Genomic DNA, 115,343 nt, shown 5'->3' with positions numbered 1-115,343 from the left:
CTCTGGATAACGGAGCATCCCGTAAGCGATGACGTCCTGAGATGTAGCTCTGGGCTACGGGCGACCCAGTCAGGACGACTAGCAGCTTACGCTGCTAGTGAGTAGTTTTCGTCGTTTGCGACTATTGCGTTGCAGCTTTGGATTAACGAGATTCGCTGCCATCTCGACATGCACCCAAGGGTTCGCCACCAGCGTCGAAGCCATGTCGTCCCCTTACTCACAGTATATGTGGGCTAATCCCACAACTTCAAGGTTTGTTTGTTGCGGCTTGTACCGTCAAGTGGTGTTTTCTCGCATAATGCGCTGTTTTTGGCGGTCCCAGTCACGCTCTTTCTCGGTGGCGCGCTTGTCGAACAGCTTCTTGCCCTTTACCAGGGCAATCTCGCACTTCACTTTGTTCTTCTTCCAATACAGCGCCAGAGGCACGCAAGTCTGGCCTGCCTGGCTTGTTTCCCCGATCAGCTTGGCCAGCTCCTTGGCGTGCAGCAGCAGTTTGCGGGTGCGAGTAGGATCGGCAATAACATGGGTAGAGGCTTCGGTCAGGGGCTGAAAGTGCCCGCCCAGCAAGAAAGCTTCGCCGTCCTTCAACAATACATAGGCGTCGGTTATCTGGGCCTTGCCGGCGCGCAATGATTTCACTTCCCAGCCGAGTAAAACCATACCCGCTTCGAAGCGTTCTTCTATGTGGTATTCGTGTTTCGCCTTTTTGTTCAGGGCGATGGTACTGCTCGGCGTACCGGGTTTTTTCTTGCTCATGAATCAATTATCCGGATGCGGACGAATGAACGGGCCGGCCAATCGCAGGACGGCAAAAAGCGCATTGTAGCTCAGGAGTGCCAGACTGGTCACGAAATCGCCCTCAAAGGCACCGGCGGTTCGTGCGCTGAGGAGTCCTTCGGCTACAATACTGGACCAGACACTTTTCGAGGCGAAAATGCCTACGCCATACCAAACACATATCGGGTCGTTTACCCGGAAATCAACCTTCTTCTGGGCTGCAGTGGGCGCAACTGTCGGCTTGGCAAACCTGTGGCAATTCCCGTATCTGGCGAGCCTGCATGGTGGCGGGCTGTTTATTCTTCTATATCTCGGTTGCCTGTTGCTGGTCACACTACCTTTGATGATTACTGAGGCGGCCATCGGCCGAAACGCCCGTCACGGAATTGTGCTGGCGATGGATGGGTTGATACGCAGTGCGAAACGTTCCAGAGCCTGGATGGCTGTAGGTCGGCTCAGTGTATTGAGCGCATTTCTGGTTCTGTCGTTTACGGCGGTTTTCGGGTCGATCGCCTTGGCTTACGTGTTTTATGGCGCCGTGGGTCGGTTTTCCGGAGCAGGGCAGGCGGAGGCGACAGGCGTGCTTGCCGCATTGGTTTCTGATCCTCGTGAGTTTCGTGTATTCATGGGGTGGCACGGTTTTTTTCTGGTGATGGTTTTGTGGGTGTCTGGGCAGGGCGTGGTTGGGGGGCTTGAGCGCGCGTTCAGAATTGTTGTGCCTGGTACGTTGATACTCATGCTGGCGCTATTTGGGCTTGCTACCTGGTACGGCCGGATTGACGGCGCCATGACCCAAATACTCGAGATGCATCCGCAGGATCTCACATGGACAAGCCTCAGTACGGCGTTGTTTCATGCCTTTTATACCTTGGGCTTGGGAATGGGTGTGTGGGCGGTTCTGGGTGCTTACACCACTCCGAACACGCAGCTCAAACGATCCATTCTGGCTGTTGTATTGATGGATACCCTGGTTGCGATTCTGGCAGGGTTAATGATTTTCGCCATGGCTACGCAAAGCAGCGTTTTTGATGGGGAGCGCGGTTTTAGCCTGTTGTTTGTGTCGCTTCCGGTATCGCTTGCCGAGCTGCCGGCAAGTCAGTTTGTTATCGCAACTGTTTTTCTGATGGTTGTGATGATTGTCTGGTCAACGGCTCTCGCATTGCTGGAACCGGTCGTTGGATGGTTCCGTGAGTGGACGGGTGCGCCTCGCGGGTTGTCTGTGTTATTGGTGGGGTTGTCCGTTTGGCTTGCCGGGCTCGCCTCGCTGTTTTCGTTCAATTTATGGTCGCAATACCGGCTCGGTGGCGCCACGGTATTCCGCTGGCTTGAGCTGTTAACCGGCGGGTTGATGATTCCGTTAGTCGCGATTCTTATTGCGCTCTTTACCGGCTGGTGCCTGACACGCAACCTTTCAAAAAGCATGCTTGGAAAAACGCCGGGGCTGTTTGGCACAATCTGGTTCTGGGTTATGCGCCTGGTCCTGCCTCTTGTCGTTGCGTACATAGGTATTCACTACACTGCAAACTCACTGGTAAACATGTGCAATACCGGTAGCGAAGCGCTTTGGTGTGAGCCCGGGCCGGGGCTGGTGCTGCAAGAGCAACATGGCACACCACCACAGCCAATTGAAAAGAGTGGCGTGGATGCTGTCGATGATGAAGCAGGTGAGTTGGTGCCCGCAGAGCAAACGACTGACAACAAGTCCGACCTGCCGCAGTCCCTCCCGGAAAATGCCCCCAAAGACGGTGATATCCTTTATCATAGCGTTTGATTACAGGTGTGTTTGCGGCCGCAGGGCCTGTAATCAGCCTTAAAGTGTATTCGTAAGCAGGACAACCGGTTCCGATGGCTCATCAGATTGATAAAACAGCTCTGGTTATGCACTCTGCGGAGCGCATGTTTCACTTGGTCAATGATATTGCCCGCTACCCCGAGTTTCTCCCCTGGTGCGCAGGCGCCGAGATTCATCAGCAGGATCCTGAGCAGATTATGGCGTCGCTGGAAATTGCAAAGGGAGGCGTTCGCCACAAGCTCACCACCCGCAATCAGTTGCTGATGCCCGAAGCCATTGAAATGAGTTTGGTGGATGGTCCGTTTCGGAACCTGAAGGGGCGCTGGCACTTTAAAGCGCTGGATGATAATGCCTGCAAGGTGATTCTGACGTTGGAGTTTGAGTTCTCAGGCTCGCTTTCGCGTATGACCTTCGGGCCTGTTTTCAATCAGGCGGCGACAACCATGGTGGATGCATTCTGTCGTCGTGCCGACGTTATATACAAGGGAGGCGTGTGATGCTTCGAGTTGAGGTAGCTTACGCGCGGCCAGACAAGCAGGAAATAATATCGGTACAAGTGCCTGATGGCGCGACGGCTGTGGACGCGGCTCGACTGTCAGGAATTACCACTATTTTCCCGGAGATTGATGTTGATTCCATCAATATGGGGATATTTGGCAAGGTAATAAAAAAGCCTGCGGATCACGAACTGCGAGATGGAGATAGAGTTGAATTATATCGCCCGCTCCAGATTGATCCGAAGCAGGCACGGTTAAACCGGGCTAAAAAGAAGTCTGTGGCAGATTAATAAGCCGGGGTTTCGTTCAGGAGTTCTGCTTCATAGTGGGTGTATCGGTCAGCGTCGTAATAGACGATGATGCGCTGCTCTTCGATAGGGCCCCCTCTGCGTTGGAATGTGTATACATAGTATTCCCGGGAGCTATCAACCGGGTTGAGCATCAAAGGGCTCCCCAGTAACGCCTGAACCTGGCTGCGGGGCATGCCTTCGTTAAGTTTGGACAGCTCTTCATCGGTAACAATGTTGCCTTGCTGAACATTGATCTTGTATACGCCCGGGAAAGCGCAACCGGAGAGAATGATAGTGAGAATGAGAGCTGTGAGCTTTTGCATCGCCGGAGGAAATCCTCTATCTTGAAATCGCCTGCCAAGGGCAGGTGTGGCACGGGTTAACCGTTAAATGGCGGCTTCATCATACCGGAAGCCGTGAGGCACACCAAAGAGTGAATAGTAACATGTCATCTGAAAACGCCGAACTACGAAAAGTCGGTCTCAAGGTAACTCTGCCAAGAGTGAAAATTTTCAACATCCTGGAAAGCGCCAAGGACCATCATCTCAGCGCAGAAGATGTCTATAAACGGCTTCTGGATCAGGGTGATGATGTGGGCTTGGCCACCGTATACCGCGTGCTTACTCAGTTTGAGACGGCGGGACTGGTGTTGCGTCACAACTTTGAAGGCGGCCATGCCGTATTCGAAATGGCCGGCGAAGATCATCATGATCATATGGTTTGCACGCAGACAGGGCAGGTGGTTGAGTTTGTCGATGAGATCATCGAAGAGCGTCAAAAAATAATTGCGAAAGAGCACGGCTATGAAATTGTAGAGCACAGCCTGATTCTTTACGTTAAGCCCCTCAAGTAATTACCTAAGCGTCAACAACTCAAAAAAAGGGGCAGGCCGATAAGCCTGCCCCAATAGCTCTCAGGGTCGAGAGGGGAAGGGATTGGTGCCACTCGTTCAGTGGTGGGTAGCCTGTCCTTTAGAAAACATTTCCGTTGCGTGGGCCAGTGTGTGCTCTGTCATATCAACACCCCCAAGCATTCTTGCCACTTCACTGATTCTTCCCTGGTCATCCAGAGATTCGATTTTTGAGAAAGTCGCGTCTTGTTGGGTAAATTTGCTTACAAACAAGTGTTGATGACACTGCGCTGCAACCTGCGGCAAGTGAGTGACGCAGATAACCTGTCCATTAGCCCCCAACGAACGTAGCAGTTTGCCGACCACCTCTGCGGTACCGCCGCCAATGCCCACGTCAACTTCGTCGAAGATCAGGGTTGGTGTGGTGGATGTTTGCGCAACAACCACTTGAATTGCCAAGCTGATTCGTGAAAGTTCGCCGCCGGAAGCAACTTTTGCAAGAGGCCTTGCCGGTTGCCCTGGGTTGGCGCTTACCAGAAATTCTACTTCTTCCAGCCCGTGAGGTGCCGGCTCGTTCTGATTGTTACTGCTCAGGTGAGTAACAAACTGAACCGACGGCATGCTCAGCTGGGCAAGCTCACTTGCGATACGTTGATCCAGCTCCCCTGCTGCTTTGGCGCGAATGTCAGAAAGCTTGCCGGCCAGTTCATTGAACACCGTGCGGTGGCCTTCAAGATCTATTTCCAGTTGTTCCAGGCTGCCTTCGCCGCCGTCCAGTTCCGCCAGTTCTGCACTTTGCCGCAAGTGAAATTCCGGGAGTTCCTCGGGGTTGATGCGGTGTTTGCGGGCCATCTGGTAGATCGCGCTCAGCCTGTCCTCTACTTCGGTCAGTCGGGCTGGGTCTGCTTCATAGTCATCCACAAAGTGGCGGAGGTTGTCGCCGGCTTCACTGATCTGAATTTGTGCTTCGTTGAGCATTTGAATTGTGTCGGCCAGCGCAGGTATTTCGACCGGCAACTGTTCTAGTTGCTGTAACGCTTGGCGCAATAAACCTGCGGCGCTGGTTTCATTTTCTGTGCACAGCAAGGCTGCCTGGTGGCTATTATGAAGAATGGCATCGGCCTGGCTCAGTTGTGCCTGCTCTTGCTCAAGTTCCTCTTGCTCTCCTTCATTCAGTGCAAGGCGATCAAGCTCCTCCACTTGGTAGCGCAGCAGTTGGAGTCGGGCTTCCGACTCTTCCGCATTTTGCTGGCGTTCGATCAGTTTTGTGCGAATCTGGTTCCAGCTTTTCCATGCTTCACGGGTCTGGTTGGCAAGATCTTCAGCGCCTGCGTATTCATCGATCAGCTTGCGGTGGGTTTCTTTTCGTAGAAGTGATTGGTGCTGATGCTGGCTATGGATATCCATCAGCAGTCCGCCCAGGTCTTTCAGGTGCGCCAAAGGGCAAGGTTGGCCGTTAATATACGCGCGAGACCGCCCGTCCTTGCTGATGACCCGGCGCAGAATGCAATCGGCGTCGTCATCCAGTTCATGGCTTTCCAGCCACCGCAGAGCGTCCGGGATGCTCGAAACATCGAAGGTGGCCGTAATGTCTGCACGCTTGGCGCCATGGCGCACAGCGCCGGCATCGGCGCGCCCACCCATGGCTAACCCCAGTGCATCCAGCACAATGGATTTGCCCGCTCCTGTTTCACCAGTGAGGGCCGTCATGCCCTTGCTGAATTGCAGTTCTACTCTTTCGGCGATCGCGTAGTTTGAAACGGTGAGCTGTGTGAGCATGCAGGAAACCTCCGCTCTTGAAAATATACTGTTCGTTCATACAGTGACTGTGAATATATACAGGGGTTTTCGGGTTTGCAATCATTTGGCTGATATTTTCTTCAGGAATGGGGGATTTAATGGTTGAAACCTGAGCGGTGAGCCCCATATCGGTTCGCAATAGCATTCTTCTGGCTCCGTCGAGTCAGAGCCTATGTTCAATTGGCCGCGTTTAGGCCGGCCGCCGAAGATCTGGCAGGAGTATTCATGAGCACCGAAGAAAACCGCAACGAACAGTTGGATGAGTTGAATGAAGCCGCCAATGCCGCTGCTGAAGATGCGCAGTCTGGCGAGCAGGGAGTGGAGCAGGAAGAGGTTTCCGAGCTGGATTCCCTGAAAGAGCAGCTGCAGGATTCACAAGAGCAAATGCTGCGCTTGCATGCGGAAATGCAGAACGTGCGTCGCCGTGCGGAGATGGATGTTGAGAAGGCGCACAAGTTTGCGTTGGAGAAGTTCGTTAAAGAGCTGCTACCTGTAGCAGACAGTCTTGAGAAGGCGGTTGAGAGCACGGAAGGCCAGGAAAGTGCCGGTGAGTTGGTGGCTTCTATCCGTCAGGGCGTTGAAATGACGCTCAATCTGTTTGTTTCGAGCTTGAAGAAGTTCAATGTTGAGCCCCTGAACCCGGTGGGCGAGCCATTTGATCCCCAGCAGCACGAAGCCATGTCGATGGTGCCTGCACCCAATGCTGAGCCAAACAGCGTGGTAGCGGTAATCCAGAAAGGCTATCTGCTGAACGGGCGCGTAGTGCGTCCTGCAATGGTGATGGTGGCCAAGGCTCAGGATGCACCAAAAATTGACGAGCAGGCTTGAAAAGCTACTCAAAGCGCCAATATAGCCATTAAGCAAAACTAACCGGATTCATGTTTTCCGGGCAACCATTAAGTACCGCATTCAGAAGAACTGGAGTGATTAAATGAGCAGGATTATCGGAATTGACCTTGGAACCACCAACTCGTGTGTCGCCATCATGGATGGCGACAAGGTCCGGGTTATCGAAAACGCCGAGGGTGATCGTACTACCCCGTCAATCATTGCCTACACCGATGACAATGAAATTCTGGTGGGTCAGTCAGCCAAGCGCCAAGCAGTTACCAACCCGCAGAACACCATTTATGCCATCAAGCGACTGATTGGTCGTCGATTCAAAGATGACGTTGTTCAGAAAGACATCAAAATGGTGCCCTATAAAGTTGCCGAAGCAGATAACGGCGATGCGTGGGTAGAAGTTAAAGGTCAGAAAATGGCGCCTCCCCAGGTGTCTGCAGAAATTCTGAAGAAGATGAAGAAGACTGCAGAAGACTATCTGGGCGAGAAGGTAACGGAAGCGGTAATCACCGTTCCGGCTTACTTTAATGACAGTCAGCGTCAGGCTACTAAAGATGCTGGCCGAATTGCTGGTCTGGAAGTAAAGCGCATCATCAACGAGCCGACCGCTGCTGCCCTGGCTTATGGTCTGGACAAGAAGACCGGCGACCGCACAGTTGCAGTTTATGACTTGGGTGGTGGTACCTTCGACCTCTCCATTATCGAAATTGCTGATGTTGATGGCGAGCACCAGTTTGAAGTTCTGGCTACCAACGGTGACACCTTCCTGGGTGGTGAAGATTTCGATATGAAAATCATCGAATTCCTGGCTGACCAGTTCAAGAAAGACAGTGGTATTGATCTGCGCGGCGACTCGTTGGCCATGCAACGCCTGAAAGAAGCGGGCGAGAAAGCGAAGATTGAGCTTTCCAGCAGCCAACAGACCGACGTTAACCTGCCGTACATCACTGCAGATGCCAGTGGTCCCAAGCACATGAACGTAAAGTTGACCCGTTCCAAGCTTGAGTCGTTGGTAGAAGATCTGGTTGAGCGTAGCCTCGAGCCTTGTAAGGTTGCCCTGAAAGACTCAGGTTTGAGCGTTGGTGAGATCGACGAAGTTATCCTGGTTGGTGGTCAGACACGTATGCCACTGGTTCAGGAAAAAGTTAAGGCGTTCTTTGGTAAAGAAGCTCGTAAAGACGTAAACCCGGACGAAGCTGTTGCAATGGGTGCGGCGATTCAGGCGGCCGTACTGTCTGGCGATGTGAAAGACGTTCTGCTTCTGGATGTCACTCCGCTGACCCTGGGTATTGAGACCATGGGTGGCGTGGCTACACCGGTAATCGACAAGAACACCACGATTCCGACCAAGAAGTCTCAGACCTTCTCTACAGCTGAAGATAACCAGACAGCGGTTACCATTCACGTTGTTCAGGGTGAGCGTAAGCAAGCAGCGCAGAACAAGTCTCTGGGTCGCTTCGACTTGGCCGACATTCCACCTGCTTCACGTGGCGTACCGCAGATTGAAGTAACTTTCGATATTGATGCCAACGGTATTCTGAACGTGTCTGCGAAAGACAAGGCTACCGGCAAAGAGCAGTCCATCGTAATCAAGGCTTCTTCTGGCTTGAACGATGACGAAATCGAAAAGATGGTGCAGGACGCCGAAGCGAACGCTGAGGAAGATCGCAAGTTTGAAGAGTTGGTTCAGGCTCGTAACCAGGGCGACGGCATGGTTCACGCTGTGCGCAAGACCCTGACTGACGCTGGTGACAAAGTCAGCGACAGCGAGAAAGAGTCTATTGAAGCTGCCATCAAGGATCTGGAAGACGCACTGGCCGGTTCCGACAAAGATGACATCGAAGCTAAAACCCAGAAGCTGACAGAAGTGTCGGGTGAGTTGGCTCAGAAGATGTACGCAGACCAGGATGGGCAGGCACAGCAAGCTGGTGGGCAGGAAGAAGCTCAGTCCGCCGACGATGCAGTGGATGCCGAGTTTGAAGAAGTTAAAGACGACGAAAAGAAGTAATTCGGACGTTTATCAAGTAGTTGGTTGGAAAACGCGGAGCTGATCCGCGTTTTCCGCGTTTAAAAAACAGGGTTTTGAAGCATGGCCAAACGCGATTATTACGACATTCTCGGAGTTTCCCGGGACGCGGACGAAAAAGAAGTTAAGCGGGCTTACCGAAAGCTTGCGATGAAGTATCACCCCGACCGCAACCCGGAAGACAAAGACGCTGAGAACAAGTTCAAAGAGGCCAGCGAAGCCTACGAAATACTGGCAGACCAGTCCAAACGTGCGGCATACGACCAGTATGGTCATGCGGGAGTAGATGGACAGGCCGGCGGTGGATTCGGCGGTGGTGGTAACTTCTCCGATATCTTCGGCGATGTGTTTGGCGACATCTTTGGTGGCGGTGGCGGTGGCAGAGGCGGCCGCAATACCCGTGGTTCGGACCTGCGTTACACTCTGGAGCTGGATCTTGAAGAGGCGGTAAAAGGGAAAACAGTCAAGATAACCATTCCCGGCCACCGGGAGTGCGATACCTGTGATGGCAGTGGCGCGGAAAAAGGCTCCCGCCCAGAAACCTGCGGTACCTGTAGAGGTATGGGCCAGGTTCGCATGCAGCAGGGTTTCTTTGCTGTGCAGCAAGCGTGTCCCACATGTCGTGGTTCAGGCCAGATTATTAAAAACCCCTGTAAGTCATGCCACGGTCAGGGCAGGGTGCAGGAAGAGAAAACCCTCTCCGTTAAAGTACCGCCCGGAGTTGATACCGGTGACCGTATACGGCTCTCCGGTGAAGGCGAGATGGGTATAGATGGTGGCCCGTCTGGCGACCTGTACGTGCAGATGTCGGTTCGTGAGCACTCAATCTTTACCCGCGACGGCCGCAACCTCTATTGTGAAGTGCCTATCAGCATTATTGATGCCACGCTGGGTGGTGAGCTTGAAGTGCCAACGCTGGATGGTCGCGTGAAACTGAAAATTCCGCCCGAAACCCAGACAGGCAAACTGTTCCGGTTGCGCAACAAAGGCGTTAGCCCGGTGCGCGGAGGTCCATCGGGTGATCTTTTGTGTCGGGTGATTATCGAGACACCGGTTAATCTGACCAAGCGCCAGAAGGAGCTGCTCGAGGAGTTCCAGGTAACTCTCGATGGCAGCAATAACGGCACCAACCATGCCCCGAAGAAAACGTCCTGGTTTGAGGGTGTTAAGAGCTTCTTCGACGAAATGAAATTCTGATCAGCTTCATATAAGGAAAAGGCCATGAGGGTAGCAATCATCGGCGCCGCCGGGCGCATGGGTAAAGTGCTGATTGAAGCAGTTGACGGCACAGAAGGGCTCGAACTGGGCGCGGCTATCGTCGAGCCAGGTAGCAGCCTCATCGGAGCCGATGCCGGCGAAATGAGCAGCATCGGCAAAACCGGCGTTAAGATGGCAGGTACCCTGGCCGACGTAAGAGACGATTTCGACGTGCTGGTGGACTTCACCTTCCCGGATCTCACCCTGGAAAACGCCGAATTCTGCGCAGCCAACGGTAAAATGCTGATCATCGGCACCACTGGTCTGACTGATGCCGAAAAGCAGCAGCTGGCCTTGGCGGCAGAATCTACCCAGGTAGTGTTTGCGCCCAACATGAGCGTAGGCGTTAACGTGGTGCTGAACCTCCTGCGCACTGCTGCAGCAACGCTGGGCGACGACTACGACGTCGAAATCATCGAAGCCCATCACCGCCACAAAAAAGACGCGCCCTCTGGTACCGCTTTGCGCATGGGCGAAGTGGTTGCTGATGCACTGGGTCGCGATCTTAAAGAGTGTGCAGTCTATGGCCGTGAAGGTTTCACTGGCGAGCGCACCCGCAAGGAAATCGGTTTCGAAACCATCCGCGCCGGTGACGTAGTGGGCGATCACACAGTCCTGTTCGCCACCGAAGGTGAGCGCATTGAAATTACTCACAAGGCAAGCAGCCGGATGACCTTCGCAAAAGGCGCCATGCGTGCCGCTCTGTGGCTGAAAGACAAGCCTGCTGGCTTGTACGACATGCAGGATGTTTTGAGCTTGAAGTGAGTTTCAGGTAACTCTGAGGTGGCGGGCTGGGCTCGTCGTCCGGGAATGTCGGAGGCCATGGACGGCCGGAGACAAGCGCACAGGGAAGTGCTTGTAGCGTTTCCCGGACGACGAGCCCAGCTCGCCACCGGTGCAAGAGCCATGTGACATTTTACATGGACACAAAACCGCAAATTTCATACAATAAGGCGGTTTAACTGCACCAAGCGTAGGCTTCGAAAAGCCCAAGGGACCAAAAGTCCCCGGATAACAATAAGCGGGACGGAGTTTTTACTCCCTCTCGCTTTTTTGCGACCTGAATTTGCGCTTGCGTTCCTGTACGTGACGAAACGAAACGCCACTCGATGAGGATACAAGCCTTGAGCACACCCGCAATCCTTGCACTCGCAGACGGAAGCCTGTTTTACGGCACCGCCATTGGCGCTGACGGCGAAACCAGCGGCGAAGTGGTGTTCAACACCGCGATGACCGGCTACCAGGAAATACTGACCGATCCGTCCTACGCCCGCCAACTCGTTACCCTGACATACCCGCACATCGGAAACACAGGTGTAAACGAAGAAGACGTAGAATCAGACCGTATACAGGCTGCCGGCCTGATTATCCGCGACCTGCCACTGGTTGCCAGCAACTGGCGCAGCACCGGATCGCTCGACGAATACCTGCGAAGCAACAACATTGTCGGAATAGCCGATATAGACACCCGTCGCCTAACGCGCATCCTCCGCGACAAAGGCTCACAGAGCGGCGCCATTGTGGCTGGTGCTGATGCCACTGCCGAACGCGCACTGGAACTTGCCAAAGCGTTTCCCGGGCTCGAAGGCATGGATTTGGCAAAAGTGGTTACCTGCGAAAAGCCTTACAAGTGGACCCAGGGAGACTGGACGCTAGGTAAAGGATACGCAGAAGGTGGCGAGACCAAGTTTAAAGTAGTGGCCTGGGATTACGGCGTTAAGTTCAACATCTTGCGCATGCTTGCCTCCCGCGGCTGCGAAGTCACTGTTGTGCCTGCCCAAACCCCTGCTTCAGAAGTGCTGGCCATGAGTCCGGATGGCATCTTCCTGTCTAACGGCCCGGGCGATCCAGAACCCTGCGATTATGCAATCAAGGCAATTCAGGAAGTGCTCGAAACCGAAATCCCAGTGTTTGGTATCTGCTTGGGTCATCAGCTACTGGCCATTGCCAGCGGTGCGAAAAGCATGAAAATGAAACATGGCCACCACGGTGCAAACCATCCGGTTCAGCGGATGCCCAATGGCACCGTCATGATTACCAGCCAAAACCACGGCTTTGCAGTGGATGAAGCATCCTTGCCTGATGTGCTGGAAGTTACCCACAAGTCGCTGTTTGATGGCACTTTGCAGGGCGTTCGTCGTACTGACAAACCAGCATTCAGTTTTCAGGGGCATCCCGAAGCAAGCCCGGGTCCCGGTGATGTGGCGTCATTGTTTGATGAGTTTGTCCAGCTGATGGAAGCCAGAACGGCCTAAAGCCGATTCATGGCAAAAATGCCACACCAGACACGCGCCGCGTTTATGCGCTGCAAGAATTTAAATGTTGCTGACAGGTTTACCAAGACATGCCAAAACGGACCGATATTAAAAGCATCCTGATTCTGGGCGCAGGCCCGATTGTAATCGGGCAGGCGTGCGAATTTGACTACTCCGGAGCCCAGGCCTGTAAAGCCCTGCGTGAGGAAGGTTACCGCGTCATCCTGGTTAACTCGAACCCGGCCACCATTATGACCGACCCGGTGATGGCGGATGCCACCTACATCGAGCCGATTACATGGCAAACCGTTGCCAAGATTATTGAAAAAGAAAAGCCTGATGCCGTGCTGCCAACCATGGGCGGCCAGACAGCACTGAACTGTGCGCTGGAATTGGAAAAGCACGGCGTGCTGGCCCAGCACGGTGTGGAAATGATTGGCGCTAACGCCGACACCATCGACAAGGCAGAAGATCGCAGCCGTTTCGACAAGGCCATGAAGGCAATTGGCCTTGAGTGTCCCCGCGCGTCTATCGCGCATTCCATGGAAGAGGCCTGGAAGGTTGCTGACGACATCGGCTTCCCATGCATCATTCGCCCCTCGTTCACCATGGGTGGTTCTGGTGGCGGTATTGCGTACAACCGGGACGAGTTTGAAGAGATCTGTACCCGCGGGCTGGATCTCTCGCCAACCAAAGAGCTGCTTATCGATGAGTCGCTGATTGGCTGGAAAGAGTATGAGATGGAAGTGGTTCGCGACAAGGCAGACAACTGTATTATCGTGTGCTCCATCGAGAACTTCGATGCCATGGGCGTCCACACCGGCGACTCCATCACCGTCGCGCCAGCGCAGACGCTGACCGACAAGGAATATCAAATCATGCGGGACGCCTCCCTGGCTGTTTTGCGTGAAATCGGCGTGGAAACCGGTGGTTCCAACGTGCAGTTTGGTATCCATCCGGACACCGGTCGCATGGTTGTTATTGAAATGAACCCAAGGGTTTCCAGGTCATCGGCGCTGGCCTCCAAAGCAACGGGTTTCCCGATTGCCAAGGTCGCTGCCAAGCTAGCCGTTGGTTACACCCTGGACGAGCTGCGCAATGAAATTACCGGTGGTGTCACGCCGGCATCTTTCGAGCCCAGCATCGACTACGTCGTTACGAAAATTCCCCGCTTTACCTTTGAGAAGTTCCCTCAGGCTGACGCACGCCTTACCACTCAGATGAAATCTGTGGGCGAGGTTATGGCCATCGGTCGTACCTTCCAGGAATCCCTGCAGAAAGCCCTTCGCGGGCTGGAAGTGGGTTCAGATGGTTTTGATGAGCAGCTCGAAGAGTTCACCTCAGAGAATTCCCGTGAAACCCTTACCCGCGAGCTTAGCGTTCCCGGTGCCGAGCGTATTTGGTACATCGGTGATGCTTTCCGTGCCGGGCTTACCGTGGACGATGTATTTGAGTACACCCATGTCGATCCCTGGTACCTGGTGCAGATCGAAGATCTGATTCGGGAAGAGCAGGCTCTGAAATCTGCCGGTAAAGCCGATATTGATCACGCCACCTTGTTCCGTCTGAAGCGCAAAGGCTTCTCGGATGCTCGCCTGGCGAAATTGCTGGGCATTACGGACGTGAGCATGCGTAAGCTGCGGCACGATCTGGATATCCGGCCTGTATACAAGCGCGTGGATAGCTGCGCGGCAGAGTTTGCCTCCGATACCGCCTACATGTACTCCACCTACGAGGAAGAGTGCGAAGCTGAGCCGACCGATCGCGAGAAAATCGTGGTTATTGGTGGCGGGCCTAACCGGATTGGCCAGGGCATCGAATTCGATTACTGCTGTGTTCACGCGGCATTGGCCATGCGTGAAGATGGCTACGAAACCATCATGATCAACTGCAACCCGGAGACGGTATCCACCGATTACGATACCTCTGACCGCTTGTACTTTGAGTCGATTACGCTGGAAGACGTGCTGGAAATTATCCACATAGAAAAGCCCAAGGGTGTGATTGTTCAGTATGGCGGGCAGACACCTCTGAAGCTGGCCCGTGGCCTGGAGGCAGCCGGTGTGCCCATTATTGGTACCAGCCCGGATGCGATAGACCGCGCGGAAGATCGTGAGCGGTTCCAGCAGATGATTCAGCGTCTTGGGCTCAAGCAGCCTGAAAATGCCACCGTACGCAGCCTCGAAGAAGGAATTGTTGCGGCCAGTAAAATCGGCTATCCGCTAGTGGTTCGCCCTTCCTACGTGTTGGGTGGTCGGGCAATGGAGATTGTGTTCGGTGAGGATGAGTTGGTGCGTTACATGCGCAGCGCTGTGCTGGTCTCTAACGACAGCCCGGTTTTGCTGGATCACTTCCTGAATGCTGCCATTGAAGTAGATATCGATGCCATCTGCGACGGTACAGATGTCGTCATTGGTGGCATCATGCAGCATATTGAGCAGGCAGGTATTCACTCTGGTGATTCCGCGTGCTCCTTGCCACCTTATACGCTGCCTCCGGAAGTTCAGGATGCCATGCGTGATGCGGTCAGGAAGATGGCTCTCGAGCTTGAGGTTGTTGGCCTGATGAACGTTCAGTTGGCGTGGCAGGATGACGAGATCTATGTGATCGAGGTTAACCCGCGCGCTTCAAGAACGGTACCTTTTGTATCCAAGGCTATCGGCGTGTCTCTGGCCAAGGTCGCGGCGCGTGTGATGGCGGGCACCTCACTTGCCGAGCAGGGCTTCACGAAAGAAGTGGTACCCAGCTACTATGCAGTAAAGGAATCCGTATTCCCGTTCAACAAGTTCCCGTCGGTTGACCCGATTCTTGGGCCCGAAATGAAGTCCACGGGTGAAGTGATGGGGCTTGGTGATAGCTTCGATGAGGCCTTTGCCAAGGCGTCACTGGCGATTGGCGAGCGTTTGCCGTCCAGCGGAACCGTGTTTATGTCGGTTCGTGATGTAGATAAGGCTGGTGCAATTCAGGTCGCTCGTGATCTGGTGGCTATTGGCTTTGAACTTGTTGCTACCACTGGAACTGCGAAAGCGCTCCGTGCTGAGGGTATCGAAGTGGAGCGGGTGAACAAGGTTGGCGAAGGGCGCCCGCATATTGTGGACGCCATCAAGAATGGCCAAGTTCAGCTCATTATTAATACTACCGAAGGTCGCAAGGCTGTGTCTGATTCGGCGCAAATTCGCCAGTCGGCCCTGCAGACCAAAGTAGCTTATACAACAACACTGGCGGGCGGCGAAGCCTTCTGTCGGGCCATCAAGTTTGGCCCGGAGCGCACAGTACGCCGCCTGCAAGACCTCCACGCAGGGAAGTAAGATTATGAGTGATAGAGTGCCTATGACCAAAGTGGGCGAAGCCCGCTTACGTGAGGAGCTCCAGCAGCTGAAATCCAAGGATCGTCCGCGGGTTATCGCGGCGATTTCGGATGCTCGTGAGCACGGCGATCTCAAAGAGAACGCCGAGTACCACGCAGCTCGTGAGCAGCAGAGCTTTATTGAAGGCCGGATTCAGGAGATTGAAGGCAAGCTTTCTGCAGCGCAGGTGATCGACGTAACAGAAATGGAAAATACCGGCAGAGTGATCTTTGGTACCACGGTTCATCTGTTGAATGTGGATACCGATGAAGAGGTGGTCTACAAGATCGTCGGTGAGGATGAGGCGGATATCAAGGAAGGTAAGCTCTCGATATCTTCACCCATCGCTCGAGCGTTGGTAGGCAAGAGCGAAGATGATGTTGTTGCCATCCGTGTTCCGTCCGGCACTGTGGAGTACGAAATCGGAAAGGTTGAATACATCTGATGTTGCAGCGCTGGTAAATCCAGGGCACAAAAAAGCCGGCTGTGTATTGCACAGTCGGCTTTCTGCTTTTTGGCTTACAAGAGCGTCAGTTCTTGAGGCGCAAGAGGTTCGACAGCTTCGGATTTGGCTTCTTGGCTCTACGCAGAAGAACCGCAATCTTGCCGATGGTTTGCACTAGCTCGGCGCCACTGGCTTCGCACAGGGCGGTGATTGCTTCCTGGCGGGCTTCCCGATCCTGGCTTGCCACTTTAATCTTGATAAGCTCGTGGTCGTTCAGGGCGCGCTCCAGTTCTTCCTGGAGGTTTTCCGTAAGGCCCTTGTCGCCCACGATGATGACAGGTTTCAGGTTGTGGGCGATGGCCCGGTATTCCCGGCGCTGTTCCGCTGAAAGGCTCATGATTTAATCTCTTTATCGGTGCAATTAACAAAAGGTCAGCGGCATAATCGCTGGCAACGTCGTATAATCGGCGGATTGTAGCAGACAACCTTGTATACAGATCACCCTGCAGGCGTTGTAATTTCCGAGATAAGGCCCACATACAAGGAACATGGGGATTTATCCGGCGTTCAGGAACGTTTTCAGGTTGATCCGCAGCTACGTTTTTCTGTGGCCGTTACGGATGGGCCGTTTCTGGTGGATAGACGTATAATTGGTGTAAGGTGTCAGAAAAGAGTAGTTCCTTCGATGGCCTGCTCTTCAATTCACAGGTGATGATCCTTGAACGATATGGCAAAAAATCTGGTTCTCTGGCTGATAATAGCCGCGGTACTGTTGATGGTGTTTCAGAATTTCTCTCCCACCACCACCGGTCAGCAAGTCAATTACTCCCAATTCGTTGAAATGGTCCAGCAGGGTCAGGTCAACAAAGTCACTATTGATGGTCTGGAAATCCAGGGCACCCGTGGCGATGGTTCCCAGTTTCAGACAATTCGCCCCCAGGTGGCGGATAACAAGCTGATGGACGATCTGCTGGCGAACAAGGTGGAGGTCATCGGCAAAGAGCCCGAGCGCCAGAGCCTGTGGACGCAGTTGCTGGTCGCGGCTTTCCCGATTCTGATCATTATAGCGCTGTTTGTCTTCTTCATGCGGCAGATGCAGGGCGGCGGTGGCGGCAAAGGCCCCATGTCGTTCGGCAAGAGCAAGGCGCGTCTGATGAGCGAAGATCAAATCAAAACCACCTTCGCTGATGTCGCCGGTGTGGATGAAGCCAAAGAGGATGTTAAGGAGCTGGTGGACTTCCTTCGGGATCCCAGCAAGTTCCAGCGTCTGGGTGGCAGTATTCCCAAAGGCGTATTGATGGTGGGGCAACCAGGTACAGGTAAAACCCTATTGGCCAAGGCTATTGCTGGCGAAGCCAAGGTTCCTTTCTTCTCGATTTCCGGTTCGGACTTCGTTGAGATGTTCGTGGGTGTTGGTGCATCGCGCGTACGGGACATGTTTGAGCAGGCGAAGAAGCAGAGCCCTTGCATCATCTTTATTGATGAAATTGATGCGGTCGGTCGCCATCGTGGCGCGGGTATGGGGGGGGGTCACGACGAGCGTGAACAGACCCTGAACCAGTTGCTGGTTGAAATGGACGGCTTTGAGGGTAACGAAGGCGTTATCGTTATTGCGGCTACTAACCGCCCAGACGTTCTGGACCCTGCGCTTCTGCGCCCGGGTCGTTTCGATCGCCAAGTGGTTGTTGGCTTGCCAGATATCATTGGTCGAGAGCAAATCCTCAAGGTGCACATGAAAAAAGTGCCCCTGGACGAGGGCGTTGAACCTGCGCTGATTGCGCGCGGTACTCCAGGCTTTTCCGGTGCCGACCTTGCGAACCTGGTTAACGAGGCAGCGCTCTTTGCGGCTCGTCGGAACATGCGCCTGGTTTCCATGGAAGAGTTTGAGCTCGCGAAAGACAAAATCATGATGGGCGCCGAGCGCAAGTCCATGGTGATGAGCGAAAAGGAAAAGCTGAATACGGCATTCCACGAGGCGGGTCACGCGATTGTTGGCCGGTTGATGCCCGAGCATGATCCGGTTTACAAGGTGAGCATCATTCCTCGTGGCCGCGCTCTGGGTGTAACCATGTTCCTGCCTGAAGAGGACAGGTACAGCCACAGTAAGCGCTTCTTGATCAGCTCCATTTGCAGCCTGTTTGGCGGTCGTATTGCGGAAGAGTTGACCCTGGGCTTTGACGGCGTTACCACCGGTGCTTCGAATGACATCGAACGTGCCACCAGTCTGGCCCGTAATATGGTCACTCGCTGGGGCTTGTCCGAGAAGCTTGGGCCTTTGCAGTACGATACCGATAGCGAGGAGCCGTTCCTTGGTCGTTCTGCAGGTCAGGCGCAAACCGTCTACTCTCCTGAAACGGCGCAGCGTATTGATGAGGAGGTAAGAAACATCATTGATACCTGCTATGAGAAGGCAACAGAAATTCTGGTCGCAAACCGGGATAAGCTGGATGCCATGGCTGAGGCTTTGATGAAGTACGAGACCATTGATCGTCATCAGATCGATGACATCATGGAAGGTCGTACCCCGCGCCCGCCCAAAGGCTGGGATGACAGAGGGTCTGCAGGGGGCGCCAAAGCTGGTGGGTCTGGCACAGCTTCTGAATCCAATCCGGCTGATGATGGTAAAAGGCCAGATGTTGGTCGTCCGGCGGGAGAGCATTAAGCTTCCTGGCTTCAAAGCGCTCTAGCTGATTAACGCCGCCCTGCTTACGGGCGGCGTTTGTTTTTGCAAGTTGCTGTTTCCCCGGTTCAGGTATGCCAGTCCAGAAAGGTTTTTTATGGAAATGAAGTTTGCCGGACGAACGTTGGATATGTCCCGTTGCCATGTGATGGGTATTCTCAACGTGACGCCAGATTCATTCTCCGATGGCGGTCGGTTCAATCAGCTTGATGTGGCGCTTCTGAAGGCCCGGCAGATGGTTGCTGATGGCGCCGCGTTTATTGATGTTGGTGGTGAGTCGACACGGCCCGGCGCAGCAGTTGTGTCGGTTCAGGAGGAGCTTGATCGGGTTTGCCCCGTGGTTGAGGCGATTTCGCGTGAGCTCGACGTGGTCGTTTCTGTGGATACCAGTACTCCGGCAGTGATGGCGCAGGTGGTAGAACTGGGAGCCGGGCTTATTAACGATGTGCGCGCACTGCAAAGAGAGGGGGCGCTGGCTGCGGCAGCAGCTGCCGCTGTGCCTGTTTGTATTATGCACATTCAGGGCGAGCCGCAAACCATGCAGGAGCGCCCCGAATATCAGAATGTAATGCGAGAGGTCGGGGAGTTTTTAACCCGGCGCGTTCGCCTTGCTGCGCAGGCCGGAATTTCCGCTGAGAACATTATTCTGGATCCGGGCTTTGGGTTCGGGAAAGATCTTGAGCATAATTTACGTCTGCTTGCTAATCTGGAGCAGCTGCGGGCTTTGGGGCATCCCTTGCTGGTCGGCATGTCCCGAAAGTCCATGCTTGGGCATATTACGGGCCGAGATGTTGATGAAAGGTTGCCGGCGAGCCTCGCGGCCGCGACAATATCTGTAATGAAAGGTGCCAGTATTATTCGTGTGCACGACGTCAGGGAAACTATGGATGCCGTCAAGATTGCGACGGCCGTAAAGGGGGCAGGTTAATGGCCGGAAGAAAGTATTTTGGAACGGACGGCATACGCGGCAGGGTTGGTGAGCACCCGATTACGCCGGAGTTTATGTTGCATCTGGGCTGGGCAGCTGGGCAGGCTTTCAAAAAAACCGGTCAGCGCAATAGCGTGCTGATTGGCAAGGATACCCGCTTGTCAGGTTATATGTTCGAATCTGCGCTTGAGGCGGGCTTATCGGCGGCGGGCGTGGATGTAAAGCTGTTGGGCCCTATGCCTACGCCAGCGATTGCTTACTTGACGCGAACATTTCGGGCGTCAGCAGGTATTGTGATCAGTGCTTCCCATAATCCCCATCACGATAACGGCATTAAGTTCTTCTCCGCTGAGGGTACCAAGCTCGATGATGCTTTGGAGGCGGAAATTGAACGCTGGCTAGAGACGCCTATTGAGGTCTGTGGCCCGGGAGAGCTGGGTAAGGCCTCGAGAGTAGATGATGCGCCAGGGCGTTACGTTGAATTTTGTAAGAGCACCGTTCCAAACGAGTTCACTCTTGAGAACATGAAGATCGTTCTTGATTGCGCGCACGGCGCGACTTACCACGTAGCGCCAAAAGTGTTTCGCGAGCTGGGTGCCAAGGTGTTTGTTATTGGCGCTGAGCCAGACGGACTGAACATTAATTTGAATGTCGGGTCTACGCATCTTAATGCCCTGAAGCAGACAGTTATCGATAAAGATGCTGACTTGGGCATCGCCTTCGATGGCGATGGCGACCGGGTGTTGATGGTTGATCGCGACGGTTCCGAAGTCGACGGCGATGAGCTGCTGTATGTAATGGCAGCGCAAAGGTTTGAAGAGGGTCGCCTGAAGGGTGGCGTGGTCGGCACGCTGATGACCAATCTTGGGGTTGAGTTGGCCCTGACAGAAATGGGGATATCGTTCGAGCGTGCCAATGTTGGTGACCGCTATGTCATGGAGCGGCTGATCGCAAATGATTGGGTGCTTGGTGGCGAGGGCTCCGGGCATATGGTCATACGGGATTGCACTAGCACTGGCGATGGTATCGTTTCGGCGCTTCAGGTTCTTTTGTCGATCTGGAAATCTGGAAAAGCCCTTGCTGAACTGCGCAAAGGCATGAGTAAGTTGCCCCAGACCATGATTAACGTGCGTGTAGAGCAGCGTTTTGATCCATTTAGTCGTGCGGATATTGTCGAGGCCGTGAAGAGCGCAGAGTTGGAGCTTGGTGATGCAGGCAGGATTTTGCTGCGGGCATCGGGAACTGAGCCCTTGATTCGCGTGATGGCTGAAGGCCGGAGTGCCGATGATATACGTCGCGTTGTGGAAAAACTCGTGAAAGTTGTAGAAAACTCAACGCCCTGATTTTGTTGATTTCAGGCGGTTGTCTGTTATGAGGGACTGCTGTATAGTGCGCCCTCCCTTACATTCGGGAACTGTTATGCGTCGCAGGATTGTAGCCGGTAACTGGAAAATGAACGGGTCGAAAGACCTTTCGGAAAAACTGGTTGGCTATGTCCGGTCTGAGACCGGATCTCTTGATAATGGCGTGGAGGTTGTTATTATTCCTCCCGCACTTTATGTCGGGGATGTGTTGAGACTGGCTCAGGATGCAGTTTCAGTTGGCGTCCAGAATGTAGGGCGGTGGCAGTCAGGCGCCTATACCGGAGAGATTTCTGCGGAAATGGCAAAAGATGCCGGCTGTCGCTATGTGCTGGTTGGGCACTCAGAGCGTCGTCAGTTTTTCGGTGAAACCGACGAGCAAGTCGCTGAAAAGGTGTCACTTGTACTCGCCAGTGGTTTGGCGGCTATTATGTGCGTTGGCGAGTCGCTTGAAGAGCGTGAGTCCGGGCAAGCAGAAACGGTCGTTGCCGGCCAGGTGCGTGCTGGGTTGGCATCAGTTGTTCGCGCAGCAGATGGTAGGGCTTGGCAGAATATCGTAGTCGCCTACGAGCCGGTTTGGGCAATTGGTACCGGTAAAACGGCGACCGCAGATGACGCTCAGGCAATGCACGCATCAATACGCGGTGTCCTTGAAGATATGGGCGCCCCGGCCGAGAAGATTTCATTGCTTTACGGCGGCAGTGTAAAAGCGGATAATGCAGCGGCGCTTTTTTCTGAGCCCGATATAGACGGCGGTTTAATCGGTGGCGCATCGCTGGTCGCGGAAGATTTTGTTAGTATTTGCCGGTATTTCCCGGCGGGTGCATAAAGTTAAAGGTTTGCGAGAATCGATATGGATTGGATGGAGACACTGGTAGTCGTTGTGCACGTGGTGATCGCGGTGGCACTGGTGGGTCTTGTTCTGATCCAGCAAGGCAAAGGTGCGGACGCAGGTGCAGCCTTCGGTGGCGGCGCGTCGCAAACGGTATTCGGTAGTCAGGGCAGTGGTAGTTTTTTGACCCGCATGACAACCTTGCTTGCAATTGTGTTTTTTGTAACAAGTTTTTCGTTGGCAGTATTTGCCAAGCAGCGCGCTGAAGTGGCTGGAGAAGCCGGTATTCCAACCGTTGAGGAATCCCGCCAGGCTCCAGTTCAGGGTGCTGCTGAAAGCGAAACCGGGAGCGGGGCGTCTGAACTCCCCGAGCTCGAGTAAGGTGTTGCCCAAGTGGTGGAACTGGTAGACACGCTATCTTGAGGGGGTAGTGGCGAAAGCTGTGCCGGTTCGAGTCCGGCCTTGGGCACCAATTAAGAGAGAAAGCGGCTTGGATTATCCAGGCCGTTTTTTTGAGCAGTCCTTGACCAGTCCGTTCGGCGTCTCTATACTCCGGCGGATATTGAAGTCTGGCATCTTTTGTTGTCGGGTTTCTGGCAGGCCAGGTGTCTGTTAGCAGGAAGCGGTATACCGGTTTGCTTCCTGCGAGTTCTTGCAACAAAAGGCCCCGGTTATCGGGGCTTTTTGATTAAGGGGCCTGGCGCAACAGGCCCTGGTGCGTAAAAAGGGCTGATCAACAGCCCTTTTTTTGTTTTTGGGCCGGTAAATTTCATACGGAGACCGCCTAACTTGTCAGGCAAGCTTAAACAATTGGAAGACATTCTTCGCCCTGTGGTCGAAGGTTTGGGTTACGAGTACTGGGGTATTGAGTATCGCTCCAAAGGCTATCAATCCATGCTGCGGGTTTTTATAGACGATGCTGAGAAGGGCATTGGTATCGACGACTGCGAGAAGGTCAGCCGCCAGATCAGTGGTGTTATGGATGTGGAAGATCCCATCCAGACAGAATACACGCTTGAGGTTTCGTCACCGGGAATGGACCGGCCATTGTTCCGGCCTGAGCAGTATCAGGCGTTTGTGGGGCATCAAGTACAAATTCGCTTGCGCATGGCATTTGAAGGTCGGCGCAAGTTTCAAGGGCTTATAAAAGGTGTGGAAGGCGACGAGGTCGTGGTCGTTGTAGACGATCACGAATATCTGTTGCCTTTTGACAGCATTGAAAAGGCCCAAATCATTCCAGTATTCGAGTGAGCTATTTGAACAACTCAGTAGATGCACAGTTTATTTTCAGGGCAGGGCAATCCAATGAGTAAAGAGATCTTGCTGGTAGTTGAGGCCGTCTCGAACGAAAAAGGCGTCGAGAAGGAAGTGATTTTCGAGGCAATCGAACTGGCACTCGCCACCGCTGCAAAAAAACGCTATGAAGACGAAGAGTCAGATGTGCGTGTTTCTATCGACCGTCGCACGGGAGAGTATGAAACTTTCCGTCGCTGGCTGATTGTTGATAACGATGCGGTTCCCGCTCTGGGCACTGAACTGACACTTCAGGAAGCCGAAGAAATTGATTCCGAGCTGAAGCCGGGCGATACCTACGAAGAAAAGGCAGAGTCGGTTGCCTTCGGTCGCATCGGGGCTCAGGCTGCAAAGCAGATTATATTCCAGAAGGTTCGTGAAGCTGAGCGCAGCAAGATTGTCGACAGTTATCGCGACCGCGTTGGTGAGCTGGTTTCAGGTACCGTCAAAAAGGTTACGCGCGATAACGTCATTGTGGATCTTGGCGCTAATGCGGAAGCCTTGCTGCCCAGAGAGCACCTGATCCCGCGCGAAACCTTCCGTATGGGCGACCGGGTTCGCTCGCTTTTGCTGGAAATCCGTACGGATCACCGTGGCCCGCAGCTGATTCTTAGCCGTTCGGCTCCGCAGATGTTGGTTGAGCTGTTCCGTATTGAAGTTCCAGAGATAGCCGAAGATTTGATCGAGATCCGTGGCGCTGCCCGTGACCCTGGCTCCCGTGCCAAGATTGCAGTGAAAACCAACGACCGCCGTATTGACCCGGTTGGTGCTTGTGTAGGTATGCGTGGCTCCCGTGTTCAGGCTGTTTCCAATGAGCTGGGCGGTGAGCGTGTCGATATCGTGCTGTGGGACGATAACCCTGCACAGTTGGTTATTAACGCGATGTCCCCGGCCGAAGTAGCCTCGATTGTGATGGATGAAGATCGCCACACCATGGAAGTAGCCGTAGCGGCAGATAACCTGGCGCAGGCTATAGGCCGTAATGGGCAGAACGTACGCCTGGCGACCGAGCTTACAGGCTGGACTCTGAATGTTATGACGGAAGAAGAGGCCGGTGAGCGTCAGGAGCAGGAGTACAATACTCTGGTTGGCACCTTTACCGAGCACCTTGACGTGGATGAAGAGTTTGCCGGTGTGCTGATTGACGAAGGTTTTACCTCGATTGAAGAGGTTGCCTACGTACCTATGGAAGAAATGCTGGCAATTGAAGGTTTCGATGAAGACACAGTTACCGAGCTGCGCCGCCGGGCCAAAGATGTCCTGTTGAACCAGGCACTGGCTAGTGAAGAGGCTCTCGACGGTGCAGAACCGGCAGAAGATCTTCTGGGCATGGACGGAATGGATCGTGGCCTGGCGTTTAAACTCGCCGGTATGGGTGTACGTACCATGGAAGATCTGGCTGAGCAGTCGGTTGATGATTTGCTCGATATCGAAGGAATGGATGAAGAGCGTGCAGGCCAATTGATTATGGCAGCACGCGCCCCCTGGTTTGAAGACCAGGCTTAATTCGGGAGGAGACCAGTATGGCTGAAGTAACGGTAAAACAACTGGCCGAAGATGTAGGCGCTCCCGTGGATCGTTTGCTGAAACAGATCGTGGAAGCTGGCCTGAAGGCTCGCTCGGAAAACGACGCTGTATCCAGTGATGAGAGGCAGCAGCTGCTGACCTATCTGAGAAAGACCCACGGTGAAGCAGGCGCTGAGCCGAACAAGATTACTCTTAAGCGTAAGACCACAACAACGCTCAAGGCTGGTAAGGCCAAGACTGTCAATGTGGAAGTACGCAAGCGCCGCACTTATGTTAAGCGTGCGGAGCTGCAGCCGGAGCCAGAAGTGGCGACGCCGGCACCAGTAGCAGAAGAGTTGCCGGAAGAGCAGAAGTTGGAACAGCCTGAGGCAGAGCAAGCGCCAAAAGTGACTGCTCCGCAGGCTGATACAGGGGCTCCTTCCGAGGCAGCGAAGGCAGAAGTGCCGGTTGCAGAAGAGCAGGTTGCCGCTGAAAAGGCTGAGCCCAAGAAGGCGGCAGAGCCTGAGCCTGTGGTCGCTCCGGAAGATATTCCGATGCCACCGCCCGAGGGCGAAGGTAAAGACCGCAAGCCCAAGAAAAAGAAAGAAAAAGTTCGCGAACGTGGCGACGATGCCGAAGATGGCAAGCCCAAGAAGAAACAGGCTGGACATCGTGGTCCACGCAGTCGTCCTGCAGATGCACCGCTGGTAGTCTCTGATGACGATGATGACACCACGCTGCGCAAACCGCTGCGGGCGAAAAAGAAACCCAAAGAGAAGCGTCATGGCTTCGAGAGGCCGACCAAACCAATGGTCAGAGAAGTAGAAGTTCCTGAAGTGATTACCGTTGGCGATCTTGCCCAGCGGATGGCCGTTAAATCCGGTGATGTCATCAAAGCATTGATGGGCATGGGCGTGATGGCAACCATTAACCAACCTCTGGACCAGGAAACATCGACACTGGTTGTTGAGGAGCTGGGCCACAAGGCCAAGCCGATCAGTGATGACGCCTTTGAGCACGACGTGCTCAGCGAATTCAAAGTGGAAGGCCAGGAAAAGGCCAAACGTGCCCCTGTTGTGAGTGTGATGGGCCACGTTGACCATGGTAAGACATCGCTGTTGGATTACATTCGGCGTACCAAGGTTGCCTCAGGTGAGTCCGGTGGTATTACGCAGCACATTGGTGCATACCATGTTGAAACCGACCACGGTATGATTTCGTTTCTGGATACCCCGGGCCACGCGGCTTTCACCGCGATGCGTGCTCGCGGAGCCCAGTGTACGGATATCGTTATCCTGGTAGTTGCATCTGATGATGGCGTAATGCCGCAGACCAAAGAAGCGGTGCAGCATGCCCGCTCTGCCGGTGTGCCTATTGTTGTGGCTATCACCAAGATGGACAAGGAGCAGGCAGATCCGGATCGGGTGAAGAACGAACTGGCTGCCATCGAAGTTATCCCTGAAGACTGGGGCGGTGATGTGCAGTTTGTGCCCATCTCTGCAAAGTCTGGCGAAGGCGTAGATACTCTGCTGGAAGCGGTTCTGCTGCAGGCCGAGATTCTTGAGCTGCAAGCGTCTCCTGATGCGCCGGCTAACGGTGTCGTTGTTGAGTCCAGTCTCGAGCGTGGCCGTGGTTCTGTAGCTACCGTACTGGTTCAGAACGGTACCCTGCGCCAGGGCGATATGGTTGTTGCTGGCTCTTTCTTCGGTAAGGTTCGTGCAATGACCGATGAAGCCGGTAAGCAAGTCAAGGAAGCTGGCCCCTCAATTCCGGTCGAGATTCTGGGTCTGAACGGCACGCCGAACGCCGGCGATGAATTCTTTGCCGTAGCCGATGAGCGCAAAGCGAAAGAGCTGGCTGAATTCCGCCACATTCGTGAGCGCGAGCAGCGTTTACAGCGGGCGCAAGCAGCCAAGCTGGAGAACCTGTTCGAGAACATGGGCAAGGACGAGGTTAAAACCCTCAACGTTGTTCTGAAGACAGACGTTCGCGGTTCGCTCGAAGCGATCACCAAGTCGTTGCAGGATCTGGGTAACGAAGAAGTACAGGTGAAGATCGTATCTTCCGGCGTTGGTGGTATTGCCGAGACAGATGTGAGCCTTGCGATGGCGACCGGCGCTGTTATCTTCGGTTTCAACGTTCGTGCTGATACAGCATCCAAGCGGTTGGTTGAACAGGAAGGTCTGGATCTGCGTTACTACAGCATCATCTACAACCTTCTGGACGATGTGACGGGCGCCTTGACCGGCATGCTGGCACCGGAGTTCCGCGAAGACATCGTCGGTATTGCTGACGTTCGTGACGTGTTCCGTTCACCAAAGTTTGGCCAGGTAGCTGGCTGCATGGTGACCGAGGGCAACGTATACCGGAACAAGCCGATTCGTGTACTGCGGGATAACGTGGTTATCTTTGAAGGCGAGCTGGAATCCCTGCGTCGCTTCAAGGATGACGTGCCTGAAGTCCGTAACGGCATGGAGTGTGGTATCGGTGTTAAGGGCTACGATGTGAAGGTCGGTGACCAGATCGAAGTCTTTGACCGTGTCAGGGTCGAGCGTAAGCTCGAATCCACGGGGGCCTAATGCCTAGAGAGTTCAGTCGTATTGATCGCATCGGCGATCAGATGCAGCGTGAGCTTGCCCTGCTGATTCAGCGTGAGGTCAAGGATCCGCGGTTGGGCATGGTAACGGTTAATGCAGTCAAGGTCAGTCGTGACCTTGGCTACGCCGACATCTATGTCTCTCTGCTGACTACCGAGGAGCTCACTGCTGAGTCTCCTGAAGTCGTGGACTCGATTTCTGTGCTGAACAGAGCAGCAGGGTTCCTGCGGGGGCAAGTGGGAAGAGCTATGAAACTGCGGGTTATACCGCAGCTTCGGTTTCACTTCGACGCACTCCAGGGCTACAGCCGCCGAATGGACAATCTCATTCGCGAAGCGGTCGGTGATAAGTCGGCCGTTGAGCGGAATGATGCCAGCCAGGGTGGCAATGAGGGTGATAACGAGAGTAATCCGGGGTCAAACGCTTGAGCCGCAGACGCAAAGGCCGTGAAGTTAATGGCATTCTGGTAATCGATAAGCCGTTGGGTATCACCTCCAACGGCATTTTGCAGCAGGTTAAGCGTCTCTATGGTGCTGCCAAGGCCGGCCATACCGGCGCTCTCGATCCGCTTGCAACTGGCGTGCTTCCCTTGTGTTTCGGTGAAGCAACAAAATTCTCCCAGATGATGCTGGATAGCGATAAAGCCTATATCGCCACTGCGCGCCTCGGTGAACGTACCGAAACCGGCGACAGTGAAGGCGCCGTAGTCGCTACAAAACCAGTACCAGAAAATCTTTCACCGGAAGTGCTTGAGCCTGTGCTTGAGCAGTTTCGTGGTGATATCCAGCAAGTTCCTTCCATGTATTCCGCGCTCAAGCACAATGGACGTCCGCTCTATGAATATGCCCGTGAAGGCATTGAAATTGAGCGCCCGGCACGTCCGGTAACCATTTATGAGCTTGAGCTTCTGGCTGTCCGTGAAAATGAACTGGATATTGCGGTTAAGTGCACCAAAGGTACGTACATTCGCTCACTCGTCGAAGATATCGGCGAGGTCTTGGGATGCGGCGCTCATGTAATTGAGCTCAGGCGCACGCTGGCCGCAGGGTTTACCTTGGAGGATGTACACGCAGTGCCTGATTTAGAGGCGATGCGAGAGCGTGATGAAAGTCTGGATGGCCTTCTGGTTGCACCGGATGCAGCGCTCTCCATGTTCCCGGAGCACCGTCTGTCGGGGCAGCCGTTGGTGTCGATATTGAATGGACAACCGGTTAGAATACCGGGTCAGGCTTATGATGGCTTCGTTCGTATTTATGGCAACGAAGGTTTTGTAGGGCTGGCAGAAGCATTGCCGGAAGGCGAGGAAACCAAACTGGTACCACGTCGATTGGTGAGTGACAGCGGAAAGCGTTAGGTTTACCGCTGTTTAGCCGGGCTGTAGAGGTGCGCGGTTCGGCCGGATTTGACAGCATCGCAAACATTGAGGTGATTTATGGCATTGTCTGCCAGCGAAAAAGCACAGATCGTTCAAGATTATAAGCAAGCTGAAGGTGATACAGGCTCCCCGGAAGTGCAGGTTGCACTGCTGAGCGCCAACATCAACAAGCTGCAAGGCCACTTCAAGATCAACAAGCAGGATCACCATTCCCGCCGTGGTCTTATTCGGATGGTAAACCAGCGTCGTAAGCTGCTGGACTACCTCCGTAAGAAGAACGGCGACCGTTACCTGGAGCTGATCAAGCGCCTGGGTCTGCGTCGCTAAATCTGGTCTTACGACCTGACGGCTGCTCCGGTATTGCTCCGGAAGTAGTCACCAGCCGGCGGGTTCCTCAGGGGGCCTGCCGGTTGTGCTTTTCATCACTGCATTGAGTACTTTTGTGAAACTGGGCTTTTCTGTCGTATTGGAAAGCTGAATTAGATAGCAGGTTGTTGAAAGCCCGGGCGGTACGCGCTGTCAGCGTACCGATAATCCAGCCGGGGTTTTACAACAGCCTGTTAGCTTTCAGGCAGAGTGTCTTCAGAATCACACTTCAATCATTCTGAACAGATAACGCAGGAGTTCGTTGTGGATCTGCAACCGCGTAAGAAATCATTTGAACTGGGTGGCGAAACCGTCACTCTGGAAACGGGCCGTATTGCTCGTCAGGCTACAGGTTCCGTTCTGGTCACCGTGGGTGACATTTCGGTTCTCGGTACTGTTGTTGGCGCCAAAGAAGCCAAGCCGGGTCAGCCATTCTTCCCGCTGACCGTTAACTATTTTGAAAAGACCTACGCCGTGGGCAAAATCCCCGGTGGTTTCTTCAAGCGTGAAGGGCGTCCTTCCGAGAAAGAAACTCTGACATCCCGTTTGATCGACCGTCCGATTCGTCCACTGTTCCCGAACGGTTACATGAACGAGACTCAGGTTATCTGTACGGTTATGTCTTCCAGTAAGCAACAGGATCCGGATATCGCTGCTATGTTGGCCGCTTCGGCTGCCCTGGCAATCTCTGGTATTCCGTTCGCTGGTCCTATTGGTGCGAGCCGTGTTGGCTACACCAATGAGCGCGGTTACTTCCTGAACCCGAGTTTTGAAGATCTGAAAGCCTCCCTGCTGGACATGGTGGTTGCGGGTACTGAAGACGCGGTTCTGATGGTTGAATCCGAAGCCAAAGGTCTGAGCGAAGATCAGATGCTGGGTGGCGTTCTGTTTGCGCATCAGGAAATGCAGACTGCTGTAACAGCGATCAAAGAATTCGCCGCTGAACATGGCAAGCCTCGTTGGGATTGGCAGCCAGCTGCTGAAAACACCGAACTGCTGGGCGCGATCAAGTCTGAGTTTGCCGGTGCTATTGAAGAGGCCTATGGCATTCACGACAAGATGGCTCGTTACGCGCGTCTTGGTGAAATCAAAACGGCTGCAGTTGAGAAACTTGCAGGCGAAGAGGAAGGCCAGCCTTCCGCCGACGAAGTTAAAAAGAACTTCGGAAAAGTTGAGAAGACCGTTGTTCGCCAGCAGGTAATCGATGGTAAGCCACGTATCGACGGCCGTGACAACAAAACCGTTCGTCCGATCGAAATCGAAGTGGGCATTCTGCCAAGCGTACACGGTTCTGCACTGTTTACCCGTGGTGAAACTCAGGCAATCGTTACGACGACTCTGGGTACTTCTCGCGACGTGCAAACCATCGACGCACTGGAAGGTGAGCGTAAGGATCCGTTCCTGTTCCATTACAACTTCCCTCCGTACTCGGTAGGTGAAGCGGGCCGTGTTGGCACCCCTGGTCGTCGTGAAGTTGGCCACGGTCGTCTTGCCAAACGCGGTGTGATGGCGGTTATGCCGACCTTGGAAGAATTCCCGTATGCAGTTCGCTCTGTGTCCGAGATTACTGAGTCCAACGGCTCCAGCTCTATGGCCTCTGTTTGTGGCTCAAGCTTGGCGTTGATGGATGCTGGTGTTCCGCTGAAGGCAGCAGTTGCCGGTATCGCCATGGGTCTGGTCAAGGAAGGCGACAAGTTTGCCATCCTGACCGACATTCTGGGTGATGAGGATCACCTGGGCGATATGGACTTCAAGGTTGCCGGTACCAAAGACGGTATTACTGCTCTGCAGATGGACATCAAGATCCAGGGTATTACTGACGAGATCATGGAGCTTGCGCTCGAGCAGGCCTATGCAGCGCGTCAGCACATTCTGGTTGAGATGAACAAGGTTATCTCTGAGTCGCGCACCGAGTTGTCGCCGCGCGCTCCGAGCATCACCGCAATCAAGATCAACCCCGAGAAGATCCGCGACGTTATCGGTAAGGGCGGCTCCATGATCCGTTCTATCTGTGATGAGACTGGCGCTTCCATTGATCTGGATGACGACGGTAATGTGAAGATCTACGCAGATAACCAGGAAGCGGCTCAGGCTGCGGTTAACCGTGTTAAGGAAATCACTGCTGAGATTGAGGTTGGTGCTATCTACAAGGGTCGCGTCGAGCGTATTGTGGACTTTGGTGCCTTTGTTAACATTCTGCCTGGCAAGGATGGTCTGGTGCATATTTCCCAGATCTCTGAGCGCCGGATTGAGAACGTGACTGACGAGCTAAGTGAAGGTCAGGAAGTTCTGGTCAAGGTTCTGGATGTTGATAACCGTGGCCGTGTGAAGCTGTCCATGAAGGAAGTTAAGGAAGGCGAGCAGCCGACTGACTTTTCTGACTGATAGTTAGCAGCTAATAAAAACCCGCCTTTCCTATGGATTGGCGGGTTTTTTTTGTCTCCCTACTTGGGTGGTGGCCTCAGTCGAAAGAACCTTTTCAAAACACGCTACGAGCACATCCATGTGCGCTTGTTTCGGGCCGTCCTTGGCCCTCTGCAGTTTTGAAAAGGTTCTTCCGACTGAGGCTTATGTATCTGAGTTGCCTATTTGCCTTCTAAAAACTCTAACACGGCGTCCTTATAAGCAGGAATGATGAACGTTGCCGAATGTGGTGTATCTGTCGGCAGGAATTGCTTTGGCTCTCTAGCCGCTTCATAAAGCGCCTGGCCGTGATGAAAAGGGATGATGCCGTCACGCACGCTGTGGATGATCATAATGGGGGTGGGACTAATGTTGGCAATAAGATCTAAGCCTTCGTAATCGTCCGGTATGGTCCAGCTCAGGGGGACCTGGAAGGCCCAGGTTAGCCAGAACTCGGAGAGCTTTTCTCTCGCAATGCCGCGGAAGCCGGAAAAGGTGCCGTCGAGGATGACGCCGCTGAGTTCCGGGGGTTCGTTTCTTTGTACCCATTCGCTGGCGAGAGTTAGCCCTAAGGCGCCACCCAGGCTCTGGCCGAGGAGGAAGGTGGGGGTGTTTTTGGTTTCAGGCTTTGTGGCTAGCCAACGTAGCCCGATTTCTGAGTCGTGGAGCGCACCTTCTATGTCGGGTGCGCCTGTTGATTTACCGTAGCCCCGGTAGTCGATGGTGAAGACGTTATAGCCCTCAGCCGGCAGCCAGGCGATGTTTAGCAGGTGGCTGCTGATGTTCTGGGCGTTGCCGTGGAGGAAGTAGACGGTGCCTTGTGCTTCGCCTTTGGCGGGTAGCCACCAACCGTGGAGGGTTTCGCCGTCGGCTGTGTCCAGGTGGACGTTTTCGTAGCTAAGGTTGAGGCGGTCGGGGGTTATGTAGGTGTTCCTGTCCGGAAAGAAGAACAGGCTGCTGCAGCCGCTTTGCATTAGTGCTGCGGCTGTGACCAAAAGCGCCAGCAGGGGCGCTTTTAGCGAGTGTGGTTTCAGAAGTAAGCGTGGAGTCCGGCGTGCCATGTGCTCTGGTACCTGTCGTAGTGTTCTTCTCGGGTGAATTCAGCGAAGAGGCTGAATTCGCGGCCGAAGTGCCAGTCGCCCTTGGCGTAAATTTGATCCTGCCGGTGTTGGGTGCTGACGATCCAGGCTTTGGTTTTTGCGCCGGCCAGCAGGCTGAACTGGTTGTTCTGGTGCAGCAGGCCGATGTCAGCACCGGGTGCCGCGTCGTAGCCGCGACGAAGGTCATCATCGATTTCCACATCTGCAGTGAAGACGGCGAAGGTCTGTATATGCTGGCCCATGCGCCAGCTTCCACCCGCACCACCTTCGAGATAGGGTGCCAGAACCCGTTTGTTGCCGGTATCGGTACGGCGTCCACCGAAGCCCACCTGCCAGGATAAAGGTGAGAAAAACGCATCTCTCGGGCTCAGGGAACGGATTTCAACACCCGTAAGCTGTTCCAGTTGCAGTTCGTCATTGTTGGTGTAATAGCGAGCATCCAGCCGCAGGAATTGTAACTGGGCCCCGCTGCGATAGCCGGCCGGAGGATCAAGAACGTCGTGATAGGCTGGTCGGAACGTGAGTTGGGTAAACTCGCGGTGGTCCAGTTGCCCGGCTCCCAAGCTTACGCGGAAGGTGTCATGCCCTTGATCATCACGAATCTGCGGCTCTGGTGGTTGATCAAGGGAAGCTACGCCGTCAATTTTGCTGCGCTCGCGCAGCAGGCTATGGGATAAAGGCGCAGCGACCTCTCTTGGCCAACTGTCTGCTTCGCTCTGATAGCGTACGTAATCGTATGTAGCGTCAAGCAGATGGGCCCGTTCCTGAGGTGGTAGGGCAAGTACTTCGTCGCTGTTCGGAGCCACGTAGCCATTTGCGATTGCAGCGGCAAGAGTTTGTTGTGGCTTGGGAAGTGCAGACAAACTGTGGGCCACAGCCGTGGCTGCTGATGCGCGGTAGTACACCTCGTCAACCAGGTCTTTATCGACTACCCAGCGAACGGTGTCGGATGGTATGGCATGAGTGCTGACTTCGCCCAGTAGGTTGGTGCCCGGGCGGGCAATGTCGATGAGTGCCAGTAAGCGGTAGGCGCAGTTTTCATCGAAAAAGTAGTAGTCAAAATTACGGTCCCGGATTTCCCATGCATGAGCCAGCATGAAGTTTACTTCCTGCTGATTCAGGTTCAGTTTGTATTCCCAGAGATCCCGGTGCTCTATATCCGAGTAGAGCCGGATTTTTTCGTAATAGGGCTGAATAGTTGTAATACCGGGGTAACCGCCGAAAATTCCACGATAGGCAAACAGCAGTTCGCTGTCGTGGGCAGCGGCATCAGCCGCGTAGGAAATTGTATTGGCGAGCAGCAGATTGGTTTGATCGTCTTCCTGGGGCGGGTCCAGTCGCAGGAATGTATGCCCGAACATTGACGATGGGCTGTTCAGATAAGACGCCGCAAAAACCAGAGTAACGCTTTCAGTATTTAGCGTTTCGGTCCACTTTTCATAACCGGGGCATTCTATTTCTGTTGTTGGTAAATCAAGATGCTCGCGAAGCCAGGAATCCCGTGCGGGGAAACGACATCGGGCATGGTTATCGCCACCACCAGTTTGCTGTATAGCTTCCAGAGTCGCTTCCAACTCGGCCTTGGGAGAGGTTTTGCCTTCTTCGCTCAGAAAAAAGTCCGGGTCGTCGGCTTGGCTGGTGTGGCCCTTACCGAGCAGGTCGGGTTGGTAGTGAATGAGCGTGAGCCAGGCCGGATCCAGGTGGAGCGGAAGGTCACTGGCTTGAGTTTGAGCCTGCAGAGGTAAACTGACGGAGAGCCAAAGCACCACTGGCCCAATGCGAAGCGTGTTGCCCATGGGTAAATACGAGTTCCGGTCGGGTGTTTTCAAGCGAGGGGAGCGCGCCATCCTTGGCGCTTGATGCATCCCTGCAGCATAGCTATTAGGCCGCTACGTACTTGCTCAGCGACTCATTCTTCTCCAGCAGAGCGACGATTGCGTCTACTGCTTCACCAGAAGTGGTGTCGGAGCTTGGGAAGATAGCAGCGAAGTTGTCCTGCAGAACCTGACGGAAATCGCCACGATCTGCTGCTTCAACGCCCAGAAGAACTGCCAGAGTTTCCAGGTTCTCGCCGTTGCCGCGCGACATATCGCGAGCTACTTTATCGATGTTGCTGTCCATGTACATGGCCATTGACTGAACAGACTCGTTGGTCGTGCAGCCCAATGTGCCGGAGGTCATGCCGAAGGTCTGGTTGCCAAATGTGCCGTTAGTCGTAGCAGCCAGTACGTGGGGAGCAATACCTGATTGGCCTTTCCAGATCATGGCGCCAACGCCACAGCCAGGTTGGGCGAAAGCCATGGAAGAGGCACCCAGAAGAATTGCACCTGCGATCAATTTTTTCATTATCCACTCCTTTGTATTTTATACAGTCGTCGCAAAATCCACATGGCCAGCTTGGTTGCTGGCAGTGGGGAACGGCCCTGACGGGCTCCCGTGGAGACAGGCATTTAGACCGTTGCCTTGAGTATAGTGCAGATTTGACAAAGGCAAGTCTATACCTCTGCGACTATTTGATTTCACCAGACTATTTCTATTTTTTATGTTGCTGGAATAAAAAGGAGGTATAAAAAACCGGAGCAGGCTCCGGTTTTTATGTTACGGGAATGGTCGCTTAGCCTCCAAGATAGGCATTTTGCACGTCCGGGTTTTCAAGCAAATTTTTGCCCGTATCGTGCAACCGTATTTTTCCCGTTTCCAGCACGTATCCTCGATCTGCGAGATGCAGTGCCTGGTGCGCGTTCTGCTCCACCAGGAATACGGTAATACCTTCATCACGAAGGTGTCCGATGATCTCGAAGATCTGCTTGATGATCAGCGGCGCCAGTCCAAGGGAAGGCTCATCCAGGATGATCATGTGGGGGTTGCTCATCAGCGCCCGGCCTATGGCCAGCATCTGTTGTTCACCTCCCGACATGGTGCCAGCGCGTTGATGCTCACGCTCTTTGAGGCGAGGGAAAAGCTCGTATACATGAGCCTGGTTTTTGCGGATCTCGGATTTGCTGGTGAAGAATCCGCCCATGTGCAGGTTCTCTTCAACCGTCAGGCCGGAGAATATGCGCCGACCTTCGGGCACTATCGCTAAACCTGAGCGCATGATCTGCGCAGTAGGTTCATTGGTGATATCCCGACCCTCAAGAATGATGCGCCCGGAACTGGCTTGAGGCATTCCGCACACTGTCATCAGCAGGGTGGTTTTCCCCGCCCCGTTGGCTCCGATCAAGGAGACAATCTCACCTTTGTTAACCTCAACAGAAACCCCGTGCAGGGCCTCGATCTTGCCGTAGTGGGTGTGGACATCTTCTAGTACTAGCATGCTCATGGTCAGGCCTCGCCCAGGTAAGCTTTGATCACGTCGTCGTTGTGGCGGATTTCTTCCGGTGTGCCGCTAGCCAGGGGCTTGCCCTGGTTGATGACGTTAATCCGGTCTGAAATATCCATTACCAGGCTCATGTCGTGCTCAATCAGCACTACGGAAACGTTGTAGTCCTCCTTCAGGCTCACAATCAGCTGATTGAGTTCTTTGGTTTCCGCCGGGTTCAGGCCAGCCGCGGGCTCGTCGAGCATGAGCAGTTTGGGCTCGGTGACCATGCAACGTGCAATTTCAAGCCGCCGCTGCTGGCCGTAAGCCAGGTTGCCTGCATCCCGGTTGGCGAGATCCAGAAGACCAACACGCTCCAGCCAATAGGCGGCTCGGTCCAGTGCTTTTTGTTCCCGTTCCTTGTAGCTGGGGGTGCCCAGCAGGCCAGCAAGCATGTTGGTGTTGAGGTGGCGGTGCTGGGCTACAAGCAGGTTCTCCACAACGGTCATCTGCGTAAACAGGCGCACGTGTTGAAAGGTTCGCACCATGCCCAAGCGGGAAATTTTGTAGTCTGGAGTGCCCTGTATTTCCCTGCCTTCAAAAATCACCTTGCCGCCCGTGGGCTTGTAGAACCCGCTCAGGCAGTTGAATACGGTGGTTTTTCCGGCGCCGTTAGGGCCGATGATAGAGACGATTTCCCGTTCCTGCACGTCCAGTGAAACGCCGTCAACTGCCAGCAGGCCGCCAAAACGCATGGACAGATTTTTTACTTCAAGCATTGTCTGTCACCCCTGCTTGTTCAGTGTGATTTGGATACGGCGCACAGGCAGTAAACCTTGTGGACGCCATACCATCATCAGCACCATGGCAGCGCCGAAAATAAGCATGCGGTACTCGGAAAACTCCCGGGCCAGTTCCGGCAGGATTGTTACCGCAATAGCCGCCAATATGACGCCAAGCTGCGACCCCATGCCGCCCAGAACCACGATGGCCAGAATGATGGCGGATTCAAGGAACACGAAAGATTCGGGGCTGATAAACCCCTGCTTGGAAGCAAATACAGTGCCCGCGAACCCGGCAAAGAAAGCGCCGATAGTGAAGGCTGACAGCTTGACCGCCGTGCGGCTGAGGCCGAGGGAACGAGCTGCGATTTCGTCTTCCCGCAAGGCTTCCCACGCTCGGCCAACTGGCATCCGCATAAAGCGTCGGATGATCAGCGCAGTAATCACTGCAAGCACCAGCGCAATCAGATACAGGAATATGACCTTGTGTTCGCCGCTGTATGCAATGCCAAAGGTTTCGTGGAAGGAGGTGTTGCCTTCTTCCTTCACGCGCCGGCCAAACTCCATGCCAAACAGGGTAGGCTCAGGAATGCCGCCAATGCCGTTGGGGCCGCCAGTCAGGGTTGTCCAGTTATTCAGCAGGATGCGGATGATCTCGCCAAAGCCCAGGGTGACGATCGCGAGATAGTCCCCCCTGAGACGCAAAACCGGAAAACCCAGAATCATCCCGGTCAGCCCGGCCAGCAACGCACCAATGGGCAAAGCCATCCAGAATGAAATGCCGGTGTATTGGGACAGCAAGGCGAAGGTGTAAGCGCCAACTGCATAGAATGCCACGTACCCGAGATCCAGCAGGCCCGCGAGGCCTACGACCACGTTAAGGCCTAGTGCCAGCATGATATAGATCAGTACCAGCGTCGCCAGATCCACCGAGCCCCGTGACACAAGGAATGGCCAGAACAGTGCAAACACCACAATGCCGGTCAGTAACCAGGATTCCAGCTTTACCCGCTTTGTTTGCTCCATCGGCTCCCTGCCGGCTAACGGGTTGAAGTTGGGTAGTTTGCCCAGTGCGCCCATGAATGTGTCACGGAAGGTTTGGAACACAAACACGGCAACCGCAGCCAACACAATGGCGACGTAGGTTGAGGTTTTCGCGCCGGAGAGCGTGATGTTGACGCCCTTGGCTTCGAGGCTAAGACCCAGAATGGGGAAGGAAATAATGAGTGTGACAATCGCGCAGAACAGGGCGTGTCTCATGTTGTTAGCAGCCATCAGATCTTCTCAACCTCCGGTTTGCCAAGCAGGCCCGTGGGTTTGAACAGCAGTATGAGGATTAGCAGGCCGAATGAGACCACGTCTTTGTATTCGCCGCTGAGATAACCAGAGGTCATACTTTCCGACACACCGAGGATCAGGCCGCCAAGCATGGCGCCAGGTATACTACCGATGCCTCCCAGTACGGCTGCGGTAAACGCTTTTAGCCCTGCAATGAAGCCAAATAGCGGGTCAACCGACCCGTAATACATGCCAAGGAGCAGGCCGGCGACGGCGGCCAGTGCTGCACCGATTATAAACGTGGCAGAAATGATGCGGTTGGTATCTATGCCCAGCAGGCTGGCCATGCCGATATCCTGAGAAACTGCCCGGCAGGCACGGCCTGTACGGGAGCGGGAGATGAACAGCGACAGGGCCGTCATGCAAATCAGAGTGGTTATGAATATGGTGATTTGCATGTAGGAGAGGGACATCTCGAACGCACCATCGGCGCTGAAGTTGAAGCCGCCTTCAATGAGCGCAGGAAAGCCAATGTTGCGAGAACCTTGAGCCAGGTGAACATAGTTCTGCAGGAAGATGGACATGCCGATTGCAGAGATCAATGGGATCAGGCGATGACGGCCCCGTACTGGCCGGTAGGCGACTCGTTCTACTGCCCAGCCCATGGAGCTGGAAACCAGCATGGCGCACAGAAGCGCAACGATAAGAATCAGTGGAAGCCAGGCAAGGCCGAGAGCTGTCAGGCCGGTAATGGCGATGAGCGCGGTGTAGGCGCCGATCATGTAGATCTCACCATGGGCAAAGTTGATCATGCCGATGATGCCGTAAACCATCGTATAGCCGATGGCGATCAGGGCATAGGCACTCCCGATCGTAAGCCCGTTAATGAGCTGTTGAGAGAAATAAAGGAGATCTTGCATTATTGTTTGACTCCGGAGGCCCGCTCCCTCCGCTGTATCAGCCTGGCGCAGGATAACCACGCCAGAAGTGAGACAGAATTAACGGGAGCCTAGAAAAACACCTTCTCCCGGATCGCGGTGAGAAGGTGCTCTTTGATTACCGTTTAGTAACGATCTGGCTTAGTTTACCGGAGTTTTGCTGCCATCTGAATGCCATTCGTACACAACAAACTCGAATGACTTCATATCGCCGGCTTTGTCGTACTGCACAGTGCCGATTGGCGTTTCAAAGCTGCCACTGCGAAGTGCGGCTGCAACGTCGAATGCATCCTTGGATTTCGCAGCTTCAATGCCTTGGGCGACCAGCTGAACAGCGGCGTAGGATGTCAGTACGAACGGGCCTGAAGGGTCTTCACCTTTGGCTTCGAATGCCTTAACCAGTTCCTTGTTCTCGGCCTTTTCGTCAAAGCTGGGCGGCAGAGTGACCAGTAGCCCTTCTGCGGCTTCGCCGGCAATGGTGTTGATGTCTTTGTTACCAACGCCCTCAGGGCCCATAAACTTGGCTTTCAGGTCTGCCTGACGTGCCTGGCGCAGGATCAGGCCCAGCTCAGGGTGGTAGCCGCCAAAGTACACATAGTCCACGTCGGCTTGCTTGAGTTTGGTCACCAGAGAGGAGAAGTCTTTGTCGCCAGCTGTAACACCTTCAAACATGGCAACTTCGATGCCTTTGTCTTTAAGGGTGTCACGTACTGCGGTAGCAATACCTTCACCGTACTGTTGTTTATCGTGAATGACTGCAACCCGTTTCGGGTTCTGGCTGGCGATGTAGTTGCCGGCAACCGGGCCTTGCATGCTATCGAGGCCGATGGTGCGGAATACCAGCTCATAACCGCGCTCGGTGATTTCCGGGCTGGTTGATGCAGGCGTGATCATCAGGATGCCTTCGTCCTCATAAATGTCAGACGCAGGCTGGGTTGAACTTGAGCAAAGGTGGCCGATGACATATTTTACGCCATCATTTACCAGCCGGTTAGCAACAGTAACGGCTTGCTTGGGGTCACACACGTCGTCGTATTCTACTGCGACGAGCTTCTCGCCCATTACGCCACCAGCGGCGTTGATTTGTGCAATCGCCATGCGGGCACCGGAGAACTGCATATCGCCATACTGGGCAACGGGGCCGGTTACGGGGCCGGCGATACCAATCTGGATGTCTGCAGCTGCGTAGCCTGCGCCCATAAGTGCAACGGAAGTGCTAACGGCGGTTACAAGTTTTTTTAGTGAAGTTGTCATTGAGTCTGTCCTGTTAGGTTCAGGGTTATTCTTATGTTCTCAGAAAGCTAAACAAACACTACACATCCTGCCTTGTCAAGCTAGCCCGAGGCTTCGGTGATCATTTAACATTTCCCGGTCAACATTCCGGTAATGTAGAGATGATCTGTGAGTGCCAGTGTGCGGAAGCTTTCGTCGTCACGCAACTGTTCAAGGCTCACATCAAAAAAGTATTGCGCGGAGCGGGGCTAAAAGGAAGCAGGTGTATGTATTTACTTGCATTCAGGAGTGCGAAGACCTCTAATAGTTAGTGGTGTAAACAGTGGCCGGCAGGCCTAATTGGAGCAGTAATACAGTGCAGAATTATGAGCATGTTCTGGTCGCACTCCGGCGAGTTATCCGGGCAACAGATCTTCATTCCAAACGACTCAGCAAAAATGCCGGGCTTACAGGGCCGCAACTCCTGATTATGCGGACCATCCGCGATCTGGGTGAGGTCACGATTGGCACCATTGCCGACAAGGTAAGTCTGAGCCAGGCAACAGTCACCACCATTCTTGATCGTCTTGAGCACCGGCAGTTGGTGTATCGCGTTCGCAGTACGCAAGACAAGCGCAAAGTTCATGCGCATCTGACAGAAAGCGGTGCAGACTTGCTTTCTCGCGCCCCCAACCCCCTGCAAGAAGACTTTATTCAGAGATTCCAGAGCCTTCATGAATGGGAACAGAATATGATTCTGGCCTCTATTCAGCGGGTCGCCAACATGATGGATGCGGACGACATTGACGCCTCACCCGTACTGGACGTAGGCCCCGTGCTGAAGGACGATGGTTGGAAAGAAAAGGCCTGAGCCTTTTCTTTCCTTGGGCTCAATGCACCACTGAGCCGGTTTTGGGTTTGTTTCCAAAGCACACCTGGAACACATCGTTATAGTGGCGAGCAAAGTTAACGGTGAGGCCCTCTTTCAGGTAATCCGGTAGTTCCTCATAATCGCCGCGGTTTGCTTCCGGTAGAATCAGGTTGCTGATCTTCTGGCGGCGAGCCGCAATGACTTTCTCGCGAATACCTCCCACGGGGAGCACCTGCCCCGTTAGTGTCAGCTCTCCCGTCATCGCTGTGTTTTGCTGAGGTGCTTCCCGGCGGGCGATGGAAAGCAGGGCGGTTGCCATGGTGACGCCGGCACTGGGGCCGTCTTTAGGTGTTGCGCCCTCTGGCACATGGAGGTGCACGAAAGATTTGTCGAAAAATGCAGGGTCGCCCTTAAACCGCTTCAGATTCGAGGCAACGTAACTGTAGGCAATCTCAGCGGATTCCTTCATGACATCACCAAGTTGGCCTGTCAGCTTGAAGCCACGCTGGCTGCTATGAATTCGTGACGCCTCAATGCTCAACGTTGCGCCGCCCATGGATGTCCAGGCCAATCCTGTGACCACTCCAATCCCTTTCAGGGCTTTTTCTTTCCGGAACGCAGGCTGGCCCAAATACTCTTGCAAGTCCGATATGCCTACCTTTATTGGTTCGTCCGGGGATTCGAGCAGTTTTACTATGCCTTTGCGCATGACTTTGTGAAGCATTTTTTCCAGGTTCCGCACGCCTGCTTCCCGGGCATAGCCTTCGATAATTTGGCGGATGGCGGCATCAGTAAGGTTGAACTGCTTTTTGAGCAGTTTGGCTCGCTTCAGCAAGCGCGGCAGCAGGTGATGTTTGGCAATTGCCAGCTTTTCCTCGGTGATGTATCCGGACAGGCGAATAACATCCATCCGGTCCAGCAGCGGCCGGGGAATGGTGTCGAGCTGGTTGGCTGTGCAAATGAACAGAACCTTGGACAAGTCCATGCGCACATCCAGATAGTGATCCAGAAACTCCTTATTCTGTTCCGGGTCCAGGGTTTCCAGCAGCGCCGAAGCCGGGTCGCCCTGGTAGGACGCGCCAATCTTGTCGATCTCGTCGAGCATGATGACCGGGTTGGCGACTTCGGTATCTTTCAATGCTTGCACGAACTTGCCCGGCATGGCGCCAATGTAGGTGCGCCTGTGGCCTTTGATCTCGGCTTCATCGCGCATGCCGCCAACACTGAACCGATAGAACTTGCGCCCAAGCGCATCGGCCACTGAATGGCCGATGGATGTCTTACCTACGCCCGGTGGGCCAACAAGCAGCAGGATAGAACCGCTGACTTCACCCTTGAAAGTGCCCTCGGCCAGAAACTCGATGATCCGGTTTTTTACATCATCAAGGCCATCGTGGTCCCGGTTCAGAATGCCGCGGGCTTTCGCCAGGTCAAACTGATCCTCGGAATGCTGGCCCCAGGGAACCTGGGTCAGCCAGTCCAGATAGTTGCGGGTAACGCCATACTCCGGCGAACCCTGTTCCAGTATTTGCAGCTTTTGCAGTTCTTCGTCAAAGCGTTCTTGAACAGCCTCAGGTGGATCAAGTTCTGCCATGCGGGCTTCGAAGCGTTCCGCATCTGCTGTCTTGTCGTCTTTCGACACGCCCAGTTCGCGCTGGATCACTTTGAGCTGTTCTTTCAGGAAGAAGTCCCGCTGGTGCTTCTGCACTTTCTCGTTCACTTCTTCGCTGATTTCGGTCTGGAGGCGTGCAACCTCAAGCTCCTTACGCATCAACAACAGTACTTTTTCCATACGCCGGAGCAAGGGAACCGTGTCCAGAATGCCCTGTAGCTCCAAGCCGGGTGCGCTGGTCATGGATGCACCGAAGTCGGTCAGTGGCGAGCTGTCTTCCGGGCCAAAACGGGAGAGGTACTGTTTTACTTCCTCGCCGTATAACGGGTTGGTTCGTAGCAGTTCTTTGATGGCGCTGATGATGGCGAGGGTGTAGGCCTTGGTTTCATCCGCATCTTCCTCGGGCTCCTGAGGGTATTCAACCTCCACCAGATACGGTGGTTTGCGCCGCAGCCACTGCACTATCCGGAACCGTTGCAGGCCTTGGGCGATAAACTGCACATTCCCGTCTTTGTTTTGTGCATGATGAACTCGCACGGCGCAGCCAATCGTGGCTAACTCGCTGCTCTCGGGTATGCTCTGTCCGGGCTGGTGATCATCGACGTAACAGATGCCGAGCATTTTGTGGTCGGTTTCGGCTACGCGCTTGAGGGTCTCCTGCCATGGAGTTTGATTGACCACGACAGGTTGTACCTGGGCCGGGAAGAATGGCCTGTTTGATACCGGCAGCACATACATCCGTTTGGGTAAAGATTGCTCCGGTAGTGCCAGCTCTTTGCTGTGCTCGTTTTTGCCAATGTACTCGGTGATGTCTTCCTCGAAATCTTCCAGAGAGTCTTTGTCATTATCGTGATTCATGCTGCTAGTGCTTCCTGATATGAGGAGTGTCTAGTCACTAACTAGAGTCTAAAGTTGTATTTTCAAGCTCAGGGGCACTCAAGCCTTGGTCTGCCACTCTTGAATTTCGGCCCTATGGCCCCATCTACGCTTTAACCAATATACGAACATTTCAGGTGCCCTACATGAGCAGCTCTCCCCATATTTTTGAAGCCACCATGGAAAACTTTCAGCAGGAGGTTATGGAGGCTTCCTCAACCACACCTGTGCTTGTAGATGTGTGGGCCGAATGGTGTGCGCCCTGTAAGCAGCTAATGCCCTTGCTGGAAAAACTGGCTATTGAATACCAGGGCGCTTTTCGGCTTGCGAAAGTGAACGCGGACCAACAGGAACAGCTCACCTCCAGCCTGGGTGTGCGCAGCTTGCCAACGATTATTCTGGTCAAAGATGGGCAGGCAGTTGACGGGTTTAACGGGGCTTTGCCCGAGAGTGAAATCCGTAAGGTGCTTGAAAAGCACATTGAACTTCCCGATGAGGACCCATACGAAAAGGCCCATCGCCTATGGGGCGAAGGCGATGTCGACGGCGCCATGGAAATCCTTTCTGAAATGAACCAGAAAGACCCCGAAAACCTGAAAGTGCTGATCGACCTTGCCCAGCTGAAAGCCGAAAGCGGTGATATCGAGACCGCTGAGCAGGTACTCGAAAGCCTTCCGCCTGAAGAAAAACTTCAGCACCAGGCAAAGCAGCTGGCGGCCAGAATAAAGTTTCTGAAACAGTCTGCGGAGCTACCGCCAGTGAAGGATTTGGAAATGGCGCTGGAGCAGGATCCGAAAGATCCTAATGCGTTGCACCTGTTGGCGCTTCACCATGTACTGCAGGAAAAAAATGCGGAAGCGATGGAGCTGCTCATCAAGCTTATGCAGGTGGATAGTAAATACAAAGACGAGGTGGCCAAAACAACCCTGGTTGAGCTGTTTGAGAAGCTCGGAAATGGCAACCCGGATGTGCGGACCTACCGGCGTAAGCTTTATACACTGATGCACTGATTCCATCCTTTAGCGGGCTATCCATCCTGGGGATGGCCCGTTTTCCTCTACATATTGTTGAGTTTCTTCTATAGTTTGGTTTCTGGAAGCAGGTAATGTGCTCCAATAAAAAAAACCAAACAAATGGGAGAGCCGGTGGAGGATCAATCACTTCATAGGGCATTAAAACCTCAAGATATCCTGCCAGATGAATCCGGGCTAATTCGCTGCCTGTATGAGTCGTTACAGCACCAAGCCGGCTTCCATGATTTTTTAGCAAAACTGACTTCTGCTGTTAACGGGTGCGCAGCCCAGCTTTCCTTTATAAGAAAAAGCCCCAGAGCCATAGAGCACATATGGCAAGCTGGTTTATCCGATGAGTTCTTGGGCTGGTACCTGGATAACAACATGATTGCCCACGATGCGGTTACTAATCATGCTATTACACAGCAACCAGGGCTCTTCAGCGCAGCTTTACCTCTATTGGCAAACGGACCGCCTGGTGATGATTACGATCGGTGGGAATCCGACCAGAGCATGCTCGATTCTGCGTGGCTGGTGATTGATGTTTCCGACACGCACATCGCCCTTCTGACCGTGCAGCGCACTATTGCTCAGGGTGCCTATGTGCCTGCAGAGCTTGCGGCTATGGATCGACTTGTGCCATTCATACGGCAAACGGTGGGATTGGCTAAAACGTTTCACCAACACCCCAGCACCGAGCAGTCGCTTTCTGCAATTGCCGAGCTAATTCCTGAAGCCGCTTTTGTACTGAATAATCGTGGGTTATTAGTGATTACCAATCAGCGTGGCGAGCAGCTCCTAACGAGAAACGCGGGGCTTTCGGTTCGGCATCAGCGCTTTTCTTTCCCATCTGAAAGCACACAAAAAACGTTCCTGCGCAGCATTACGCGGGCCTCATCTGCAACTGCTGAGAACGGTATTACCTGCCAGGAAACGCTGGTCATTAACCATGGTTCAGCTTCCCCTTTGGTGATGACTATACGGCCTCTTGAGCACAGTGATCTTCTCACGGGTGGGGTGTTAGTGACGGTGGTTGATGCTGACACAAGAGCGTTTCCTGATGCTGCAGCAATTGCCGAATATTTTTCCCTGTCACCGGCAGAAGCCCAGGTTTGCGAGGATCTTGTTAAGGGGTGGAGCCTGAAAGAAATTGCCGAGCAGAGGCACAAAAGCGAGGCAACAGTTCGTAGTTATTTGAAACAGATCTTTCATAAAACCGGCTGGGCGCGACAAGGCCAGCTGATCAGTACAATTCTTTCGGCGTTGTTGCGTTAAAACGTCCCCAATTACCCTTATATGAGGGTAGTGGGCTGTTCCGAGCATTGCGTAAGCTGGTGACGCTGTTTCCCTTTTTACTGCACCGGCACGCAGAGTTGTTTGGAAACAAAGCTGCTTTTAGCTTTTGTTTCGAAGGGTAGTCCTGCGCACCTTTGAAGTTGCTGTTGCTTATTCGGAGTTATGACTAGTGACCAACTTCCCTCTTACGACTAAATCACGCTCTTTTATTCCTATTGTATTGTGCAGTTTGACACTAGCCGGCTGTGGCGGTGGTGGTGACGGCGATAGCGTAGGTGGGGGCGGTTCAAGCTCCGCCGGCTACACTTGGCCAGCGTCCCCTAAAAATCTGCAGATTGAGATGACTGTTCAGTCTGCGTCCGGCTCGGGAACAGACGTCGGAAAAATCATTCTGTTTGTGAAGCCATCATCCGCCGACCCATCAGGTTATGCTCCGGCGGGCTTTAACACTCGTGACATGCGAGTATTCGATGCGTCCGATTTTGACAGCTATAACTGGCAGCGCTCGGGCAGCTCAAACTATAAAATTGTTCTGGATTATGCAGGCAGCCAGGTGGTAGATACCTTCGTGTTGACGCCAAAAAGTGCAGGCGCTGGCACCTACACCGCATCGAATTATAGTGGAGGTAGTTCGGGTACCTACAAAATAATCGGCATGCCGTTGAGCGATGGCCCACGGATTACTCCTGGCTCTGACAATCAGGTTGCCGCATTCCCGGATAAGCTGGATAAAGACCAGATTTTGAATAATCAGTTCGCTGAGGGCACCACCATTGAGTGGCTGTTTGATAAGCAGGCCGGAGACCCTCAGTTTTATATGTTCAGCGCAAGCGGTGCTGCTGCCAATGAAAACGGCCTCTATTTGGGTCGTGTGGATGCTGCTGGTGTGAGTGTGGGACAGGTAAGGATTTCAGATAGCGATCTATCAAGTGCCAGCGCGAATAGAAGCATTTGGAGCAGTGCCGCTCAGAAGCCCTACAGCGGCGTCGAGGGAGCACAGCGCATTCGATACGACGAGGTTGACAGCACGTATACACTCACAATTGGCGGCACCAAGGTTTATACCGCTGATTCATCCGGGTTTCGGTTGGCATCGTCCAGTTATGACAACGGAGCAATAGGACGGAAATCAGTCAGTCACTTGACGGCAGGCCTTATATTTAATGCTGCAAAAGGCAAGCTTACATTAAAGAATGGAGCTGGCTCTGAGATCTGCTCTGCCTCTTTGGGTAATTCGAACAATATGCGCTATATGCCATTGAACTACTTCGGCTCTGGGTTTTGGGAGAGAACCGCTTCAGCAAAGGAGGATGGCACGGTTATTCTGGGGGATGATGGCTATATCTATGCCTTTAGCTTCAGTAGTGACGGTAAAGGACTGGTCAGTAAAATGAGCCAAGCTTGCAGTCTAGAGTGGTCGAAGCAGATTGATGTGCTGCGTGACAGCAATGAAATTGTCGCCTCCAGTCTGTTCCGAAAAGTAGATGACCAGCTCTATTTCAGTGTGCACGACAATATAGTGACAAATGGTGATCGTATGTCCCGTTACAGCGTTTATCGCGTGGACACGGATAGTGGCAATCTAACTGCGTTGATCGATAAGCGCTGGCGCTATGCGAATGATGTAAGAGCTGATATTTACGATGTTGCTACGGATGCAGAAGGCCGCTTACTGGTGGTTACCGCATCTGCATTACAGCGCCGTGATCCGGATACGTTTGAGATACTGTGGTCGGTTGATGTGGAGGGTCCCGGAGGCTTCCCGGATAGCATTGAGGCAGGGCAGGTATCGTTGGCGCCTTTGACTGCTCTGACTGATGGCTCAGTTGAGGTCGCGTCTATGTATGTATTCAGCGCGGCCAAGTTGGCGAGTCTGGATAAGAAAATCGGGCGTTGATTAAGGGCGGAGGCAGGTTTTAGCCTGCCTCCGCTTTGCCAAGCCTCAGCCATTCCCCTTCTTCATCGCCTCAAACTCATCCTCAAAGAAGAACTTCTCTTCCCCGAACGCAGGCTCCAGTTCATGCAGCCAGGTGGCCGTTTCGCTGTACTTGGCGAAGAACGGGCGCTGTACCCAGTCCGGGTTGCGGCCTTGCAGGAAGCGCAATACAAAGACTTTCTCGCCAGCAACTTCTGCTATGCCCTGAACTTCTACTTTTCCAGGGCCGGCGCTCATGCTGGGGCCGCGGGCGGTGCGGGCCAGGCCGCTGACTTTTTTCATGGCTTCGCGGTAAATCTGGAAGGCTTCGGCTAGCGGCACTTCAAAGTAGTTCTTGGCGCCAGTGTCCCTCTCTACAAACATGTAGTAGGGGATGATGCCCAGCTGCACTTCTTTCTTCCAGAGCTTGGCCCAGTCATCTGCATTGTCGTTAACGTGCTTGATCAGCGGGCCTTGTGCGCGGATTTCAGCACCGGTGGCTCGAATGCGGCGAATGGCCTCTTCGGCGATGTCGGTGGTGATTTCCTGCCAGTGATTGTAGTGGGCCATGATCGCAATGTGCTTGCCTGCATCCACAAGCTTGGCGAACAAATCGATCAGCTCATCTGCATCTTTGTCCGTCACAAAACGGTAAGGCCAGAAGGTTAAAGCCTTGGTGCCGATGCGGATTGTCTGGATGTGGTCAAACTCTGGCCGCAGTAAAGGCTCAAGGTATTGGGCCAAGCTCTTGGTTTTCATTACCATGGGGTCGCCACCGGTAACCAGAAGGTCCGATACTTCGGTGTGCTCTTGCAGGTAGCCGTGCAGCTTGTCTGCCTCGGTGCTGGACATCTTCAGGTCTTTGTCGCCCACAAACTGCGCCCAACGGAAGCAGAAGGTGCAATAAGAGTGGCAGGTCTGGCCCTGGGCCGGGAAGAAGAGCACGGTTTCACGGTATTTGTGCTGCACGCCGTCGAGCACTTCGCCTTCCAGCTCCGGCATGTTCATTTCCATCTGGCCAGCCGGGTGCGGGTTCAGGTCGTCGCGGATCTCTTTGGCTACCGCTTGAATCTCTTTCTTCTCCGCACCTTCCCGGTGCAGCTTGGCCATGCGGTCAAAGTGCTCGTCTTTCAGCATGCCCTTCTGCGGGAACACCAACTGATAAATGGGGTCGTTGGGTACCTTGTTCCAGTCAATCAGCTCGTTGATCACGTACTCGTTCACACGGAAGGGCAGCACGCTGGCTACTACCTTCATTTCAAACAGGGTCTCTTCCGGAAGATTCTGGATGATCTCGATTTTGTCTAGCTGGCGGTCTGTATAAACCTTGAAGCGTCGTTCCTCGAATTCTGTTGTAGGAATCCGGTTTGGAAAAGTGACGATTGAGTTCATGGTTCGCCCTCAGTAATTAAAGGTATGAATTGTCAGGAGGGCAAAATAAACGCCGCTCCGGTGGTCAAAAAATGGGCAGGCGAGTATACATAAATTATTGTTTAGTTTCAGGTCTAATTAAAAGTGCGTAGAAGAAAATTCGGTTATTTTGTTTTTGTGATTCTAACTATCTGAAATATAAGCATATAAATATTATTTCGTGACAGGTTTGAATGTCCATATCGTTTAGCGTGGTAATGAAAGCTTGGGTGTTATCGCGACTAAGACGTTGGTCTGAGTCTGGTTGTTTGGTGCTCTTAAAAAAGGCATTATTGCGTAACTAATCGTAATTGTGATTGTGTTTGGCGTGTAGATTTCGCCTTTTGTTGGTGTTTACAGTAAATGCGTAGTAAAAATACTACGAATTTTGCATGCTGACCGAATAATACCTGGCTGGTTTTGCGCCACAGTCTGATCATCCAACAGGGGCGGGCAGTAAAAACAGAAAAGCTGTTCTATGCTTGATGGATGCAGTTAGTAACCTTGACCGGTGTGTCTACCGGCAAAAAATACATAACGAAGACGTTGCCGTTGTTGCAGTTAACTTGATACCGCATGCGCGGGTGCCGCGCTTGGCACTTGCAGCACTTTTGGATGCGAAGGGGGAGGTTTGATGTACCAGGATGATGATCCCATAGAGACGAGCGAATGGCTTGATGCACTTGAGTCGCTCATGGAGAACGAAGGCATAGAGCGGGTTAAGTACATTCTGGAGCGCCTTTCTGAGCGTGCCAGTCGTGATGGCACCGAGCTACCGTATTCAATTACTACACCGTTCCGAAATACTATTCCGGCAACCCAGGAAGCGCGGATGCCGGGCGACCTGTTTATGGAGCGCCGGATTCGGTCACTGATCCGCTGGAACGCTATGGCCATGGTTGTGCGTGCCAACAAGCGACCGGGCGATCTGGGCGGCCATATATCGACCTTCTCATCTGCAGCCACGCTCTACGACGTTGGCTTTAACTACTTTTTCCATGGTGGTGATGAAAAGCGCGAGTCCGACTTGATCTATTTTCAGGGTCACGCCTCGCCGGGCAACTACGCGCGGTCTTTTCTGGAAGGACGGTTTACAGAAGCGCAGCTTGATAAATATCGCGAGGAAGTGGACGGAGACGGCCTCTCCTCGTATCCGCACCCCTGGCTAATGCCGGATTACTGGCAGTTCCCCACCGTATCTATGGGGCTTGGGCCGATTCAGGCCATTTATCAGGCCCACGTGATGAAGTACCTGGATAGCCGCGAACTCGTGGAAATGGGTAATCGCAAGGTTTGGTGCTTTGTGGGTGATGGTGAGACTGACGAGCCGGAAACCCTGGGGTGTATCTCAAAAGCCGGTCGGGAAAATCTCGACAACCTGGTGTTCGTGGTGAACTGTAACCTGCAGCGCCTGGACGGTCCGGTACGTGGTAACGGTAAGATTATTCAAGAGCTTGAAGGCACTTTCCGGGGAGCTGGCTGGAACGTGATCAAGGTGGTTTGGGGTCGGGTTTGGGACACCTTGTTCGACCTCGACGAGCACGGCATTATGCAGCGAGCCATGGACGAGATTTGCGATGGTGACCTGCAGAACTTTACCCATAACGGTCCATCCCATACCCGCAAACACTTCTTCGGCAAGTACCCGCAATTGGCCAAGCTGGTAGAAGACTGGACGGACGAAGATATCAACAAGCTCAACCGGGGTGGTCACGACCCCTACAAAGTGTACGCCGCTTATCAGAAGGCGATGACCGAGGCGAACGGCAAGCCTACGGTTATTCTTGCGCACACGATTAAAGGTTATGGTTTTGGTGCGGCGGGCGAGTCTCAGAACACGGCCCATTCACTGAAGAAGCTGGATATTGAAACCCTCAAGTCATTCCGCGATCGCTTTGCAATTCCGCTGAAAGATGAAGAGCTGGAAGACGTACCCTATTACCGCCCAGCGCCAGACAGCCCCGAGCTGGTCTACATGAATAAGCGCAGGCAGGAACTGGGTGGCTTTTATCCCCGGCGCCGCAAGGATTGCCAGCCTCTTCAAATTCCTGATCTGGATATTTTCAAACAGGTTCTGGAAGGTTCGAGTGGCCGTGAAATCTCCACAACCATGGCGTTTGTTCGCCTGCTGGGAGCGCTCGTTAAAGATAAGCGTATTGGCAAGCGGATAGTGCCAATCGTGCCGGATGAGGCTCGTACCTTCGGTATGGAGGGCATGTTCCGTCAGCTGGGGATCTACACGTCTGAGGGGCAGAAGTATGTACCCCAGGACCGTGAACAGATCATGTATTACCGGGAGGACAAGAAAGGACAGATTCTTCAGGAAGGTATTAACGAAGGTGGTGCTATGGCCGCGTGGATGGCGGCTGCGACATCTTATAGCAACAACAACTTCCCGCTGATTCCGTTCTATGCGTTCTACTCCATGTTTGGTTTCCAGCGCGTGGGCGATCTGGCTTGGGCATCAGGCGACATGCAGGCGCGTGGTTTCCTTATTGGAGGCACCGCCGGGCGCACTACGCTGAATGGCGAAGGCTTGCAGCACCAGGATGGTCACAGCCATGTGCTGGCAAACACCATCCCCAACTGTAAAGCGTACGATCCGGCATTCGGGTATGAGATGGCCGTAGTGATTCACCACGGCATGAAGGAAATGTTTGAAGAGAATAAAAACGTTTTCTACTACATCACCATGGAAAACGAGAATTATGAGCAGCCGGCCATGCCCAAGGGCGTGGAAGACGACATTATCAAAGGCATGTACAAATTCGAATCCGTCGAAGTAAAAGGCGGCAAGAAAAAGCTGCGTGTACAGCTGCTGGGCGCCGGAGCCATTCTCAACGAAGTGCGAGCAGCTGCTCAGATGCTAAAAGACGATTGGGGTGTAGCCTCCGATGTCTGGAGCGTCACCAGCTTTAACGAACTTGCCCGAGACGGTCAACACGTTGAACGTTGGAACCTGCTGCACCCGGATGACAAGGTCCGTAAGGCTCACGTCACTCAGTGCCTGGAGAAACAGACAGGCCCTGTCGTATCGTCGACAGATTACGTCAAGCTGCACTCCGAGCAACTGAGGGCGTTCATCCCCAAAACATTCCTGACACTGGGTACAGATGGTTTTGGTCGCAGCGACACTCGCGAGAAGCTGAGAAGCTTCTTCGAGGTGGATCGTTATTACGTAACGGTAGCTGCTCTGTCGGCCTTGGCCAAAGATGGCGAGGTGAAGCAGGAGCAGGTTCTTGAAGCCATGCGCAAGTACGGTATCGATCGTAATAAAACGAACCCGGCGCACTGCTAAGGAGACCGTCATGAGCGAACAGGAAATCAAGGTTCCCGATCTTGGCGGGGCAGATGAAGTTGAGATAATCGAGATTCTGGTCAGTGTTGGCGATTCGGTGGAGGCGGAGGATTCGATACTGACCGTTGAAACCGATAAGGCCTCTGTAGATTTGCCATCCCCTGGTGCCGGTAAAATCACCAAGCTTTCCGTGAAGGTTGGGGACAAGGTGAAAGAAGGCGACGTGGTGGCAATGATGGACGCTGGCGGAGCTGCGGGTGGAGCTGACGATGAGCCGGAAGCGAAATCAGAAAGTGAGTCCAGTGCTGATTCTGATGAAAAGCCCGAACCTGAAAAGCCCAAGCCAGAACCGAAGAAAAAGTCTGGCGGCTCCCGCACGGAAACGGTGTTGGTTCCGCCTCTGGATGGCATGGAAGACGTGCCGGTTATCGAGGTCAACATATCCGAAGGCGACACCATTGAGGTAGATGCGTCTTTGGTAACGGTTGAGTCCGATAAGGCATCCATGGATATACCATCTCCATACGCCGGCAAGGTAGTGAAGGTTCTGGTGAATGAAGGAGACAAGTTGTCTGAGGGCGACAAGCTCCTGGAAATGACGGTCGCCGACGACAGCGACGAGGACGATGAGGATCAGAGCGAGACGGCTGCCGACTCTGGCCAGGAAGCAAAGCCTGAACCTGAAGCCGATGATAAGCCGTCGAAGGAGCCCGAGGCACAGCCCCAGAGCTCAACCTACGAGCCGCCTTCGCCGGGTTCCAGAGTTCATGCTGGCCCGGCCGTGCGCAAACTGGCTCGAGAGCTGGGTGCCGATATGGCTCGCATCAAAGGGTCTGGCCCCAAAAGCCGGATTCTGAAAGACGACGTGAACGACTATGTTAAAAGCCAGCTGCAACAGACTCAGCAAGGGAGTTCAGGCGCTGGTACGGGGTCTGGAATACCGGGCGTAAAGCTGCCAGATTTCAGCCAGTTCGGCGACATTGAGCGTGAGCCTATGTCGCGAATGATGGCGGTTACCGCGAGCAACATGCAGCGAAGCTGGCTGAACGTGCCCCACGTTACCCAGTTTGAGGATGCGGATATCTCCGATATGGAGGCATTCCGAAAAGCCCAGAAAGCGGCTGGTGAAAAGAGGGGCGTGAAGATGACGCCTTTGCCGTTTATTCTTAAGGCCTGTGCAACGGCATTGGCAGAGCTACCGCAATTCAACGTGTCTCTGGATTTGGAGCGCAAAGAGGTGGTTCGCAAGCAATACATTCATATTGGTATTGCTGTGGATACGCCCAACGGGCTGATGGTTCCGGTGATTCGCGATGTCGATCAGAAAGGCCTTTGGGAGTTGGCGGCGGAAAGTGCCGAGCTTGCCCAGAAAGCCCGTGACAGGAAGTTAAAGCCTGCAGAGATGCAGGGCGCTTGTTTCACTATTACAAGCTTGGGTGGAATCGGTGGTACGGCTTTCACGCCAATTGTGAATACGCCAGAGGTGGCGATTCTTGGGGTGTCCCGTGCTGCGATGAAGCCTGTGTGGGATGGAAGCGAGTTTCAGCCGAGGCTGATGCTACCGCTGTCGTTGTCTTACGATCACCGTGCGGTGAACGGGGCTGATGCGGCACGCTTTACCTCATTGCTTAGTCAGCTGCTTGGGGATATTCGTTCCCTTTTGCTGTGAAGCTAGCCAGACAGGCTTCCAGGCTATGAAATTTGGGGGCAGCAAAAGGCGGGCGTAACAAGCCCGCCTTTTGCGTTTTGGTATGGAGCCAGGCAGTCCAGAGTTACTGATCCAGAGCAACGAGCGTATTTTCAAACCCGCTAGACTTGTCATATTTAGTCAGCAGGTAACAAACGTATGAGCGCACAGCTGAATTTCGCGGCAATAATCTACGACAACGATGAGCAGGCAGTGGATAAATTGCTGCACAAGGTGGCAGCAACCCTGAGTCGGCGAGGCTATCGAGTTGCTGGTTTATCCATGGCATTGAATGAGCATGGGTTACGGCGAGAACCCATGGCGCTACAGGATCTGGAAACGGGTCAGGAGTATTCCATTGCCCAGAACCTTGGAAAAGAATCGCAATCCTGTTGCCTCGATCCCCGCGGGTTGGCAGATGCAACGAGCGTGATACGCGGATTGCTAGAGCAGCCACCCAAGCTGGCGGTTGTTAACCGGTTCGGCCAGCAGGAAATCGGCGGCAATGGGTTCCGCGCTGAATTTGTTCAGCTACTTGCTGCCGGCATTCCGGTATTAACGGTGGTGAAGCGGAAGTTCCTTTCTCAGTGGCATGATTTTGGTGGTGAAACCGCGGTTGACTTGCCGTTCTCCGAGGCGGCGGTGCTGCATTGGTGTGACGGAGTTTTAAGGGGGCAATAGCACCAGATGTGCTGATGCATTAAGTGGCGTAGTATAAGTGACTGATCCGCACACCTACTTACTTGCCTACGCCGGCAACTCTACTATTTTTATACGCTTAACTGCTTTTCCGAGAGAGATCTATGAACAAAGAACCTGTCAGCCGCGAACTGTTTGATGAAGTTATGGTACCCAACTACGCACCGGGCTCTATTATTCCCGTGCGAGGCGAGGGTTCCCGAATTTGGGATCAGGATGGCCGCGAGTTTATAGATCTTCAGGGTGGTATTGCCGTGAGTTGTCTCGGGCATTCGCACCCAGGGCTGGTGGGTGCCCTGGTGGAGCAGGCGGAGAAAATCTGGCACCTCTCTAACGTGATGACCAACGAGCCTGCTTTGCGTTTGGCTAAAACTCTGTGCGATCTCACATTTGCTGAGCGGGTGTTCTTTGCCAACTCCGGTGGTGAAGCCAACGAGGCGGCGTTCAAGCTGGCACGTCGTTATGGCTGGGAGCACACAGGCCCGGAGAAACACGAAATTATCTCTTTCAAGAACGCCTTCCACGGCCGTACCTTATTCACCGTGAGTGTTGGTGGGCAGGCAAAGTATCTGGAGGGATTTGAGCCTGCGCCGGGCGGCATCCACCACGCAGACTTTAACGATCTGGAATCCGTCAAGAAACTGATCTCCAAGGCAAAGACCTGTGCGGTGGTTGTGGAACCAATTCAGGGTGAGAGCGGAGTGGTTCCAGCTGACCCTGAATTCCTGGAAGGCCTGCGCAAGCTCTGTGATGACAACAGCGCTTTGTTGATTTTTGATGAGGTGCAGTCCGGGGTGGGCCGTACAGGTCATCTGTATGCATACGAGATGTATGGTGTGGTACCAGACATTCTTACCAGCGCCAAAGGCTTGGGCGGTGGTTTCCCGGTAGCCGCCATGCTGACCACTGCAAAAGTTGCAGCCAGTCTTGGCGTAGGCACCCATGGCAGCACCTATGGTGGCAATGCCCTGGCTTGCGCGGTTGCCCAAAAGGTTATCGATACCGTAAGCCAGCCCGAGATCCTCAAGGGTGTCAAGGCCCGTTCTGAGCACCTGCGTAAAGGCATGATGGATATTGGTGAGCGCTATGAACTCTTCAGTGAGGTTCGCGGTGCCGGGCTTTTGCTGGGTTGTGTGCTGACCGAAAAATGGAAAGGAAAGGCGAAGGAATTTCTCAACGCCGGCCTGGATGAAGGTGTGATGGTGTTGATTGCTGGCGCCGATGTTATTCGATTGGCACCTTCGCTGATCATTCCGGATACCGATATTGATGAAGCGCTTGAGCGCTTTGAAGCAGCGGTGAAGAAACTGACTGCCTAGGAGCTTTTATGTGGTTGGTACGTCCGGCACTACCCGATGACGTGAACCAGATACTGGAGATAGCCGGCGCGGCGGGTTCAGAAACCGCCCGTCTCTCATCCACGCTGCCCCGGCAGCGTGACGCGCTTGCCGAAAAAATAAAACACTCGCTAACTTCTCTCGCCGGTAAAACAATCTCTGGCGGCCCGTTGCCACGGTTTCTTTTCGTTCTGGAGGATACCGCCACAGGCAGGATCCATGGCACGGCGGGTATTGATGCTCGTGCAGGTAATGGTCAGCCGTTTTATAACTACCGCCGGGATGCATTGATTCATGCCTCCCACGAGCTAGGCATATCAAGCCGCGTAGACGTTCTCTACCCGAGTCACGGTCTGACCGATCACACATTGCTTTGCTCGTTTTCCATCACGCCTGAGTTGCGCAACACGGAAGCCTTTGAGCTCTTGTCCCGAGCCCGAATCCTGTTCATCGCCGAGCATCGCGACTGGTTTACCCAGCGGGTTGCTGTGGAAATTCAGGGCGTGCAGCACGAGGATGGCAGTGTGCCCTTCTGGGACAGTTTGGGGCGTCACTTTTTTAATATGGATTTTGAAACAGCGGACCAGCACTCGGGTGCGCTCAGTAAAACCTTTATTGCGGAGCTTATGCCGCCGCATCCTGTGTATGTCACTTTGCTTTCCGAGGCGGCGCAGGAGGCGTTAGGGCAGCCTCACGAACTGACTGTGCCAAACCTTGAGTTGTTGCAGAGAGAAGGTTTTCAGGCGGGCTGCTATCTGGACATTTTCGATGGTGGGCCGGTGCTGGAAGCGCGCACCGACGCCCTGCACACGCTGGTAACCAGTCAGCGCAAAGCCCTCCATGGCTCTGTGAATGATGCTGGCGATGGGAGCGGAGATCTTTGCCTTATTGCCGCGGGTGGTGGCGCTGGGTTCCGTTGTGCGCTTGCTCGTGCTGCCGGCACGCTTGAGGGTACCCTCAAGGTACCTGTGAAGGTCTGGGGTTTACTCGACAAGACTGCAGGTGATGAAGTGAGGGTAGCGCCATGCTAGTCATTCGACCACTTCAGCAAACTGATCTTGAAGATCTTTACGCCATGGCTCAGAAAGCGGGCAAGGGACTGACCTCGTTGCCGGCCGACCGGGACATGTTGCAGCGTAAAATCAACCAGGCACAGGAAACCTTCAATCAGCGTTGTGCACCGGAAGCGGGCCTGTACCTGTTTGCCCTGGAAGATACGGATACTGGCAAAGCGGTAGGGATCAGCGGTATTCAGGCCCGGGTGGGCCTGGATGAGGTGTTTTATAACTATCGGCTCAGCGTTACCGTAAACGCCTCCAAAGAGCTGGGTGTGCATGTGCGAACGCCAACACTGCACCTGTCAAACGACATGACAGACACCAGTGAGATCTGTTCCTTGCTGCTATCCAGCGATTACCACGGTGGCGGCAATGGTCTGCTTTTGTCCCGCTGTCGCTTCATGTTTCTTGATGAGTTTAGAAAGCACTTCTCTGAAAAAGTATTTGCGGAAATGCGCGGTGTGTCTGATGAGCAGGGCATGAGCCCGCTTTGGGACGCGCTGGGTAGTAAGTTCTTTGATATGGAATTCATAGAAGCCGACATGCTGTCCGGGCTTGGCAATAAGGCGTTTATTGCTGAGCTGATGCCCAAATACCCAATATACCTGCCTATGCTGCCGGATTCGGCACGGGCGGTTGTCGGCATGGTTCATGGTAATACGGCTCCGGCGCTTACCATGCTGAAAGCCGAAGGGTTTAACTTTAATGGCATGGTCGACATCTTTGATGGTGGCCCGGTGGTTGAGGCATTCGTGCACACCATTCGCACAGTTCGGGACAGTTTCAACCGCTATGCCTCTGTGACCCGAAAAGCCATAGATCTTGATGTGCCGGCGGATAAGCGGGTGATGATTTCCAATCGCTCGTTCCGTAACTTTCGGGTAACTACGGTGCCCGCCAGTTGCGTGGGTATAGACACAATCAGCCTTCCACCGGAAGTGGCAGAGGCCTTGCAGATAGAGTCGGGCGACCCGGTTCGGCTGGCCCCCCTTAAGGAAAGGACTCAGGCACCGGCCAAAGCCGCGAGCTAAAAACGTACAATTCCAGCAGCAGGAGAGTGAGTGATATGGCAAACCTGACCGGCGAACTGTTTATTGGTGGGCTTTGGCTTCAGGGCCATGGCCCCGCGTTCGAGTCTGTTCAGCCCGTTACCGGCAAGGCCGTATGGGAAGGTACTGGTGCCAGCCTGGCTGATGTGGATGCAGCCGTGCGCAGCGCGCGGGACGCCTTCCTGAAATGGCGGCGCAAGAGCTTTGCCGAGCGCCTTTCGGTTGTTGAGGCTTTTGCTGAATTGCTGGAAGCAAACAAGGAGGAGTTGGCCCACCAGATTGGCCTGGAAACCGGTAAACCCCTTTGGGAGTCCCGTACGGAAGTGGCTGCTATGGCCGGCAAGATCGGCATTTCGGTGAAAGCCTATAATGATCGCACCGGGCACACCGAATCGGATGTTGCGGGTGGCCATGCGGTGCTCCGTCATAAGCCCCACGGGGTGGTTGCGGTGTTTGGCCCTTACAACTTTCCCGGCCACCTTCCTAATGGCCATATTGTGCCGGCGCTATTAGCGGGCAATACGGTGGTATTCAAACCCAGTGAGTTGACGCCCGGCGTGGCGGAGTTGACGGTGAAACTGTGGGAGAAAGCTGGCTTGCCCGATGGTGTAATCAACCTGGTTCAGGGTGCTGCGGATACAGGCAAGTCGCTTGCGGGCCACCCTGCAATTGACGGCTTGTTCTTTACCGGTAGCTCAACGGTGGGACATAAGCTGCATGAGCAACTTGGAGGCCAGCCGGAGAAGATTCTTGCCCTGGAAATGGGTGGTAACAACGCGCTGATTGTACAGGATATTTCGAACATCGATGGCGCGGTCCATCACGCTCTGCAGTCGGCGTTTTTGTCTGCTGGACAGCGCTGCACTTGCGCCCGCAGATTGCTGGTTCCAAAGGGCACGAAGGGCGATGAGTTTCTGGATCGCCTTGTGGCGGTGTCTGCACGTATCCAGGTTGGAGAGTTTGATGATAAACCCCAACCGTTTATGGGCTCGGTGATTTCTGCACAGGCGGCAGAAAAACTTTTGGCTGCTCAGGCCAGCATGCTCGCAAAAGGCGGAATATCCCTGCTGGAGATGAAACAACTCAAACCAAACACTGGCCTTCTTTCTCCAGGCATTGTGGATGTAAGCGGGTTGGAGCTGCCGGATGAGGAGTTCTTCGGGCCGCTATTAACCGTCTATCGGTACAAGGGTTTCGATGATGCCCTGGAGCTGGCTAACAACACCCGTTATGGGCTTTCTGCCGGCTTGCTTTCGGACGACAGAAAGCTCTACGAGCGGTTGCTGGAAGAGGCAAGGGCGGGCATTGTTAACTGGAACCGCCCTTTGACCGGCGCCAGCAGTGCCGCACCTTTTGGTGGCGTAGGCGCCAGCGGAAATCATCGGGCCAGCGCCTATTACGCTGCAGATTACTGCGCCTGGCCTATGGCCTCTCTTGAAGCGGGCAAAAGCGAGGTGCCGGAAAGCTTGTCGCCGGGCCTTAACTTCGATTCCTGATTGGCAACGTTGAGCTTTATTCCCTGAATCCGAATGGACGGAATTCCCAGACATGGCAAAACATGCGGTAGAAGCAAACTTTGATGGCCTGGTTGGCCCAACCCACAATTATGCGGGCCTGTCTTGGGGCAACGTGGCATCGAAGTCCAATGTGAATGCGGTATCCAACCCCCGGGAGGCTGCGCTTCAGGGGTTGGCGAAAATGAAGCGCCTGTCGGACCGGGGCTACGTTCAGGGTGTATTGCCGCCCCATGAACGTCCTCATGTTCCCTCTCTCAAAGCGCTCGGGTTCAGCGGCACGGATGCGCAAATTCTGGCGCAGGCAGCCAAGTCCAGCCCGTCGATTATGGCGGCTGTGGCGTCAGCTTCGTCCATGTGGACAGCCAATGCAGCGACGGTTTCTCCCAGTGCCGATACAGACGACCACAGGGTGCACTTCACCCCCGCCAATTTGAGCGCCAAGTTCCATCGCTCCATTGAGCACAGGGTAACTGGCCGCATGCTCAAATCTATCTTTGCGGACGAGGGGTACTTTGCCCATCATCCGGCGCTGCCATCAGTCAGCCACTTTGGCGATGAAGGCGCAGCCAACCACACCCGGCTTTGCGGCGGGTATGGTGAACCGGGGGTGGAGCTGTTTGTGTATGGCCAGATTGCATTTAACGAGCAAGCACCGGCTCCGAAAAAATACCCGGCCCGGCAGACTCTTGAAGCCTCACAGGCAATCGCCCGTCTGCACGGCCTCAAAGATGGCCATCTGGTATTTGCCCAACAAAACCCTGCAGCCATTGATGCGGGTGTCTTTCATAACGATGTTATTGCGGTAGGTAATGGTAATACGCTCTTCTACCACGAGATGGCGTTTCTTGATGAACAGCGGGTGCTGTCAGATATTCGTGCTCGGTTGACTGGCGCTGAACTGGAGGCCGTTCGCGTAAGCAGCGGGGAAGTGCCGATTGCGGATGCAGTCGCGTCTTATCTTTTCAACAGCCAGTTGCTGAATACGCCCGATGGTATGTTGCTGGCGGTTCCGGGTGAGTGCAGGGAAGTGCCCTCTGTGAGCAAGTACCTGGATAAGCTGCTGGCCTCTGGCGGGCCGATTACCGCGGTGGAAGTGTTTGATGTGAAACAGTCCATGCGCAATGGCGGTGGCCCTGCTTGCCTGCGTTTGCGAGTGGTTCTGAATGACGACGAACTAAAGGCCATGCATCGGGGTGTGATTCTGACTGATGCGCTGTATGAGCGCCTGACAACCTGGGTTGAAGCCCACTACCGTAGCGAACTAAGCAGGGATGACCTGGCGGATCCCATGCTGCTGGAAGAAGTACGCAAAGCGCTGGATGAGCTGACCGGAATTCTGGGGCTGGGTTCTATTTACGATTTCCAGATGTAGCAGCCTCCCCCACTGGTCATAAAAGCATGGTCAGGGTGCGGCAATCGAAGCAGTCAGCATGTCCATAGTGTGCCGGATAAGGCTTTCGGCCGGGAAGATATCGCCACTTTCGCTGGCTTCGGATTGGCATAGCAAAAGCGCGCCGTGCAGTGCCCCGCGCAGATAGAGCGCGGTCTGCTCCGGGCTGTGGATACGTTGACGGCTCATGGTGCCATCTTTCAGCCCCAGTTCTATGGCCTCAGTCATAAGCGTCATCAGCTCTGTCTTTGAGCAAAGCATTTCTTTGGCTTGTGTTTCATCTGCCTCTGCCATGGCGGTGGAGGCTTTGGTAAGGGCAGAGAAATAATCTGGCTCATCCAGATAGAAGCGATAATAGGATTCCCCCATAGCGCGAATTTGCGCCAGCCCCGTATCGGCAGTCAGCCGTGCCTTTCTGAAGCGTTCATACAAACTATGCCCTGCACGCAGCATGATGCCCCGTTGAATTGCCGCCTTATCCTTGAAGTAAACATACAGTAAAGCCCGGCTCAGGCTTGCCGTGCGTGCAATGTCATCCATGGAGGTGCGTTCGTAGCCCTTCTCTGAAAAGACCCGTTCAGCGGCGTCCAGAATCGTGTCGTAGCGGGCCTGTTTCTCCCGTTCACGGCGTGTTTTCAGCGGTTCAGTCATCTGGCTCTCTCGTCAGGCTCTTTCAGCGGTTAATTTTTCAATTGGAGAATGAAAGCTGATTATTGACATAATGTCAAAGAATGACATTATGTCGTGCTCAACGCCCCCGGATTTCCGCAGGAAGCGGTATCAACACCAACTTGAGCACGGACGAAAGGATACTTTATGACACCATCGCGCACCCCTGTTGCCCTTTTATTTCTTGCTGCCTGCGGCCTGTTCCTATCCGGTTGCATGGCCGATGATGCCCCTGCTGCCTCGGGTGAGCATGCAGTTTCGGTGCGTGTTTCAGAGGTCACGGGTGGCGAGGCCCAGGAAATTACCCTGCGTTTTTCCGGCATTGTACGGTCAACCCAGCGCGCAACGCTTACCTTTCAAGTTAGCGGAACGCTTCGGGAGCGGGCCGTGGAATTGGGCCAGACAGTTGCCGCCGGCGACTTGCTGGCACGGGTGTACAATCCGGCGCTGGAACCTGCACGGGATTCGGCAAAAGCCAAGCTTGACGAGTTGCACACCCGTCACGAACAGGCCAAACGTGAGTGGGAGCGCTCAAGCCGGCTGCACGAACGAGGCGTGGTATCCGAGCAAAACCTTGAACAGATTGCGGCTCGCCGGGATTCCCTGAAGGCCAGCGTGGCAACAGCTCAAGCGGCATTGGCTGAGGCTACCCAGTTGCTGGAAGAAAGCGCCTTGCGAGCGCCATTTGGCGGTCGTGTGGAAGCGCTATTGGTAGAACGGGATGAGTTTGTGGCGGCGGGCCAGCCGGTAATGCGCTTGTCTTCACCTGAAGGTAAAGAAGTGGAAGTGCGGGTGCCGGCTTATCTGTTGGCCCACGTGGCAGTGGATGAAGAATTGCCAGTGTGGTCTGTGCAGAATCGAATCGAGGCTCCGGTACTTGGCTCTGTTGTTGAAATTGCTCAGGCGGGCGCTATCCGGGGTGAGTTGCATCCGGTTCTGGTTAGCTTGCCGATCAATACCCTGGATACCGGAGAGCCAGTTGAAGTAGGTATAACACCCACCCGGGAATCAGCCATGACTGTGCCGCTTTTGTCCGTGCTCCGCAGCGCGGATGGCATGACGGTATTCCGCGTGCGTGAAGGTATTGCCCGGCGAGTACCCATACAGGTTGAGCGTGTTGTGGGTGAGCGCGTCGTGGTGCGCACAGGTGAGCTGGAACCCGGCGATCAAGTGGTTTACGCAGGTATGACGCGCCTTGCAGACGGTGATGCCGTGGAGGTGCGCTGATGACGCGCCGGCTACTCAATTATCAGCGATTGTTGGGCATGGTGGTTACCATGCTGTGTTTGCTGGGTATTGCGGCATACAGCACTATGCCGCGCCAGGAAGACCCCTCATTTCCGTACCGGGCCGGGTTGGTGTCGGTGAGCTATCCGGGTGCCAGTGCCGATGCTGTAGAGCGATTGGTGCTCCGGCCGCTAACGGATGAACTGCGGCAGGTCGAGGAAATAGACTTTTCCCAAGGTACAGCCCGTACCGGTGTGGCGCTTGTCAGGTTGCGCTTGAACGACGATATTTACGATACAGATCCCGCGTGGGACCGCGTTCGCCAAGCGATGGAGCGTGCAAAGCAAGACTTCCCCGACGACATTGGCCAGATGGCTTTGGATGACCGCCTGATTGATAACCCGGCGATTGTTCTTGCCATAGGCGGCGCGTCTTCAGTGAGTGAGCTGACGGATGTGGCGGAACGGCTCAAAGAAAACCTGTCCGATCTGGGTGGTGTCTCCCGTATTGAACTGGAAGGGGATGCCGATGAGCAGATCACCCTGGCTCTGGATGATGCGGCGCTTTACCGCCTTGGTATCTCGCCGGCTCGAATTCTGCAAACCCTTGCTCAACGTAACCAGACCACCCCCGGCGGTTTTGTGGTTGTGGACGGTCGCCGTTTGTCTGTGCTTCCTAATACGGAGTTTGCGGATATTGATGCCATCCGAGCCACACCCATAGAGCTTCCGGACGGTTCTCAGGTGCCACTGGCGGCGGCTGCAGACGTGTGGCGTGGCCCAGCAGAGCCGCGCCAGCCAGAAACCTGGTTTGATGGTGAGCGGGTTGTATTACTCTCGTTGATTATGGAAGAGGGCACCACCGACGCGATCCGTTTTGGTGAGCGAGTGCGGGAGCGGGTTGAACAGATACGCGGGGACTTCGAGCCCTACGAAATCCGCGAGATGTTCTTTCAGCCGGATAAAGTCTCTGAGCGTTTGGATAATCTGGCCTGGAGTCTGGTGCTTTCGGTACTGATCATCGTAGCGGTGGTGTTCACCGGCATGGGCATCCGAATGGGCCTGCTGGTGGCTTCCATTCTGCCGATGGTGGCTCTGATCAGCGTTGGGCTTTACGATCTTGGCGGTGGCGTGCTGCACCAGATAGCAGTTATCGGCATGGTGATCTCTCTGGGCATTCTGATCGACAACGCCATTGTGATTGTTGAGAACATTCAGGGGCACCTTGATGTGGGCGTGCGCCGTTTGGACGCTCTGCGCAAAGCGGTTGGTGAGCTTGCGGGCCCATTGGGAGCCTCCACTGGCACCACACTTGCTGCCTTTGCTCCGCTATTACTTGCCAAGGGCGGTGCGGCAGATTTCACCCGGGGCGTGCCGGTGATGATTATGCTCACGCTGTCTGTAAGTTACCTGTTGGCGATCTCAGTGGTTCCCCTGCTGGCAGCACGCTTCCTCAAGCCTCGCCGCAATGCCGAGGCTGACCGCCTGCTTGGATTGGCGCGTTTTCTTGGTGGCATGGTGTACCGCCATCCAAAGCGCCTGATTGCTGCTGGCGCTTTTCTGGTTGTGATCAGTTTGTCCATGACGACATTTATGGCGCAACAGTTCTTCCCCAATGCCGACCGGCCTCAGGTGATTGTTGAGCTCTTTATGCCGGAAGGCACAGACCAACAGCGCACCGCTGAAGCCGCTGCCAATCTGGAGCACGCCATACGCACTCAGCCCAATGCGCTTCAGATTCATCGGTTTGTGGGCTTTACCGGCCCCGCTTTTTATTACAATCTCCAGCGGGCCCCCCAAGCGCCGAACAGAGGCCGGCTTGTGATAGCCACGCCGACGCTGGAAGACACAACCGGCATGATTCACTGGATTCGTGCCCACGTGGATGAACAGATGCCCGAGCTGGACGTAAGCGTGGGTGTTCTGGGGCAGGGGCCGCCGAGCATTGCTCCGGTGGAAGTGCGTGTGTACCACGCCGACGACAAGACACGCACCCATGCAGTAGAGCAGTTGTTCAGTGCATTGCGTCAGGTGGAGGGCACAGTGGATGTGCGGCACGATCTGGACATTGGCGTACCCAGCATCGCCATAAACGTAGACGACGCCACCGCTGCACGATACGGGCTTACCCGTGCGGATGTGGCTCAAAGCCTGTATGGCCAGAGTTTTGGTGTGGTTGCCGAGCGCTACCGCCAGGAAAAAGACCCGATACCACTGGTGCTGAGATCCCAGGAAGGCACCTCGCTGCCACTGGAACGATTGCTTTCAGTGAATATCTATAACGAGCGAGGGCAAGCGGTACCGCTGTCTGCTGTGGCCAGCGTGGAGACAACTTGGGAGCCAGCTGCACGCTACCTGCGTAACGGAACCCGGCTGAACACCGTGACCGCAAATCTGCTGACAGGCTACAGCTTCAGCCAGGCGCTGGATGGGCTGCAACGAGCGCTGGAAGATAACCCTCTGCCTGAAGGTACCCGTATGGAAATGGGCGGCGATGCCGAAGGCTCAGGCGACGCTAACGGTGCTCTGCTAACAGCCGCGCCCATTGGCATACTCTTGCTGCTCTTCTTTTTGCTGTTGCAGTTCAACTCCTTCCGCCGGGTTGGCATTATCCTGCTGACCGTACCCCTGGCCACCGTGGGTATATTCCCCGGCTTGGTGCTATCTGGTTCGCCCTTCGGATTTCAGTCGATGTTGGGCGTGATCGCACTGGTGGGCATTGTGGTCAACAACGCCATAGTGCTGCTGGATGTGATGGACAGAGAGTTGGAAAACGGCGAAAACATCCACGAAGCCATGCGCAAAGCCGTAATACAGCGAACCCGGCCCATCCTGCTGACCACAGCCACCACCGTAGCCGGCTTGTTGCCGCTTGCCTTCTCGAGCTCCACACTTTGGCCGCCCATGGCTTGGGCGATTATCTCAGGGCTACTGGCTTCAACTGTGCTGACCCTGCTGGTGATCCCCGCGGTGTGTACGCAGCTGATCAAGGTGAAAGTGGCTGAACCCGAAAACGCTCCGGCGTAGCTCTGTGCCGGCGGGGTTTAACGGGGCCTGATCAACAGGCCCACCCGCTGGCCAACCGGCACGTCCCGGTTTGGAAACACAATCGCCTCTGGAATGCTGCCAACCCTGTAACAGGTATCGTCATCCTCCCAGATGACGGTGTCTGGAGCGTACTCGGTAAAGTTGGCTACATCATCCGGAATGTGAAACTGAAAGTTCTTCGCTGTATTCAAAATCTCGTACACCACCTCAAACACCGTGAGATGGTCAAAGGGTGGTTGTTTGGCAGGCGTTGGTTCGCCACAAAAACGCCGCCGAAGCGCATTTTTAACGCCCTCAAACCGAGTGAGATCGTTCATACCGAACGGATGAACCTTGCCCAGCTCCACCGTAAAACTTTCAGCGTTCAGCACGAATGAAGTAAACGATGAAAACGTAGTGCCTGCCTTGTGCTGCAGCAATAAAGTTCCCACCTCGGCCTCCAGCAAAAAATCACACTGCGCCTCAGGCACCTGCCGGCCCTCTACAAACGGATAAAGCGCAAACTTCTCCCGCTGGGAAGGCCTTATGGCGGTATGTAAATCATAGTGAGAAAGGGCCTGTGGGTGCTCCATGGCAAACTGCCGACACACCTCCTCAAGAAACCGCGCCCGATCCGCTTCCGGCAGACCGTCATACTCCGGCTTGCCATGAGTCCCATTAAATAGCCGGTTAAGATTTACATCTAAAAACCGCTCCCCGGCCACCATGGCTGGCGGGTTTCCCATAATCAGCAGCAGCGGACAAGCCAACGGCCACTCTCCGTTCACTAGCTCGCTGAGCAGCGCGTTAAGAATTTCTATGGGAGCGGTTTCATTGCCGTGAATTCCGGCTGAGACAATCAGCGCCTCTTGATTCGGATTGGCACGATCAGGTGGCGGCGTAAGCTGTAAAACACCAACCGCTTTGCGGATTATGTGGGTGCCATCGGGGAGGGTGGCAGAGACTTTCGGAAGATCGGCTGTGGCATTGGCAAGCGTGTGAGCTAGCCAGTCAGGGCTGGATTCAAAAAGTTCCCGACTAGGAATCATGGAACTCCCTTTATGTTCAGGACCCAACAGGCCGCTGATGCCGCAACAAATGATTCTCAAGCTTGCGGAACGCAAACACCAGAATAAAGGTCAGCACCATGTAGCAAAGCGCCACAAAAATAAACGCATCAAACGGCGCATAAAACCGCGAATAAATATTCCGCGCAGCCCCCGTAAGATCCACAATCGTTACCACACTCGCAATCGCACTCGAGTGCAGCATGAAAATAACCTCATTGGAATACGCCTGCACCGCCCGCCGCGCCGCACTTGGCAACACAATGCGCCGCATCCGCATAAACCAATTCATACCGTAAGCCTTCGCCGCCTCAATTTCACCATGGGGCGTAGAAATGATCGCACCACGGATAATCTCAGTGGTGTAGGCGCAGGTGTTCAATGTGAAGGCCAGCAGGGCAGGGTAAAACGGCTCCCGGAAAATCTCCCACCAGAAGGTTTCCTGAATGCCGGGAATCTGGGCGACGCCATAGTAAATAATATACAGTTGAATCAGCAGCGGCGTGCCACGGAAAAGATAGGTGTAAAGCCACACAGGGCCAGACACAAACGGGTTTTTAACCGTGCGAAGAATCGCCAGAGGAACCGCAAACACAAGCCCGATAATCAGGCACAGAAATACCAGTTGAACGGTCGTGACCATCCCATCCCAGTACTCCATGATGGTCATGGCCGTAAAAATGTCGTTCTTGTTAAGCCAGGCAGCAATAAAGTCGGGTGGCATTATCAAGTCTCCTGAATCACGCCGACATTGGCTCGTTTATCGAGCCACTTAATGAAAAGCTCGGAGCCTGCCGTAAGGGCGAGATACACAAACGCCACCGGAATGAAAAAGTGAAAGGGCATGCGCTCCGCCTTGGCTGCTTCCTCTGCTACACGCACCATATCCGTGAGGCCGATAATAGAAACCAGAGCTGTGGTTTTGAGCAAAACTTGCCAGTTATTGCCAATGCCGGGTAGGGCATGGCGCAACATTTGTGGAACCATCACTCTGCGGAAGGTGTGCCATTTGCTAAAGCCGTAGGCTCGCGCCGCCTCAATCTGTCCGGTTTCAACTGCCAGAAAGGCACCTCGAAAGGTTTCTGTCATGTAGGCCCCGAAAATCAGCCCGATGGTTATCACGCCAGAAATGAATGGATTGAACTGGAAGAAAAAGTCGACTTCATAGGTTTCCCAAATATAGTCGGAGAGCATATTCACGCCCACCTGGCCGCCATAATAGAACAGCAGCATCATCACCAGATCAGGAACACCACGAATCAGGGTGGTGTAAGTGGTCGCAATGCCCACAGCGACACGGCTGTTTGACAGCTTTGCAGCCGCGCCAATAAGCCCGAGAATCAATGCCAGAGCAAGAGACAGGAAAGCGAGTTCTACGGTAACAACTGCCCCGTTCAAAAGGGCCGGACCATAGCCTTTCAGATCAAACATGGGAGTGTCCGGTAGTCAGGGGTAGCCACTACGGCTACCCCTGGGGCTGGAAGTATCAGATCTTAACGGTCAGACTTTTACGTCGTAAGCGAAATACTTTTTCATGATGGCATCGTAGGTGCCGTCTTCTTTCAGCTTACGCAGGGCCGCGTTCACCTCTTCGGCAACGTCTTTGTCGCGCTTGCGCATGGCAACGCCCACGCCTTCACCCAGCTTTACGGGCTCGCCGACTTCCTTGAAGCCTTTCTTGGTCAGAACGGTCTGTTCGCCTACCGGGTAATCAACAAATACGACATCCAGGCGCTGGCCTTCGAGGTCCAGAACCATGTCATCTGCGGTGGTGTAACGCTTGATGGTTACTACGCCACTCATTTCTTCGGTAACAAAGGTGTCCATAGTGGTGCCGCGCTGAACGCCTACAGTTTTACCTTTCATGGCGCCCATGTCGGTAACGTCTGCATTGAAGCTGTCCGGGCCAAACCAGCCGCCTGGCGTGTTGTAGTACGGCTCAGAGAAAAGAACCCGCTCAGCACGCTCCTCCGTGATCGACATGGAAGACATGATCAGATCGAATTTACGGGCCAAGAGGCCAGGAATCATGCCGTCCCAAGCCTGAATGACGAACTCGCAGTCGGCCTTCATTTCTTCACACATGGCAGCGGCCAGATCAACTTCGAAGCCTGTCAGCTCACCATTTTCATCTTTGTATTCGAACGGCTCATAAGGTACGTCGAAAGCAATGCGCAAATTACGCTCGTCTGCCTGTGTACCTGCAGCAAACATGGCGAGGGCGCAGCTTGCTGCAATCATCAGTTTTTTCATGTGTCACTTCTCCAGTGTATCGCCTCTAGGGCGTTATTTTTTTGGAAACTATATGTCCAACAGCGATAAAGATAGCACCGCCTGTCAGAACTTGGGAGCCAGGAACTGTTTCATGCGCTCCGAGTCAGGGTTATCAAACACCTTTTGAGGTGTGCCCTGCTCCTCGATAACGCCCTGGTGTAAAAACAGCACCTGAGTCGACACATCCTTTGCAAATGCCATTTCGTGAGTTACTACGATCATGGTGCGGCCTTCCTCGGCCAAACTTTGCATAACTTTCAATACTTCCCCAACCAACTCCGGGTCCAGTGCTGAGGTTGGCTCGTCAAACAGCATCACTTCCGGTTCCATGGCCAATGCTCGGGCTATGGCTGCCCGCTGCTGCTGGCCCCCCGACATCTGAGCCGGGTAGTAATCCTTGCGCTCGTATATGCCCACCTTGTTCAGGTAAGCCTCTGCCCGTTCAATGGCTTCCTTTTTAGGAACTTTAAGTACGTTGATTGGCGCTTCAATAATGTTTTCCAGCACCGTCATGTGAGACCAGAGATTGAAACCTTGGAAGACCATGGAAAGCTTGGCGCGAATCAGTTCGACCTGTTTGTTATCCGCCGGAATACGCTCGCCCTTGCGGTTATTGGTAAACCTTATGGGGTCGCCGTGAACAATGATGTCACCGGAGGTGGGTGTTTCCAGCAGGTTGATGCAACGCAGAAAGGTACTTTTACCAGAGCCGGAACTGCCGATCAGAGAAACCACATCGCCTTTGCGGGTTTCGAGTGAAATACCTTTGAGCACTTCAAGCTCGGCAAAGGTCTTATGTATGTCCTTGCAGATCAAAGGCGCTTGGTCCGCCATGGATGGCTCCTGAAACTGGAAATCAAGGGCGCTTGTTTTACGGACTGTGGTTGAAGAAATCAATGCCTTACGCACACAGTATTGTTATTTTTCAGCGCCTGTAATTGAGACCACGTATTGTGGCGCAATGAGTGCTCAATGCAAGCATTTTGCTGGTTTCAGCCGCTGATGTGGTGTGGATTCCCCGCTGTTTCCGGCAAAACTGGAATGCGTATAAGCTCGCTGCCTTCGCTTTCCATGTCGCGCATGGATTCACTTACAAAGCGTACATGGGCCATGGCCACTTTCTGCGCGCTTGCGGGTCGGCCAGCCATAATGGCTTCATAGAGTTGGCGATGCTGCTGCACAATTTTCTTGCGCTTTTCGGCCCTGGGGTTGAGATTGGCGACAGATGCCTGCACCGTCATCAGCATCATGTTTTTGAGGCTGTTGAGTACATGAACCAGAATCGGATTATGCGAAGCCTCAACAATTGCCTGATGGAAGCCGTGATCTGGCCGGGCATTGCTAAGCGGGTCTGTTTCTTCCAACGCCCTGTAGGCTTTAGTGATCCGATGATGATCCAGGCTGGTTGCACGCTTGGCTGCCAGGAAAGCAGCTTGCCCCTCCAGTTGTTCCCGAACTTCCAGCAAATCGTAGAGGGTTCGTGGATGCCCTTCAAAAAGATGCATTAGAGGGCCTTGCTCGCGGAGGTCGCCAGACCCGGGCACCATTGTGGAAACGAAGGAGCCCTTGCCGTGGCGGGTTTCTATAACACCGCGCCCCTGAAGCTCATGAAGCGCTTCGCGAATCACCGACCGCGAAACCCGAAGGCGCGCTGCAAGTTGCCGCTCTGAAGGTATTTTTTGTTCTGGCGCCAAGCCTCCATCAAGGATAAGCCTTTCCAGTCGGTACGAGACTTCACGTGAAATAGCCATTTTCTTGCCTGCGGGGTCACTGGTCTGACCAGTGCTGGTTGTCATTGTTGTTATCTGGTTAACGCTGCCCGCAATACGACAGCCCTTTGAATATGGCTGATTGGGCCGCATTCGTCCATTTTGCCAGTTACAGAAACTGGTCTGACCAGTGCTCTCTTTGCTGGACTAAACAAGTACCGCCAACGAATATCGTTTTTGATACCGGGTATGAAGCCGGTGTTGCTCAGAGCTCTACAAAAAAACATAACAACAATTTTAGCGGAGATGTCTCGATGAAACCGAGCAAGACCAATACCAATAATTGCGGAGCCGGCGCAGTTTCGCAGCGCAGGGGTTTTCTGAAAACTGCAGCTCTTGGCACCGCTCTGGCGGGTGCGCTGATGATGGGGGCGGGCCAGGCTCACGCCGCCACAACCTGGAAAATTCAGTCAGTTTGGGATGCAGGCACTGTCGGCTATGACCTGTTTGAAGAATGGTGCGAGAGCATCAAGGAAAAAAGCGGCGGCGAGCTTATTTTCAAGCCGTTCCCAGCCAAGGCGGTTGCTGCCGATAACAACGCCCTGTTCGAAGCCGTGCGTAATGGCGTGCTGCAAGGGATGAACCCGTTCACCTTGTACTGGTCTGGCAAGATTCCGGCATCGGTATTTCTGTCTTCCTATCCTGCAGGCCCGGATCAGCCGCACCAGTGGGACACCATGTTCTACTCCATGGGTATGTTGGAGAAGGCCCGGGAAATCTATAAAAAGTATGGTCTATTTTACGTGGGCCCCATTCAGCACGATGCCAACATCATCCACTCCAAAAAGCCGGTTAACAAACTGAGCGATTTGAAGGGCATGAAGATTCGAGTGCCCGGCGGAATGGTCGCCGAAGTGTTCCAGCAGTTTGGTGTCTCGACGGTGAGCTTACCCGGCTCTGATATTTTCCCTGCACTGGAAAAAGGCACCATTGATGCAGCGGACTACGTTGGCCCTGCGGTGAACTACGAACTGGGCTTCTCACAGGTGACGGACTACATCATGTTCGGCCCTCCCGGTGTTATGTCTATCTACCAGCCAGTGGACTTGATGGACCTCACCGTCAATTTGCGAAACTGGAACAACCTTGATCCGAAACTGCAAAAGCTGGTGGAAGATGAAGTCCGCAATTACTCCCAGATTCACTACCTCACCATTCAGAAGCGCAACATCGAAGCCATGAAGAAGTTCCGGGCCGACGGCGATACGGTATCCCGCCTCAGCCAGGATGACCTTGCCGAGTTTCGCCGTGCCGCGATTCCGATCTGGTACAAGTGGGCGAACAAGGATGAGGATGCCCGCGCCATCTTCGATATGCAGCTTGAATACATGATGAACGACACCGTTGGTTATGTGAGCGAGTCTGATCTGGAAGGCGTCAAAGGCAAGTAAGCCTGCGTTACCTGATAACAATAAAAGCACAGTGGGGAAGGCTAGGAATTGCTCCTGAATAGCGGAGCGCCTCCTTCCCCGTTTTATGGCTGAGGTAGTAAGCGTATGTCTGATCTGGAAGGCTTTGGATTTGTAATGCCGCACTGGATGTACTGGGGCTGGCTAGCGGTGATGCCGCTCATCATGATGGGGTGGCACAAATGGGCTTGCGCCCGGGGCGGCGAACCCGCAGAGCCTGGCATGACGCCGGGTGAACTGCAGGCTATGGAAGATGACCCTCTGGTTTACCTGAAGTTCGAAGGTAACTGGTTTACCCGCATTATTGACTGGATCAGTGAGAAATCTGGCGAGTTTGTGGCCTTTTGGACGGTCAACGCGGTGGTTTTCTATTTTTTCGAAGTCGTCATGCGGTACATGTTCAACCAACCCACGGTGTGGGTGCACGAAGCCAGCTTCCTGTTGCTGGGTATGCAGTACCTGCTGGCAGGCGCCTTTGCCATGCTCCATGGCGCCCATGTGCGGGTGGATGTGGTTTACAACCTCTTGCCGGTGCGGGGCAGGATCGGCATGGATATTTTCACTTCAATGTTTTTCTTCGTGTTTGCCTTGGTACTCATGGTTACCTCCTGGACCTTTTTCGAGAACTCATACTCCATGAATGAAACCACCGTTGAGACTTGGGGCATTCAGTACTGGCCGGTTAAAGGCATGATGATGCTTGGCTCCACCTTGCTGCTGCTCGCGGGCATATCCAAGCTCATTAAGGATATTGTTCTATTTGTTCGCCTTGGACAGGAGCGTGCCGCATGACTACCAGTACACCGACTGCTTCAGGGCCTACTCTGTCGGGTAAGCTCGGCACCTGGCTGATGATTCTGGCCACCATAGGCTTCGGGTTTGTCATCTGTGTCGAGATGATCAACATCCTGTTCTACGATCCATTCAGCGACGACAAATTCCTTTTCAAGTTTGCTGGCAGTCTTGCCAGTGTTGAAATCGGCCCGCTTACCTATCTGATGTTTGGCTCGCTTTTCGTTGCCCTGATGATGGGCTTGCCACTGGCCTTCGTTACGGGTGGCCTCGGGGTGCTGTTCGTGTATCTGGTAGGGGATGCGATGATGCTCAACATCGTGCCCAGCCGGATATTCCCGATGATGACCAACTCCGATCTGGCTGCGATTCCGCTATTTATTTTCATGGCGTCCATGCTGGAGCGTGCGGGGCTGATCGAGGAAATGTTCAGTGTGGTCTACAAATGGATGGGCGGCCTAAGTGGTGGTCTTGCAACAGCAACCATACTGGCCTCCACGCTTTTGGCTGCCATGGTGGGGGTAATCGGTGCTGCGGTTGTAACCATGGGCATCATCGCTCTGCCTGCCATGCTGAAGCGTGGCTACGACCATAAAATCGCCATTGGTTCCATTATGGCGGGCGGTACCTTGGGCATTCTTATCCCACCCTCCATTCTTGCCATTCTCTATGCAGTGGTGGCGCAGCAGTCGGTGGGCGAGCTTTACCTGGGGTCCGTTATTCCCGGGCTGATGCTCTCGAGCCTTTATATTGCGTATGTTCTGATTCGCAGTTGGCTTAACCCAAGCCTTGGGCCGCCTGTTCCGGTTGATGAGCGTATTTCCCTGCGGGAAAAGCTGCTTCTGCTGAAAGGCCTGATTGCTCCCCTGATTTTGGTGGCATTGGTACTTGGCCTGCTGTTCGGTGGCATAGCCACACCGGTTGAAGCTGCGGGTATCGGATCGTTCGGTGCCATCGTGGTCGCCATTATGCACGGCAAGTTCAACATCAGTGGACTGCGTGAAGCCTCCATAACCACGGCTAAAGCCTCTGCCATGGTGTTGTGGATCATGTTCGGGGCTTCTGTGTTTGTCGGCTTCTATATTCTCCAGGGTGGCCAGCAATTTGTAACAGATTCCATTCTGAGTACCGGCATGTCGTCCTACGGCATTTTGTTCCTCTTGATGGGGTTGCTGATCGTGCTGGGCATGTTCCTGGATTGGGTTGGCATTCTTCTTTTGGCTGTCCCTATCTTCATCCCAATCGTGAAAGCGCTGACGTTTGAAGGCCTTTTCGGATTGCCGCCAGTAGATGGCGATGACGTCGTGCTCTGGTTCGGGGTGCTGTATCTCGTGAACATGCAGATGTCTTTTCTTAGCCCGCCTTTTGGCTATGCACTGTTTTACATACGTGGCGTGTGCCCTCCGGAAATATCCATGGGCACTATCTTCAAATCTTCCCTGGTGTTTCTTGCTATTCAAGCCTTTGGTTTGATGGTGTGCATCGCTATCCCGGGTGTTGTCACCTGGTTGCCAGGGCTGGTTTACGGCTGATCCATTTTGGGGGTAAGTAACATGTTAACTATCAAAAGACTTGATCTGGCCGAGGCTCGGCTGCTGATTGCCGGAGCGGCTGAAAAGGCCCGGGAAATAGGAGTGCCCATGTGCATTGCCGTTGTTGATGAGTCTGGCAATGTGATTGCCTTCGAGCGCATGGATGGGGGCAAAATTACAAGCGTTACCATTGCCCAGGATAAAGCGTTCACGGCGGCAGCGGCCAAGAAAGCCACCCATGAATATAATGCCGTCAACGTACCTGGCAGCTTGGCTTTTGGTATCCATACAGAAGTAGGCGGGCGTGTAAGTTCTGTGGGCGGAGGTTTGCCCGTGATTGTCGATGGCGAGGTTGTGGGCGGTATCGGATTAAGTTCCGGCACGCCACAACAGGATATGGATTGCGCCCAGGCGGGAATTGATTACTTTGCAGCCCAGCGAGGCTGAAACAGGCGGTTTGAGGAAGGCCTTATGACAACCAAACCAACCATCAGCAAAGCGGAGCTGGCTGAACAGCTCCGAGCCTTTGTTGATGCAGATTTCGTTATTACTGATGACGAAACCATGAAGCCCTACGAATGCGATGGCATGTCCATGTACTGCGAAATGCCGTTGCTGGTAGTGCTACCGGAAACCGTTACCCAGGTGCAGCGGATCATGCGAATCTGCCATAAGCATGGGGTTCCGGTTGTTGCCCGCGGAGCGGGTACGGGGCTCAGTGCAGGTGCCATGCCGAACAAAGAAGGCGTGGTGCTGTCGCTTGCCAAGTTTAATCGCATTCTGAACATCGACCCGCTGGCACGAACGGCCAGCCTGCAACCTGGGGTTCGCAACCTCGCTATCAGCGAAGAGGCCGCTCAATACGGCCTTTACTACGGCCCAGACCCTTCATCACAAATTGCCTGCACCATTGGTGGCAACGTGGCGGAGAACTCGGGTGGTGTGCACTGCCTTAAGTACGGGCTGACGGTACACAATCTCCTCAGTGTGGAAATAGTCACCGCTGAAGGTGATGTGGTAACTGTGGGGAGCGACGGGCTGGATAGCTGCGGCATGGATCTACTCGCCCTGCTAACCGGATCGGAAGGGCTGCTGGGCGTGGTAACAGAAGTGAAGGTAAAACTTCTGCCCAAGCCTGAAGTGGCACAGGTGGTGATGGCCGGTTTCGACAGCGTACAAAAAGCGGGTGATGCAGTTGGCGGCATTATCTCCCACGGCATTATCCCTGGTGGCTTGGAGATGATGGACGGCTACGCCATTGTGGCAGCCGACGACTTTGCCGGAGCCGGCTATCCCCGAGACGCAAAAGCGCTGCTTCTTTGCGAGGTGGATGGCACCGAAGAAGAAGTACACGAGCACATTGCCGAGGCGGAAGAGGTTTTCCGCAAACTTGGCGCCACCTCGGTTCGCACCTCCCAAAGCGAAGAGGAGAGGGCGCTGCTATGGCTGGGGCGGAAATCTGCATTCCCGGCCGTTGGTCGTATATCCCCCGACTACTACTGCATGGACGGCACCATTCCCCGGCGACACATTGCTTATGTGTTGTCTGAAATGGAAAAAATGTCTGCAGAGTTCGGCTTGCGCGTCGCCAACGTATTCCATGCCGGTGATGGCAACCTGCATCCGTTGATCCTGTTTGATGCAAACGTACCGGGGGAATTCGAACGTACCGAAGCCTTTGGCGCGGCAATCCTGAAAATGTGCGTGGATGTGGGTGGCTGCATTACTGGTGAACATGGCGTGGGCGTGGAAAAGATCCGCCAGATGGCGATTCAGTTCAATGATGAGGAGCTGCAGCAATTTCACGATGTGAAAGCTGCGTTTGATCCAACTGGCATTCTCAATCCGGGCAAAGCTGTGCCTGCGCTGAAATACTGCCAGGAATATCGGTCACTCGAATACAAACAACACAAGCACGAACATACGGAAGCCGCACAACATGGCTGATATCTCTCAACAACTGCAGGAGCAAGTGCTCCAGGCCCGCGCTGGCGGGGAGAAACTCAACATAGTGGGCGGCAACACCAAAGCCTTCATTGGCCGGGAACCCAGTGCAGAAGCCGGCACCCTCAACGTGGGCGAGCATACAGGCATAGTGGATTACCATCCCGTAGAGTTGGTGATGACCGTACGTGCAGGCACGCCCCTGGCTGACATTGAAACGGTGCTAGCTGAGCAAGGCCAAGCGCTGCACTTTGAGCCTCCCCACTTTGGCCCCGAATCCACCATTGGCGGCACGCTCGCCTGTAACCTTTCCGGACCAGCCAGACCCTGGACTGGATCGGTGCGAGATCAAGTTCTGGGCATTCGCCTGATTAACGGCAAAGGCGAGCATTTGCGGTTTGGCGGCGAAGTGATGAAAAACGTCGCCGGCTATGATGTCTCCCGCCTCCAGGCGGGAGCTTTAGGCACCCTGGGGCTCATCACTGAAATCAGCCTCAAAGTAATGCCCAGCCCCGCCGCTAGCATGACCTTAGTGCAGGAAATGGGCATGGACGAAGTCCTCCACTACATGAACAGCCGCTCAGCCGAACCTAAACCCATCACAGCCGCCTGCTGGGTAGACGGCAAAGTCTATCTACGCCTCTCCGGAGCCAAATCAGCTGTAGAAGCCACCGCAGAAAAGTGGAGTGGTGAGGTAATGGAAGCAGGCGCAGAATTCTGGCGCTCAGTACAAGACATGCAGCACGACTTCTTCACCGGAAGCGACGAAGCGCTATGGCGATTCTCCGTTAACTCCACTGCTGCGAACCCCGCCATCGAAGGCGACTGGTTCATCGACTGGGCAGGCTCCCAGCGCTGGTTCCGGGGTGCGGGACAGCTGAGCGACATGGAACCATTGGCTCGCGCCGCTGGCGGACAGGTCAGCCTGTTCCGGGGTGGTGACAGAAGTGGCGAGGTGATGCACAGCCAACCGAATGCGCTTAAAACAATCCAGCAGCGGGTGAAAAACTCGTTCGACCCCGACGGAATATTTAACCCGGGCAGGTTATATAGCTGGATGTAGATTCGCCAAGGTCAGAACAGCGATGGGGCGGATAACTCTCTGAAACTGTGCGAAGCCATGGATGGCGTAGCCAAGCGTACAGGGAAGTATTCACAGCGTGTTTCAGAGAGTTATCCGCCTCATCGCGACACCACCGATTTTGAAGCTTTAGCAGGCACGATATGCAAACAAATTTAGTCCAGCAGTTCGCTAATACAACAGAAGGGCAGGAAGCAGAAGCCATACTGCGGGCTTGCGTCCACTGCGGATTCTGCACCGCAACCTGCCCAACCTACCAGGAATTGAACGACGAGCGCGACGGCCCCCGAGGCCGCATCTACCTCATGAAAATGTTCCTCGAAGGCGCCGAAGTTACCGAAAAAACCCGTGAACACCTCGACCGCTGCCTAACCTGCCGCAGCTGCGAAACCACCTGCCCCTCGGGCGTTAAGTACGGTCGCCTTCTGGATATCAGCCGCGACCTTATTGATAAAGAACTGCCACGCCCCCCGAAAGAAAAGTGGATGCGCTGGGCGCTCGCGCGAGTAGTCCCCAACCGGGTGCTGTTTGGATACCTGCTGAAACTCGGGCAAACCTTCGCCCCAATACTGCCCGCCAAACTGCGAGCCAAAGTACCCCCGAAAAAACAGGCCAGCCCCTGGCCCGCCGCAAGCCACAACAGAATAGTTTTGGCGCTGGCGGGCTGTGTACAGCCATCTGCAACACCGAACACCAACGCCGCTGCCGCTCGAGTGCTGGACAAGCTCGGCATCACCATGGTCGAAGCCCCGGAAGCAGGATGCTGTGGCGCGGTGAACTACCACCTCTCAGAGCACGAGAAGGGCCTGGAGCGCATGCGCCAGAACATCGATGCCTGGTGGCCAGCCATCGAATCCGGCGCAGAAGCGCTGATTATGACCGCCTCAGGTTGTGGCGCCATGGTGCAGGACTACGGGCACTTGTTAAGAAACGACCCGGTTTACGCAGCTAAAGCCGCTAAGGTCAGCGAGCTATGCACCGACCTTGGTGCATTTTTGCTAGAACAGGATCTCGAAAGCCTCAAGGTGCAGAACACCTCTGGCAAAGTTGCCTTTCATTGCCCCTGCACACTTCAGCACGCTATGAAGCAGAGCGGTGTTGTGGAGCAGTTGCTTACCAAGGCAGGCATCAGCTTGGCCATCACCAAAGACAAGCACTTATGCTGTGGTTCTGCCGGTACCTATTCGGTGTTGCAGCCAGAACTAAGCCAGAAACTGCTGGGCAATAAGCTCAAAGCACTGACGGTGGATAACCCTGACTGCATTGTAACGGCCAACGTAGGTTGCCAAATGCACCTTGAGACCAAAGCCCAAGTGCCGGTGCAGCACTGGATAGAGCTGCTTGATCAATAAGTAGTAAGGCTAGCCTGCTCTGTATTCCTTATGATGATTGTGATGCTCCCTCAGTGATTTCCGTCACTAAGGGAGTGAATCTTGCTGCTATGCGCTAGACTGCTAAGTTGTAAGCACGCTAACAATCCACGGTTGCAGCACCCTCTGTCTGGCCCTCTCATTTGGATACCGATTTGAATACAACCCCGATGTCCCACCTTCAGCTAGCTGTCCTACTGGGCATGACCGTTGCCTTGGGGCCCTTGGCACTTGATGCATACTTGCCCGCTTTTCCGGAAATTGCTGATGAGCTGGGTGTTGGGCATGGAGGCGTTGGCCTCACCTTGAGTGCTTATATTGGTGCTTTGGGGCTTGCGCAGTTGCTGGGCGGGCCATTATCCGACCGCTATGGCCGACAGCGGATATTGTTCGCCGGGCTGCTGGTTTTTGCTATTGCCGCCTATATGGTTGCCCAGTCTGAAACGCTTACCAACATGCTGGGCTGGCGAATCGTGCAGGGCATTGGTGGTGCGTTTTGCGCAGTGTCTGTACCGGCTATAGTGCGTGACCAAACCAGTGGTCAGGATGCTGCCCGGCTGTTCGGGTTGATTGGCCTGGTTATGTTCATTGCACCTGCTGCTGCCCCCTCCATTGGCTCAGCACTGCTGTATTTCAGCGAGTGGCATGTGATCTTCCTTATGCTGGCAGGTTACGCAGCCCTGCTGGCCGTTGTTCTGCATTTCCAATTGTTTCGGCGCCTACCTCCCCGCCAAACAGAACGCACCCCGGTTGCCACGCTGGTAACCAACTATGGGCTGGTGCTTCGTCATGGTGTCACCATGCGTTTTGTTGGCCTGCAAGCGTTGTGCTTCAGCTCCATGATGGTGTTTATCACCCACGCATCGTTTATTTATCAGGAGTGGTTCGGGCTCTCGAATGCGACCTTTTCAGGGCTGTTCGCTGCCAACATAGTGGCTATGGCAAGCCTGAATCTGCTCAACCGTCGCCTGCTAAACAAATATGAATCCGTGCGTATTCTCAGAATCTGTGTGTTCCTGCAGGCCATTGCTGTGAGCGCGCTGGTAATCTGCGCTTGGGCGGGCGCACCCTACTGGGTGATAGCAGGCTGCATTATTGTTGCAGTTGGGTTCATGGGCGCCATTATTCCCAACAACATGGCCAATGCCCTGGAGTTCTTTCCCCATCTTGGCGGCACTGCAGCAGCAATGTTGGGCGCTGCACAGTTCACGATTGCGGGCGTGATAAGCGCACTGTCAGCCACCCTGGCTGGTGGAGCCTTGTTGCCTATCGTGTTGGTTATGGCGGTGTGCATTTACGGCGCTGCTGTGCTGGCTGCTGGCGGGCCAGCAGCGATTGAGCGTAAGAAGCAGGCCTGGGGTTAGCTGGCAGAACTAGCTTTTGGCGCGCCGTGCCTTTGCCGCATTGCTCTGCTTGGCAATCGAGGCGCGGGAACTGATGCCCTGATCAATGTACAACACTGCATCTGTAATTTGAGGGAACATGTGCTCATTTAGCACATACGGCCCCAGTGTAGATGATTGTGTGAGGGTGTCGCGCACAGGACCAATCAGGCTAACCAGATAGAATTCAATGCCCTGTTCCCGCAGATTTTCAATCACGCTTTCCAGCATGATTAACGACGTGGTATCGATGCTGCTAACCGATTGAGCATCGAGAATCACGCCTTTCAAAGCACCCTCCGGGCGCTTCTTGATAAGGCTGTATAGCCGGCTTTTGAAATAGTCTTTATTGGCGAAATAAAGGGGTGCATCGAAGCGGAAAATAAGCAGGTCTTTGCGAACGCTGGTGCTCTCGAATCGAGTTATGTTGCGATAGAGATCTTCGCCATCAAGTTTGCCGAGTTCGGCCATGTGTGGTGTTGTGCTGTTATAAATCACCAGCATCAGCGATACCGCTACGCCCACCAGCAAACCCTGCTGTACTCCCAACAAGATGGTGATAACAAAGGTGACCAGCAGAATCAGAAACTCTTTTCTGTCTTGCCGGAACAGCGCCTTCATTTCCTTATATTTGAATAGCCCCAACACCGACATAACGATAATCGCTGCCAGAGCAGCTTTCGGTAGGGGGTAGTCGGTGAACAGAGGCGTGAGGAAAATCACCGTGATCGCAATCAAGGCAGAAGAAATGAGCCCGGACACCTGAGTTAGTGCGCCCGCTTCCCGCATCGCCGCGCTACGAGAAAAACTGGCTGAAACCGGAAAACTGCGAAACATGGCACCCAGAGCATTGGCCAAACCGAGTGCAATCAACTCCTGATTGGGTTGGGCGCTGCGTTTGTCTTTAGGCGATTCCTGGGATTTGCAAATCGACATGGTGCCTACAAATCCCATCAGGGCTACGGTAAATGCCACCGGCAGCAGCTCACCAAGCTTTGCAAGATCAAAATCCGGGAACTGCAACGAAGGGAAACCCTGGGGTACAGAATTGATAACTTCTACACCCGCCTGCCCGGCATGGAAAAGCCCCGAGAGCAGCATGGTGCCAACCAGCAGAATCAGCGCGCTAGGCACCTTTGGCGCACGATGTTTACACAGATATATAAACAGCAGGCTTGCCACAGAAATAGCTACGGTAAGGCCATGCCAGTTGGCTATGTTCAGGAGTAGTTGGTAGCACAGGTCGAGCACGTTGGCGCTATCAACATGCACTCCCGTCAGGCTTTGGAGCTGGCTACCTATGATGATCAGGGCCGCAGCCGAGGTGTAGCCAACAACTACCGGGTAGGAGAGGAAGTTGGCGATAAACCCGAAGCGAAGCACCCCAAACAGAAACTGAATCAAGCCAACCAGCAGGGTTAACTCAATGGCAAGCTGGAGGTATTGGTCTGAGCCAGGCTCTGCGAGCACGCTGAGGCCGGAGAGAATAAGAATGGCGTCTAGTGCCACCGGCCCAATGGAAATCTTGTTGGAGGTTCCCAGCAGGGCGTACAACAGCGGCGGAAAGATCGACGCATACAGCCCAAACTCTGGTGGCAGGCCGGCCAGCACCGCATAGCCCATGCTTTGCGGGATTAGCATAACGCCAATAGCCAGGCCCGATACCACGTCCCGCCTTAATGTGTGGGCCGAGTATCCTTGCAACCAGAGCAAGCCGGGCAATAGTTTGAAAAGCATAAAAACAGTTTATCGCTTGAGGGCTGGCATTCAAGTGTGTGGAAATCGATGGGCTGAATCAAGAAGTATCAGTGGGGCGCTCAGTAGGCCCCGCGAATCAGATCGATTCCCGGGGTCAGCACCTCTTCCCATGCATCGCCAAGTTCTTTGGTGTACTCAGGATCATGCAGGCGAACGGTTTTCAGTAGCGAGTCCAGCCAAAACGAGTACCACTCAGGATTGATGTTCAGGTTTGAGCGGTTATGGCTCTCTCCAAGTGCTTTGAGCTTGCGGTCTGGCATACCACGTGCGGTAAGAATCAGTTGCAAAACGCCGTGGCGAAGAAGATGCCGTTGCGCGGGCATGTCTGTATTCACAAAGCGGTTCTTGATGGCATCGGCGCTCGACATGAAATGGTCGTAAAAATCGATAAAAAACTCATCACGGTTGCAGCACCTTCCGTAGCTTTGGAAAACCAGATCGGTGTTATTCATATGCGTTGAGAGGTCCTTCAAAAATAGAGGGCAATTGAGTAGGGCGCTAAGGGTAATGGCTGGCCGTCGTTTCTTCTGTTGAGTTTTGTAAACGAACGAGGAAGCACAGGGCGCGCTAAATGCAGCAGAAGGCAGACAGGCCATGAGGTGCGTGTCTTTCCCTATATTCTTTGCAGTCTCGGTAACTGCTAAGATGCAGGGTTAAAACACAATGCCAATGGAGACATCACGATGGCGAAAAAGAAGCTAAGCCCCACAAAGCACAGTGCTGTGCAGCGGGAACTCAAAACCCCCAAGTATCAAATGCGCGTGGTCGAAGACAAAAGCAAATATCGCCGCAGCCGCGACAAAAATGGACGGATGGAGGATTTTCGCAAAGCTGCCTGAAGGGCTGTTTTACGAAAATCCTTCGTTTGTGCTGTTTGATGACACTACTTCAAGGGACTTGCGCTTAGTGCCATTGAGTAGATAGGCGCAGCCGTAAAGACAGGCAACTATCACCATCGAAAGCACGGCCTTTTTCCACAAGGGCAGGCTGAACTGTTCAAACAGCAGGTGGCTGATCAAGGGGAGGGTGGCTAAAAACAGAGCAATCGCCGTGATTTTTTGCCAGAGGCTTACTTCCGGGTCGTACTTTTTATAGTTCTCAATATCATAGGGCGTCCACGGATCGTTCTCGGTGACATCCGCAGGGCGCCAACCCGTGGGCATGAACCATAGCTTGATCTTGTCCGTCCACTTTCCGGTATTTACTGCGTCTTTCCAAAGCCTTGCCCACCAATCCACATGAGCGTTTAGCGGGTCCCAGCTTCGATAGGGTTTGCGCACACCGTAAACGCAGGGCTCATCATCCCGCTCTTCTGCCCAGGTACCAAAAAGCTTGTCCCAAAACATGACCACGCCGCCATAGTTCTTGTCGACATAGCGGGGGTTAACTGCATGGTGAACGCGGTGGGCAGAAGGCGTGTTAAAAATGCCTTCAATTAGCGGTACCCGACCAATAGCTTTGGTGTGTATCCAGAACTGGAAGAACTTGTTCAGAAGCAATACCGTTGCGAAGACTTCGATTGGGCAACCCATAAATGCCATTGGAAGAAAGATCGGGAATACCAATGTGTCCTGCAGGGCGCCTTGGCGGAGAGCCACGGTAAAATTGTACTCCTCACTTTGGTGGTGGGGCAGGTGACCATTCCACATAAAGTTGATGGTATGGGACAGGCGGTGGCCCCAGTAGTAAAAGAAGTCGTAAACGAAGAAAAACAGAATCCAGGTGAATGCCGAGCCCATGCTCCATTCAAACACTCCAAACCTGTTGGACAGATAGGCAAAGATCACGAACAAACTGCCTTTCGTAAACAGTTCGAATATCAGCGTAATAATTCCGCAGCTCATGTTTGTAAGGCTGTCATTCACTCGCAGCGAAGTCCGGTTCTTACGCCAGAAAAACAGTGACTCCAAGCCTATAAACAGTAAAAAAAACGGAATGGAAAAAGCTACATAGTGGTCAGCCATGGTCGCCCTCATTATTTTTATTTATGGGTTGAAGGTACCTTGGCATTAAAACAAAAGCTTGTTGGAACGCGACAACCTGTTGCTTTTAGACGCGGCGAAAGAGCTGTTTTTCACGAGAAGTTCCAGCGTCTGCCTGTGCTATGGTATTGGCGTACCTAACAGAAATGGAGGTGTGTCATGGCAACAGTTACTTCTTGCATAGTGGTGGCCTGTGATGGTTCAGACCACTCATTAGAAGCGGCGAGGATGGCAGCAGGGTTGGCAAAGGCGATGGGGCAACCACTCAAGCTCTTGTCGGTATTCCCGAGTTCACGGGTAGAAAGGTTGGTGGTTGGTGGCGCCATGCCTGAAAGCATTGATAAAGAGGTGGAAGGCTACGGGCGCGAAGTGCTTGATGCCGCCAGAAAAGCGGTGGGCAGCACAGTTGAGCCAGCTGAAGATATTCTGCTAAGAGGCGACCCTGCCAAGGATATTCTGGACTACCTGAAAGATAATCCAGGCGTGCATCTTGTACTGGGGCGTCGCGGCCATTCGTTGGTGCGCAGTCTTACGCTGGGTAGCATCAGCGAGAAAGTGGTTCGCCACGCAACAGGGCCGGTTACTGTTGTTAACGGGTGATGTTGAGTTTTCAGCCGGCCAGCTCAAGTGATGTGAGCTGGCCGGCGCAGAGTCGGCCTGTATTCAGTCAGGCGTCTCCCTTGTTGTTTTCAAGTCTTACGCCGTAGCGTGTGCTTCGCCCGCCTCCAGGCAACTTATCGAGACAGCCAAGTTCCAGAAGTTCAGCCAGAACAGCGTCTTTGCCAAAACTCACTCTACTCTTAGCAGTGCCTGCTGCTGCGCCTCTTCCAGAAGGAAGGTAACCAGTGAGTCTGATTCAGGATTGCCACGCTCCGCCATGCCGGCTTGCTCAATTCCCAGCTGGCGAGCCACAGACGAACGCACCAAACTGACATCCAAGTGCTCACTTTCGATTTCGCTGGTGCGAATGGCATTCTGGATCAGGGCATCCATTTCCACTTCAAGATCGGCCTGCTCCGGGGCCAGTTCAGTTCGGCTCAAAGAGCCCAAATCGCGCTAGCGCGACTTGGGCAGGTTGAAATCATGTGAAGGCTGAATTCCTGAGCATCTTTGTCAAGCGTAAACTAATACAGTATAAGAACGTAAAAAACGCAGGGCAGGGTTACTTGTTTTGCAAGCAAAAGGCCCCTCTCCATGTCGCACCCGATAATGTTTCCAGTTGCCACTGTAGTGGTGCCCGGCAGACTGATTGTGTCCATTCTCTTGCTGTGGGTTGTCAGTATTGCAGCGCACGCAGCGCCAACCTTGGATGTAAGTGGTGACGAGATCCACCTGACGGACTTTTCCGTCGGGTACTTTGTTGATAACTCGCAATCACTGAGTTACGAGGAAGCCCGCGAGAAGCCTTATGAGGCCGCAAACAGCACAGCTACTCTTGGCACTGGAGTGTCGGTTACATGGCATCGGATTGCGCTGCATAATCCTGGAGCTCACGACAAGGCTCTGTTTCTGCACATGCCCATGGCTTACCAGGTGCGCGCAATCGATATTTACGAAGAACGCTCCCAAGGCATGGAAGGGCAGGCGGCGGTTGATCTTAACGAGGCCAGCGACAATCCCTTGATGCATCGGGGGACGATAGTCTATCCATTCTCTGTGCCTGCGGGGGAAACCACAGTTTTATTTGTTCGAAGCCATCTGTACTCACATCAGTGGTTTGCGGCGGAAATATACGACGATAAGCACTCGCGAAAAGCCTTGGTGGGTGGGCATCTCGACATTGCACTACTGGTCGGAATGATGATGGCGCTGGTGTTCTATAACGGCCTGCTTTACTTCGCCACCAGCAAGAAAGAGAACCTGCTCTACTCCCTCTACCTCATTTCGGGTGTTGTCTGGATAGCCCTCTCCTACGGGCTGCTTGCCAAAGCGTTCAATATGTACGGAGATGCCGTGTTCATATTGAACCTATCTGTATTTACCATGCCGATTTTTCTTGTGCTGTTCATGATGGTGATTTTCGAAACCCGTGAGTTTTATGTTACCGAACATAGAATACTCAAGGGATTGCTGGCCCTACTGATTGCAGGCCTCGCTTACGGCCTCTTCGATATTGAAGGCGCTTTGATACCCGCAAGCAGCCTGGCAGCACTGATGATGGTGGTCACTTTTTCGGTAAGCCTCTCGATATTGCGCAAAGGCCACCCCTTGGCAAAATTCTTTCTCGTGGGGCATAGCTTCTTTGTCGTGTTCAACGGGTTTGCGGTGCTGTTCTACAAAGGCCTGATCGAGCCCAATTACCTCAACAGCCACGGTGTCGGGGTTGGTATCGTGCTGGAAGCGATCACTCTGGCATTTATCATTTCGTACCGAATCAAAGTGCTGGAAGATATCCGGTCCCAGCAGGATGAGCTCAAACGGCAGGCAGCGACTGATCCGCTTACCCAGCTTTATAATCGGCGGTTTTTTATGACCGAAGGTGAGCATCTGGTTCAGCAGGCGAGAACTACAGGGGAGCAGGTCTCTGTTATTGCCCTGGATATCGATCATTTTAAAGCAGTGAACGACACCTACGGGCACCACGCTGGAGACCTGGTTTTGAAAGATATGGCCGGTATTTTCCAGAAATTCAGCCGAAGCAGGGATCTGATTGCCCGCTTTGGCGGCGAGGAGTTTGTGATTCTTTTACCCGGCGCCGATCAGGCAGAGGCCGAAGGCTGCGCTGAGCGTATCCGCCAAGGCGTTGAGAAGCATGTGGTTCAAGCCGGCGAAAACGTGACTATTCGGGTTACGGTAAGCTTGGGTGTTGCACAAGTGAATAGTCACATGGAATCGGTGGAGGATGCCGTCAAGAGGGCCGACAAGGCGCTATACGAAGCTAAAGAAGGCGGGCGAAACCGCGTGTGCTTTGTGGTTTGAAAGCGGAATTGCGAAGAATGGATGTTCAGAAACAACAAAACCCGCACAAGGCGGGTTTCATCTGAATTCTTAATGGTGCCCGGAGGCGGAATCGAACCACCGACACGAGGATTTTCAATCCGCTGTACCTTACACACCGTACTACACACGAATCCACAAATCCCGTTAATTCAGGTGTTTCCCGAAGTCGGGTGTCACTATACTGCACTGTAAACCGCGATATCGTGGACGCTTTGGGGACACCTCATTCATGGTCCGTGATTTAAGCTCTAACACGGTATCGTAGACTTGAAGCCTTTAATGCTAGGAAGCCTATGTCTTTTCGTATCCTGCTTGTATTAACGCCTTTGGTGTTGGCCGCATGTTCCTCGCCCCAGCGTATTGAGCCAACGTATGATGAACACTTGGAGAGTGCCCTCCTGGGAACATGGAACTGTACACTGGAGGCAGTCTTTCCAGAGGGTGCTCTGATGCTTTCGTCTACAGATCAGTACTTGCCTACGGGCAAAGCTAACTCGTTCGGCGAGCTGGTGTTTCATTACAGCGAGTATGAGGATAAAATTGTCTACTCTGTAGCGACTTCAGATTCATGGCAGGTGGTGGATGGCAACTTATTATTTACCACGCATGACGCCCGTATAAAGAACATTTCTCACCCCGGAATGGACGATATTCTCAATATCGAAGAGCTTTTCCCCGAAGATGTAAGCACCGCTTCAAGAATTCAAGAGCTTACTGGGGATAGGTTAGTTTTTCATGTAGACAAAGAGTTTCTGCCTGTAGAGTGCGATCGGGCCGATATCTGACCTGAGTTCTTTAGGCAATATCACTATTAGCAGTGCACCGTCCATCGAAGAATAAAGTGCACCCGCACTGTGGAACAGGTGAATAGGCTCATTGAAGGAAAGGAAAATTCCTAATGCTGGACATGTTGGAGCTCCTTTGGGAAACAGTGTTCCCTGTTGTTGAGCAGAACGGAGTTGTATTCTCGGCCTTAGTTGCCGCGATCGCTTTCGCCTTTAAGACGAGGCTAGAGGTCAAACAGTCCGTTAGGCACGCATTGTTCCTCGTGATGCAGGTTAGAATTTCTCTCTCCTCTTACTCTGAGGATATAAAAGGTAGCGTATCGGAAACCGTAGAATCTGTGATGGGTGATCTAGGAGGGTTAGGAGTACCAGTGGATGAGGAAGCGCTTGAGGTGAACAAATCGCAAGCTGAGCAGTTTGGATTAGCCCTGGAGGAGCGTTTTTTTGCTTTGGATGGAATGAGTTTTTCGGATTCCATCAGAAATGCTACCAGGGAGTTGTCTAGGTGCGATCCATTCATGGGGAACAAAATCACCTTCATTAGTAAGTTGCCGTCCGTGCTTGAGTCTCAAAAGGAGTATCTTTCAAATATTGAGAGGATTAGTGCAGAGCTATCTGATGAATCGTTGCCGCCTCATGTTGTCGAGAATACCAGGACGGTGTGTAAACGTTTTATCAAAGAAAAAAATGCCAAAGTGATTGAGGAGCTAATTTCCGAAGTTGATTCCACACTTCGAGAATTGGCGAGAAAGAGTAGCTGGTATCATCGGTGGAAAATTAATCGCCTCATAGCGAGGTGGGATTCCGAAACCCCTGAAGATTTTATGCAACCGGAGCCAGATGGCCTTAAAGAAGTGCTCCATAAGATTGCAGGCGAGATTCAGATTTTGAACAAGCAGCACGAAGAAGCTGTGGCTGATTCTTCTAAAGCTGACCGGGCTTAGCGTGTAAGCAAATGCTTGCGCAGTTTTAGGAAATATAGCGTTCAGGTAAGACCTTGAAGGCGTTACATTTATCCTGAGCTGTTTGGTCAGGACGATCCAGTTCGTTGACACCTAGTCGTCAATATCCCCTGGGCCTTTCCAGTTGGGTATGTTTCGATATTTATCCGCGAATGATTTAGTGCCTCCTGATACCTGAGGGAAAGGCTTCTTCACCTTTTTCAAGCTTTGCATCCAGCCGCGTTCGTACGCATTGAACTTCTCAGAACCTGGCGAGTATGGGTTGGCATAGCGGCCTTGCTGATTGAAGTAGTCGTCTTTGCCTTGGCGGATTATGTCTTCATGAATCATTCAGCGCGACCTCCTTTGTCGGTCTTCAACACCTCTTGGTGAGTTGAAATATAACCACCGATGACTTTACCTATAGAAGTGCTGCGATAAGTTATCGAACCACTACATATCATAATAGTTGATTATGAGCTGAAAGGTGTAAGTAATGTGCGGCCGCTACAACGTACTCGACGATCCACTAGTCCAGGATCTACTCGAAATCCTGGGTATCCCCATTCGCGCCCAAACCCGCCTCAACATAGCACCTGGTGCAAAAGGTCAGATCGTATACGAAACCAACCAGGGCAGAACCCTTGAAGACGCCATCTGGTCACTACTCATAGAACGCAAGCCAGATGGTAGCGGCTACCGCCCCTCGCCAAAGTACAGCACCTTCAACGCCCGATCGGGCAGCCTAGGCACCAGCCCACTCTGGAAGAAACGCTTTCACAGCCAGCGGGCCATCATACCGGCTAGCGGTTTCCATGAATGGGCAGGTGAGAAAGGCCATAATCAGTGCTACAACATCCACCCGGCCGACAGCGCCATTGCCTTTGCCGGCCTGTATGAACTGTGAGACTTCAAGGAAGAAGTGATACCGTCGTTCACCATCATCACCCTGCCACCACACCCCAGGTTCAGTCACATCCACCCGAAAAGCATCCCGCTCATGCTCAACCGGGAAGACTTTGACATGTGGCTAGACCCTAGCCTGACCAACACAGACCCATTCCAGGACTTACTCAAAACCCGAATCTGGGAGCCTCTGTTGGTAGAGCCCATAAAATCCCCCGCCATCCTGGAACAAACCCGCCAGGCACAACGAATTGAACCGGATTAACCGACATCACAGAAAGGGCAGCGTGGGAAATACCTCACGCCGAATTAGGAAAAAACGCCTAAACGTAACAACTCGTAACCGTACACTGACAGTAAGCCGTTTGGTCAGGAAAACCGGGGATTACCGCCGGCAGGGATGCCAGGCAAGCGCGACACTTGCAGAGTGGTGTGACTCTCGGGAGAGTTCTGGACTTCACTCTATTATTCTGCTCTGGCAATTTAAATATAGTTTCTTTGTGTGAATATGAATTGAAATAGTCGATTTTAAACTATAAGTTTTGAGGTTTAACAATAAACCAATTTGGATGTGTCAGGGATGCAACTAATAAACCTAGAAATCGACCGAATTATAATTCATCAGGTATACCAGAGAGACCAGGAGGGTCAAAAGGTCGATCCTCTTCAAAGCCACGACTACACTCGGTTTGATAAGAATGCTATGGACGCATTTATTACGAGGGTCAGAGATGCATTAGGTGAGGAGTCTAGTGCAGTTCCGATGCAAATCGTAAACCAAAATGACGGGGACCTACCCAGGTTAGTCGACGATGTTATGGAAATGGGTGATTCAGATTTTTCTGTTTCGTCCTATGATTTTGCTCTCAAGTTGGCTAGTGCCCAACAGAGGAGATCAATTCCGGGTGGAATCTTGGTGGTTTTTACCGGTACTCAAGGGGCTACCCCTAAGAGGTTCTTGGGATTGATAAAGGCAGAGGTTCACAGTGGATATGAGAAAGAGGTTAATACCGATACTCAAGAGATTTCACTAAAGTTTGTCGAAGAGCTTCTTCTTACGCCTGGAACAAAGCTTTATAAAACCGCAGCATTTTTCGAAAAACCAAAATACGGAAATGAAGTTGAAGATCTTAATCAGAAATGGACAGTCATGATCTCTGATTACCAGATTAGCAGAACTGATGGTAAGGCAGCTGCCCAATATTTCTATTCGGACTTTTTAGGTTTTGGTTACCCAAAATCTAGCGCTAGAACAACAAAAAATTTCTATGATTCCGCGAATAAATTTATCGCTGACTTAGACGTTTCAGAGTCAGATAAGAGCGAGCTTTTAAATGCATTAACAACTTACTTAAAGGTAGAAAAGACACCAACTGTCAGCTCTTCAGATTTCGCGTCAAAGTACTTTAATGATGAAACTAAAGATGATTTCCTAGCTCACATGGAGGACTCGGGTGTTCCCACTTCTGCTTTCACGAAAGATATTGAGCATATTGAGAGCAAGCTTAAATTTCGAAAAGTTAAGTTTGGTGGGAATATCAAGTTTTGGGCGCCGCATGAAGTCTTTGCTGAAAAGGTTAGCATGGAGACTATACCTGGTGACCTAGATGAGTCAGGCCAGCCAGCTCAGTGGACAAAAATACTGGTTAAAGATCGGGTGATGCAGCAAGAATGAAGGAAAGCGATTTTTTACAAAATTGGCACGAAGAAAAATCTTCCTACGAAGCTTGGGGGGGATTTGTTGCTGAAGAAATACTTTCTCATTTGCGAGCAAATGAAATTGATACCACATCGTTTCTCAAGGTTCCTCCGATTCCTAGGTTGAAAACCGATGCTTCGCTACTTGATAAAGCCTTTTACAGGAAAAGTAAAAAATATAAAAATCCATATGACGAAATTGAAGACAAGGTCGGTGTTCGCTTTGTTGTTCTTTTGCTTGGCGATATTGAGACTATAAATAAAGTGATTGTGAACCATCCAGCATGGGAATACGACGCGTGCAAGCACTTTAACGAAGACAGGCGACGTGACCCCCTTTTGTTTACATATCAGTCAGTTCATTTCATCCTACGCCCGAAGATAACATTCGAGTTTGGAGGTGTTTATGTTCCTGCCGGCATGCCTTGCGAAGTCCAGGTTCGAACTCTGTTGCAGCACGCTCATGCAGAGCTTACTCATGATGCTATATACAAGGCGAAAAGGGCGATTCAGCCTGAAGTGCATAGAACTGTCGCTAAGAGCATGGCTCTTATTGAGACGACAGATGATTTCTTTGGTCAGGTGTCCTTAAAGCTCTCGTCTGGGCCATTAGAGGAACTTGGTGTAGATGCAAGATTAGACGGAATGTATCGAAGTATAACTGGGAACTTTCCGTCTAATCAAAAGTCCTCGATTGTGATATGGGATGAGTTTGAAGACCTAATTACAGGTGACTTGCCTAGTTTGATCGAAAGTTTTCTTGCCAGAAACCAATTTCTGGGTGAAATAATAGTCAAGAAATATCTTGATAATGGCCTATATCAACAAAGCGTTGTTTTATTTATCTATTGGATGCTTAAAAGAAAAAGGACTAGGCTTTTGAAGGACTGGCCTCTAGAACGTGTGTTGTTAGATTCTTTAGCTACAGATCTTGGTATTTCTCTTGAGAATCATTGAGTTAAAATTTCCGGGCTTGCTTTCTCCAATACCTTTTTATAACTAATATTTCAGTCCCCCACGCCTGATTAAAAGTAGAATCGTTTAATCTGCCTGAAACCGCCACCACACACTACGACGGCCAGCCCTCTTTTGCTTGTTGTTCGATCCCGAAGGCCAGCAAGTGAACCTGAGTAATGTCAACGTCCTATGGACCGAAACCGACACGGTAAGACAATTGTTCCAGGGAAGACTGAAGCCCGACATCCTCGCGGAATTTGCCAACGAATACGAATCCGGCTACCACGCCACTCTCACCATCAATAAAGTTCCGTTCCGGCTCCAGTCCGGAAGGCGAGGGGGCTTTAAATACATCCTGCGAAACCGGGAATATGGCTTGACGATACTGATCCAGAACTTCTATGCCGAAGCGGATGCCTTGGGTACCCACGTAAAGATTGAAACCTCTCCCCGCTGGCTCTATGAACGCTCCAGCGACCAGATACACGACGAACTGGCAGAGTGGGGTATGTACTTTCTGAAAGGCATTTAACCGGTTGGAATCGCGCTTCATCTGGCCGCGGACTTTCAGGGCTGGGAGCCTCCCCAGGACCTGCGTCAGCACTTCGTCACCCGCTCGAAAACCGTGAGCGTCCACAACGGTATGAGTGACCTTCACTTCCAGGGCCAGGACGGTTCAACCGTGAACGGACGTGGTGAAACCTACACCTTCGGCAAAGCCAACAGCTTGCAGGTGTGCCTCTACGAAAAATCCTAAGAAGTCGACGTCAGCGACAAACATGCTTTCATGGAAGGCATCTGGGAATGTGCTATGAATGAAGAGTGCTTCCCGGGCACTTGTTACGATCCTGATAAACCCGTCTGGCATCTGGAAATCCGTTTTCATCACCGGATCGTCAACGAGATCTCCGAGGGCACACCTGGCATGAAGCCCATCTATACCTACATGGACGCTGTCCCGCATCTGACCGGCCTCTGGCAATACGCCCTGAAATCCAACCGCTACGAAGTAAAGCGTGAATGGGTACGCCCCATCTGGACCAAACTCAGAGACGACATCGGCTTCGGCTATTCAGCCCCGGACCTGCTCTGCAAACGCGCAAAAAAGGAACCCGGTTGCGGCAACGAAAAGAACGTCTCTCTGGCCTTCGGAAACCTGCTTTCCATCTATGCACGCAACCGGTTTAACGCAAGACAGGCTTGGGACTGCCTCAAAAAATCCGGCCTCTGGGAGGATCTGTGCGCCTATTACCGGCGAAGAAAAATCTTTGAAAGCGAACTCTTCCAGGACGGACTCATAAGACGACGACTGCTGACTAAGGTGGCCGCATGATCAAAAAACTACCCTCGGGAAAATGGCAGGTAGATATTCGACAGGATGGCCGTGGCTCCAAACGCCTCAGAAAGAGCTTTGATTCAAAAGCTGGAGATCAAACATGGAATCCCTCCAAGGATCGCCGTCGACTAGAAGGCCTGAGCCAGCAATGGTATGACGCACATGGCCACACCCTGAAAGACGGAGAACAGAGGAAACGGAAGCTGGATGCATTGGCTGACAAGCTTCAGAATCCCAGGGCAACCGAGTTGACCGTTTCCGACTTTGCCACCTATCGCCGTTCAAGAATAGAGAACGACGGGGTCGAGCAGAATACGTTGAATCACGAACACGCCTACCTGAATGCTGTCGTTAACGAACTGATTCGACAGGGTGAATGGCACCAGCCGAACCCGATTAGAAACTTGAGAAAGTTCAAGCTGGACGAGCAGGAGCTGCCATTTCTTGACCAGAAGCAAATTGCCCGTCTCCTCGATGAATGCAAAACCTCCTCAAATTCCAGTCTTTATCACGTTACCTGTTTAGCGTTGGCAACAGGTGCCAGATGGTCAGAGGCCGAAGGCGTTACCTGGTCAAACTTCACGCCATACCGGGTGACCTATAATTACACCAAATCCGGCAAATCCCAGAGTGTGCCTATTTCCGAAACGCTTTATAAGGATCTAGTTAAAGAGACTCACTTTTTCAGCTGCAGTGCAGCATTCCGAAAAGCCATTGAGCGTGCGTAAATTGACTTACCTCGTGGTCAGTTCACGCACGTTTGCCGGCACACCTTTGCTAGCCACTTCATCATGAGCGGAGGAGACATTCTTACCTTGCAGCGAGTGCTAGGCCACTCGGACATAAAGTTGACCATGCGATACGCTCATGTTTCTCCGGATCACTTTGCCATAATTCATCACTATTCGCCTATATAGCGCCATAATATTGTAATGTCACTATATGTTGTGTTTATTCTTGGTGGGGGCTAATCTTGAGTGGTAGCAAAAAAGGAGAAGGTGCATGACTGAGAAGACTTTTCAGGATCTCATTGAAGAGGAATGGGATGCTCTTGAAGATTACATGAGCGGGGAATATAGCTCCCGGAAACGAGAGCGCTGGATTGAAGCTAGGGACGAAGCGGGAGCTGAATTTTGGAGGTTAGCGGGAGGTAATCGGGGGCAGGAGTAGTGAAAGAATATAGGGGGTGGACACTAGAAACAACAAAACCCGCACAAGGCGGGTTTCATCTGAATTCTTAATGGTGCCCGGAGGCGGAATCGAACCACCGACACGAGGATTTTCAATCCTCTGCTCTACCGACTGAGCTATCCGGGCAAGTTGCTATACTGCTGTGCAACGGGGCGCTATTAAACCGGTTTCGGTGTAGTGAGTCAAGGCCGGCCCGGAAAAATATCTGATTCTTTTCAGGGTTGGTCAGGCTTTGATCAAACCGGGGTTATTTCTCCGGTGGTACATAGCCTTCGGCTTTGTCGAAAGGTTCGTTGTTAAAGAAATGCTCCATCTGAGCTTGCAGGTACTTGCGGGTGTTCGGGTCTATCAGGCTCAGGTGCTTTTCGTTGATGAGCATGGTTTGCTCGTGCTGCCATTCTTCCCAGGCCTGTTTGGAGATGTTGTCGTAGATGTCCTGACCCCTGGCGCCTGGCATGGGGGGGAAGCTCAGGCCCTCGAGATCTTTCTGGTGTTTACGGCAGAAAACGGTACGGCTCATGATCGCTCCTGTTGTCAAAGATAAGTAAATGGATGATATCAGATAGTGCCGGCTGAGCGGGTGCGCGCTGTTATCACAGCAGGTTGGTCTGTTCCGGGGTTGTGAGCAACGTGCGGATGGGCGCGGGCAAGCCCAGGGTTAGGGCTTCGTGCCGGTGGAGCCATTTCTGCTGGGCATCGTCCTTCACTGAGTTCTGCCTGGTTACATTTAGCCGGGCGGGCTGAATGTGCAGGTGGTAGTGGGAAAAAGTGTGACGAAAACCATCGATCAGCTCCGGCTCTGTGCAATTAACCCCAAGGCTCCTCTCGCAGGCTTCCTGCAGCTCATCTGCACCATAAGCCGGGTCCAACTCTGGCAGGCTCCAAAGCCCACCCCAAATGCCGCTGGGTGGTCGACGTTCCAGCAGAATGCGACCTTCCTGATCTTCAAGTATCACCATCCATGTGGTCTTTTCCGGCTTGGTTTTTTTCGGTTTTGAGCCGGGATAGAGCGTGGCTTCACCTCTGGCGTATGCCGTGCAACCTTGTTGCAGGGGGCAGTCCTCGCAGGCGGGGCGGGTGCGTGTGCAAACCATGGCACCGAGGTCCATGATGCCCTGGGTATAGTCCCGAACACGTTCATCGGGTGTGTGTGCTTCTGCGTGTACCCATAACTGCTTCTGTACAGAGGTCTGGCCGGGCCAGCCGGGAACGGCGTGATAGCGCGCCAGTACTCGCTTCACATTGCCATCGAGGATGGCTGCGCGTTTGTTGTGAGCTTGGGCAATAATGGCTGCGGCGGTGGAGCGGCCAATGCCGGTGAGGCTCTCCAGTTCTTCCTGTGTACTTGGGAAGGTGCCACCAAAATCTTCTATAACTGCACGGGCTGCTTTTTGCAGGTTACGGGCACGGGCGTAGTAGCCAAGCCCGGACCAGTGGCTGAGCACGTCATCCGTTGGCGCCTCCGCCAAAGACTGCACATCCGGGAAGCGCGCCATGAATGCCTGGTAGTAGGGGATAACAGTCGCCACTTGGGTTTGCTGGAGCATAATTTCAGAAACCCAAACCCGGTAGGCGGTGCGGTGGTGATGCCACGGCAGGTTATGCCTGCCGTGTTGGTCATACCATTTCAGAAGTTTGTCAGCGAAGCTGTCTGCCGTCACTTGAACAAACCTTTGAGGGCATCCTTTACCTTGTCGCCTGCACCTTCGCCGAGCTTTTCTTCCAGCTTTTCACGTGCCTTTTCCTCAGCTTTATCTTTCGCTCTATCTATTTCTTCGTTGGCTTTCTTCTTCGCGGCATTTGAGGCAATGGTTTTCAGCGTGTCGCGGAAGCGTGAGCCATCAAAGGAGCACAGGCTGGCGGCGCCGGCTGAGAAATCACCCCGGCATTCCACCGGTATAACCACGTCTTCCACGTACTCGGTTACACGGCAGGCGTTGTCGCGGTGGATGTCGCCTACAATCCGCAGACCTAGCTCATAATCAACCAGCGTTTGCTTCAGGTCGACGGTGCCTTGGCCTTCCAGTTTCATGCCTGCAAGTGATGCAACCAGGTCGGTGTTGTCAAAGGTGTTGCCGTTGATGTCCAGGGTGCCGTGCATATCGTTGAATGGCGTAGTGTCGCCCCAGTCATCTGCTGTTAGCTCGTCCTGGTTAACCAAAGCAATGCCTTGGCAAGCCAGGTGAGTCAGGTTCATTTTGCGGAACTCGCCTTCCGCAAGATTGAAGCTGATCTGGCCATCAGCTTTGTCTCTCAGAACCGAGATACGGTTGCCCGAGGTAGTGGCATTTATTTTAAGGTTGGCGCCACCGGCAAGCATGGTGATTTCTGCCAGATCTGCCAGCAGGGGAAGGGTCTGCACATTGCTGACATCTGAATTTATGGTCCATTTTGGCGTATCGGTGCGGGCATCAATGGTGGCGTTTGCGCCAAAACTGCCTTCATAGAGTTTGCCGCTGAATTCATCCACTTTCAGCAGGCCTTTGCTGGCGGTTGTGCTGGCCTTGATCTCGTTGATCGACAGGTTGCTTACAATCAGCTCGCCCAGTCCGAAGTCGATATCCAGTAGCAGGCCGCGCAGGGTTTCCAGTGGCAAGAGGTCGCCTTCCGGGCCGCTGGCGACGGTTTGAGCAGGCGCATCGCTTTCTGTATCTGCACCCTCGACCGCGGGAGGCAGGTAACGGTCGGCATTCAGCTTGTCACCCTGAAGATTGAATACAATGCCGCCGTTTTCCAGATTGTAGCTGCCTGAGCCCTTGAAGGTGGTGTCATCCAGCTTGATCTCCAGGTCAGACAGCGCAGGCTTGCCGGCTGGCCCGCCGATGTTGGTGGAGAACGCGATGGCTTCAAGGACGGCTTCATCGGTTGTTTTAACAGCAGGTTGCCCCAGATTTTCGAGCAGATCTTTCAGGGAGAACTCATTGATAGCCAGTTCGCCCTTGAGGGCAGGCTTGGCGCCGAAGCCTTTAACGTCCAGATTGGTACTCAGGGTCAGGTTTGCGAGGCTGGCGGTAAAGTCGCTCAGCGTTGCCGTTTCATTTTCCAGGTTGGCCTTGGCCGAACCAGACATTTCGGCAGTTACGGATTTGCCGCCGAATGGCTCGCCATTCATTTTGAATTCTGCTTTCAGGCCAGACATCGCGAAATCGTTCAGTGCTTCGTTGGCAGCAAGGCGGGCTTCTATGCTTCCGTCCACTGCGAACTGTGGCTGGGCTGTTTCTACACGGAAACCGATCTCCAGCGGAAACTCAGAGCCCAGAGTAATGCTGCTGGCGTTTACCGTGAAATCCTCAAGCGTCACTTTTTGGCCAGTGCCCAGATCGCTGTAGTGCACCTGGGCATTGCTGATCTGCACGTTATCGACATTAAAGTTAAGGGCCTCGCCGTCCTGTTCGTCGCCGGTGTCCGCTGCAGGCGTTTGTTCAGGTGTGCTGGCAACATCCTGTTTATTTTTCGCTTCGCCTTCTGCCGGCTCCGGCATGATGCGGGTCCAGTTGCCTTCGCCCTGTTCGTTGATGGTCAGGTGGGCCTCGAGCCCGTCGAGTACGAAGGTGTCTACCTGGGGCGACATGGCAATCAGAGACCAGAAGTCGATCTGTGCCACCAGTTTTTTCAATGCAACGAGTCGCTCGCCATCCAGAGTGGCCTCAACATCATTCAACTCAAGTCCGAGAGGGATGAAAGACCAACCGATATCGCCTTCCAGAATGAGGTCGAGGTTGGTTTTTTCCTCAACAACTTTTTCGATCTGCGGTTTGTAATCATTTGGGTCGATAACAACCATGGCAATAGCAATCGCGGCAATGGCGAGAACAATTACTGCAACGATGGCGATCAGCACATAACGTATGGCTTTCATGTTTCGGGCGTCCTTTCTTGTTGCGAGAACTGGTGCGATAGCTTTCAGGATTCAAGCCGAATCCGGGTGCGAATAAGCTAAAGGATAACGCAGGGTTAACAAATTAACAGGGTGGGAGTATGACAATGCCGTAGTGTTAGGCCAAAATACCCCCATTGTTTCCGCGCTGAGAATTATTGAATAACCATAAAAAGGAGTTCGCTGTGGCTATTACTGTTTCGATTGAACTGAACCGAGAGCTTGAAATACCGGGCAGTTATGACGAAGTATTCGACCTGCTGGCAGATGTGCCGCGCTCTGCAGCCCATTTCCCAAAAGTGAATAAGCTCACAGACTTGGGCGATAACACTTACCGCTGGGAAATGGAAAAGGTGGGTGTCGACAAGCACGCAATCCAATCTGTATACGCAAGCAAGTATGCTTCCGACAAAGACTCAGGGAAAATTACCTGGGAGCCTGTAAAAGGCGAGGGTAATGGCCTGGTGCGCGGGTCCTGGGTGCTGAAGGCAAAAGGAGATAATGCCACCATTGCGAAATTCCAGACCAGCGCTGAGCTTACTCTGCCGCTGCCCGGGCTTTTGAAACTCGCCATCAGTCCTGTTATCAAGCATGAGTTCAACGGCTTGGTGGACACTTACATGGCCAATCTTAAGAAGGCCTTCTGATTTTTCTGTTCAGACGAACTATCGTAGCGATTAATCCGGTTATGGGACTCCTGAGGGCATAAAAGGTATAATCCCGGAATTGATATTTTCCGGCGTTGTGCCACTTAATTTGCTACGGAGTCTCCATGGCCGAACGTAAGGCTCGGGTAGAACGAAATACCCTTGAAACCCAGATCACTGTCGACATTAACCTCGACGGTACCGGCAAATCCAGATTTGATACAGGCGTACCCTTTCTGGAACACATGATGGAGCAAATTGCCCGTCATGGGATGATGGATCTGGATATCGTTTCCAAAGGCGATTTGCACATTGATGACCACCACACAGTGGAAGACGTTGGCATTACTCTTGGCCAGGCGTTCAAGCAGGCGGTGGGAGATAAAAAAGGCATTTGCCGTTACGGCCATGCCTATGTGCCCATGGATGAGGCCCTTTCTCGCGTTGCGATTGACCTGTCTGGCCGCCCTGGCCTGATTATGGAAGTGCCGTTTACCCGCGCAGTTGTGGGTGGCTTTGATGTGGATCTGTTTGAAGAGTTTTTCCGTGGATTTATCAACCATGCCATGGTGACTGTGCATATTGATAACCTGCGCGGCAAGAATACCCACCACCAGATTGAAACTGTGTTCAAGGCATTCGGCCGTGCCCTGCGTATGGCGGTTGAAATGGATGAGCGCATGGCGATGGCGGGTGTTACTCCGTCTACCAAAGGTTCGCTGTAAGCTGCCGTTCCAAAGCCACTGAAGGACACAGAACCGACCATGAAAACCGTTGCCATCATAGACTACGGCATGGGTAATCTTCACTCTGCCCGCAAGGCGGTAGAGCATGTAGCCCCGGACACCAGAGTTCTGGTGACCGACAACGCAGACCAGATTCGTGAAGCTGACCGGGTGATTCTCCCCGGTGTCGGCGCCATACGTGATTGCATGGCGGAAATTCGCCGGCTGGGTGTGGATGAACTGGTGCGCGAGGTGTCTCGCGACCGTCCGTTTCTCGGTATTTGCGTCGGCATGCAGGCGCTGATGTCCCGCAGTGAAGAAAATGGCGGTGTTGATTGCATAGGCCTGTTTCCTTCTGAGGTCCGCTATTTTGGCGACAACCTGGTAGTCAACGGTGAGCGCTTGAAAGTGCCCCACATGGGCTGGAACGAGGTTTACCATTCGGTTGAGCATCCTCTTTGGCAGGGTATTCCCGACGGTGAGCGCTTCTACTTTGTGCACAGTTATTACGCTGAGGCAGAAGGTAATGCAGACATTGCCGGGCGTAGCCATTACAGCGTCGATCTGGCAGCGGCAGTCGCCCGCAACAATATTTTTGCAGTGCAGTTCCACCCTGAGAAAAGTGCTGGGGCAGGGCTGCAATTACTCAAAAACTTTACTGACTGGAACGGAACATGCTGATTATTCCCGCCATTGATCTGAAAGACGGCCGATGCGTGCGGTTGCGCCAGGGCCGCATGGAAGATTCCACTGTGTTTGGTGGTGACCCGGTTGATATGGCCACCCGCTGGGTGGAAGCTGGTGCCCGCCGTTTGCATCTTGTTGATTTGAACGGCGCATTTGCAGGCGAGCCGGTTAACGGAGAAATCGTAAAGGCCATTGCCCGGAAATACCCGGATTTGCCCATACAGATTGGCGGCGGTATTCGTTCAGCAGAAACCATTGAGGCCTATCTCAAAGCCGGCGTGCAGTGGGTGATTATTGGCACCAAAGCGGTTAAAGAGCCTGAGTTTGTGACGGAAATGTGTAAGCGCTTCCCAGGCCACATTATTGTAGGCCTGGATGCCAAAGACGGCCGCGTTGCAACAGATGGCTGGGCTGAAGTCTCCGAAGTGATGGCCGTTGATCTGGCCAAGCGATTTGCCAACGATGGCGTTGAATCTATTGTTTACACCGACATCAACCGTGACGGCATGATGCAGGGCGTTAACGTGGAAGCCACGGCTGCTTTGGCAGAAGAGGGTGGCATTCCGGTAATCGCTTCCGGTGGCGTAACCAATATGGATGACCTTAAGCGTTTGGCGCCGGTTGCCCATAAAGGCATCATCGGTGCGATCACTGGCCGGGCGATCTATGAAGGCACACTGGATGTTGCTGAAGCCCAGGCATACTGCGACTCCCTGCAAGGCTGAATAAGGCACATACTATGACATTGGCTAAACGCATTATTCCCTGCCTGGATGTGGATAAAGGGCGCGTTGTAAAAGGCGTAAACTTTGTGGATATCCGGGATGCCGGAGATCCCGTAGAAGTCGCTCGCCGCTATAACGAACAGGGCGCCGACGAGATTACCTTTCTGGATATCACCGCAAGCAGTGAAAGTCGCGATACAACCTATGAAATGGTTGAGCGCATGGCGGCCGAAGTCTTCATTCCATTGACCGTTGGCGGTGGTGTTCGTGCTGTTGAAGACATCCGTAAACTGCTCAATGCAGGTGCGGACAAGGTTGCGATAAACACCGCGGCTGTGTTCAACCCGGAGCTGGTTAAAGAAGCTGCAGACCGGTTTGGAAGCCAGTGCATTGTGGTTGCCATTGATGCCAAGCAGGTAAGTGCCGAAGGTGAAGCGCCGCGCTGGGAAATCTTTACCCATGGTGGGCGCAAGCCAACCGGGCTGGATGCTGTGGACTGGGCGTGCAAAATGGTAGAAATGGGTGCCGGCGAGCTTTTGCTTACCAGCATGGATAGAGACGGCACCAAAATCGGTTTTGATTTGGGGCTGACCCGTGCAGTCAGCGATGCGGTATCCGTTCCTGTAATCGCCTCAGGCGGTGTGGGAGAGCTTCAGCACTTGGCAGACGGGGTTACCAAAGGCGGCGCAGACGCGGTACTGGCGGCCTCCATATTTCACTTTGGTGAGCACACCATTCCCGAAGCAAAGGCCTTTATGAGGGCTCAGGGTATCGAAGTTCGGGATTAGTCCTTCCTGGCAAAGGCAGGCCGGATGGTCTGCTTTTCGCCTTCCGCAAACATCTTCTGGTTGTTGTTGCGAATAGCCCAGAGCCCGCTCACTGTAGCAATAGCGATACCCTGCTCGTCCAGCAGGGGCAGATGCTTTTCCAGATAATCCACAGTTACGGTATGTGGGTGGCCAATGCCAATTGCGCTGCCGTTTTCCTTCGCTTGCCGAATCAGTTCCTTGAATTGCCGATCTACAAACTCTTCTGTTTGCTCGTGATCAAGAAATACGTCCCGGGTCATTGTGGGAATCTGGTAAGCCGTGGCGACGTCACCGGCAACGGATGATGCAATGGTGCGGCTGTCGACAAAATAGACCGGGTAGCGGTACAGCTCTTTCATAACCCAGTCCATAGGTTTCAACTGCTGGGTTAGCAGGCTGCCCATGTGATTATTCACCCCTTGCACGTAGGGGATGGATTGCAAAGCACGGCGCAGGGTTATGGTTGTCGCCGACTCGTCCATATCCGGCGTTAAGCCTCCTGGCCCAAGGCTGAAGTTCCGGGTGTTGGCCATAGGTATGTGCAGCATGATTTCTTTGCTGCGGCTATGTGCCAGGCGCGCGAGTGGGTCTGTGTGGCGGCGATAGGGCAGGAACGCCAGAGTAAGCGGCTGGTCCAGATTGGCCAGGCGCTCGCCCTCGTGCAGGTTGTGCCCCATGTCATCAATAATGATGGCGATGGTTGGCGGAACATCCTGTGCCATTGGGTCTGCTGCTGCACTTGTAGCAACGCCCACCAAGGTAGCCAGTGTCAGTCTGGCCAAAAAGGTGGCCAGAGTTAAACGGGAGAATGCCTTCACTGTGCTGCGTCGGCTCCCTTATGGTTCAGAATACTCAGTCCTTTCAGAAGATTAAGTGCTGACCGTAGCTGATAATCCCTGTCTGCTATGGAGCCAGGCTGGTCTTCGCTCTTCGATTGTTTATCTTTGCTTTCCGTTTCTTCGTCCTGACCTATCAGGTGGCCACTCAGATCCGCTTCAGTGAAGAAAGGGCGGCTATCCAGCTCTTTCAGTTCGGCCGGCTTTACTTCAATGTCTGGCTTAATGCCGGTGGCCTGTATGGAGCGACCGTCGGGGGTGTAGTAGCGCGCCGTTGTCATTTTGATGGCGTGGGTTTCGTCCAGCGGGATAACAGTCTGAACGCTGCCTTTGCCAAAGGACTGTGTGCCCATTATGACGGCTCGCTTGTGATCCTGCAGGGCACCGGCAACAATTTCAGATGCAGACGCCGAGCCGCCGTTTATCAATACAACAATGGGCGTGCCTTCCATCAGATCGCCGTCTTTGGCGCTGAACCGAAGGCGGGAGCTTTGAATTCTGCCTTCGGTGTACACAATCAGCCCTTCATCCAGAAGAGCGTCAGCGGTTGCTACGGCTGCCTGCAACACACCGCCTGGGTTGTTGCGAAGGTCTATCACCAGCCCGTCCAGATCGCCGTCGTGCTCTTCTTTCAGTTTGTTAAGGGCTTTCGAAAACTGCCCGCCGGTTTCAGCCTGGAATTGAGTCACGCGCACATAGCCGTAGCCGTTTTCGATCATGCGGCTCTTCACGCTGGTTACCTTGATAACTGCGCGCTCAACATCAATTTCTAAGGGGCCGCTCTGGCCCTCACGCATGATGGTCAGCGTAAGGATGGTGCCAGGCTTGCCACGCATAAGTTGAACGGATTCTTCCAGGCTCATGCCTTTTACGGGCTTTTCATCAAGCTTGATGATCAGATCACCTGCCTGAACGCCGGACTGCTGAGCCGGTGTGTCATCAATGGGGGCAATAACCTTTATAAAGCCATTCTCCATGCCCACTTCAATGCCCAGGCCGCCAAACTCGCCAGAGGTGCTTTCCTCCAGCTCTTCATAGTCCTTGGGCGCCAGGTAAGTAGAGTGCGGGTCGAGATCGGATAGCATGCCTTTGATGGCGCTTTCCAGCAGTTGGCGATCGTCTACCTCTTCCACGTAGGCTGCCTTGATGCGGCTGAACACCTCAGTGAATTTACGCAGATCGTCCAGGGGCAGTTGTTTTTCCGGGTCCGGCAGCGTGATTTCAATACGCTCACCGTCCTGCATACCTTCCAGTACCTGGGAGCTATCTGCCGCGTAATCCTGGGCGAATGCAAACCCGGGTAGGGAGGTGAAACAGGCGGCGAGGATGGCTGAGCGCAAAGGTGAGGCTTGGAGTGTACGTCGGACCCGTTTCATTCACATATCCCGTGGTTATTCCGGTAGTTGGGCTGAACCTGCTATATCCCGACAGTATGGCGTCAGCGGGCCCGTTTGTCAGCCCCGCTGCGGGTGTTCAGTTAGTCAGCCAGCGCCCCGGGTTGTCCGGTTTGCCATTATGTCGAACTTCAAAATAGAGTGCCGGCGCCTCGGTTCCGCCTGTGCGGCCCGCTTGTGCAATGGCTTCCCCTGCTGCAACCCAGTCTCCAGGGCTGGTGAACAGGCTACTGCTGTGGCCATAGAGTGTCATGTAGCCATCTCCATGATCAATAATTGTTATCAGCCCAAAGCCCCGGAGCCAGTTCGCAAAAACAACCCGACCATAGTGAATGGCTTTGATTTCAGCTTCTTCCCGGGTCTGAATGATCAGCCCGTTTCTGCGCAGTTTGCCATCGGCGTACTTCTCGCCAAAACGACTAACCACTCTGCCCTGTGCCGGCCACGGCAATTTGTTGCGAAGCGACTGAAAGGGGGCGGATTCATTGGGAGATGGAATGCTGGCGATGGCTTGCTGAACTTCCGAAAGCAGCTTTTCCAGCCGCTTGCGATCGGATTCCAGCTCATCCTTTTCGCTGCGATGGCTGCGGATGTCCTGGTCAAGCGCTGCGAGCGTCTTCTGGCGCTCCAGACGAGAGGCTTTTAGCGCTTGCTGGCGTTTAATAACCCCTTCCTCTGCGCTCGCAAGTTTGGCGCGGGTGCTTTGCACGGCGGCTTGCGTGACCTTTAGTTCTTCCAGGTTCTTATGGAAGGTTTCCAGGCGCCGCACTGTGTCGCGGCTGAGGTATTCGTAATAGGTCATGGTCCGGGCAATGTTGTCCGGATTGATTTCGTTGAGCAGCACTTTCACGGCGGGAGCGTCGCCTTCCATCCAGGCGGTGCGTATCTGCTTTTTCAGGCTTTCCCTCTGGCGCTCCAGGGTGCGCGTCAGTTCCCGTTCTTCACTTTGCAAAGTAGCCAGCTGTTGTTGCTGCTCTTTTACCTGCTCCCCCAGAGATCTGCGCTCGTGAGTCAGCCGGCTGATGGTGCGTTCAGCCGCAGCCAGCTGTCGCTCCAGGGCGGAGCGGTCCTTTTCAGCGTCCGCCAGCCATTTGTCGATTCCCTCAATGCGTTTTTTGAGGGCTTCGATCTGGGCTGGCGTTACCTCTTTCCCAAACGCTAATGGCGCAGCAGCACCCACTAGAAACGTGAGTGCCAGCGTCAGTGCCGCCGTCAATCGCAATGCTGTGGCCTGTTTCCGGATCAACCGATTTTAACCAGGCTGTGCCCGGTCATTTCCTTCGGCAGTTCCAGCTCCATCAATGCGAGCAGGGTGGGGGCTACGTCGCTCAGGCTACCGTCATCACTCAGGCTTACCTCGCGGCTACCTGTGTAGACAAGAGGTACGGGCCCAATGGTGTGTGCTGTATGAACCTGGCCAGATTCGGGGTCAGTCATCTGCTCGCAGTTGCCGTGGTCGGCTGTTATCAGTGCCTGACCATCGACTTCTTCCAGCGCCTCGACTACTCGCTGTACGCACTGATCCAGGCACTCTACGGCTTTTACGGCTGCATCCAGTTTGCCGGTATGGCCCACCATGTCACCGTTGGCGTAGTTGCATACCACCAGGTCATATTTTCCACTCTTGATGGCTTCTACCAGCTTGTCGGTGACTTCCGGCGCGCTCATCTCTGGCTGTAGATCGTAGGTTGCCACTTTAGGGGATGGCACCAGAATTCTATCTTCGCCCGCAAAAGGTGTTTCCTGCCCGCCGTTAAAGAAGAAAGTGACGTGGGCATATTTTTCGGTTTCGGAAATGCGCAACTGTGTTTTACCGAGCCCCGCCAGATACTCGCCCAAACCGTTGACCAGTTGCTCCGGCGGGTAGGCGCAGGAGGTTTTGATATCTGCCGCGTACTCGGTGAGCATCACAAAATCTGCAAGCTTAGGATGTTTCCTGCGCTCAAATCCGTCAAAAGCCTCATCTACAAACGTGCGGGTCATTTCCCGGGCCCGGTCAGCCCGGAAGTTCATGAACAGAACGGCGTCGCCATCGTTGATCGTGGCAGCGGGCTCGCCCGCGTTCTGAATCAGGGTTGGTTTAACAAATTCATCGTTCTCGCCGCGCTCGTATGCCTGTTCCAGGCCCGACACCGGGTCTGTAGCTACGAATTCTGATTCGCCCAAGGTCATCAGGTTGTAGGCTGTTTCTACTCTGTCCCAGCGGTTGTCCCTGTCCATAGCGAAGTAGCGACCAACAATGGAGGCCACGCGACCTACGCCCAGGCTGTTCAGCTTTGCAGCAGCCTTCTCAAGGGATGGGCGAGCACTGCGGGGTGGCATGTCGCGGCCATCCAGGAATGCGTGAATATATACTTCTTTCGCACCTCGAGCGGCAGCAAGCTCGGCGGCTACGAGCATGTGGTCTTCATGGCAGTGAACGCCGCCGGGAGAGAGCAATCCCATAAGATGAACGGCGCCGCCATTGCTGATGGCTTTGTCGATTGCTGCGCAAAGAACCGTGTTTTCGTTGAAGGTTCCTTCCTCTATGTCTTTGTCGATGCGCGTCAGGCTCTGATAAACCACGCGACCCGCACCAAGGTTCATGTGGCCGACTTCGGAGTTGCCCATTTGGCCTTGTGGCAGGCCTACAAACATACCGGAGGTGTTGATGAGGGTTTTAGGTCTGGAGGCCCAGAGCTTGTCCCAAAAAGGCGTATTGGCGTTGCTGATCGCGTTATCTTCAGCGGGGTTACGGTGGCCCCAGCCGTCTAGAATTATCAGTGCTGTCGGCTTGCGCAATGCTGTCATCATTCAGTCCGGAGGTAGAGTTGCAGTAAATTTTCAGAAGTAGGCGTGAAGCTTATCCATTTTTACACTTTGAGGCCACAGTCGTCACCTGTATGGTCACCTTCTGTCGGGCGTGCAGGCTGTGTATAATCCGCCCAAACTTATTTTCAGGGTAACCTCATGGATCGGTTGTTTGAATTTGTCGTTAACCACTACATTCTCGCTTCGCTGTTTGTAGCCTTTCTGATCGCTATTCTTGTGTTGGAGTCCCGGCGGGGTGGTGCCAAGATTTCTGCACAGGGTGCTGTTAGCCTGATCAACCGGGACGAAGCCATAGTGGTGGATATCCGTGACCGCAAAGAGTTCGGCGAAGGCCGCATTACCGGGTCAATCAATATTCCGCTGAGCAGCCTTAAAGGCCGTGCTGCCGAGCTGAATAAGCACAAGAGCAAGCAGATTATTGTGGCGGACAAAATGGGGCAGCATTCCGCTATGGCCGTCAAGCAGCTGAACGCAGAAGGTTTCACCAATGTGGTGCGACTCAACGGCGGGGTCAGCGACTGGAAGGCCAGCAATTTGCCGCTGGTAAAAAAATAGCAGCGGCAGCATAACTTGATCTGAGCGCCGATCTGCCGCACTGTTTCACATAACAGATCGTCGCCAGGCAGTAGACTGTCACGGCAGATGTAACTATAACAACGGGCCCTGAGCCCTCTCTAAGACTCCCTACTAAAGCAAAAGGACTTAACATGGCTGAGAATCCGCAAGCCGCCGCAGGCAACGAAAACCAGAATCAAGCTCAGTTTGCGCTTCAGCGTATCTACGTGAAGGATCTGTCTTTTGAGTCCCCGAATTCACCGGTGGTATTTCAGGAGCAGTGGAAGCCGCATGTAAACCTGGATCTGAATACCGCTCACACAAAAGTCAGTGACAACCAGTACGAAGTTGTTCTGTCGCTGACCGTTACGGCGAAAATTGACGACAAAGTTGCTTACATTGTCGAGATTCAACAGGCGGGTGTGTTCCTGGTTTCTGGTATTGACGGGCCGCAGCTTGGCCAGATGCTGGGTGCCTATTGCCCCACTATTCTGTTCCCCTATGCCCGTGAAGCAATTGATGGTGTTGTTAACAAGGGTAGCTTCCCGGCATTGATGTTGGCGCCTGTTAACTTCGACGCTATCTATGCCCAGGCATTGCAGCGCAAGCAGGAAGAGGCAGCCGGTGAAGCCGGTGCCGAGCAGAAAACTCACTAAGCGTTTTGCTCTATCCTGATTAAAAAAAAACCCGGCAGTTGCCGGGTTTTTTGTTTATGACGTGCTGCCTGGTGAGCCCTCGAACCCTAGCTGCCTCCAGGCTTCGTAAACTACCAAAGCCGCGGTATTGGAGAGGTTGAGGCTTCGGCTATTCGGGCACATGGGTACCTTCAGGCAGTGCTCTGCAGATAGACCCTCGCGTACATCTTCCGGCAGACCGCGGGTTTCCGGGCCGAACATCAGGTAGTCACCTTCCTGATAGGCCACCTGGTGATAGTAACGGTGGCCTTTCGTGGTGAGACCAAACAGGCGCTGAGGCTGCTCACTGTCCAGGAATGCCTGATAGTTCTTGTGCACTTTAACTGTGGCGTATTCGTTATAGTCCAAGCCCGCACGCCGCATCTGCTTGTCCTCCAGAGTGAATCCCAGAGGCTCAATCAGATGCAGGTTGCAGCCGGTATTGGCGCACAGTCGGATGATATTTCCCGTATTGGGCGGTATCTCCGGCTCGTATAGCACCACATTCAGCATTTGGCTTTAGCGCTCAACTGCAAGGGCAACACCCATACCGCCACCGATGCATAGGGTTGCCAGACCTTTGTGCGCATCACGGCGTACCATTTCGTGCAAAAGTGAAACCAGTATGCGACAGCCAGAAGCGCCAATGGGGTGGCCCAGAGCAATGGCGCCGCCGTTGACGTTCACCTTGTTGGTGTCCCAGCCCATATCGCGGTTTACGGAGATGGCTTGGGCCGCAAAGGCTTCGTTGGCTTCCACCAGATCGAGATCGTCAACGCTCCAGCCCGCCAGTTTCAGGCAGCGTTGGCTGGCAGGAATTGGGCCGGTGCCCATAATAGTGGGGTCTACGCCGGCATTGGCGTGGGCCTTGATGGTTGCCAGAGGTGTCAGGCCCAGCTCTTTTGCCTTGTCTGCGCTACACACCAGAACAGCTGCCGCGCCATCGTTCAGAGATGAAGCGTTGCCTGCAGTCACCGTACCGTCTTTTTTGAACGCAGGGCGGAGTTTGCCAAGGCCTTCGGCGGATACGCCGTCGCGGGGCCCTTCATCTTTGCTCACTACAACCGGGTCGCCTTTACGCTGGGGAATAGAAACCGGCACGATTTCGCCATCAAAGCGACCGGCTTCTCTGGCGGCAACCGCTTTTTGTTGAGAGGCTGCTGCGAACTCGTCCTGCTCGTCGCGGCTGATGCCGTATTTCTCAACAATATTCTCTGCAGTGATGCCCATGTGGTAGTCGTTGAAGGCATCCCAGAGGCCGTCTGTGACCATGGTGTCGATCATGGTCCAGTTGCCCATACGCTGGCCGTTGCGGCTGTTGGGCAGCACGTGGGGCGACTGGCTCATGTTTTCCTGACCGCCCGCAATAATCATTTCAGCATCGCCACAGCGAATTGACTGAACGGCCATGTGAACGGCTTTGAGGCCGGAGCCGCACACCTTGTTGATGGTTATAGCGGGTACAGAAGCGGGCAGCCCAGCGTTGATGGCCGACTGGCGTGCCGGGTTCTGGCCGGAGCCTGCGGTCAGAACCTGGCCCAGAACGACTTCATCGATCTGGTTGCCGGCAATACCGGTTTCCTCCAGCAGTGCTTTAATAACAGCGGTGCCGAGCTGGTCCGCACGAAGGCTGGAAAGGCCTCCGCCAAATGCTCCAATAGCTGTACGCCGAGCGGCAACGATGACGACATCACGCATAGGAAATCTCCAGTCAGGTGGGTGTGCTTCGGCAGGGCGCTGTAACAAGCCTTGCTCACACAGAGTATAAAGTTGCGCGCATTGTAGCCGGAAAGGACGAGCGGGCAAAAGCGTAGGCCCAAACCTCGGCCTACATGTTGAGGCTGCGACCTCCGTCGACGGAAATGATTTGCCCGGTGATAAACGGCGCTTCCGCCAGCAGAAACACGATGGTGCGGGCGATATCGTCTGGTGTGCCGGTTTGATTCAGGGGCGTTTTTGCCAGTATTAGACTTTGGTAGTCCGCATCAGCGGCCGCGTCGCCCTCGGGCCAGAGAATGGCACCGGGAGACACGCCATTCACCCGCACCTCTGGAGCCAGATCTTTGGCCCAGGCGCGGGTGAGCGCCGCGAGCCCTGCTTTGCTGGCGCAATAGAGAGGGTGGTCTGCCAGCGGCTTTTCACTGTAGATATCAATGAGATTTACGACACTGCCTGAGCTAGCTTGCAAAGCCGGAAGACACGCCTGCAGCAAAAAAAATGGCGCCCTCAGATTGGTGTGCATGATGCTGTCCCAATCGTCTTCCGTGGCTTCAGGCGTCGGGTTTGGGTAAAACACCGATGCGTTGTTAACCAGTGCATCCAGCCGCCCCCACTGAACCGTGGCTTCGGTACCCAAGTGCCTGGTGCCGGAGGTGTTGCTCAAGTCCGCCTGCAGTGCCACGGCAGAGTTTAGCCGCTGCTGATTCATTGATTCAGCAAGGCCGAGGGCCTGATCTTCGCGGCTACGATAATGGATGACGATGTTCCAGCCCCGCTCATGCAGCATTTGCGCAGTGCGGGCGCCAAGGCGGTGGGCCGAACCGGTAATCAGGGCAACAGGCGCATGTTCAGGCATGGTGGTTCCTCAGGATAGTGAGCTGCATAGTGCCTGGCTTATACGCGCCAAGCGTTCGCGCCGGATTGCATCACCCAGCTCTTTGCCTGAAAAGCCTTGCTCCATCAGCATTTTCGGGTCAATGCCTGATGCAGCCTTTGCTGCGTTATTCAGTGTTTCCAGTTGTAATTGGTTCACGGTGCCAAGAGTGCATTCAAGCACATTGATCAGTCCCGCAAACCGTTCCGGTCGCCGCCACAAGTCGGCCTTTTCCAGAAGTTGCAGCAAAGTGCCTGCATCTGGCTGCAGCGGGTCGAGCTGATGGAGTGCGGGGATGAAAATCATCGTCAGCCGGGCAAGCTGTTGGCAATCGTTGGGTGCTTTCAGTGCCTTGGCTCTTGCTGCCCCCATGGGTTCATCAAGTGCGCAAAATAGTGAAGCAAAACGCTCTGCGGTTGAACCCTTGCGGGCGTGAATCCGCTGCAGCGCATCAATCGCCGCGCCAAAGTGCGCCTCAGGTGAAAGTTCTGGAATCAACACGCCGAGCGCGCCGCAGTCTCTCAACACCTGAAAAAACGTCCCGGGGGCATTTTCGTGCAGAGCCCGCTGAATCTCCTGCCATACCCGCTCAGGCACCAAATGTCCCACTTCGCCCTCGGCAACCATAGAACGCATCAGCTCCATGGTTTCTGCGCTAACACGAAAACCCAGGGGCTGAAAACGCGCCGCAAATCGCGCGGTTCGCAAAATTCGGAGGGGGTCTTCTTTAAAGGCCAGTGAAACGTGTCGCAGCTCTCTTGCCTCAAGGTCTTTGCGGCCATTAAACGGGTCGCTCAACTCGCCCTGTTCGGAGCGCGCCATGGCGTTGATGGTGAGGTCCCTGCGCAGCAGGTCTTCTTTCAGCGTTACATCCGGGGCACTGTAAACCGAGAAGCCATGATAGCCATGCCCCTGCTTGCGCTCTGTACGGGCGAGGGCATATTCCTCATGAGTTTTCGGGTGCAGGAATACGGGGAAGTCTGATCCTACCTGGGTAAAGCCGAGGGCGAGCATTTGTTCCGGGGTTGCACCGACAACCACCCAGTCCCGATCTTTAACTTTCAGGCCCAGTAGTTCATCGCGAACAGCGCCGCCAACCAGATAGGTTTGCATGGAAGATTCGGTTCCTTTCCGAGGAGTATCCGGGAATTATCCGTTTCCCGGGCGTGTCAGGCAAACCCGTATATTCTGGTGGGCTCGCCTGACACGGGAGGAGATGTTCACAAAATAATCAGAATGCGGTGCCAAGCTCCAGAGATGCACCGATATCCGCATCGCTAAAGAGTGCGCCCAGATCAAAGCGAACGCCTAACAGGTTAACTCCCAGGCCAGCAGTGAACTGGGTTTCTTCGGCAATGCCATCGTTGTCATCGTTACTTGCAAGGTTGTAACGAACACCAGCGCGAAGCTGGGCGTAACGGAATGCGTCAAACTCTGCGCCCAAGGCGAGCCACTGGGTGTCATCTTCGAAGCCGAAGGCTTCTTTTTTGGTGAGGTCCAACTCTGCGGTAACAACGTGGTAGTTGCTCGTGTGGGCGATGCCGACGGTTGCCATGGGGTTGAGTTTTAATGTTCTCACGCGCTCGCCAAGCTGTGGGCGACTCGCAGCAGAGTCGAGCTTCATGGGTATAAGGTTTTTAACAACGATACCGGCGTTCCATTCTTTCTCTTCACCAAACGCATAGGCCGCACCTATATCGAGGTTAAAGCCGCTCTTTTCGGTTTGGGAGTCATCACTGTCGAAATCGTTGTCGTCAAAGCCGGAAATGGTTTCTGTGTATTGAAAAGTTTGTAATCGAACAAACTTGGGGGAAATGCCCAGTTGGACGCTGTCACCATTGCTCAGCTCCAATGAGTGGGCAAAGCTCACGCCTGCCTCCAACACTGCTGAGGCTAAAATTTTACCGCGGGAATTCAAATCGTCGGTAGCGCCTGGAATCAGTATGCCACCTTCGATGGATGCAAGGATTGCGTCGTCGCCTTCGTCGTATTCACCCCTGACCGTCGCAGTCAGGTTACCGTTGCTGAACACGCCCATAGAAATCTTCTTTCCGGGTACGGCGACAGCAAGGCCGAGGCCGAGGTTGGCGCGGACAGTGTCTTTATCGAAAGCGGCAAGTTGTTTGCGCAACTCACCCGCCTGCTGTTGAGCTTCGGCTGAATTGTTTGATTCGATGGCACTCTCAAGCCGATCAATTGAATCCTGAATATCATCAACCTGATCAATTGTTTCTTCTTCGTCCGCAACACGTGCGTTGACAGATGGCAGCGTGAGGCCAAAATCATCAGCCCAGTCGTGCTGGTCTGCAGCCATCATTGCAGGGTTTGCAGAGGTGGCCGAGGCTGGGTGAGCAATAGCTACGCCAGTGCCACCCATGGCAAAGGAACGTGAAGACATGAACGACTGCGGACTGGCGAGCGCGGAGGAGGTTGCAACGGACAAGCCCACGGCAATGAACAGTCTGGACAGACGATATTGATGCATTTCGGTACCTTTGGGATAAGTATGTGTTTATGAACAATGAGATTACTGAAAGGTTAGAGCAATATGCGTACGGGAACACGGCATAACCGGTAACGGTTTGTTTTTGATCTGTAAACGGAGGCAGTTATTTGCCGGTTTAGCGGGCTGTTTTGTGGCTTTAGTAAAGAAATTTAATTTTATCAGCGTGTTAGGAAAGGTGGCGTGATTTTTTCATGGTTATCGGAAACGGCAAGTTGAAACGAATTCTGGAGACGAAATAATGGCCATCCGCTGGATAATTGTTCCTCTTATGGCTGTCATGCTGGCGGCCTGTGCGCCAGTTGGTGGGCACCGGGACAGCGATAAAGGCAAAATACAAACTGAACCCAAACTTGAGCCTATTACAGTTCGAGTCAGTGGTTTTGGTACCTATGAAGACGCAAGTAAGGATCGGCTGAATACCCGCAAGCGCTTGATGGCGCGCCGTGCATCCCAGGTGGACGCGTACAGAAACCTTGCAGAGCGGGTGTATGGCACGGTTGTGTATGGCAGCTCTACCGTGAACGACTTTGTGCTTCGAAACGACAGTTTCCGAACATACGTGGACAGCTATATTCGCGGTGCAAAGATGGTTGCTGTTAACGAACACAGCGACGGAGTGGTTGAGACCGTAATGGAGCTAAAACTGGAGCCACGTTTCAGGGCTTGTGTATCTAAAGTAGATGCCGATCAGGTACAGGATCTTTGCCCTATACCTATGCCCAGTTACAACGACAGCGTGGGTGATGTTCAGAGCAAAAATGTAGACTCCCTGTACTATCTCGACTGATACCGCTGGCCCCCTACCGGGTTGTGCCTATGACGGGCCTATGGCTCTTGAAGCGTGAGAAAATTGGAAAAGCGGGTATGAAGCGATGCGTGGGTTTATGAGGCAGTTTGTTCGGTTATCACTTTGGTGTGTTGTACTGCCACTGATGCTGGCTGCCAACGCTCAGGCTGTTGTTCTGGAAGGTGTGGGCCATGCCAGCATCCATAATGAGGATCTTGCGACAGCACGCGCGGAAGCCCGCAATGCGGCCATGCGTGATTTGGCCCTTCAGTACGAAGCACAAGTGAGTACGAGAGATACCATGGAAAACGGTGTTCTTACCGAATCCAGCATTCGCTTGGCTTCCAGCGCGAGGGCGCGGAATGTAAAAGTGATTGATGAGCATCGCATCGGCAACCTCATGCGTGTGACTGTGCGGGGAGAAATTTCTGCCGGGCAAGCCAGCTGTGGTGGCGGAGACGCTGGGCGTTTGAGAAAACGAGTGGCGGTGGCCGGGTTCCCGCTTCTACACCCTGAGCAGGC

The 115,343-nt window shown here is 53.6% G+C and carries 102 protein-coding genes, 2 tRNA genes, 1 other RNA gene and 2 pseudogenes (2 of these 107 running past the window's edge); 67 read left to right on the top strand and 40 right to left on the bottom strand.

The genetic code is table 11. The annotated features are described in order from the left end of the window. Both ssrA and smpB read right to left on the bottom strand, forming a co-directional pair. Positions 1 to 213: a transfer-messenger RNA gene (gene ssrA / locus RG807_RS04560) on the bottom strand; it reaches 150 nt to the left of the window's first position. A gap of 63 nt (positions 214 to 276) precedes the next feature. Further along, positions 277 to 756 carry an SsrA-binding protein SmpB gene (gene smpB, locus RG807_RS04555; RefSeq protein WP_298449287.1) on the bottom strand — a complete coding sequence of 160 codons (480 nt, stop codon included), beginning with the start codon at positions 754 to 756 and terminating at the stop codon, positions 277 to 279. A gap of 178 nt (positions 757 to 934) precedes the next feature. Between smpB and RG807_RS04550 the strand changes: the two genes are divergently transcribed. From RG807_RS04550 to RG807_RS04540, 3 genes are all read left to right on the top strand, one after another. After that, entirely contained in the window at positions 935 to 2,548 is a 1,614-nt protein-coding gene (locus tag RG807_RS04550; RefSeq protein WP_309043813.1) for a sodium-dependent transporter, read from the top strand. 74 nt (positions 2,549 to 2,622) lie between these two features. Next, a complete protein-coding gene (locus tag RG807_RS04545) occupies positions 2,623 to 3,066 on the top strand; it encodes a type II toxin-antitoxin system RatA family toxin (RefSeq protein WP_309043812.1) in 444 nt (147 codons plus the stop codon). Continuing rightward, positions 3,066 to 3,356 (top strand): RnfH family protein, encoded by a 291-nt coding sequence (locus RG807_RS04540; RefSeq protein ID WP_309043811.1) that lies wholly within the window; start codon positions 3,066 to 3,068, stop codon positions 3,354 to 3,356. Before RG807_RS04545 ends, RG807_RS04540 begins: the two co-directional genes overlap by 1 nt. Here RG807_RS04540 and RG807_RS04535 read toward each other — a convergent pair. Further along, a complete protein-coding gene (locus RG807_RS04535; RefSeq protein ID WP_298449280.1) occupies positions 3,353 to 3,679 on the bottom strand; it encodes an outer membrane protein assembly factor BamE in 327 nt (108 codons plus the stop codon). The two genes, RG807_RS04540 and RG807_RS04535, sit on opposite strands and share 4 nt — an antisense overlap. Before the next feature lie 122 nt (positions 3,680 to 3,801). Between RG807_RS04535 and fur the strand changes: the two genes are divergently transcribed. Continuing rightward, positions 3,802 to 4,209, top strand: coding sequence for a ferric iron uptake transcriptional regulator (fur, locus tag RG807_RS04530; RefSeq protein WP_309043810.1), 408 nt, complete (start codon positions 3,802 to 3,804; stop codon positions 4,207 to 4,209). Between the two features lie 96 nt (positions 4,210 to 4,305). Here fur and recN read toward each other — a convergent pair whose 3' ends face one another. Next, entirely contained in the window at positions 4,306 to 5,985 is a 1,680-nt protein-coding gene (gene recN / locus RG807_RS04525) for a DNA repair protein RecN (RefSeq protein WP_309043809.1), read from the bottom strand. A 246-nt stretch (positions 5,986 to 6,231) separates the two neighbouring features. Here recN and grpE point away from each other — a divergent pair, with 246 nt between their 5' ends. The 7 genes from grpE to greA all read left to right on the top strand — a co-directional run bounded on the left by grpE (position 6,232) and on the right by greA (position 16,179). Beyond that, positions 6,232 to 6,834, top strand: a complete 603-nt coding sequence (grpE, locus tag RG807_RS04520) for a nucleotide exchange factor GrpE (protein ID WP_309043808.1) — start codon at positions 6,232 to 6,234, stop codon at positions 6,832 to 6,834. A gap of 103 nt (positions 6,835 to 6,937) precedes the next feature. Then, positions 6,938 to 8,857 carry a molecular chaperone DnaK gene (gene dnaK / locus RG807_RS04515; protein WP_309043807.1) on the top strand — a complete coding sequence of 640 codons (1,920 nt, stop codon included), beginning with the start codon at positions 6,938 to 6,940 and terminating at the stop codon, positions 8,855 to 8,857. 81 nt (positions 8,858 to 8,938) lie between these two features. After that, positions 8,939 to 10,072, top strand: a complete 1,134-nt coding sequence (gene dnaJ, locus RG807_RS04510; RefSeq protein ID WP_309043806.1) for a molecular chaperone DnaJ — start codon at positions 8,939 to 8,941, stop codon at positions 10,070 to 10,072. A gap of 24 nt (positions 10,073 to 10,096) precedes the next feature. After that, positions 10,097 to 10,897 (top strand): 4-hydroxy-tetrahydrodipicolinate reductase, encoded by an 801-nt coding sequence (dapB, locus tag RG807_RS04505; protein WP_309043805.1) that lies wholly within the window; start codon positions 10,097 to 10,099, stop codon positions 10,895 to 10,897. Between the two features lie 359 nt (positions 10,898 to 11,256). Further along, complete coding sequence (gene carA / locus RG807_RS04500; RefSeq protein ID WP_309043804.1) at positions 11,257 to 12,387, top strand: glutamine-hydrolyzing carbamoyl-phosphate synthase small subunit; 1,131 nt, start codon at positions 11,257 to 11,259, stop codon at positions 12,385 to 12,387. 89 nt (positions 12,388 to 12,476) lie between these two features. After that, positions 12,477 to 15,695 (top strand): carbamoyl-phosphate synthase large subunit, encoded by a 3,219-nt coding sequence (gene carB, locus RG807_RS04495; RefSeq protein ID WP_309043803.1) that lies wholly within the window; start codon positions 12,477 to 12,479, stop codon positions 15,693 to 15,695. A 4-nt stretch (positions 15,696 to 15,699) separates the two neighbouring features. Continuing rightward, positions 15,700 to 16,179 (top strand): transcription elongation factor GreA, encoded by a 480-nt coding sequence (gene greA / locus RG807_RS04490; protein ID WP_298449264.1) that lies wholly within the window; start codon positions 15,700 to 15,702, stop codon positions 16,177 to 16,179. An 85-nt stretch (positions 16,180 to 16,264) separates the two neighbouring features. On the opposite strand, the gene yhbY is transcribed toward greA, so the two are convergent. Beyond that, positions 16,265 to 16,576, bottom strand: a complete 312-nt coding sequence (gene yhbY, locus RG807_RS04485) for a ribosome assembly RNA-binding protein YhbY (RefSeq protein ID WP_309043802.1) — start codon at positions 16,574 to 16,576, stop codon at positions 16,265 to 16,267. Positions 16,577 to 16,897: 321 nt separating this feature from the next. Here yhbY and ftsH point away from each other — a divergent pair, with 321 nt between their 5' ends. From ftsH to pnp, 13 genes are all read left to right on the top strand, one after another. Then, positions 16,898 to 18,841, top strand: coding sequence for an ATP-dependent zinc metalloprotease FtsH (gene ftsH / locus RG807_RS04480; protein ID WP_309043801.1), 1,944 nt, complete (start codon positions 16,898 to 16,900; stop codon positions 18,839 to 18,841). Positions 18,842 to 18,956: 115 nt separating this feature from the next. Continuing rightward, positions 18,957 to 19,787, top strand: a complete 831-nt coding sequence (folP, locus tag RG807_RS04475) for a dihydropteroate synthase (RefSeq protein ID WP_309043800.1) — start codon at positions 18,957 to 18,959, stop codon at positions 19,785 to 19,787. Continuing rightward, the gene (gene glmM, locus RG807_RS04470) at positions 19,787 to 21,130 is read left to right on the top strand and encodes a phosphoglucosamine mutase (RefSeq protein ID WP_309043799.1); all 1,344 of its coding nucleotides are present in this window, start codon (positions 19,787 to 19,789) and stop codon (positions 21,128 to 21,130) included. Before folP ends, glmM begins: the two co-directional genes overlap by 1 nt. A gap of 76 nt (positions 21,131 to 21,206) precedes the next feature. Further along, positions 21,207 to 21,977 (top strand): triose-phosphate isomerase, encoded by a 771-nt coding sequence (tpiA, locus tag RG807_RS04465; protein ID WP_309043798.1) that lies wholly within the window; start codon positions 21,207 to 21,209, stop codon positions 21,975 to 21,977. Positions 21,978 to 22,001: 24 nt separating this feature from the next. Further along, complete coding sequence (gene secG, locus RG807_RS04460) at positions 22,002 to 22,361, top strand: preprotein translocase subunit SecG (protein ID WP_309043797.1); 360 nt, start codon at positions 22,002 to 22,004, stop codon at positions 22,359 to 22,361. A 6-nt stretch (positions 22,362 to 22,367) separates the two neighbouring features. After that, a tRNA-Leu gene (locus RG807_RS04455) sits at positions 22,368 to 22,452 on the top strand. 317 nt (positions 22,453 to 22,769) lie between these two features. After that, on the top strand, positions 22,770 to 23,231 hold the full coding sequence (rimP, locus tag RG807_RS04450) for a ribosome maturation factor RimP (protein WP_309043796.1): 462 nt from the start codon (positions 22,770 to 22,772) through the stop codon (positions 23,229 to 23,231). A gap of 54 nt (positions 23,232 to 23,285) precedes the next feature. Further along, on the top strand, positions 23,286 to 24,779 hold the full coding sequence (nusA, locus tag RG807_RS04445) for a transcription termination factor NusA (RefSeq protein ID WP_298449248.1): 1,494 nt from the start codon (positions 23,286 to 23,288) through the stop codon (positions 24,777 to 24,779). A 17-nt stretch (positions 24,780 to 24,796) separates the two neighbouring features. Then, positions 24,797 to 27,358, top strand: a complete 2,562-nt coding sequence (infB, locus tag RG807_RS04440; protein WP_309043795.1) for a translation initiation factor IF-2 — start codon at positions 24,797 to 24,799, stop codon at positions 27,356 to 27,358. Continuing rightward, a complete protein-coding gene (gene rbfA, locus RG807_RS04435) occupies positions 27,358 to 27,804 on the top strand; it encodes a 30S ribosome-binding factor RbfA (RefSeq protein ID WP_309043794.1) in 447 nt (148 codons plus the stop codon). Before infB ends, rbfA begins: the two co-directional genes overlap by 1 nt. After that, positions 27,801 to 28,730, top strand: coding sequence for a tRNA pseudouridine(55) synthase TruB (gene truB, locus RG807_RS04430; protein ID WP_309043793.1), 930 nt, complete (start codon positions 27,801 to 27,803; stop codon positions 28,728 to 28,730). Before rbfA ends, truB begins: the two co-directional genes overlap by 4 nt. Positions 28,731 to 28,808: 78 nt before the next feature. Further along, positions 28,809 to 29,078, top strand: coding sequence for a 30S ribosomal protein S15 (rpsO, locus tag RG807_RS04425; protein WP_298449240.1), 270 nt, complete (start codon positions 28,809 to 28,811; stop codon positions 29,076 to 29,078). 309 nt (positions 29,079 to 29,387) lie between these two features. Beyond that, the gene (gene pnp / locus RG807_RS04420; protein WP_309043907.1) at positions 29,388 to 31,502 is read left to right on the top strand and encodes a polyribonucleotide nucleotidyltransferase; all 2,115 of its coding nucleotides are present in this window, start codon (positions 29,388 to 29,390) and stop codon (positions 31,500 to 31,502) included. A gap of 200 nt (positions 31,503 to 31,702) precedes the next feature. On the opposite strand, the gene RG807_RS04415 is transcribed toward pnp, so the two are convergent. The 8 genes from RG807_RS04415 to RG807_RS04380 form a co-directional block, all read right to left on the bottom strand. Next, on the bottom strand, positions 31,703 to 32,581 hold the full coding sequence (locus tag RG807_RS04415; RefSeq protein WP_309043792.1) for an alpha/beta hydrolase: 879 nt from the start codon (positions 32,579 to 32,581) through the stop codon (positions 31,703 to 31,705). Further along, on the bottom strand, positions 32,551 to 34,416 hold the full coding sequence (locus RG807_RS04410) for an Lnb N-terminal periplasmic domain-containing protein (protein WP_309043791.1): 1,866 nt from the start codon (positions 34,414 to 34,416) through the stop codon (positions 32,551 to 32,553). The genes RG807_RS04415 and RG807_RS04410 overlap by 31 nt, the downstream gene beginning before the upstream one ends. A gap of 85 nt (positions 34,417 to 34,501) precedes the next feature. Beyond that, positions 34,502 to 34,966 carry a DUF3015 domain-containing protein gene (locus tag RG807_RS04405; protein WP_298449232.1) on the bottom strand — a complete coding sequence of 155 codons (465 nt, stop codon included), beginning with the start codon at positions 34,964 to 34,966 and terminating at the stop codon, positions 34,502 to 34,504. Positions 34,967 to 35,234: 268 nt separating this feature from the next. Beyond that, complete coding sequence (locus RG807_RS04400) at positions 35,235 to 35,936, bottom strand: ABC transporter ATP-binding protein (protein WP_298449580.1); 702 nt, start codon at positions 35,934 to 35,936, stop codon at positions 35,235 to 35,237. Between the two features lie 8 nt (positions 35,937 to 35,944). Continuing rightward, the gene (gene livG, locus RG807_RS04395; protein WP_298449228.1) at positions 35,945 to 36,700 is read right to left on the bottom strand and encodes a high-affinity branched-chain amino acid ABC transporter ATP-binding protein LivG; all 756 of its coding nucleotides are present in this window, start codon (positions 36,698 to 36,700) and stop codon (positions 35,945 to 35,947) included. 6 nt (positions 36,701 to 36,706) lie between these two features. Continuing rightward, positions 36,707 to 37,978, bottom strand: a complete 1,272-nt coding sequence (livM, locus tag RG807_RS04390) for a high-affinity branched-chain amino acid ABC transporter permease LivM (protein WP_309043790.1) — start codon at positions 37,976 to 37,978, stop codon at positions 36,707 to 36,709. Then, on the bottom strand, positions 37,978 to 38,901 hold the full coding sequence (gene livH, locus RG807_RS04385) for a high-affinity branched-chain amino acid ABC transporter permease LivH (protein WP_200202951.1): 924 nt from the start codon (positions 38,899 to 38,901) through the stop codon (positions 37,978 to 37,980). The genes livM and livH overlap by 1 nt, the downstream gene beginning before the upstream one ends. 159 nt (positions 38,902 to 39,060) lie before the next feature. Further along, positions 39,061 to 40,173 (bottom strand): branched-chain amino acid ABC transporter substrate-binding protein, encoded by a 1,113-nt coding sequence (locus tag RG807_RS04380; RefSeq protein WP_309043789.1) that lies wholly within the window; start codon positions 40,171 to 40,173, stop codon positions 39,061 to 39,063. A gap of 334 nt (positions 40,174 to 40,507) precedes the next feature. Between RG807_RS04380 and RG807_RS04375 the strand changes: the two genes are divergently transcribed. Further along, a complete protein-coding gene (locus tag RG807_RS04375) occupies positions 40,508 to 41,002 on the top strand; it encodes a MarR family winged helix-turn-helix transcriptional regulator (RefSeq protein ID WP_309043788.1) in 495 nt (164 codons plus the stop codon). A 19-nt stretch (positions 41,003 to 41,021) separates the two neighbouring features. Here the strand turns inward: RG807_RS04375 and lon are convergent, their stop codons facing one another. Continuing rightward, positions 41,022 to 43,472, bottom strand: a complete 2,451-nt coding sequence (gene lon, locus RG807_RS04370) for an endopeptidase La (protein ID WP_309043787.1) — start codon at positions 43,470 to 43,472, stop codon at positions 41,022 to 41,024. A 164-nt stretch (positions 43,473 to 43,636) separates the two neighbouring features. Between lon and trxA the strand changes: the two genes are divergently transcribed. From trxA to RG807_RS04355, 3 genes are all read left to right on the top strand, one after another. Beyond that, on the top strand, positions 43,637 to 44,500 hold the full coding sequence (gene trxA, locus RG807_RS04365; RefSeq protein WP_309043786.1) for a thioredoxin: 864 nt from the start codon (positions 43,637 to 43,639) through the stop codon (positions 44,498 to 44,500). Positions 44,501 to 44,887: 387 nt separating this feature from the next. Continuing rightward, complete coding sequence (locus tag RG807_RS04360; protein ID WP_309043785.1) at positions 44,888 to 45,778, top strand: LuxR C-terminal-related transcriptional regulator; 891 nt, start codon at positions 44,888 to 44,890, stop codon at positions 45,776 to 45,778. A 361-nt stretch (positions 45,779 to 46,139) separates the two neighbouring features. Further along, on the top strand, positions 46,140 to 47,696 hold the full coding sequence (locus RG807_RS04355) for a hypothetical protein (RefSeq protein ID WP_309043784.1): 1,557 nt from the start codon (positions 46,140 to 46,142) through the stop codon (positions 47,694 to 47,696). 45 nt (positions 47,697 to 47,741) lie between these two features. Here RG807_RS04355 and RG807_RS04350 read toward each other — a convergent pair whose 3' ends face one another. Further along, a complete protein-coding gene (locus RG807_RS04350; protein WP_309043783.1) occupies positions 47,742 to 49,106 on the bottom strand; it encodes a KamA family radical SAM protein in 1,365 nt (454 codons plus the stop codon). 652 nt (positions 49,107 to 49,758) lie between these two features. Between RG807_RS04350 and aceE the strand changes: the two genes are divergently transcribed. From aceE to astB, 8 genes are all read left to right on the top strand, one after another. Continuing rightward, entirely contained in the window at positions 49,759 to 52,422 is a 2,664-nt protein-coding gene (aceE, locus tag RG807_RS04345; protein WP_309043782.1) for a pyruvate dehydrogenase (acetyl-transferring), homodimeric type, read from the top strand. Between the two features lie 10 nt (positions 52,423 to 52,432). Then, complete coding sequence (gene aceF, locus RG807_RS04340; protein WP_309043781.1) at positions 52,433 to 54,091, top strand: dihydrolipoyllysine-residue acetyltransferase; 1,659 nt, start codon at positions 52,433 to 52,435, stop codon at positions 54,089 to 54,091. 177 nt (positions 54,092 to 54,268) lie between these two features. Then, on the top strand, positions 54,269 to 54,790 hold the full coding sequence (locus tag RG807_RS04335) for a DUF2478 domain-containing protein (protein ID WP_309043780.1): 522 nt from the start codon (positions 54,269 to 54,271) through the stop codon (positions 54,788 to 54,790). A gap of 122 nt (positions 54,791 to 54,912) precedes the next feature. After that, the gene (locus RG807_RS04330; protein WP_298449197.1) at positions 54,913 to 56,127 is read left to right on the top strand and encodes an aspartate aminotransferase family protein; all 1,215 of its coding nucleotides are present in this window, start codon (positions 54,913 to 54,915) and stop codon (positions 56,125 to 56,127) included. An 8-nt stretch (positions 56,128 to 56,135) separates the two neighbouring features. Beyond that, a complete protein-coding gene (locus tag RG807_RS04325) occupies positions 56,136 to 57,176 on the top strand; it encodes an arginine N-succinyltransferase (protein ID WP_309043779.1) in 1,041 nt (346 codons plus the stop codon). Then, positions 57,170 to 58,234 (top strand): arginine N-succinyltransferase, encoded by a 1,065-nt coding sequence (gene astA, locus RG807_RS04320; protein WP_298449193.1) that lies wholly within the window; start codon positions 57,170 to 57,172, stop codon positions 58,232 to 58,234. Before RG807_RS04325 ends, astA begins: the two co-directional genes overlap by 7 nt. Positions 58,235 to 58,269: 35 nt before the next feature. Beyond that, on the top strand, positions 58,270 to 59,748 hold the full coding sequence (gene astD / locus RG807_RS04315) for a succinylglutamate-semialdehyde dehydrogenase (protein WP_309043778.1): 1,479 nt from the start codon (positions 58,270 to 58,272) through the stop codon (positions 59,746 to 59,748). A gap of 52 nt (positions 59,749 to 59,800) precedes the next feature. Beyond that, positions 59,801 to 61,141, top strand: coding sequence for an N-succinylarginine dihydrolase (gene astB / locus RG807_RS04310; RefSeq protein ID WP_309043777.1), 1,341 nt, complete (start codon positions 59,801 to 59,803; stop codon positions 61,139 to 61,141). A gap of 30 nt (positions 61,142 to 61,171) precedes the next feature. On the opposite strand, the gene RG807_RS04305 is transcribed toward astB, so the two are convergent. Continuing rightward, positions 61,172 to 61,810 (bottom strand): TetR/AcrR family transcriptional regulator, encoded by a 639-nt coding sequence (locus RG807_RS04305; RefSeq protein WP_298449187.1) that lies wholly within the window; start codon positions 61,808 to 61,810, stop codon positions 61,172 to 61,174. 165 nt (positions 61,811 to 61,975) lie between these two features. Here RG807_RS04305 and RG807_RS04300 point away from each other — a divergent pair, with 165 nt between their 5' ends. Continuing rightward, positions 61,976 to 63,055, top strand: a complete 1,080-nt coding sequence (locus RG807_RS04300) for an efflux RND transporter periplasmic adaptor subunit (RefSeq protein ID WP_298449185.1) — start codon at positions 61,976 to 61,978, stop codon at positions 63,053 to 63,055. Beyond that, positions 63,055 to 66,081, top strand: a complete 3,027-nt coding sequence (locus tag RG807_RS04295; RefSeq protein ID WP_298449182.1) for an efflux RND transporter permease subunit — start codon at positions 63,055 to 63,057, stop codon at positions 66,079 to 66,081. Before RG807_RS04300 ends, RG807_RS04295 begins: the two co-directional genes overlap by 1 nt. Before the next feature lie 17 nt (positions 66,082 to 66,098). Here the strand turns inward: RG807_RS04295 and RG807_RS04290 are convergent, their stop codons facing one another. The 6 genes from RG807_RS04290 to RG807_RS04265 form a co-directional block, all read right to left on the bottom strand. Further along, complete coding sequence (locus RG807_RS04290; RefSeq protein WP_309043776.1) at positions 66,099 to 67,130, bottom strand: succinylglutamate desuccinylase; 1,032 nt, start codon at positions 67,128 to 67,130, stop codon at positions 66,099 to 66,101. Positions 67,131 to 67,146: 16 nt separating this feature from the next. Next, on the bottom strand, positions 67,147 to 67,872 hold the full coding sequence (locus RG807_RS04285) for an ABC transporter permease (protein ID WP_298449178.1): 726 nt from the start codon (positions 67,870 to 67,872) through the stop codon (positions 67,147 to 67,149). Positions 67,873 to 67,874: 2 nt separating this feature from the next. Beyond that, positions 67,875 to 68,579 (bottom strand): ABC transporter permease, encoded by a 705-nt coding sequence (locus RG807_RS04280; protein ID WP_200202930.1) that lies wholly within the window; start codon positions 68,577 to 68,579, stop codon positions 67,875 to 67,877. 69 nt (positions 68,580 to 68,648) lie between these two features. Further along, complete coding sequence (locus tag RG807_RS04275; RefSeq protein ID WP_309043775.1) at positions 68,649 to 69,401, bottom strand: transporter substrate-binding domain-containing protein; 753 nt, start codon at positions 69,399 to 69,401, stop codon at positions 68,649 to 68,651. A gap of 84 nt (positions 69,402 to 69,485) precedes the next feature. Further along, positions 69,486 to 70,256, bottom strand: coding sequence for an ABC transporter ATP-binding protein (locus RG807_RS04270; protein ID WP_298449172.1), 771 nt, complete (start codon positions 70,254 to 70,256; stop codon positions 69,486 to 69,488). Between the two features lie 158 nt (positions 70,257 to 70,414). Continuing rightward, positions 70,415 to 71,173 (bottom strand): FCD domain-containing protein, encoded by a 759-nt coding sequence (locus RG807_RS04265; RefSeq protein WP_309043906.1) that lies wholly within the window; start codon positions 71,171 to 71,173, stop codon positions 70,415 to 70,417. Positions 71,174 to 71,445: 272 nt separating this feature from the next. On the opposite strand from RG807_RS04265, the gene dctP reads away from it, so the two are divergent. From dctP to RG807_RS04225, 8 genes are all read left to right on the top strand, one after another. Further along, positions 71,446 to 72,582, top strand: coding sequence for a TRAP transporter substrate-binding protein DctP (dctP, locus tag RG807_RS04260; RefSeq protein WP_309043774.1), 1,137 nt, complete (start codon positions 71,446 to 71,448; stop codon positions 72,580 to 72,582). 105 nt (positions 72,583 to 72,687) lie between these two features. Continuing rightward, the gene (locus RG807_RS04255) at positions 72,688 to 73,392 is read left to right on the top strand and encodes a TRAP transporter small permease subunit (protein WP_309043773.1); all 705 of its coding nucleotides are present in this window, start codon (positions 72,688 to 72,690) and stop codon (positions 73,390 to 73,392) included. Then, on the top strand, positions 73,389 to 74,924 hold the full coding sequence (locus tag RG807_RS04250) for a TRAP transporter large permease (RefSeq protein WP_309043772.1): 1,536 nt from the start codon (positions 73,389 to 73,391) through the stop codon (positions 74,922 to 74,924). The genes RG807_RS04255 and RG807_RS04250 overlap by 4 nt, the downstream gene beginning before the upstream one ends. A 21-nt stretch (positions 74,925 to 74,945) precedes the next feature. Then, the gene (locus tag RG807_RS04245; protein WP_309043771.1) at positions 74,946 to 75,371 is read left to right on the top strand and encodes a GlcG/HbpS family heme-binding protein; all 426 of its coding nucleotides are present in this window, start codon (positions 74,946 to 74,948) and stop codon (positions 75,369 to 75,371) included. 24 nt (positions 75,372 to 75,395) lie between these two features. Beyond that, positions 75,396 to 76,871 (top strand): FAD-linked oxidase C-terminal domain-containing protein, encoded by a 1,476-nt coding sequence (locus tag RG807_RS04240; RefSeq protein ID WP_309043770.1) that lies wholly within the window; start codon positions 75,396 to 75,398, stop codon positions 76,869 to 76,871. Further along, entirely contained in the window at positions 76,864 to 77,931 is a 1,068-nt protein-coding gene (gene glcE / locus RG807_RS04235) for a glycolate oxidase subunit GlcE (RefSeq protein ID WP_309043769.1), read from the top strand. The genes RG807_RS04240 and glcE overlap by 8 nt, the downstream gene beginning before the upstream one ends. A 161-nt stretch (positions 77,932 to 78,092) precedes the next feature. After that, the gene (glcF, locus tag RG807_RS04230; protein ID WP_309043768.1) at positions 78,093 to 79,301 is read left to right on the top strand and encodes a glycolate oxidase subunit GlcF; all 1,209 of its coding nucleotides are present in this window, start codon (positions 78,093 to 78,095) and stop codon (positions 79,299 to 79,301) included. A 173-nt stretch (positions 79,302 to 79,474) separates the two neighbouring features. Continuing rightward, positions 79,475 to 80,683 carry a multidrug effflux MFS transporter gene (locus tag RG807_RS04225; protein ID WP_309043766.1) on the top strand — a complete coding sequence of 403 codons (1,209 nt, stop codon included), beginning with the start codon at positions 79,475 to 79,477 and terminating at the stop codon, positions 80,681 to 80,683. Positions 80,684 to 80,692: 9 nt separating this feature from the next. Here the strand turns inward: RG807_RS04225 and RG807_RS04220 are convergent, their stop codons facing one another. Both RG807_RS04220 and RG807_RS04215 read right to left on the bottom strand, forming a co-directional pair. Beyond that, positions 80,693 to 82,438, bottom strand: coding sequence for a SulP family inorganic anion transporter (locus RG807_RS04220; RefSeq protein WP_309043765.1), 1,746 nt, complete (start codon positions 82,436 to 82,438; stop codon positions 80,693 to 80,695). Between the two features lie 80 nt (positions 82,439 to 82,518). Next, the gene (locus RG807_RS04215; protein WP_309043764.1) at positions 82,519 to 82,911 is read right to left on the bottom strand and encodes a globin family protein; all 393 of its coding nucleotides are present in this window, start codon (positions 82,909 to 82,911) and stop codon (positions 82,519 to 82,521) included. 231 nt (positions 82,912 to 83,142) lie between these two features. Here RG807_RS04215 and RG807_RS04210 point away from each other — a divergent pair, with 231 nt between their 5' ends. Continuing rightward, a complete protein-coding gene (locus RG807_RS04210; protein WP_309043763.1) occupies positions 83,143 to 83,298 on the top strand; it encodes a hypothetical protein in 156 nt (51 codons plus the stop codon). A 9-nt stretch (positions 83,299 to 83,307) separates the two neighbouring features. Here the strand turns inward: RG807_RS04210 and RG807_RS04205 are convergent, their stop codons facing one another. Next, entirely contained in the window at positions 83,308 to 84,423 is a 1,116-nt protein-coding gene (locus RG807_RS04205; protein ID WP_309043762.1) for a sterol desaturase family protein, read from the bottom strand. A gap of 177 nt (positions 84,424 to 84,600) precedes the next feature. Between RG807_RS04205 and RG807_RS04200 the strand changes: the two genes are divergently transcribed. Then, on the top strand, positions 84,601 to 85,041 hold the full coding sequence (locus RG807_RS04200; protein ID WP_309043761.1) for a universal stress protein: 441 nt from the start codon (positions 84,601 to 84,603) through the stop codon (positions 85,039 to 85,041). A gap of 189 nt (positions 85,042 to 85,230) precedes the next feature. Here RG807_RS04200 and RG807_RS04195 read toward each other — a convergent pair whose 3' ends face one another. After that, complete coding sequence (locus tag RG807_RS04195; RefSeq protein ID WP_309043760.1) at positions 85,231 to 85,482, bottom strand: DUF4172 domain-containing protein; 252 nt, start codon at positions 85,480 to 85,482, stop codon at positions 85,231 to 85,233. Between the two features lie 153 nt (positions 85,483 to 85,635). Here RG807_RS04195 and RG807_RS04190 point away from each other — a divergent pair, with 153 nt between their 5' ends. The 3 genes from RG807_RS04190 (at position 85,636) to RG807_RS04180 (ending at position 89,110) form a co-directional block, all read left to right on the top strand. Further along, positions 85,636 to 87,360, top strand: a complete 1,725-nt coding sequence (locus tag RG807_RS04190) for a sensor domain-containing diguanylate cyclase (protein WP_309043759.1) — start codon at positions 85,636 to 85,638, stop codon at positions 87,358 to 87,360. A 314-nt stretch (positions 87,361 to 87,674) separates the two neighbouring features. Next, on the top strand, positions 87,675 to 88,166 hold the full coding sequence (locus RG807_RS04185; protein ID WP_309043758.1) for a hypothetical protein: 492 nt from the start codon (positions 87,675 to 87,677) through the stop codon (positions 88,164 to 88,166). 113 nt (positions 88,167 to 88,279) lie between these two features. Continuing rightward, complete coding sequence (locus RG807_RS04180) at positions 88,280 to 89,110, top strand: hypothetical protein (RefSeq protein ID WP_309043757.1); 831 nt, start codon at positions 88,280 to 88,282, stop codon at positions 89,108 to 89,110. A gap of 111 nt (positions 89,111 to 89,221) precedes the next feature. Here the strand turns inward: RG807_RS04180 and RG807_RS04175 are convergent, their stop codons facing one another. Beyond that, entirely contained in the window at positions 89,222 to 89,458 is a 237-nt protein-coding gene (locus RG807_RS04175; RefSeq protein WP_309043756.1) for a hypothetical protein, read from the bottom strand. Between the two features lie 145 nt (positions 89,459 to 89,603). Between RG807_RS04175 and RG807_RS04170 the strand changes: the two are divergent. From RG807_RS04170 to RG807_RS04140, 7 genes and pseudogenes are all read left to right on the top strand, one after another. Beyond that, a pseudogene (locus tag RG807_RS04170) lies at positions 89,604 to 90,278 on the top strand (SOS response-associated peptidase). Positions 90,279 to 90,593: 315 nt separating this feature from the next. Beyond that, positions 90,594 to 91,688, top strand: coding sequence for a nucleoid-associated protein (locus RG807_RS04165; protein WP_309043755.1), 1,095 nt, complete (start codon positions 90,594 to 90,596; stop codon positions 91,686 to 91,688). Beyond that, entirely contained in the window at positions 91,685 to 92,668 is a 984-nt protein-coding gene (locus RG807_RS04160; RefSeq protein ID WP_309043752.1) for a GTP pyrophosphokinase, read from the top strand. Before RG807_RS04165 ends, RG807_RS04160 begins: the two co-directional genes overlap by 4 nt. A 163-nt stretch (positions 92,669 to 92,831) precedes the next feature. After that, positions 92,832 to 93,200: a hypothetical protein gene (locus tag RG807_RS04155; RefSeq protein ID WP_309043751.1), complete on the top strand. Its 369-nt coding sequence runs from the start codon at positions 92,832 to 92,834 to the stop codon at positions 93,198 to 93,200. 279 nt (positions 93,201 to 93,479) lie between these two features. Next, positions 93,480 to 94,001 (top strand): hypothetical protein, encoded by a 522-nt coding sequence (locus tag RG807_RS04150; RefSeq protein ID WP_309043750.1) that lies wholly within the window; start codon positions 93,480 to 93,482, stop codon positions 93,999 to 94,001. Beyond that, positions 93,998 to 94,921 (top strand): annotated as a pseudogene (locus RG807_RS04145) (phage integrase). Before RG807_RS04150 ends, RG807_RS04145 begins: the two are co-directional and overlap by 4 nt. An 85-nt stretch (positions 94,922 to 95,006) precedes the next feature. Next, positions 95,007 to 95,174, top strand: a complete 168-nt coding sequence (locus RG807_RS04140) for a hypothetical protein (RefSeq protein WP_309043749.1) — start codon at positions 95,007 to 95,009, stop codon at positions 95,172 to 95,174. A 71-nt stretch (positions 95,175 to 95,245) separates the two neighbouring features. Here RG807_RS04140 and RG807_RS04135 read toward each other — a convergent pair. The 4 genes from RG807_RS04135 to RG807_RS04120 form a co-directional block, all read right to left on the bottom strand. Next, positions 95,246 to 95,321: transfer RNA gene (locus RG807_RS04135), tRNA-Phe, on the bottom strand. Between the two features lie 121 nt (positions 95,322 to 95,442). Next, on the bottom strand, positions 95,443 to 95,715 hold the full coding sequence (locus tag RG807_RS04130; protein WP_298449145.1) for an oxidative damage protection protein: 273 nt from the start codon (positions 95,713 to 95,715) through the stop codon (positions 95,443 to 95,445). A 73-nt stretch (positions 95,716 to 95,788) separates the two neighbouring features. After that, positions 95,789 to 96,856 carry an A/G-specific adenine glycosylase gene (gene mutY, locus RG807_RS04125; protein WP_298449143.1) on the bottom strand — a complete coding sequence of 356 codons (1,068 nt, stop codon included), beginning with the start codon at positions 96,854 to 96,856 and terminating at the stop codon, positions 95,789 to 95,791. Continuing rightward, positions 96,853 to 99,054 carry an AsmA family protein gene (locus RG807_RS04120; protein ID WP_309043748.1) on the bottom strand — a complete coding sequence of 734 codons (2,202 nt, stop codon included), beginning with the start codon at positions 99,052 to 99,054 and terminating at the stop codon, positions 96,853 to 96,855. The genes mutY and RG807_RS04120 overlap by 4 nt, the downstream gene beginning before the upstream one ends. A gap of 203 nt (positions 99,055 to 99,257) precedes the next feature. On the opposite strand from RG807_RS04120, the gene RG807_RS04115 reads away from it, so the two are divergent. From RG807_RS04115 to hisF, 5 genes are all read left to right on the top strand, one after another. After that, the gene (locus RG807_RS04115; protein ID WP_298449139.1) at positions 99,258 to 99,719 is read left to right on the top strand and encodes an SRPBCC family protein; all 462 of its coding nucleotides are present in this window, start codon (positions 99,258 to 99,260) and stop codon (positions 99,717 to 99,719) included. 125 nt (positions 99,720 to 99,844) lie between these two features. Next, entirely contained in the window at positions 99,845 to 100,444 is a 600-nt protein-coding gene (gene hisB / locus RG807_RS04110) for an imidazoleglycerol-phosphate dehydratase HisB (RefSeq protein ID WP_200202910.1), read from the top strand. Positions 100,445 to 100,483: 39 nt separating this feature from the next. Further along, entirely contained in the window at positions 100,484 to 101,125 is a 642-nt protein-coding gene (gene hisH, locus RG807_RS04105) for an imidazole glycerol phosphate synthase subunit HisH (RefSeq protein ID WP_309043747.1), read from the top strand. Beyond that, on the top strand, positions 101,119 to 101,856 hold the full coding sequence (hisA, locus tag RG807_RS04100) for a 1-(5-phosphoribosyl)-5-[(5-phosphoribosylamino)methylideneamino]imidazole-4-carboxamide isomerase (protein ID WP_309043746.1): 738 nt from the start codon (positions 101,119 to 101,121) through the stop codon (positions 101,854 to 101,856). Before hisH ends, hisA begins: the two co-directional genes overlap by 7 nt. A gap of 14 nt (positions 101,857 to 101,870) precedes the next feature. Further along, positions 101,871 to 102,644 carry an imidazole glycerol phosphate synthase subunit HisF gene (hisF, locus tag RG807_RS04095; protein WP_309043745.1) on the top strand — a complete coding sequence of 258 codons (774 nt, stop codon included), beginning with the start codon at positions 101,871 to 101,873 and terminating at the stop codon, positions 102,642 to 102,644. Here the strand turns inward: hisF and RG807_RS04090 are convergent. From RG807_RS04090 to gpmM, 4 genes are all read right to left on the bottom strand, one after another. Continuing rightward, entirely contained in the window at positions 102,641 to 103,387 is a 747-nt protein-coding gene (locus RG807_RS04090; protein ID WP_309043905.1) for a divergent polysaccharide deacetylase family protein, read from the bottom strand. The two genes, hisF and RG807_RS04090, sit on opposite strands and share 4 nt — an antisense overlap. Before the next feature lie 92 nt (positions 103,388 to 103,479). Then, positions 103,480 to 104,877 (bottom strand): S41 family peptidase, encoded by a 1,398-nt coding sequence (locus tag RG807_RS04085; RefSeq protein ID WP_309043744.1) that lies wholly within the window; start codon positions 104,875 to 104,877, stop codon positions 103,480 to 103,482. 97 nt (positions 104,878 to 104,974) lie between these two features. Beyond that, the gene (locus tag RG807_RS04080; protein WP_309043904.1) at positions 104,975 to 106,117 is read right to left on the bottom strand and encodes a murein hydrolase activator EnvC family protein; all 1,143 of its coding nucleotides are present in this window, start codon (positions 106,115 to 106,117) and stop codon (positions 104,975 to 104,977) included. A 20-nt stretch (positions 106,118 to 106,137) separates the two neighbouring features. Beyond that, on the bottom strand, positions 106,138 to 107,685 hold the full coding sequence (gene gpmM, locus RG807_RS04075; protein WP_309043743.1) for a 2,3-bisphosphoglycerate-independent phosphoglycerate mutase: 1,548 nt from the start codon (positions 107,683 to 107,685) through the stop codon (positions 106,138 to 106,140). Positions 107,686 to 107,844: 159 nt separating this feature from the next. On the opposite strand from gpmM, the gene RG807_RS04070 reads away from it, so the two are divergent. Next, positions 107,845 to 108,261, top strand: coding sequence for a rhodanese-like domain-containing protein (locus tag RG807_RS04070; RefSeq protein ID WP_298449127.1), 417 nt, complete (start codon positions 107,845 to 107,847; stop codon positions 108,259 to 108,261). Between the two features lie 152 nt (positions 108,262 to 108,413). Then, positions 108,414 to 108,917 carry a protein-export chaperone SecB gene (gene secB, locus RG807_RS04065; protein WP_200202903.1) on the top strand — a complete coding sequence of 168 codons (504 nt, stop codon included), beginning with the start codon at positions 108,414 to 108,416 and terminating at the stop codon, positions 108,915 to 108,917. A gap of 54 nt (positions 108,918 to 108,971) precedes the next feature. Here the strand turns inward: secB and trmL are convergent, their stop codons facing one another. From trmL to traF, 5 genes are all read right to left on the bottom strand, one after another. Next, positions 108,972 to 109,448 carry a tRNA (uridine(34)/cytosine(34)/5-carboxymethylaminomethyluridine(34)-2'-O)-methyltransferase TrmL gene (trmL, locus tag RG807_RS04060; RefSeq protein ID WP_309043742.1) on the bottom strand — a complete coding sequence of 159 codons (477 nt, stop codon included), beginning with the start codon at positions 109,446 to 109,448 and terminating at the stop codon, positions 108,972 to 108,974. A gap of 6 nt (positions 109,449 to 109,454) precedes the next feature. Then, positions 109,455 to 110,633, bottom strand: a complete 1,179-nt coding sequence (locus RG807_RS04055; RefSeq protein ID WP_309043741.1) for an acetyl-CoA C-acetyltransferase — start codon at positions 110,631 to 110,633, stop codon at positions 109,455 to 109,457. A gap of 130 nt (positions 110,634 to 110,763) precedes the next feature. After that, positions 110,764 to 111,510, bottom strand: coding sequence for a pteridine reductase (locus RG807_RS04050; protein WP_309043740.1), 747 nt, complete (start codon positions 111,508 to 111,510; stop codon positions 110,764 to 110,766). Positions 111,511 to 111,519: 9 nt separating this feature from the next. Next, complete coding sequence (locus RG807_RS04045; RefSeq protein ID WP_309043739.1) at positions 111,520 to 112,641, bottom strand: tRNA nucleotidyltransferase/poly(A) polymerase-related protein; 1,122 nt, start codon at positions 112,639 to 112,641, stop codon at positions 111,520 to 111,522. A 118-nt stretch (positions 112,642 to 112,759) separates the two neighbouring features. Next, positions 112,760 to 114,013, bottom strand: a complete 1,254-nt coding sequence (traF, locus tag RG807_RS04040) for a conjugal transfer protein TraF (protein WP_309043738.1) — start codon at positions 114,011 to 114,013, stop codon at positions 112,760 to 112,762. Between the two features lie 259 nt (positions 114,014 to 114,272). Between traF and RG807_RS04035 the strand changes: the two genes are divergently transcribed. Then, positions 114,273 to 114,821 (top strand): LPP20 family lipoprotein, encoded by a 549-nt coding sequence (locus RG807_RS04035; protein ID WP_309043737.1) that lies wholly within the window; start codon positions 114,273 to 114,275, stop codon positions 114,819 to 114,821. A gap of 97 nt (positions 114,822 to 114,918) precedes the next feature. Next, positions 114,919 to 115,343 carry the start of a flagellar assembly protein T N-terminal domain-containing protein gene (locus RG807_RS04030; RefSeq protein ID WP_309043736.1) on the top strand. 784 nt of this gene lie beyond the right edge of the window, so the window shows 425 of its 1,209 coding nt (coding positions 1-425); the start codon lies at positions 114,919 to 114,921; its stop codon lies off the right edge, out of view.

This window comes from Marinobacter sediminicola, from assembly GCF_031157525.1.
In the GTDB taxonomy this organism is placed as follows: Bacteria; Pseudomonadota; Gammaproteobacteria; order Pseudomonadales; family Oleiphilaceae; genus Marinobacter; species Marinobacter sediminicola.
Note: the sequence above shows the minus strand (reverse complement) of the source record. Positions and strands in the feature narration are given on the sequence as shown.

Bases quoted from the DNA above. Each gene is read 5' to 3' on its own strand.
- glcE (WP_309043769.1), top strand. From the start codon at position 76,864: ATGGCTGATATCTCTCAACAACTGCAGGAGCAAGTGCTCCAGGCCCGC.
- RG807_RS04285 (WP_298449178.1), bottom strand. From the start codon at position 67,872: ATGCCACCCGACTTTATTGCTGCCTGGCTTAACAAGAACGACATTTTT.
- RG807_RS04050 (WP_309043740.1), bottom strand. From the start codon at position 111,510: ATGCCTGAACATGCGCCTGTTGCCCTGATTACCGGTTCGGCCCACCGC.
- fur (WP_309043810.1), top strand. From the start codon at position 3,802: ATGTCATCTGAAAACGCCGAACTACGAAAAGTCGGTCTCAAGGTAACT.
- RG807_RS04220 (WP_309043765.1), bottom strand. From the start codon at position 82,438: ATGCTTTTCAAACTATTGCCCGGCTTGCTCTGGTTGCAAGGATACTCG.
- RG807_RS04165 (WP_309043755.1), top strand. From the start codon at position 90,594: ATGCAACTAATAAACCTAGAAATCGACCGAATTATAATTCATCAGGTA.
- RG807_RS04290 (WP_309043776.1), bottom strand. From the start codon at position 67,130: ATGATTCCTAGTCGGGAACTTTTTGAATCCAGCCCTGACTGGCTAGCT.
- grpE (WP_309043808.1), top strand. From the start codon at position 6,232: ATGAGCACCGAAGAAAACCGCAACGAACAGTTGGATGAGTTGAATGAA.
- RG807_RS04240 (WP_309043770.1), top strand. From the start codon at position 75,396: ATGACAACCAAACCAACCATCAGCAAAGCGGAGCTGGCTGAACAGCTC.
- RG807_RS04300 (WP_298449185.1), top strand. From the start codon at position 61,976: ATGACACCATCGCGCACCCCTGTTGCCCTTTTATTTCTTGCTGCCTGC.
- RG807_RS04200 (WP_309043761.1), top strand. From the start codon at position 84,601: ATGGCAACAGTTACTTCTTGCATAGTGGTGGCCTGTGATGGTTCAGAC.
- RG807_RS04540 (WP_309043811.1), top strand. From the start codon at position 3,066: ATGCTTCGAGTTGAGGTAGCTTACGCGCGGCCAGACAAGCAGGAAATA.
- RG807_RS04295 (WP_298449182.1), top strand. From the start codon at position 63,055: ATGACGCGCCGGCTACTCAATTATCAGCGATTGTTGGGCATGGTGGTT.
- secG (WP_309043797.1), top strand. From the start codon at position 22,002: ATGGATTGGATGGAGACACTGGTAGTCGTTGTGCACGTGGTGATCGCG.
- livG (WP_298449228.1), bottom strand. From the start codon at position 36,700: ATGCTTGAAGTAAAAAATCTGTCCATGCGTTTTGGCGGCCTGCTGGCA.
- aceF (WP_309043781.1), top strand. From the start codon at position 52,433: ATGAGCGAACAGGAAATCAAGGTTCCCGATCTTGGCGGGGCAGATGAA.
- RG807_RS04140 (WP_309043749.1), top strand. From the start codon at position 95,007: ATGACTGAGAAGACTTTTCAGGATCTCATTGAAGAGGAATGGGATGCT.
- RG807_RS04545 (WP_309043812.1), top strand. From the start codon at position 2,623: ATGGCTCATCAGATTGATAAAACAGCTCTGGTTATGCACTCTGCGGAG.
- livH (WP_200202951.1), bottom strand. From the start codon at position 38,901: ATGCAAGATCTCCTTTATTTCTCTCAACAGCTCATTAACGGGCTTACG.
- RG807_RS04055 (WP_309043741.1), bottom strand. From the start codon at position 110,633: ATGCGTGATGTCGTCATCGTTGCCGCTCGGCGTACAGCTATTGGAGCA.
- dapB (WP_309043805.1), top strand. From the start codon at position 10,097: ATGAGGGTAGCAATCATCGGCGCCGCCGGGCGCATGGGTAAAGTGCTG.
- RG807_RS04035 (WP_309043737.1), top strand. From the start codon at position 114,273: ATGGCCATCCGCTGGATAATTGTTCCTCTTATGGCTGTCATGCTGGCG.
- RG807_RS04275 (WP_309043775.1), bottom strand. From the start codon at position 69,401: ATGAAAAAACTGATGATTGCAGCAAGCTGCGCCCTCGCCATGTTTGCT.
- RG807_RS04535 (WP_298449280.1), bottom strand. From the start codon at position 3,679: ATGCAAAAGCTCACAGCTCTCATTCTCACTATCATTCTCTCCGGTTGC.
- livM (WP_309043790.1), bottom strand. From the start codon at position 37,978: ATGGCTGCTAACAACATGAGACACGCCCTGTTCTGCGCGATTGTCACA.
- infB (WP_309043795.1), top strand. From the start codon at position 24,797: ATGGCTGAAGTAACGGTAAAACAACTGGCCGAAGATGTAGGCGCTCCC.
- glmM (WP_309043799.1), top strand. From the start codon at position 19,787: ATGGCCGGAAGAAAGTATTTTGGAACGGACGGCATACGCGGCAGGGTT.
- RG807_RS04180 (WP_309043757.1), top strand. From the start codon at position 88,280: ATGCTGGACATGTTGGAGCTCCTTTGGGAAACAGTGTTCCCTGTTGTT.
- RG807_RS04130 (WP_298449145.1), bottom strand. From the start codon at position 95,715: ATGAGCCGTACCGTTTTCTGCCGTAAACACCAGAAAGATCTCGAGGGC.
- smpB (WP_298449287.1), bottom strand. From the start codon at position 756: ATGAGCAAGAAAAAACCCGGTACGCCGAGCAGTACCATCGCCCTGAAC.
- RG807_RS04045 (WP_309043739.1), bottom strand. From the start codon at position 112,641: ATGCAAACCTATCTGGTTGGCGGCGCTGTTCGCGATGAACTACTGGGC.
- RG807_RS04270 (WP_298449172.1), bottom strand. From the start codon at position 70,256: ATGGCGGACCAAGCGCCTTTGATCTGCAAGGACATACATAAGACCTTT.
- RG807_RS04245 (WP_309043771.1), top strand. From the start codon at position 74,946: ATGTTAACTATCAAAAGACTTGATCTGGCCGAGGCTCGGCTGCTGATT.
- RG807_RS04215 (WP_309043764.1), bottom strand. From the start codon at position 82,911: ATGAATAACACCGATCTGGTTTTCCAAAGCTACGGAAGGTGCTGCAAC.
- RG807_RS04070 (WP_298449127.1), top strand. From the start codon at position 107,845: ATGGATCGGTTGTTTGAATTTGTCGTTAACCACTACATTCTCGCTTCG.
- RG807_RS04090 (WP_309043905.1), bottom strand. From the start codon at position 103,387: ATGGCACAGGATGTTCCGCCAACCATCGCCATCATTATTGATGACATG.
- RG807_RS04190 (WP_309043759.1), top strand. From the start codon at position 85,636: ATGTCGCACCCGATAATGTTTCCAGTTGCCACTGTAGTGGTGCCCGGC.
- greA (WP_298449264.1), top strand. From the start codon at position 15,700: ATGAGTGATAGAGTGCCTATGACCAAAGTGGGCGAAGCCCGCTTACGT.
- lon (WP_309043787.1), bottom strand. From the start codon at position 43,472: ATGAATCACGATAATGACAAAGACTCTCTGGAAGATTTCGAGGAAGAC.
- astB (WP_309043777.1), top strand. From the start codon at position 59,801: ATGGCAAAACATGCGGTAGAAGCAAACTTTGATGGCCTGGTTGGCCCA.
- hisB (WP_200202910.1), top strand. From the start codon at position 99,845: ATGGCCGAACGTAAGGCTCGGGTAGAACGAAATACCCTTGAAACCCAG.
- RG807_RS04150 (WP_309043750.1), top strand. From the start codon at position 93,480: ATGAATGAAGAGTGCTTCCCGGGCACTTGTTACGATCCTGATAAACCC.
- hisH (WP_309043747.1), top strand. From the start codon at position 100,484: ATGAAAACCGTTGCCATCATAGACTACGGCATGGGTAATCTTCACTCT.
- recN (WP_309043809.1), bottom strand. From the start codon at position 5,985: ATGCTCACACAGCTCACCGTTTCAAACTACGCGATCGCCGAAAGAGTA.
- RG807_RS04185 (WP_309043758.1), top strand. From the start codon at position 87,675: ATGTCTTTTCGTATCCTGCTTGTATTAACGCCTTTGGTGTTGGCCGCA.
- RG807_RS04280 (WP_200202930.1), bottom strand. From the start codon at position 68,579: ATGTTTGATCTGAAAGGCTATGGTCCGGCCCTTTTGAACGGGGCAGTT.
- nusA (WP_298449248.1), top strand. From the start codon at position 23,286: ATGAGTAAAGAGATCTTGCTGGTAGTTGAGGCCGTCTCGAACGAAAAA.
- RG807_RS04400 (WP_298449580.1), bottom strand. From the start codon at position 35,936: ATGCTAGTACTAGAAGATGTCCACACCCACTACGGCAAGATCGAGGCC.
- rpsO (WP_298449240.1), top strand. From the start codon at position 28,809: ATGGCATTGTCTGCCAGCGAAAAAGCACAGATCGTTCAAGATTATAAG.
- secB (WP_200202903.1), top strand. From the start codon at position 108,414: ATGGCTGAGAATCCGCAAGCCGCCGCAGGCAACGAAAACCAGAATCAA.
- RG807_RS04550 (WP_309043813.1), top strand. From the start codon at position 935: ATGCCTACGCCATACCAAACACATATCGGGTCGTTTACCCGGAAATCA.
- RG807_RS04350 (WP_309043783.1), bottom strand. From the start codon at position 49,106: ATGAACTCAATCGTCACTTTTCCAAACCGGATTCCTACAACAGAATTC.
- hisA (WP_309043746.1), top strand. From the start codon at position 101,119: ATGCTGATTATTCCCGCCATTGATCTGAAAGACGGCCGATGCGTGCGG.
- RG807_RS04380 (WP_309043789.1), bottom strand. From the start codon at position 40,173: ATGACAACTTCACTAAAAAAACTTGTAACCGCCGTTAGCACTTCCGTT.
- dnaJ (WP_309043806.1), top strand. From the start codon at position 8,939: ATGGCCAAACGCGATTATTACGACATTCTCGGAGTTTCCCGGGACGCG.
- RG807_RS04405 (WP_298449232.1), bottom strand. From the start codon at position 34,966: ATGAAAAAATTGATCGCAGGTGCAATTCTTCTGGGTGCCTCTTCCATG.
- RG807_RS04325 (WP_309043779.1), top strand. From the start codon at position 56,136: ATGTGGTTGGTACGTCCGGCACTACCCGATGACGTGAACCAGATACTG.
- RG807_RS04360 (WP_309043785.1), top strand. From the start codon at position 44,888: ATGATTGCCCACGATGCGGTTACTAATCATGCTATTACACAGCAACCA.
- RG807_RS04085 (WP_309043744.1), bottom strand. From the start codon at position 104,877: ATGAAACGGGTCCGACGTACACTCCAAGCCTCACCTTTGCGCTCAGCC.
- RG807_RS04330 (WP_298449197.1), top strand. From the start codon at position 54,913: ATGAACAAAGAACCTGTCAGCCGCGAACTGTTTGATGAAGTTATGGTA.
- RG807_RS04305 (WP_298449187.1), bottom strand. From the start codon at position 61,810: ATGACTGAACCGCTGAAAACACGCCGTGAACGGGAGAAACAGGCCCGC.
- RG807_RS04205 (WP_309043762.1), bottom strand. From the start codon at position 84,423: ATGGCTGACCACTATGTAGCTTTTTCCATTCCGTTTTTTTTACTGTTT.
- RG807_RS04410 (WP_309043791.1), bottom strand. From the start codon at position 34,416: ATGGGCAACACGCTTCGCATTGGGCCAGTGGTGCTTTGGCTCTCCGTC.
- rbfA (WP_309043794.1), top strand. From the start codon at position 27,358: ATGCCTAGAGAGTTCAGTCGTATTGATCGCATCGGCGATCAGATGCAG.
- dnaK (WP_309043807.1), top strand. From the start codon at position 6,938: ATGAGCAGGATTATCGGAATTGACCTTGGAACCACCAACTCGTGTGTC.
- RG807_RS04355 (WP_309043784.1), top strand. From the start codon at position 46,140: ATGACTGTTCAGTCTGCGTCCGGCTCGGGAACAGACGTCGGAAAAATC.
- RG807_RS04415 (WP_309043792.1), bottom strand. From the start codon at position 32,581: ATGGCACGCCGGACTCCACGCTTACTTCTGAAACCACACTCGCTAAAA.
- RG807_RS04120 (WP_309043748.1), bottom strand. From the start codon at position 99,054: ATGAAAGCCATACGTTATGTGCTGATCGCCATCGTTGCAGTAATTGTT.
- RG807_RS04265 (WP_309043906.1), bottom strand. From the start codon at position 71,173: ATGGCTATTTCACGTGAAGTCTCGTACCGACTGGAAAGGCTTATCCTT.
- carB (WP_309043803.1), top strand. From the start codon at position 12,477: ATGCCAAAACGGACCGATATTAAAAGCATCCTGATTCTGGGCGCAGGC.
- glcF (WP_309043768.1), top strand. From the start codon at position 78,093: ATGCAAACAAATTTAGTCCAGCAGTTCGCTAATACAACAGAAGGGCAG.
- RG807_RS04160 (WP_309043752.1), top strand. From the start codon at position 91,685: ATGAAGGAAAGCGATTTTTTACAAAATTGGCACGAAGAAAAATCTTCC.
- RG807_RS04335 (WP_309043780.1), top strand. From the start codon at position 54,269: ATGAGCGCACAGCTGAATTTCGCGGCAATAATCTACGACAACGATGAG.
- trmL (WP_309043742.1), bottom strand. From the start codon at position 109,448: ATGCTGAATGTGGTGCTATACGAGCCGGAGATACCGCCCAATACGGGA.
- dctP (WP_309043774.1), top strand. From the start codon at position 71,446: ATGAAACCGAGCAAGACCAATACCAATAATTGCGGAGCCGGCGCAGTT.
- yhbY (WP_309043802.1), bottom strand. From the start codon at position 16,576: ATGAGCCTTTCAGCGGAACAGCGCCGGGAATACCGGGCCATCGCCCAC.
- trxA (WP_309043786.1), top strand. From the start codon at position 43,637: ATGAGCAGCTCTCCCCATATTTTTGAAGCCACCATGGAAAACTTTCAG.
- hisF (WP_309043745.1), top strand. From the start codon at position 101,871: ATGACATTGGCTAAACGCATTATTCCCTGCCTGGATGTGGATAAAGGG.
- tpiA (WP_309043798.1), top strand. From the start codon at position 21,207: ATGCGTCGCAGGATTGTAGCCGGTAACTGGAAAATGAACGGGTCGAAA.
- astD (WP_309043778.1), top strand. From the start codon at position 58,270: ATGGCAAACCTGACCGGCGAACTGTTTATTGGTGGGCTTTGGCTTCAG.
- folP (WP_309043800.1), top strand. From the start codon at position 18,957: ATGGAAATGAAGTTTGCCGGACGAACGTTGGATATGTCCCGTTGCCAT.
- RG807_RS04250 (WP_309043772.1), top strand. From the start codon at position 73,389: ATGACTACCAGTACACCGACTGCTTCAGGGCCTACTCTGTCGGGTAAG.
- traF (WP_309043738.1), bottom strand. From the start codon at position 114,013: ATGCATCAATATCGTCTGTCCAGACTGTTCATTGCCGTGGGCTTGTCC.
- aceE (WP_309043782.1), top strand. From the start codon at position 49,759: ATGTACCAGGATGATGATCCCATAGAGACGAGCGAATGGCTTGATGCA.
- astA (WP_298449193.1), top strand. From the start codon at position 57,170: ATGCTAGTCATTCGACCACTTCAGCAAACTGATCTTGAAGATCTTTAC.
- RG807_RS04255 (WP_309043773.1), top strand. From the start codon at position 72,688: ATGTCTGATCTGGAAGGCTTTGGATTTGTAATGCCGCACTGGATGTAC.
- RG807_RS04210 (WP_309043763.1), top strand. From the start codon at position 83,143: ATGGCGAAAAAGAAGCTAAGCCCCACAAAGCACAGTGCTGTGCAGCGG.
- RG807_RS04175 (WP_309043756.1), bottom strand. From the start codon at position 89,458: ATGATTCATGAAGACATAATCCGCCAAGGCAAAGACGACTACTTCAAT.
- gpmM (WP_309043743.1), bottom strand. From the start codon at position 107,685: ATGACAGCATTGCGCAAGCCGACAGCACTGATAATTCTAGACGGCTGG.